113 protein-coding genes (1 of these 113 running past the window's edge) are annotated in these 112343 nt (G+C 71.7%); 58 read left to right on the top strand and 55 right to left on the bottom strand.

What is annotated here, in order from left to right; all coding sequences use genetic code 11:
* Both FS825_RS15875 and FS825_RS15870 read left to right on the top strand, forming a co-directional pair.
* A protein-coding gene (locus FS825_RS15875) for a bifunctional 4-hydroxy-2-oxoglutarate aldolase/2-dehydro-3-deoxy-phosphogluconate aldolase (RefSeq protein ID WP_186377285.1) crosses the window boundary here: on the top strand, positions 1–566 show its 3' portion. It extends 139 nt beyond the left edge of the window; only the last 566 of its 705 coding nucleotides appear in the window; the start codon falls outside the window, past its left edge; it ends in the stop codon at positions 564–566.
* Positions 563–2161, top strand: coding sequence for an N-acyl-D-amino-acid deacylase family protein (locus FS825_RS15870; RefSeq protein WP_144714915.1), 1599 nt, complete (start codon positions 563–565; stop codon positions 2159–2161). Before FS825_RS15875 ends, FS825_RS15870 begins: the two co-directional genes overlap by 4 nt.
* 29 nt (positions 2162–2190) lie before the next feature.
* Here the strand turns inward: FS825_RS15870 and FS825_RS15865 are convergent, their stop codons facing one another.
* Positions 2191–2580, bottom strand: a complete 390-nt coding sequence (locus FS825_RS15865; protein WP_260981277.1) for a RidA family protein — start codon at positions 2578–2580, stop codon at positions 2191–2193.
* A 211-nt stretch (positions 2581–2791) separates the two neighbouring features.
* Here FS825_RS15865 and FS825_RS15860 point away from each other — a divergent pair, with 211 nt between their 5' ends.
* A complete protein-coding gene (locus FS825_RS15860) occupies positions 2792–4054 on the top strand; it encodes a glycosyltransferase family protein (protein WP_144714911.1) in 1263 nt (420 codons plus the stop codon).
* A gap of 28 nt (positions 4055–4082) precedes the next feature.
* Here FS825_RS15860 and FS825_RS18745 read toward each other — a convergent pair whose 3' ends face one another.
* The 3 genes from FS825_RS18745 to FS825_RS15845 form a co-directional block, all read right to left on the bottom strand.
* Positions 4083–4574: a pyridoxamine 5'-phosphate oxidase family protein gene (locus FS825_RS18745; protein WP_186377284.1), complete on the bottom strand. Its 492-nt coding sequence runs from the start codon at positions 4572–4574 to the stop codon at positions 4083–4085.
* 379 nt (positions 4575–4953) lie between these two features.
* Entirely contained in the window at positions 4954–5577 is a 624-nt protein-coding gene (locus FS825_RS15850) for a hypothetical protein (RefSeq protein WP_144714907.1), read from the bottom strand.
* 297 nt (positions 5578–5874) lie between these two features.
* Positions 5875–6984: an LLM class flavin-dependent oxidoreductase gene (locus FS825_RS15845; RefSeq protein WP_144714905.1), complete on the bottom strand. Its 1110-nt coding sequence runs from the start codon at positions 6982–6984 to the stop codon at positions 5875–5877.
* 89 nt (positions 6985–7073) lie between these two features.
* Here FS825_RS15845 and FS825_RS15840 point away from each other — a divergent pair, with 89 nt between their 5' ends.
* Positions 7074–7982 (top strand): SDR family oxidoreductase, encoded by a 909-nt coding sequence (locus tag FS825_RS15840; protein WP_144714903.1) that lies wholly within the window; start codon positions 7074–7076, stop codon positions 7980–7982.
* Between the two features lie 55 nt (positions 7983–8037).
* Here the strand turns inward: FS825_RS15840 and FS825_RS15835 are convergent, their stop codons facing one another.
* On the bottom strand, positions 8038–8754 hold the full coding sequence (locus FS825_RS15835) for an SGNH/GDSL hydrolase family protein (protein WP_186377283.1): 717 nt from the start codon (positions 8752–8754) through the stop codon (positions 8038–8040).
* A 58-nt stretch (positions 8755–8812) separates the two neighbouring features.
* Positions 8813–9601: an NRDE family protein gene (locus FS825_RS15830; protein ID WP_144714899.1), complete on the bottom strand. Its 789-nt coding sequence runs from the start codon at positions 9599–9601 to the stop codon at positions 8813–8815.
* A 65-nt stretch (positions 9602–9666) separates the two neighbouring features.
* Here FS825_RS15830 and FS825_RS15825 point away from each other — a divergent pair, with 65 nt between their 5' ends.
* The 8 genes from FS825_RS15825 to FS825_RS15790 all read left to right on the top strand — a co-directional run bounded on the left by FS825_RS15825 (position 9667) and on the right by FS825_RS15790 (position 16487).
* Positions 9667–11007, top strand: coding sequence for a bifunctional phosphopantothenoylcysteine decarboxylase/phosphopantothenate synthase (locus FS825_RS15825; protein ID WP_144715085.1), 1341 nt, complete (start codon positions 9667–9669; stop codon positions 11005–11007).
* 44 nt (positions 11008–11051) lie between these two features.
* Entirely contained in the window at positions 11052–11450 is a 399-nt protein-coding gene (locus tag FS825_RS15820; RefSeq protein ID WP_144714898.1) for a DoxX family protein, read from the top strand.
* Positions 11447–12262, top strand: coding sequence for a DUF2071 domain-containing protein (locus FS825_RS15815; protein ID WP_186377282.1), 816 nt, complete (start codon positions 11447–11449; stop codon positions 12260–12262). Before FS825_RS15820 ends, FS825_RS15815 begins: the two co-directional genes overlap by 4 nt.
* Positions 12259–12693, top strand: a complete 435-nt coding sequence (locus FS825_RS15810; RefSeq protein ID WP_144714894.1) for a DUF1810 domain-containing protein — start codon at positions 12259–12261, stop codon at positions 12691–12693. Before FS825_RS15815 ends, FS825_RS15810 begins: the two co-directional genes overlap by 4 nt.
* A gap of 118 nt (positions 12694–12811) precedes the next feature.
* Positions 12812–13462: a GntR family transcriptional regulator gene (locus FS825_RS15805; RefSeq protein ID WP_144714892.1), complete on the top strand. Its 651-nt coding sequence runs from the start codon at positions 12812–12814 to the stop codon at positions 13460–13462.
* Positions 13463–13657: 195 nt separating this feature from the next.
* The gene (locus tag FS825_RS15800) at positions 13658–14113 is read left to right on the top strand and encodes a MarR family winged helix-turn-helix transcriptional regulator (RefSeq protein ID WP_144714890.1); all 456 of its coding nucleotides are present in this window, start codon (positions 13658–13660) and stop codon (positions 14111–14113) included.
* Between the two features lie 290 nt (positions 14114–14403).
* Positions 14404–15267, top strand: a complete 864-nt coding sequence (locus tag FS825_RS15795) for an aggregation-promoting factor C-terminal-like domain-containing protein (RefSeq protein ID WP_144714889.1) — start codon at positions 14404–14406, stop codon at positions 15265–15267.
* 71 nt (positions 15268–15338) lie between these two features.
* Positions 15339–16487, top strand: coding sequence for a low temperature requirement protein A (locus FS825_RS15790; RefSeq protein WP_260981276.1), 1149 nt, complete (start codon positions 15339–15341; stop codon positions 16485–16487).
* Between the two features lie 69 nt (positions 16488–16556).
* Here the strand turns inward: FS825_RS15790 and FS825_RS15785 are convergent, their stop codons facing one another.
* From FS825_RS15785 to FS825_RS15770, 4 genes are all read right to left on the bottom strand, one after another.
* Complete coding sequence (locus FS825_RS15785; protein ID WP_144714887.1) at positions 16557–16865, bottom strand: hypothetical protein; 309 nt, start codon at positions 16863–16865, stop codon at positions 16557–16559.
* Positions 16862–17500, bottom strand: a complete 639-nt coding sequence (locus FS825_RS15780) for a hypothetical protein (protein WP_144714885.1) — start codon at positions 17498–17500, stop codon at positions 16862–16864. The genes FS825_RS15785 and FS825_RS15780 overlap by 4 nt, the downstream gene beginning before the upstream one ends.
* Positions 17497–18051, bottom strand: a complete 555-nt coding sequence (locus tag FS825_RS15775; protein ID WP_144714883.1) for an RNA polymerase sigma factor — start codon at positions 18049–18051, stop codon at positions 17497–17499. The genes FS825_RS15780 and FS825_RS15775 overlap by 4 nt, the downstream gene beginning before the upstream one ends.
* Positions 18052–18125: 74 nt before the next feature.
* Positions 18126–18506 (bottom strand): MmcQ/YjbR family DNA-binding protein, encoded by a 381-nt coding sequence (locus FS825_RS15770; protein ID WP_144714881.1) that lies wholly within the window; start codon positions 18504–18506, stop codon positions 18126–18128.
* 73 nt (positions 18507–18579) lie between these two features.
* Between FS825_RS15770 and FS825_RS15765 the strand changes: the two genes are divergently transcribed.
* Positions 18580–18879: an excalibur calcium-binding domain-containing protein gene (locus FS825_RS15765; RefSeq protein WP_144714880.1), complete on the top strand. Its 300-nt coding sequence runs from the start codon at positions 18580–18582 to the stop codon at positions 18877–18879.
* A gap of 29 nt (positions 18880–18908) precedes the next feature.
* Here the strand turns inward: FS825_RS15765 and epsC are convergent, their stop codons facing one another.
* Together epsC and cysK are read right to left on the bottom strand one after the other, a co-directional pair.
* The gene (gene epsC / locus FS825_RS15760) at positions 18909–19493 is read right to left on the bottom strand and encodes a serine O-acetyltransferase EpsC (protein WP_260981275.1); all 585 of its coding nucleotides are present in this window, start codon (positions 19491–19493) and stop codon (positions 18909–18911) included.
* On the bottom strand, positions 19490–20428 hold the full coding sequence (gene cysK, locus FS825_RS15755; protein ID WP_144714877.1) for a cysteine synthase A: 939 nt from the start codon (positions 20426–20428) through the stop codon (positions 19490–19492). The genes epsC and cysK overlap by 4 nt, the downstream gene beginning before the upstream one ends.
* Positions 20429–20610: 182 nt before the next feature.
* Here cysK and FS825_RS15750 point away from each other — a divergent pair, with 182 nt between their 5' ends.
* The gene (locus FS825_RS15750; protein WP_144714875.1) at positions 20611–21282 is read left to right on the top strand and encodes a DUF899 family protein; all 672 of its coding nucleotides are present in this window, start codon (positions 20611–20613) and stop codon (positions 21280–21282) included.
* A 33-nt stretch (positions 21283–21315) separates the two neighbouring features.
* Here FS825_RS15750 and FS825_RS15745 read toward each other — a convergent pair whose 3' ends face one another.
* Positions 21316–22353, bottom strand: coding sequence for a dipeptidase (locus FS825_RS15745; RefSeq protein WP_144714873.1), 1038 nt, complete (start codon positions 22351–22353; stop codon positions 21316–21318).
* Positions 22354–22396: 43 nt separating this feature from the next.
* Between FS825_RS15745 and FS825_RS15740 the strand changes: the two genes are divergently transcribed.
* Positions 22397–23035, top strand: coding sequence for a GNAT family N-acetyltransferase (locus FS825_RS15740; RefSeq protein WP_144714871.1), 639 nt, complete (start codon positions 22397–22399; stop codon positions 23033–23035).
* Positions 23032–23484, top strand: a complete 453-nt coding sequence (locus FS825_RS15735; protein WP_144714870.1) for an SRPBCC family protein — start codon at positions 23032–23034, stop codon at positions 23482–23484. The genes FS825_RS15740 and FS825_RS15735 overlap by 4 nt, the downstream gene beginning before the upstream one ends.
* Before the next feature lie 31 nt (positions 23485–23515).
* Here the strand turns inward: FS825_RS15735 and FS825_RS15730 are convergent, their stop codons facing one another.
* The 3 genes from FS825_RS15730 to FS825_RS15720 all read right to left on the bottom strand — a co-directional run bounded on the left by FS825_RS15730 (position 23516) and on the right by FS825_RS15720 (position 26706).
* Complete coding sequence (locus FS825_RS15730; RefSeq protein ID WP_144714868.1) at positions 23516–24280, bottom strand: aspartate/glutamate racemase family protein; 765 nt, start codon at positions 24278–24280, stop codon at positions 23516–23518.
* A gap of 5 nt (positions 24281–24285) precedes the next feature.
* Positions 24286–25845, bottom strand: a complete 1560-nt coding sequence (locus FS825_RS15725; RefSeq protein WP_144714866.1) for an NCS1 family nucleobase:cation symporter-1 — start codon at positions 25843–25845, stop codon at positions 24286–24288.
* A 141-nt stretch (positions 25846–25986) separates the two neighbouring features.
* Positions 25987–26706 (bottom strand): VIT1/CCC1 transporter family protein, encoded by a 720-nt coding sequence (locus FS825_RS15720; protein ID WP_144714864.1) that lies wholly within the window; start codon positions 26704–26706, stop codon positions 25987–25989.
* A 179-nt stretch (positions 26707–26885) separates the two neighbouring features.
* On the opposite strand from FS825_RS15720, the gene FS825_RS15715 reads away from it, so the two are divergent.
* The gene (locus FS825_RS15715) at positions 26886–27443 is read left to right on the top strand and encodes a VOC family protein (RefSeq protein WP_144714862.1); all 558 of its coding nucleotides are present in this window, start codon (positions 26886–26888) and stop codon (positions 27441–27443) included.
* On the opposite strand, the gene FS825_RS15710 is transcribed toward FS825_RS15715, so the two are convergent.
* From FS825_RS15710 to FS825_RS15700, 3 genes are read right to left on the bottom strand one after another with little or no spacing between them, the layout of a single operon-like run.
* On the bottom strand, positions 27370–27936 hold the full coding sequence (locus FS825_RS15710) for a GNAT family N-acetyltransferase (RefSeq protein ID WP_144714861.1): 567 nt from the start codon (positions 27934–27936) through the stop codon (positions 27370–27372). The genes FS825_RS15715 and FS825_RS15710 overlap by 74 nt on opposite strands.
* Positions 27937–27940: 4 nt before the next feature.
* The gene (locus tag FS825_RS15705; protein WP_260981273.1) at positions 27941–29344 is read right to left on the bottom strand and encodes an LLM class flavin-dependent oxidoreductase; all 1404 of its coding nucleotides are present in this window, start codon (positions 29342–29344) and stop codon (positions 27941–27943) included.
* A gap of 11 nt (positions 29345–29355) precedes the next feature.
* Entirely contained in the window at positions 29356–29970 is a 615-nt protein-coding gene (locus FS825_RS15700) for a TetR/AcrR family transcriptional regulator (protein WP_144714859.1), read from the bottom strand.
* Positions 29971–30058: 88 nt separating this feature from the next.
* Between FS825_RS15700 and FS825_RS15695 the strand changes: the two genes are divergently transcribed.
* Complete coding sequence (locus FS825_RS15695) at positions 30059–31111, top strand: zinc-binding alcohol dehydrogenase family protein (RefSeq protein WP_144714857.1); 1053 nt, start codon at positions 30059–30061, stop codon at positions 31109–31111.
* A gap of 93 nt (positions 31112–31204) precedes the next feature.
* Here FS825_RS15695 and sufU read toward each other — a convergent pair whose 3' ends face one another.
* The 6 genes from sufU to FS825_RS15665 all read right to left on the bottom strand — a co-directional run bounded on the left by sufU (position 31205) and on the right by FS825_RS15665 (position 37795).
* Positions 31205–31654: a Fe-S cluster assembly sulfur transfer protein SufU gene (gene sufU, locus FS825_RS15690; RefSeq protein WP_144714855.1), complete on the bottom strand. Its 450-nt coding sequence runs from the start codon at positions 31652–31654 to the stop codon at positions 31205–31207.
* Complete coding sequence (locus FS825_RS15685) at positions 31651–32943, bottom strand: aminotransferase class V-fold PLP-dependent enzyme (RefSeq protein ID WP_144715077.1); 1293 nt, start codon at positions 32941–32943, stop codon at positions 31651–31653. The genes sufU and FS825_RS15685 overlap by 4 nt, the downstream gene beginning before the upstream one ends.
* A 112-nt stretch (positions 32944–33055) precedes the next feature.
* Positions 33056–33268 carry an Rv0909 family putative TA system antitoxin gene (locus FS825_RS15680; RefSeq protein ID WP_144714853.1) on the bottom strand — a complete coding sequence of 71 codons (213 nt, stop codon included), beginning with the start codon at positions 33266–33268 and terminating at the stop codon, positions 33056–33058.
* Between the two features lie 90 nt (positions 33269–33358).
* Positions 33359–34651 carry a chloride channel protein gene (locus FS825_RS15675; protein WP_144714851.1) on the bottom strand — a complete coding sequence of 431 codons (1293 nt, stop codon included), beginning with the start codon at positions 34649–34651 and terminating at the stop codon, positions 33359–33361.
* A 31-nt stretch (positions 34652–34682) separates the two neighbouring features.
* Complete coding sequence (locus tag FS825_RS15670) at positions 34683–36797, bottom strand: alpha-galactosidase (protein WP_144714849.1); 2115 nt, start codon at positions 36795–36797, stop codon at positions 34683–34685.
* A gap of 14 nt (positions 36798–36811) precedes the next feature.
* Positions 36812–37795 (bottom strand): magnesium and cobalt transport protein CorA, encoded by a 984-nt coding sequence (locus FS825_RS15665; RefSeq protein WP_144714846.1) that lies wholly within the window; start codon positions 37793–37795, stop codon positions 36812–36814.
* Positions 37796–37962: 167 nt separating this feature from the next.
* On the opposite strand from FS825_RS15665, the gene FS825_RS15660 reads away from it, so the two are divergent.
* Positions 37963–38787 carry a tryptophan-rich sensory protein gene (locus tag FS825_RS15660; RefSeq protein ID WP_144714843.1) on the top strand — a complete coding sequence of 275 codons (825 nt, stop codon included), beginning with the start codon at positions 37963–37965 and terminating at the stop codon, positions 38785–38787.
* A 145-nt stretch (positions 38788–38932) separates the two neighbouring features.
* Here the strand turns inward: FS825_RS15660 and ald are convergent, their stop codons facing one another.
* The 4 genes from ald to FS825_RS15640 all read right to left on the bottom strand — a co-directional run bounded on the left by ald (position 38933) and on the right by FS825_RS15640 (position 43543).
* Complete coding sequence (ald, locus tag FS825_RS15655; RefSeq protein ID WP_144714840.1) at positions 38933–40033, bottom strand: alanine dehydrogenase; 1101 nt, start codon at positions 40031–40033, stop codon at positions 38933–38935.
* 124 nt (positions 40034–40157) lie between these two features.
* Positions 40158–41546, bottom strand: coding sequence for an FAD-binding oxidoreductase (locus FS825_RS15650; protein WP_144714837.1), 1389 nt, complete (start codon positions 41544–41546; stop codon positions 40158–40160).
* Positions 41547–41575: 29 nt separating this feature from the next.
* Positions 41576–42541 (bottom strand): AraC family transcriptional regulator, encoded by a 966-nt coding sequence (locus tag FS825_RS15645; protein WP_144714834.1) that lies wholly within the window; start codon positions 42539–42541, stop codon positions 41576–41578.
* Positions 42542–42580: 39 nt separating this feature from the next.
* Positions 42581–43543 (bottom strand): sugar-binding transcriptional regulator, encoded by a 963-nt coding sequence (locus FS825_RS15640; RefSeq protein ID WP_260981272.1) that lies wholly within the window; start codon positions 43541–43543, stop codon positions 42581–42583.
* A 195-nt stretch (positions 43544–43738) separates the two neighbouring features.
* Between FS825_RS15640 and FS825_RS15635 the strand changes: the two genes are divergently transcribed.
* Entirely contained in the window at positions 43739–45481 is a 1743-nt protein-coding gene (locus tag FS825_RS15635; protein WP_144714831.1) for a glycerol-3-phosphate dehydrogenase/oxidase, read from the top strand.
* 135 nt (positions 45482–45616) lie between these two features.
* Here FS825_RS15635 and FS825_RS15630 read toward each other — a convergent pair whose 3' ends face one another.
* Positions 45617–46273 carry a histidine phosphatase family protein gene (locus tag FS825_RS15630; RefSeq protein WP_144714828.1) on the bottom strand — a complete coding sequence of 219 codons (657 nt, stop codon included), beginning with the start codon at positions 46271–46273 and terminating at the stop codon, positions 45617–45619.
* A gap of 42 nt (positions 46274–46315) precedes the next feature.
* Here FS825_RS15630 and FS825_RS15625 point away from each other — a divergent pair, with 42 nt between their 5' ends.
* On the top strand, positions 46316–46840 hold the full coding sequence (locus FS825_RS15625) for a DinB family protein (RefSeq protein ID WP_144714825.1): 525 nt from the start codon (positions 46316–46318) through the stop codon (positions 46838–46840).
* 57 nt (positions 46841–46897) lie between these two features.
* Here FS825_RS15625 and FS825_RS15620 read toward each other — a convergent pair whose 3' ends face one another.
* Positions 46898–47860: a sugar-binding transcriptional regulator gene (locus FS825_RS15620; RefSeq protein WP_144714822.1), complete on the bottom strand. Its 963-nt coding sequence runs from the start codon at positions 47858–47860 to the stop codon at positions 46898–46900.
* A 91-nt stretch (positions 47861–47951) separates the two neighbouring features.
* On the opposite strand from FS825_RS15620, the gene FS825_RS15615 reads away from it, so the two are divergent.
* Genes FS825_RS15615 through FS825_RS15605 form a run of 3 tightly spaced genes read left to right on the top strand, consistent with a single transcriptional unit; the run spans position 47952 to position 50813 of the window.
* A complete protein-coding gene (locus FS825_RS15615; protein ID WP_144714820.1) occupies positions 47952–49025 on the top strand; it encodes a LolA family protein in 1074 nt (357 codons plus the stop codon).
* Positions 49022–49984 carry an ABC transporter ATP-binding protein gene (locus FS825_RS15610; protein ID WP_144714817.1) on the top strand — a complete coding sequence of 321 codons (963 nt, stop codon included), beginning with the start codon at positions 49022–49024 and terminating at the stop codon, positions 49982–49984. Before FS825_RS15615 ends, FS825_RS15610 begins: the two co-directional genes overlap by 4 nt.
* Positions 49971–50813, top strand: a complete 843-nt coding sequence (locus FS825_RS15605) for an ABC transporter permease (RefSeq protein WP_144714814.1) — start codon at positions 49971–49973, stop codon at positions 50811–50813. The genes FS825_RS15610 and FS825_RS15605 overlap by 14 nt, the downstream gene beginning before the upstream one ends.
* 1 nt (position 50814) lies before the next feature.
* Here FS825_RS15605 and FS825_RS15600 read toward each other — a convergent pair whose 3' ends face one another.
* Both FS825_RS15600 and FS825_RS15595 read right to left on the bottom strand, forming a co-directional pair.
* Positions 50815–51876: an NADP-dependent oxidoreductase gene (locus FS825_RS15600; protein WP_144714812.1), complete on the bottom strand. Its 1062-nt coding sequence runs from the start codon at positions 51874–51876 to the stop codon at positions 50815–50817.
* A 172-nt stretch (positions 51877–52048) separates the two neighbouring features.
* Positions 52049–52963, bottom strand: a complete 915-nt coding sequence (locus tag FS825_RS15595; protein ID WP_144714809.1) for a metallophosphoesterase — start codon at positions 52961–52963, stop codon at positions 52049–52051.
* Positions 52964–53046: 83 nt separating this feature from the next.
* Between FS825_RS15595 and FS825_RS15590 the strand changes: the two genes are divergently transcribed.
* Entirely contained in the window at positions 53047–53586 is a 540-nt protein-coding gene (locus FS825_RS15590) for a cysteine hydrolase family protein (RefSeq protein ID WP_144714807.1), read from the top strand.
* A 301-nt stretch (positions 53587–53887) separates the two neighbouring features.
* Here FS825_RS15590 and FS825_RS15585 read toward each other — a convergent pair whose 3' ends face one another.
* Positions 53888–54247 carry an L-rhamnose mutarotase gene (locus tag FS825_RS15585; protein ID WP_260981271.1) on the bottom strand — a complete coding sequence of 120 codons (360 nt, stop codon included), beginning with the start codon at positions 54245–54247 and terminating at the stop codon, positions 53888–53890.
* A complete protein-coding gene (locus FS825_RS15580; RefSeq protein ID WP_222126949.1) occupies positions 54244–55584 on the bottom strand; it encodes an MFS transporter in 1341 nt (446 codons plus the stop codon). The genes FS825_RS15585 and FS825_RS15580 overlap by 4 nt, the downstream gene beginning before the upstream one ends.
* A gap of 123 nt (positions 55585–55707) precedes the next feature.
* Here FS825_RS15580 and FS825_RS15575 point away from each other — a divergent pair, with 123 nt between their 5' ends.
* From FS825_RS15575 to FS825_RS15530, 10 genes are all read left to right on the top strand, one after another.
* Entirely contained in the window at positions 55708–56727 is a 1020-nt protein-coding gene (locus FS825_RS15575; RefSeq protein WP_144714804.1) for a LacI family DNA-binding transcriptional regulator, read from the top strand.
* Positions 56728–56882: 155 nt separating this feature from the next.
* Complete coding sequence (locus tag FS825_RS15570; RefSeq protein ID WP_144714801.1) at positions 56883–57977, top strand: LacI family DNA-binding transcriptional regulator; 1095 nt, start codon at positions 56883–56885, stop codon at positions 57975–57977.
* Between the two features lie 232 nt (positions 57978–58209).
* On the top strand, positions 58210–59535 hold the full coding sequence (locus tag FS825_RS15565) for an ABC transporter substrate-binding protein (protein WP_144714798.1): 1326 nt from the start codon (positions 58210–58212) through the stop codon (positions 59533–59535).
* Positions 59536–59539: 4 nt separating this feature from the next.
* On the top strand, positions 59540–60478 hold the full coding sequence (locus FS825_RS15560; protein ID WP_395886385.1) for a carbohydrate ABC transporter permease: 939 nt from the start codon (positions 59540–59542) through the stop codon (positions 60476–60478).
* Positions 60479–60483: 5 nt separating this feature from the next.
* Complete coding sequence (locus FS825_RS15555; protein ID WP_144715070.1) at positions 60484–61368, top strand: carbohydrate ABC transporter permease; 885 nt, start codon at positions 60484–60486, stop codon at positions 61366–61368.
* A 14-nt stretch (positions 61369–61382) separates the two neighbouring features.
* Entirely contained in the window at positions 61383–63707 is a 2325-nt protein-coding gene (locus FS825_RS15550) for a family 78 glycoside hydrolase catalytic domain (RefSeq protein ID WP_144714796.1), read from the top strand.
* A gap of 277 nt (positions 63708–63984) precedes the next feature.
* Positions 63985–65157 carry an L-rhamnose isomerase gene (gene rhaI, locus FS825_RS15545; protein WP_144714793.1) on the top strand — a complete coding sequence of 391 codons (1173 nt, stop codon included), beginning with the start codon at positions 63985–63987 and terminating at the stop codon, positions 65155–65157.
* A gap of 4 nt (positions 65158–65161) precedes the next feature.
* Entirely contained in the window at positions 65162–67246 is a 2085-nt protein-coding gene (locus FS825_RS15540) for a bifunctional aldolase/short-chain dehydrogenase (RefSeq protein ID WP_144714790.1), read from the top strand.
* Between the two features lie 4 nt (positions 67247–67250).
* Positions 67251–68726 (top strand): rhamnulokinase, encoded by a 1476-nt coding sequence (locus FS825_RS15535; RefSeq protein WP_144714787.1) that lies wholly within the window; start codon positions 67251–67253, stop codon positions 68724–68726.
* Between the two features lie 128 nt (positions 68727–68854).
* Positions 68855–70048: an alpha-hydroxy acid oxidase gene (locus tag FS825_RS15530; protein WP_144715068.1), complete on the top strand. Its 1194-nt coding sequence runs from the start codon at positions 68855–68857 to the stop codon at positions 70046–70048.
* A gap of 12 nt (positions 70049–70060) precedes the next feature.
* Here FS825_RS15530 and FS825_RS15525 read toward each other — a convergent pair whose 3' ends face one another.
* The gene (locus FS825_RS15525; protein WP_144714784.1) at positions 70061–70594 is read right to left on the bottom strand and encodes a hypothetical protein; all 534 of its coding nucleotides are present in this window, start codon (positions 70592–70594) and stop codon (positions 70061–70063) included.
* Positions 70595–70677: 83 nt separating this feature from the next.
* Here FS825_RS15525 and FS825_RS15520 point away from each other — a divergent pair, with 83 nt between their 5' ends.
* The 4 genes from FS825_RS15520 to FS825_RS15505 all read left to right on the top strand — a co-directional run bounded on the left by FS825_RS15520 (position 70678) and on the right by FS825_RS15505 (position 74061).
* The gene (locus FS825_RS15520) at positions 70678–71121 is read left to right on the top strand and encodes a hypothetical protein (protein WP_144714781.1); all 444 of its coding nucleotides are present in this window, start codon (positions 70678–70680) and stop codon (positions 71119–71121) included.
* A 153-nt stretch (positions 71122–71274) separates the two neighbouring features.
* Positions 71275–72123, top strand: coding sequence for an SDR family oxidoreductase (locus tag FS825_RS15515; protein WP_144714778.1), 849 nt, complete (start codon positions 71275–71277; stop codon positions 72121–72123).
* Positions 72116–72979: a helix-turn-helix domain-containing protein gene (locus tag FS825_RS15510; RefSeq protein WP_144714775.1), complete on the top strand. Its 864-nt coding sequence runs from the start codon at positions 72116–72118 to the stop codon at positions 72977–72979. Before FS825_RS15515 ends, FS825_RS15510 begins: the two co-directional genes overlap by 8 nt.
* 152 nt (positions 72980–73131) lie before the next feature.
* Positions 73132–74061: an oxidoreductase gene (locus FS825_RS15505; protein WP_144714772.1), complete on the top strand. Its 930-nt coding sequence runs from the start codon at positions 73132–73134 to the stop codon at positions 74059–74061.
* A 65-nt stretch (positions 74062–74126) separates the two neighbouring features.
* Here the strand turns inward: FS825_RS15505 and FS825_RS15500 are convergent, their stop codons facing one another.
* Complete coding sequence (locus FS825_RS15500) at positions 74127–74906, bottom strand: alpha/beta fold hydrolase (RefSeq protein WP_144714769.1); 780 nt, start codon at positions 74904–74906, stop codon at positions 74127–74129.
* Between the two features lie 68 nt (positions 74907–74974).
* Positions 74975–75436, bottom strand: coding sequence for a hypothetical protein (locus FS825_RS15495; RefSeq protein ID WP_144714766.1), 462 nt, complete (start codon positions 75434–75436; stop codon positions 74975–74977).
* Between the two features lie 542 nt (positions 75437–75978).
* On the opposite strand from FS825_RS15495, the gene FS825_RS15490 reads away from it, so the two are divergent.
* Complete coding sequence (locus FS825_RS15490; RefSeq protein ID WP_144714764.1) at positions 75979–76362, top strand: hypothetical protein; 384 nt, start codon at positions 75979–75981, stop codon at positions 76360–76362.
* A 109-nt stretch (positions 76363–76471) separates the two neighbouring features.
* On the opposite strand, the gene FS825_RS15485 is transcribed toward FS825_RS15490, so the two are convergent.
* The 3 genes from FS825_RS15485 to FS825_RS15475 all read right to left on the bottom strand — a co-directional run bounded on the left by FS825_RS15485 (position 76472) and on the right by FS825_RS15475 (position 78996).
* Entirely contained in the window at positions 76472–77155 is a 684-nt protein-coding gene (locus tag FS825_RS15485) for a cation diffusion facilitator family transporter (protein ID WP_144714761.1), read from the bottom strand.
* Positions 77152–77505: a Cd(II)/Pb(II)-sensing metalloregulatory transcriptional regulator CmtR gene (gene cmtR, locus FS825_RS15480; RefSeq protein WP_144714758.1), complete on the bottom strand. Its 354-nt coding sequence runs from the start codon at positions 77503–77505 to the stop codon at positions 77152–77154. The genes FS825_RS15485 and cmtR overlap by 4 nt, the downstream gene beginning before the upstream one ends.
* A gap of 324 nt (positions 77506–77829) precedes the next feature.
* Positions 77830–78996: an ROK family protein gene (locus FS825_RS15475; protein WP_144714755.1), complete on the bottom strand. Its 1167-nt coding sequence runs from the start codon at positions 78994–78996 to the stop codon at positions 77830–77832.
* 133 nt (positions 78997–79129) lie between these two features.
* On the opposite strand from FS825_RS15475, the gene FS825_RS15470 reads away from it, so the two are divergent.
* The 6 genes from FS825_RS15470 to FS825_RS15445 all read left to right on the top strand — a co-directional run bounded on the left by FS825_RS15470 (position 79130) and on the right by FS825_RS15445 (position 86326).
* Positions 79130–80425 (top strand): ABC transporter substrate-binding protein, encoded by a 1296-nt coding sequence (locus FS825_RS15470; protein ID WP_144714751.1) that lies wholly within the window; start codon positions 79130–79132, stop codon positions 80423–80425.
* A 12-nt stretch (positions 80426–80437) separates the two neighbouring features.
* A complete protein-coding gene (locus FS825_RS15465) occupies positions 80438–81391 on the top strand; it encodes a carbohydrate ABC transporter permease (protein WP_144714748.1) in 954 nt (317 codons plus the stop codon).
* Positions 81391–82311, top strand: a complete 921-nt coding sequence (locus FS825_RS15460) for a carbohydrate ABC transporter permease (RefSeq protein WP_144714745.1) — start codon at positions 81391–81393, stop codon at positions 82309–82311. Before FS825_RS15465 ends, FS825_RS15460 begins: the two co-directional genes overlap by 1 nt.
* A 26-nt stretch (positions 82312–82337) precedes the next feature.
* On the top strand, positions 82338–83999 hold the full coding sequence (locus tag FS825_RS15455) for a glycoside hydrolase family 13 protein (RefSeq protein ID WP_144714742.1): 1662 nt from the start codon (positions 82338–82340) through the stop codon (positions 83997–83999).
* A gap of 195 nt (positions 84000–84194) precedes the next feature.
* On the top strand, positions 84195–85109 hold the full coding sequence (locus FS825_RS15450) for an ABC transporter ATP-binding protein (RefSeq protein ID WP_144714739.1): 915 nt from the start codon (positions 84195–84197) through the stop codon (positions 85107–85109).
* Positions 85106–86326: an ABC transporter permease gene (locus FS825_RS15445; RefSeq protein ID WP_144714737.1), complete on the top strand. Its 1221-nt coding sequence runs from the start codon at positions 85106–85108 to the stop codon at positions 86324–86326. Before FS825_RS15450 ends, FS825_RS15445 begins: the two co-directional genes overlap by 4 nt.
* Positions 86327–86369: 43 nt before the next feature.
* Here FS825_RS15445 and FS825_RS15440 read toward each other — a convergent pair whose 3' ends face one another.
* Entirely contained in the window at positions 86370–87002 is a 633-nt protein-coding gene (locus tag FS825_RS15440) for a TetR/AcrR family transcriptional regulator (RefSeq protein ID WP_144714734.1), read from the bottom strand.
* Between the two features lie 80 nt (positions 87003–87082).
* Positions 87083–87748 carry a nicotinamide riboside transporter PnuC gene (gene pnuC, locus FS825_RS15435; RefSeq protein ID WP_144714731.1) on the bottom strand — a complete coding sequence of 222 codons (666 nt, stop codon included), beginning with the start codon at positions 87746–87748 and terminating at the stop codon, positions 87083–87085.
* A gap of 339 nt (positions 87749–88087) precedes the next feature.
* On the opposite strand from pnuC, the gene FS825_RS15430 reads away from it, so the two are divergent.
* From FS825_RS15430 to FS825_RS15400, 7 genes are all read left to right on the top strand, one after another.
* Complete coding sequence (locus FS825_RS15430) at positions 88088–88642, top strand: alternate-type signal peptide domain-containing protein (RefSeq protein ID WP_144714728.1); 555 nt, start codon at positions 88088–88090, stop codon at positions 88640–88642.
* Between the two features lie 133 nt (positions 88643–88775).
* Positions 88776–89372, top strand: a complete 597-nt coding sequence (locus FS825_RS15425) for a TasA family protein (RefSeq protein WP_144714725.1) — start codon at positions 88776–88778, stop codon at positions 89370–89372.
* Positions 89369–90253: a hypothetical protein gene (locus FS825_RS15420; RefSeq protein ID WP_144714722.1), complete on the top strand. Its 885-nt coding sequence runs from the start codon at positions 89369–89371 to the stop codon at positions 90251–90253. Before FS825_RS15425 ends, FS825_RS15420 begins: the two co-directional genes overlap by 4 nt.
* Positions 90250–90981, top strand: a complete 732-nt coding sequence (locus FS825_RS15415) for a signal peptidase I (RefSeq protein ID WP_144714719.1) — start codon at positions 90250–90252, stop codon at positions 90979–90981. Before FS825_RS15420 ends, FS825_RS15415 begins: the two co-directional genes overlap by 4 nt.
* Before the next feature lies 1 nt (position 90982).
* A complete protein-coding gene (locus tag FS825_RS15410; protein ID WP_144714716.1) occupies positions 90983–91510 on the top strand; it encodes a hypothetical protein in 528 nt (175 codons plus the stop codon).
* 19 nt (positions 91511–91529) lie between these two features.
* Positions 91530–92021, top strand: coding sequence for a phosphotransferase-like protein (locus tag FS825_RS15405; protein ID WP_144714713.1), 492 nt, complete (start codon positions 91530–91532; stop codon positions 92019–92021).
* A 117-nt stretch (positions 92022–92138) separates the two neighbouring features.
* Entirely contained in the window at positions 92139–93662 is a 1524-nt protein-coding gene (locus tag FS825_RS15400) for a cryptochrome/photolyase family protein (protein ID WP_144714710.1), read from the top strand.
* A 79-nt stretch (positions 93663–93741) separates the two neighbouring features.
* Here the strand turns inward: FS825_RS15400 and FS825_RS15395 are convergent, their stop codons facing one another.
* Complete coding sequence (locus FS825_RS15395) at positions 93742–94671, bottom strand: NADP-dependent oxidoreductase (protein ID WP_144714707.1); 930 nt, start codon at positions 94669–94671, stop codon at positions 93742–93744.
* A 91-nt stretch (positions 94672–94762) separates the two neighbouring features.
* On the opposite strand from FS825_RS15395, the gene FS825_RS15390 reads away from it, so the two are divergent.
* The gene (locus FS825_RS15390; RefSeq protein ID WP_144714704.1) at positions 94763–95257 is read left to right on the top strand and encodes a MarR family winged helix-turn-helix transcriptional regulator; all 495 of its coding nucleotides are present in this window, start codon (positions 94763–94765) and stop codon (positions 95255–95257) included.
* Positions 95258–95319: 62 nt separating this feature from the next.
* Here the strand turns inward: FS825_RS15390 and FS825_RS15385 are convergent, their stop codons facing one another.
* Entirely contained in the window at positions 95320–95751 is a 432-nt protein-coding gene (locus FS825_RS15385) for a MarR family winged helix-turn-helix transcriptional regulator (RefSeq protein WP_144714701.1), read from the bottom strand.
* 47 nt (positions 95752–95798) lie between these two features.
* On the opposite strand from FS825_RS15385, the gene FS825_RS15380 reads away from it, so the two are divergent.
* From FS825_RS15380 to FS825_RS15365, 4 genes are read left to right on the top strand one after another with little or no spacing between them, the layout of a single operon-like run.
* Entirely contained in the window at positions 95799–96584 is a 786-nt protein-coding gene (locus FS825_RS15380; protein ID WP_260981270.1) for an alpha/beta fold hydrolase, read from the top strand.
* A 52-nt stretch (positions 96585–96636) separates the two neighbouring features.
* Positions 96637–97956 carry a GNAT family N-acetyltransferase gene (locus tag FS825_RS15375; protein ID WP_144714698.1) on the top strand — a complete coding sequence of 440 codons (1320 nt, stop codon included), beginning with the start codon at positions 96637–96639 and terminating at the stop codon, positions 97954–97956.
* Positions 97956–98411: a DUF2087 domain-containing protein gene (locus FS825_RS15370; RefSeq protein WP_144714695.1), complete on the top strand. Its 456-nt coding sequence runs from the start codon at positions 97956–97958 to the stop codon at positions 98409–98411. The genes FS825_RS15375 and FS825_RS15370 overlap by 1 nt, the downstream gene beginning before the upstream one ends.
* A gap of 13 nt (positions 98412–98424) precedes the next feature.
* A complete protein-coding gene (locus FS825_RS15365) occupies positions 98425–99408 on the top strand; it encodes a prenyltransferase/squalene oxidase repeat-containing protein (RefSeq protein WP_144714691.1) in 984 nt (327 codons plus the stop codon).
* A 12-nt stretch (positions 99409–99420) separates the two neighbouring features.
* Here the strand turns inward: FS825_RS15365 and FS825_RS15360 are convergent, their stop codons facing one another.
* From FS825_RS15360 to FS825_RS15315, 10 genes are all read right to left on the bottom strand, one after another.
* Positions 99421–100419, bottom strand: a complete 999-nt coding sequence (locus FS825_RS15360; RefSeq protein WP_144714688.1) for an ABC transporter permease — start codon at positions 100417–100419, stop codon at positions 99421–99423.
* Complete coding sequence (locus tag FS825_RS15355) at positions 100416–101354, bottom strand: ABC transporter permease (RefSeq protein ID WP_186377280.1); 939 nt, start codon at positions 101352–101354, stop codon at positions 100416–100418. Before FS825_RS15355 ends, FS825_RS15360 begins: the two co-directional genes overlap by 4 nt.
* Positions 101351–103015, bottom strand: coding sequence for a dipeptide ABC transporter ATP-binding protein (locus FS825_RS15350; protein ID WP_144714682.1), 1665 nt, complete (start codon positions 103013–103015; stop codon positions 101351–101353). Before FS825_RS15350 ends, FS825_RS15355 begins: the two co-directional genes overlap by 4 nt.
* Positions 103012–104679: an ABC transporter substrate-binding protein gene (locus FS825_RS15345; RefSeq protein WP_144714679.1), complete on the bottom strand. Its 1668-nt coding sequence runs from the start codon at positions 104677–104679 to the stop codon at positions 103012–103014. Before FS825_RS15345 ends, FS825_RS15350 begins: the two co-directional genes overlap by 4 nt.
* A gap of 208 nt (positions 104680–104887) precedes the next feature.
* On the bottom strand, positions 104888–105679 hold the full coding sequence (locus FS825_RS15340) for a cation-transporting ATPase (protein ID WP_144714676.1): 792 nt from the start codon (positions 105677–105679) through the stop codon (positions 104888–104890).
* A 96-nt stretch (positions 105680–105775) separates the two neighbouring features.
* Positions 105776–106267: a DUF2510 domain-containing protein gene (locus tag FS825_RS15335; protein WP_260981269.1), complete on the bottom strand. Its 492-nt coding sequence runs from the start codon at positions 106265–106267 to the stop codon at positions 105776–105778.
* Positions 106268–106502: 235 nt separating this feature from the next.
* Positions 106503–107762: a D-arabinono-1,4-lactone oxidase gene (locus FS825_RS15330; protein ID WP_144714673.1), complete on the bottom strand. Its 1260-nt coding sequence runs from the start codon at positions 107760–107762 to the stop codon at positions 106503–106505.
* A gap of 10 nt (positions 107763–107772) precedes the next feature.
* On the bottom strand, positions 107773–109296 hold the full coding sequence (gene araA / locus FS825_RS15325; RefSeq protein ID WP_144714670.1) for an L-arabinose isomerase: 1524 nt from the start codon (positions 109294–109296) through the stop codon (positions 107773–107775).
* Positions 109293–110030 carry an L-ribulose-5-phosphate 4-epimerase gene (locus tag FS825_RS15320; protein ID WP_144714667.1) on the bottom strand — a complete coding sequence of 246 codons (738 nt, stop codon included), beginning with the start codon at positions 110028–110030 and terminating at the stop codon, positions 109293–109295. Before FS825_RS15320 ends, araA begins: the two co-directional genes overlap by 4 nt.
* Positions 110027–111730 carry a xylulokinase gene (locus FS825_RS15315; protein ID WP_144714664.1) on the bottom strand — a complete coding sequence of 568 codons (1704 nt, stop codon included), beginning with the start codon at positions 111728–111730 and terminating at the stop codon, positions 110027–110029. Before FS825_RS15315 ends, FS825_RS15320 begins: the two co-directional genes overlap by 4 nt.
* Positions 111731–112343 lie beyond the last annotated feature (613 nt).

Here is a 112343-nt window from a genome sequence, read left to right as displayed (position 1 = left end):
GCGACCACGTCGAGGACGTGATCGCGACCCTCGTCGACGCCGGCGTCCGCGCGGTCGAGATCACCACGAACACGCCGCGGTGGCGGGAGGGGATCGCGTGGGCGACGGACCGCTACGGCTCGAGCGCGTCGATCGGTGTGGGCACCGTCCTCGAGCCCCGGCAGCTCGACGAGGCAGCCGCGGCCGGAGCGGTGTTCGCCGTCAGCCCGCACCTCGACGCCGAGATCGGCGAGCGGGCGCACGAACGAGGACTCGGGTGGTACCCCGGCGCCGCGACGCCGACCGAGATCGTCCGGGCGTGGCAGCTCGGCGCCCGGGCGGTGAAGGTCTTCCCGGCCGCGCAACTCGGCGGGCCGGCGTTCCTCAAGCAGGTGCTCGCGCCGCTGGACTTCGTCGACGTGATCCCGACGGGCGGCATCGGCGTCGACGACGCTTCGGACTACCTGGCGGCCGGTGCGGTCGCCGTCGGACTGGGTTCGCCGCTCGTCGGGGACGCGCTCACGAGCGGGGACCTCGACGCCCTCCGCGTCCGCGCCGAGCGGCTCGTCGCGGGGCTCGCCCGGTGACGGTCCCCGCGTCGCCCGTCCTGCTGCGCGGCGGCACAGTCCTCGACGGGACGACGGCCGACGCCCGCGCGGCCGACGTGCTCGTCGCAGCCGGACGGATCGTCGCCGTCGGCACCGACCTCGACCTCCCTGCCGGCACGAGGACGATCGACTGCGGCGAGCGCCTCGTCCTCCCCGGGTTCGTCGACGCGCACTCGCACGCCGGGTCGCTCGTCTTCGACGAGGCCGTGCAGCACGCCCTGCTCCGCCAGGGTGTGACGACCGTCGTCACCGGCCAGGACGGCGTCGGTCCGGCTCCGGGCGACGGCAGCTACGCCGACCGGTACTTCGCGGCGATCGACGGACCACACCCCCGGTACGGCGGCGGCGGCATCGGGGCCCTGCTTGCGACCTACGACGGTGCGACGCCGGTCAACGTGGCGACCCTGGTGCCCGCCGGCACGGTCCGGCACGAGGTCATCGGCGACGACGACCGGCCCGCGACCCCGGCCGACCTCGAGTCCATGCGCGCCCTCGTGCGTCAGGGCCTGGCCGCGGGTGCGACGGGCCTCGCGACCGGACTCGACTACGTGCCGGGCCTGTACGCCGACACCGCGGAGATCACGGCGCTGTGCACGGAGGTCGCGGCTGCCGACGGCCTCTACGTGTCGCACATGCGGGGCGGGTACGAGCGCAACGCCCGAGCGGGGTTGGACGAGATCGCCGACATCGTCCGGGCCTCCGGGGTCCGGGCGCACGTGTCGCACCTGCACGCCCCGGTCGAGCTCGCGATCGCCGCCCTCGCGGAACTGGCGGCGGCCGGCGCTCCGATGTCGTTCGACGCCTACCCGTACTCCCGGGGGTGCACGATCCTGTCGATGCTGCTGCTGCCGGCCGAGTTGGCGCGTCCGGGCACCGGCGACCTCGCCGATGCGGTCGCCGACGAGGCAGGCCGACACCGGGTGCGCACCGCGGTGCTCGAGCGGGTGCTCGGGCGCGCCGACCTCGGGACCGGCTGGGCCGATCAGATCACGCTGTCGCACGTGCCCGCGCCGGAGTTCCACGCGCTGCAGGGCCGCACCCTCGCCGAGGCCGCCGCCGCCACGGGCACGGACCCCGTCGACCTGGCGATCGACGTGCTCGTCGACTCCGCCCTGCAGGTCACCGTCGTCATGCGCGTCCCTCGGCCCCGGACCGCGGACGAGCTCACCCCGCTCTTCCGGCTGCCCGGTCACACCGCCGGGTCCGACGGCATCTTCGTCGGCACGCACCCGCACCCGCGCGCCTACGGGACCTTCGCGCGGTACCTCGCCGACCACGCGGTGACCGGTCGGCTTGGGTGGCCGGAGACGGTTCGGCACCTGTCGACGACGAGCGTCGGGCGGTACCGGCTCGGCGACCGGGGAACGGTCCGTCCGGGAGCGGTCGCGGACCTCGTCGTGGTGGACCCGGCCAGGGTGTCGGCGCGGTCGTCGTACGAGCACCCGGTCCGGCTCGCGGAGGGCATCGACGACGTCCTCGTCGCCGGCGTCCCCGTGCTCGCGGACGGCGCCCTGACGCAGGCGACCCCCGGCGCCGGGCTCCGTCGTGACGGTTCCGGCACCGGGGGTCGATGAGGCTTCGCTCAGCGATGGCGAAGCTGTGGTCAGTCGCCGGTCGGCAGCACCGCCACCACGTCGATCTCGACCAGGATGTTCGCCAGGTGCGACTGGACCGTCGTGCGCACCGGGTACGGCTGGGAGAAGTGCTTGGCATACTCCTCGTTGAAGGCGGCGAAGTCACGGTCGGAGTGCTCGAGGTGCACGGTCGACTTCACGACGTCGTCGAGGGTGGCGCCGTGCTCGGCCAGGACGGCCGCGATGTTGGCGAGCACCTGGGCGGTCTGCCCGGCGACGTCGTCGGCGATCGCACCGGTCGCGGGATCCTGGGGGCCGAAGCCGGCGGTGTAGAGGAAGCCGTTGGCGACGATGCCCTGGCTGTACGGGCCGGCGGGCTTCGGGGCGTTGTCGGTCACGATGGCGGTCTTGTTCGGCACGGTACTCCAGACGAGCAGATGGACGAGCGGGTGGACGAGAGCTTCCAGGCTAGGGCGACCACGGCCCGCGAACCGGCCGCGTGACCGTCGCTTTCTGTCCTGCAGAACGCACGTCGCGCCTCCAGGCCGTGTCCGCAGGGGCGTCCCAAGCATCACCCGTCTACGCTCGGAGCGTGCCCCCTGCCATGCCCGAACATCGCGGAGCGTCGCGGTGAGTCGAGTGGACGGGACCCTCACGGAGTCGATCGCCAGCGGTCGCCGCCGGGTCCTCGACCTCGCGACCGCCCTGCCGGCGTGGGCCGCCGTGCTCCTGGTGTGGACCGGCGGACGCATCGTGTCCACGTTCTGGTTGGCGCTCGCGTACCCGCTGATCGGTCGGGCCCTGCCGGAGAACGCGATCTGGGGCAACGACCACGGGTTCTTCACCTTCCTCACGGCGTGGGACGGCCAGTACTACGAGCAGATCTCGGTGCACGGGTACCCGTCCACGCTCCCCCTCGACGCCGCCGGTCACGTGGCGCAGAACGCGTGGGCGTTCCTGCCGGCGTTCCCGTTCACGATCCGGATGCTCACCGCGTCGACGGGGGTCCCGTTCGCCGTCGGAGCACCCGCGATCGCCCTGCTGGCCGGACTCATCGCCACGTACCTGCTGCACCGTCTCGTCCGCGACCGTGCCGGGTTCGCCGCTGCCCTGTGGGCGGTGTTCTTCTTCACGTGCGGCCCGCTCTCGTTCCTGCTGCAGGTCGGCTACGCGGAGAGCATGTTCCTCGCGCTGACCTTCGGGTCGCTCGTCGCGCTCGAACGCCGTCGCTACGGGCTGCTGACCGCCCTCGGAGTCGTCGCGGCGTTCACCCGGCCGGGCGCGCTCGCGATCCCGCTCGTGCTCGGGGTCGTCGCCGTGACCCGGTGGGTCCGTGCCCGCCGCGAGGCCGGCGCCCACGGCGCGGACGGCGTCCGCTCGCTCGACGCGTTCCCGGTCGCCGAACGCGTGCGGGTCGTGGCCGCCGGCGTCGTGATGGTGGTCGCCGGGTTCGCGTGGCCGCTCATCGCCGCGCACGCCACCGGCTCGCCGAACGCCTACCTCGAGACCGAGATGTCCTGGTGGGTGAACTTCATCGGCCGGGTCGACTTCACGCCCCTCACCCCGTGGTTCCTCATCGCAGCGCGGTGGCTCGGCGTCGGCGGCGTCCTCATCGTGGTGTTCCTGCTCGTCGCGTACCCGGTGTGGCTGCTCCGTCGGTCCACGCGACAGCTCGGTTCGACGACCGTGCTCTACGCCGCCGCGTACGCGCTCTACATCTTCGCGGTGTCGCTCCCGATGGCGTCGACGCCACGGTTGCTGATGCCGCTGGCGCCGCTCTTCGGCTCCCCCGAACTCGTCGCGAAGCCGTGGATGCGCTGGACCCTGGTGGTCGGCGCCGTGCTCGGGCAGCCCGTGCTCGTGGCCGTGCTTTGGCTGCTCGGCCCCCCGTGAGCGGAGCCGAGCAGCCGCGTCTCGCTCGCTAGAGCTCGACGGTGCCGTGCGTGCCGGTGTCGGGCTGGCTCTGCTTGCCGATCGCGGCCTTGAGGGTCTGCACGAGACTGCCGACCGGGCCGGTGTCCTGCGTCCAGTACTCGACCGAGTCCCCCTCGACGGTGAGGAGGCGGATCGACGGGTCCTGACGTCCCTCGGGGAACCACGCCTCGGCAAAGGGCGACCACAGCTCGTCGATCACCGAGTCGTCCTGGGTGACCGTGGCGGTGCCCGCGATGGACAGGTACCCGCCCTGTGACTCGATCGCGACGTTGACGTGCGGGTTCCGGGCGATGTCCTCGACCTTCTCGCTGCCGTCCTGCACGAGGAACCGGAGGGTGCCGTGGAACGCCTTGTCCTGCACGGCGAGGGGCCGTGCGTGGAGCTGCCCGTCCTCGTTCACGGTCGTCAGCAGGGCCGTGTGGGCTCCGTGGACGATGTCCGAGATGGCTGCGCGCTGGTCTGCCTCTGTGTCCGTCATGGTGCTCCTCTCGCGTCGTGCGCCCCGTTGTGTCCGACGTGCGGCCGGGTCTCCCCGGGGCGCGGTCCGATCGGGCCAGTCTGCCCCTCCACCCTGGGTGCGTCCGGTCCGGTTCCGGTTCCGGTTCCGGTGCGTCCGGTCCAGGAGGCGCGGCTCGGCCCGGGCGCGGAGGGCGGCGGTCCCGGCGGTCCCGCGGTGCTGCGGATGCGGATGCGGCAGTGCGACACGGCACCCGTCGATCGACGCGTGCCGTGTCGATCGATGCGCGGGCACCGGATGCGTCCGCATCGTGCGACTCCGCGCTCGTCGATCGACGCGTGCGTGTCGGATCGCGCGTGCCACGGCGCGGCCGACCGGCCCGCGAGGCGGAGCGCCGGTGTCAGGCGGGCTCGCGGATCGTCGTCTCGACGTCGACGACCTGCGGGATCCGGGGCATCGACGCGAAGCCGAACGCCACCGGCGGGTCGAGCGGCGCGAGCGACCCGAGGTCCTCCGCCGCCCAGGTCCCCCGCACCCCGGTGACGTCGTGCGCGCCCGTCACGCCGTAGTACTCGCGGCGACCGTTGCCTGCCGAGCCCGCGGTCCCGGACCCGGGCGCGAGGATCCGTGCCACCGGGTCGATCGCGGCGAGCCACCGCGGATCGCGGGCGATCGGCTTCGGGACGATGCGGAGCACCCGGCCGAGCGGCGAGATCCCACCGACGTCGATCGACGCGTGCAGCGCACCCGCCGAGAGCTCGATGCCGCGAGCGGTCCGGCGCGCGGACACGTCCACGACGGACACCGTGTCGAAGCGGTAGGTCCCGGAGACGTACGCGGCGACGATCTCGTCCGGGGCCAGCAGCACCGATGACCCGTCGGGCAGCTCGAGGAACACGTCCGTGAACGCCCCGAACGGCGACCGCTCCCACATGCCGACCACGATCCGGACGCCCGAGGTCGTCCCGACGCCGGTGATCCGGCCGCGGAACCGACGTTCGGGAGCTGGGGGTCGTGGTGACATGCCCTGGACCGTACCCGGCGTCCCGTGAGCGGACGCCGGGGAGCCGAGCCGCGCCTCCCGACCGACAGACGACAGCCGGCAGCCGGCAGCCGGCAGCCGGCAGCCGCAGCTGGCCGGGCCGACTCGCCCCGCCCGCCCTCGCGAGAGCGACACTGTCACGCGATCGTTCCGCGCAGAACTGTCGCTTTCGCGGGAGGGACGGGGCGCCGCCGGGCAGAACTGTCGCTTTCGCAGGACCGGCCGGCAGCAGGCGGCCGGGCCGGCAGGCGGCCAGCGGGCCGCAGGCGGCCGGCCGCCCTACGGGACGGGGACCGGCTCCGCCAGCAGCTCCCGCACCCGCGGCGCGACCTCGGTGCCGTAGAGCTCGATCGACCGCATCATGTCCTCGTGCGGCAGGCGACCCGTCGCGTACCGCATGTCGAACCGCGAGACGCCGAGGATCCGCATGTTCCGCGCGATCTTCCGCGCGACGGTCTCGGGCGACCCCACGTAGAGCGACCCGCCGGCGGACAGCCCGGCGCGGTAGCCGGCGACGTCGAGCGGCGGCCAGCCGCGCTCCCGGCCGAGCCGGTCGGTGACGTCCTTGTGGTACGGCCAGTAGCGGTCGGCCGCTTCCTCGTCGGTGGCGGCGACGAACCCGGGCGAGTGCATCGCGATGGGCTGCTGCGGGAGGTCGAGCTGCGTGAGCGCCTGCCGGTAGAGCCGCGAGAACGGGGCGAACTGCGCGGGCTGCCCGCCGATGATCGCGAGGAACAGCGGGAGGCCGTAGGACGCCGCACGGATCACGGACTGGGGCGACCCGCCGACGCCGATCCAGGTGGGGATGGCGCCGTGGTCGAGCTTCGGGAACACGTGCTGGTCGGTGAGCCCGGGCCGCACGGTGCCGGACCACGTGACCGGGTCGCCGCCGCGGAGGGCCGCGAAGAGCTGGAGCTTCTCCTCGAACAGGACCTCGTAGTCGGCGAGGTCGTAGCCGAACAGCGGGAAGGACTCGGTGAAGGACCCGCGGCCGAGGATGACCTCGGCGCGTCCGTCGGAGATCGCGTCGACGGTGGCGAACCGCTCGTACACGCGGACGGGGTCGTCGGACGACAGGACGGTCACGGCGGAACCCATCCGGATCGTCGAGGTGCGCGCGGCGATCGCGGCGAGGACGACCTCGGGGGCGCTCACGGCGTAGTCGACGCGGTGGTGCTCGCCGACGCCGATGAAGTCGATGCCGACCTGGTCGGCGAGGACGGCCTCGTCGATGATGTCCCGGATGCTCTCGGCGTGCGTGTGGCGGCTGCCGTCGGGGCGGTCGGTGACGTCGCCGAAGGTGTCGAGGCCGAGCTGCACGGGGCCGATCCGCTCGGGGGCGGGCGGCGGCACGTCCGAGGGGCGGTCGGTGCCGAATGCGTTGCTCATGGTGTCCTCCCGGTCGCACTTCCATGCGTTTGCATCAATGTAGCACGCCGGACCGGTCGCGACCAGCCCCCGCGTGTACGGTCGCCCGCATGCCGCAGATCCCCGACCAGACCGGCCGCCGCATCGTCGTCACGGGCGCGAACAGCGGAACCGGCAAGGAGACCGCCACCCGCCTCGCAGCCGCCGGCGCGTCCGTCGTGCTCGCCGTCCGCACGACGTCGAAGGGCGACGCCGCAGCCGCCGACATCCGGGCCGCCCACCCGTCCGCGGACGTCGAGGTGCGCGAGCTCGACCTCGCCGACCTGGCGAGCGTGCGCCGCTTCGCGGCCGGAGTCCTGGCCGAGGACCGGCCGCTCGACGTGCTCGTGAACAACGCCGGCGTCATGGCACCGCCGAAGCGCTTCGAGACCGTGGACGGCTTCGAGCTGCAGCTCGGCACGAACTTCCTCGGCCCGTTCGCCCTCACGAACCTGCTGCTGCCCGCCCTCCTGCGCTCACCGGACGCCCGGGTCGCGACGATGTCGAGCATCGTGGCGGTCGGCGGCCGCATCCGGTTCGACGACCTGCAGTGGGAGCGCGGGTACAACGGCTGGCGTGCGTACGCGCAGTCGAAGCTGGCCGACCTCCTCCTCGCGCTGCACCTGCACCGGCTGACGGTCGAGCTCGACTGGCCCGTCACGAGCACGGCCGCGCACCCGGGCTACACGCGGACGAACCTGCAGTCGGCCGGCCGCTCCCTCGGCCGCGCGAAGCCTGTCCGCTCGAGGAACCTCGCGCTGCCCTTCACCCAGGACGTCGAGCAGGGCTCCGAGCCGCTGCTGTACGCGGCGGTCGGACCGAACGCCGTCGGTGGCGCGTACTACGGGCCGTCCGGCCCGTTCGGGCTCGTCGGGCCGACGACGACGGCGTCGATCCCGGGGTCGGCGCGGAGCGCGGACCTCGCGCGGTCGCTGTGGGCTGTCGCGGAGGACCTCACCGGGACCACGCCGCCGGCCTGACCGAGGTGGCTGGTGTCGTCGGCCTGGAGGCGCGGCTCGCCCCCGCCCCGTCCCGTCAGAACCGCACGTGGTCGCGCGCGAAGGCCGTGGCCACCGCGGCCTCGACCGCTCGCTGACCACGCGCGGTCGGGTGCACGTCGTCCGCCTGCATCCAGGCCGCGTGCCCCCGGAGCGGCTGGCCGATGTCGACGGACGTGCCGCCGTCCTGCCGGATCGCCGACCGCAGCGCCGCGGAGATCGTCGCGAGCTGCGCGGGCGGGGCGTCCTCGTCCCAGATCGCACTCAGGCCGACCACGCGCGCCCGCGGCAGGAGCCGGTGCACCTCGGCCACGAGCTGCTCGGTGGCACCGTCGAGCTCGTCGTCGTCCTGCCCGAGGTCGTTCGAGCTCGCCTGCAGGAACACCACCGCCGGCCGCAGGTCGACGGCCCGCTGGACGGTCTCCGCGTAGGTGCTGCCGCACGCGTCGTCGCCCCCCGCCGTCAGCACGCCCGCACCGTCGCAGGACAGGTTCGTGAGCTGCCAGTGCTCCCGACGGGCGAGCAGCGCCGGCCACGCCTGACCGTCGGCCAGCCCGTGGCCGCCGCTGATCGAGTCGCCGACCACCACGACCCGGGCACCCCGGGCCTGGTCCCACGGGCGCGAGGTCGGGCTGGCGACCGGACCGGGGTCCGGTGCCGCGGCGACGGAGGCGTCCTCGGTGCACGCCCCGAGACCGAGCACGGCGGCGACCGCCACGACGGTGGCGAGCACGGCACGGGTCCGGGTGGTCACGCCCCGGGACGGTACGCGCCGGGGCCGTGACCCGGCCCGGTCCGTGCTGTGGCCGGACTCAGGCGTGGTGCAGCTCCACCGAGCCGTCCAGGCGCCCGGGTTCGGTGAGTCGGGCGTGCTGGAGCACCGTGCGCTCCGGGCCGATCGCGGCGGCGACGATGGACAGCGTCGCGACGTGCCCCTCGTGCTCGTGCGCATCGCGGAGGATCGCGTCCGGGTCGTCGGCCGGCAGCACGGCCGACTCGGCGAGGAGCCCGAACCAGCCGCTCCACCCGTCACCCGGGTCGTCGCCGGCGTTGGCGGCGCGGAGTTCGTCGAAGGGGCCGAGCACGGGTGGCCCGACCGGGGCCGCGACCGCACGGAAGGCCTCGAGCCACCGACCGACCCGCGGCGCAGCTGGGTCGTCGGGCTCACCGTGCGTGACCATGTGCACGCCCGGCCCGAGCACCGTCGTGCGGACGCGGGAGCCGTCCCACGCCAGCACCTCGGCGCCGTCGGCCGTGGCGCGGACGAGGTTGAACGCCCGGGTGGTGGGGAGCGTGCCGTCGTGACCGGGCAGCACGCCGGTGACGGCGTCGAGCGGCACGACCCCGCGGGTGGTCCAGGTGTCGTCGTCGCTCGGCACCGGTTCGCCACGGTTCAGGACGACCGCGAGCCCCGCGGCGTCGGAGGCCGCGAGCCACGCGCCACCCGCCGAACGGTCGCGGACACCGCGGACCGAGGGGTCCCGCTCGGGCCACCACGCGGCCGGCGGGTCCCAGGGCCGCTCGGGCGACTCGTCCCGCAGCGCGAGCATGGTGACGGGCCACGCGGACCCGGGGTCGACGCGGACGACGACGGTGCACATGGGGTCGATCCTCGCACGGCGGCCCGGGTAGCGTGACCGACGTGAACGCAGCAACAGAGCGCCGTCTGACCGTCGTCGTCGGGATCACGGGGGGCATCGCCGCCTACAAGGCCGTCGGCGTGGTCCGCGAATTCGTCAAGCGGGGCCACGACGTGCACGTCGTCCCGACCGAGGGTGCGCTCCGCTTCGTCGGCCTGCCGACCCTCGAGGCGCTCAGCCGGAACCCGGTCACCACGAGCGTCTTCGAGGACGTCGCCGAGGTGCGGCACGTGTCCCTCGGACGCCGGGCGGACCTCGTGGTCGTCGCCCCCGCGACCGCCGACTCCCTCGCGCGGATGGCGGCCGGGCTCGCGGGCGACCTGCTCGGCACGACCCTGCTCGCGACCGAGGCGCCCGTCGTGGTCGCACCCGCCATGCACCCGCAGATGTGGGAGCACCCCGCGACCCGGGCGAACGTGGCCACGCTCCGGGAACGCGGCGTCCGGTTCGTCGGACCCGAGGTCGGCGCGCTCACGGGCGACGACGCCGGGATCGGGCGGATGGCCGAGCCGGAGGACATCGTGGCCGGGGCACTCGCGGTGCTGGACCACGGGACGGACGCGGGCCGGACCGCCGGGGGCGAGCCGCGCCTCCAGGCAGGACCCGCCGGCGCGACCCGCACTGCCGACGCGACCGGCACTGCGGACGCCACCCGCACCACTGACGCGCTCCACACCGGCGCGCGCGGCGAGCAGGGCGACCTCGCCGGCGTCCGCGTGGTCGTGAGCGCCGGCGGCACCCGCGAACCGTTCGACCCGGTCCGGTTCGTCGGCAACCGGTCCAGCGGCCGGCAGGGCGTGGCGATCGCCGCCGACGCCGCACGGCGCGGAGCAACGGTCACGGTCGTCGCCGCGAACGTCGAAGCCGCGCTGACCGACGGCCTCGACGCCACCGTCGTCCCGGTCGGGTCCGCCCTCGAACTCGCCGACGCGGTGCACGCGGCGGCCGCCGACGCCGACGTCGTCGTGATGACCGCCGCCGTCGCCGACTACCGACCCGCCGAGGTCCGGACCGAGAAGCTCAAGAAGGATACGCAGGGCGACACCATGACGCTCGAGCTGGTGAAGAACCCGGACGTCCTCGCGGACCTCGTCGCGGCCCGCCGCACCGGGCAGATCGTCGTCGGGTTCGCCGCGGAGACCGAGCCGGACCGCGCCGCGCGGATCGAGCTCGGGCGCGCGAAGATCGCCCGGAAGCCGGCGGACCTGCTCGTGGTGAACCACGTCGGCTGGTCGGCGGGGTTCGAACGCGAGGAGAACGCGATCGAGGTGCTCGTCCCCGGCGGCGAGGTCGTCCGCGAGACCTCCGGCAGCAAGGCCGAGGTGGCCGCCGCGGTCCTCGACCTCGTCGCGACCGCGCTCACCTGAGCGCTCTCGGTGTGCGCTCGGGTGGGCGCGGGCACGATGGGCCCATGCGACGACGCGAGCGCGCACGACGCGCAACACGCACCGCAGCCCTCCTCGCCGTCGTGCTGGGCGGAGCCGGTGTCACCCACTTCCTGCGGCCGAGGGGCTACGACCGGATCGTCCCGGACGGCCTGCCGCCGCGGCTGACCACGCTGGCGTCCGGCGCCGCCGAACTCGGGATCGCGACCGGACTCGTCATCCCCGCCACCCGTCGCGCTGCGGGGTGGGCGGCGGCGGCCCTGTTCCTCGCGGTGTTCCCCGCGAACGTCAAGATGGCGAACGACCTGCTCGACAGCCCGCGGTCGACCCGCACGATGCGCCTCGTCTCGGTGCTCCGCCTGCCGGTGCAGGCACCCCTCGTCGCCTGGGCGGTCCGCGTCGGTCGACACGCGCCACGACCGTGACCGAGCCCTCCCGCACCCGCGCGGCGGTCCCGCTCGTGCACCGACCCGTGACGGTGCACGCGTGGGAGGACATCGTCTTCGCGCCCTGGCGCCACGACCCGGCGTCCCTCGCACGGCTCGTCCCGCGTGGCACCCGGCCCGACATCGTCGACGGGAGCGCGTGGGCAGGTCTGTCGGCGTACGTCTTCCGCGAGACGCGGGTCCCCCCGTTCCCGCCGTCCGGTCGGCTCGGCTCGATGACGGAGGTCACGATCGAGGTCCTCACGATCGACGACCGCGGCCGGCGCGGGGTCGCCTACCGCACGGTCGACACCGCGAACGTCCCGGCGATCGTCGCCGCGCACGCCCTGCTCGGCGTGCCGTACACGTTCGCCCACGCCCGGGCCGGGCGTCGCGGGGACACGCTCACCTACCGCTCGGTGCGGCACCCGGCGCGCGGCGCGCACCCGATCCGCTGGTTGCGCGGTCGCCTCGGCGGACCGGTGCAGCCCCGGGGATCGATGCGGTCTGGAGGCGCGGTGGAACCCCGGCACGGAGCCACCGTCCGCGTGGTGGCCGGCGACGTGGTCGACAGCCCGCTCGCGACGGAGCTCACCACCCGTCAGGGCATCCACGCGCGCCACCTCGCCCAGACGCTGTTCTGGCAACGGCAGCACCCGCCGCTCACGATCCGGTCCGCACGGCTCGAACGACTCGACGGGGACCTGCCGGACGCGGTCGGGATGTCCGGTCTGCTCGACCGCCACCCGGACTCGCTGCTCGTGGTCGACGGCACCACCGTCCGGTACGCGTGGGGGGACGTGGTCCGGTGACCGACGACCCGCACCACCTCGAACGGTTCGTCCGCGCCCAGGACGGCGTCCACGACCGAGCGCTCGCCGAACTGCGGAGCGGACGGAAGTCGTCGCACTGGATGTGGTTCGTGTTCCCGCAGCTCGCCGGTCTCGGTCGGTCGGCAACGGCGCAGCAGTACTCCCTCGACGGCCTCGACGAAGCCCGGGCGTACCTCGCGCACCCGGTCCTCGGACCACGGCTCCTCGAGGCGACCGACGCCGCAGCGACCGCCCCGGCCGGATCGGTCGACGCGCTGCTCGGGGGCGTCGACGCGTTGAAGCTGCGCTCCTCGATGACCCTCTTCGCGCTCGCGGCTCCGGACCCGGCTCCGTTCCGCGCCGTGCTCGACCGGTGGTACCGCGGGACGGAGGACCCGGTCACGGTGCGACTGGTGCACCAGGACGACTGACACGCAGCGGACCGAGCGGGAAGCCGCTCTCATATCAGGTACCGTGATGCGAGCATCCGCGCCGAGTGGCCGAGTGCAGGACCCGTCCACTCCACGCCCCGATCCCGGAGGAACCCGCATGCCGGTCCCCACCAGTGCACCGACCGAGCACCAGCTGCTCCGCGACACCGTCCGCCAGAAGATCCACGCCGCGATCATGGACGGCACCCTGGAACCCGGCGAGCGGCTCAACGACGACGAGCTCATCGCCTGGCTCGGCGTCTCCCGCACGCCGATCCGCGAAGCGTTGAGCCAGCTGGCCCGCGCCGGCCTCATCGAGATGGCGCCGAACCGCTACACCCGGGTCACCACGCCGAAGCCGACGGAGGTGGTCGAGGCACTGCAGACCCTCGGCGTCCTGTTCGGCGGCGTGGTCCGTCTGGCGGTCCCGCGCCTCGGCGCCGCGGCGAAGAAGAAGATCCTCGCCCAGCTCGACCAGACCATCAAGGACTACGAGGCGCACGACGTCGCCGCGGTCAACCGGGACTCCCTCGCGGTGTTCGCCCGCTACGTCGAGGACTGCGGCAACGAGAACCTGCAGCGCGTCTGCCGCGACACGATGGACGGGCTCGCGTTCCGCCTCCGCCTGCCGAACCTCGACGAGCTGGTCGACTGGGACCAGCAGACCGCGGACTTCCGCCGACTGCGCGAGGCGACCGCGTCGGGCGACAACGTCGCGGCCGAGCTCGCGACCGAGGCGATCCACCTCCTGCCGGGCGAGAAGCGCTGAACCGCCTGCCCGACACCGTCGTTCCCTGAGCGACCGGACAGGAACCGCCCGTCGCGACCCTTCGAGGCGGGCGGGCCTCGTCCTGCCCGGCCCCGTCGGTGCGCGGGGCGAGCGCGCGCGGCGGGTGCCGTCACGGGCCGCGGGGAGCGGATAGCATCGCTCCCGACCACCCGTCGCACGACCCGAGAGGACCGCATGAGCGACCGCCAGCCGGACCGGACCGAGATCGCTGCACGCCTGGCTGCAGCCGTCGGTCGGATCAACCGACGGGCACGCACCGACTCGGCCTCGCTCGGGTACGGCCTCGTCTCCGCGCTCGCGACGATCCAACGCGAAGGACCCCTGCGCCCCGGCGACGTGTCGCGGATCGAGGTGGTCACGAAGCCGACCACGACGCGCATCCTCACCGAGCTCGAACAGCGCGGGTTCATCGAGCGTGAGGCCGACCCGCGCGACGGGCGGGCCTTCATGGTGAGCGCCACGCCCGAGGGCATCGCGGCCGTCGAACGGGCCCGTTCCGACCGCACCGGGATCGTCGCGGAGCTCATCGCGGAACTGCCCGAGGACGACGTCGCGGCGATCGCTGCAGCCCTGGGCGCCCTGGAGCGAGTGGCACAGGGCGATCGCACCCAGGAAGCTCCCACCTCGTAGCCCCGATCCGGCCGTTACCGAACCGTTACCCGGGGGTGGACGGACGGTTCTGCCAGCCAGTCTGGATGCCCCGTCCAGCCGAAGCGGTCAGGGTGGCGACTTCGCCCATCGGCGGCCACCCCACGGTCGCCGGCCGGCGGACGGACGGGCCCCACACCACCGTCCGGTCCTCCCCCGGCTCGCGAGCTCCTGACGACGGACGTCCCACGTCCGTCCCCCTGCACGCTCCCCTCATCCCCGCGCGCATCGTCACGGGCTGCGCACCACGAGCCGGCCGACCACCGGAATCGATGACGGAACGCAACACCGACCTCCCCACCACCACGGCCTCGACCCGACGTGAGGCCCTGAACTCCCCCACCCGACGACTGCGCCGAGCACTCCGCCGCCCCACGACCCTCGTCGTCGGCGGCGCAGCGGTCCTCGCCGTCGCCGGCGGCATCGCCTCCGTGGGCGCCCAGCCCGCGATCGGCGAGGCGTTCGGCGTGCCGACGGCCAGTGCCACCTCGGCGCCGGCGCTCGACGGGACGGCCCTCGACCGTGCGCAGGCCGCCGCGACCATCGCCACCGCCCGGTCCGTCGTGGACACCGCGAACGAGAAGACCGACACCGGCACGCTCGAGCGCCGGATCGACGCGCTCGACGACTACCGGAAGCTCTCCGGCGCGGCGCTCACCACCCGGATCTCGTCGACGGTGGACGCCACCGCCGACGTCGCGAACGCCAGCGCCACGCAGGACAAGCGGGACGTCGACGCGAAGGCCGCCGCAGCCGCAGCCGCGCAGAAGGCAGCCGCCGAGAAGGCCGCCGCCGCCGAGGCCGCACGGAAGCTGGCCGCCGGGAACACCGTCGCCGGCGCGAAGGCGACGGCAGCGTCGCTCGCATCCTCGGAGTACGGCTGGGGCTCCGACCAGTTCCAGTGCCTGGACAGCCTCTGGACCAAGGAGTCCGGGTGGAACTACCGGGCCGTGAACGCCAACGGCGGGGCGACCGGCATCCCGCAGGCCCTGCCCGGCTCGAAGATGGCGACGATCGCCGCAGACTGGCAGACGAACGCCACCACCCAGATCACCTGGGGGCTGCAGTACATCAGCGCCTCGTACGGCACGCCGTGCGCCGCGTGGGCGCACTCGCAGGCGTCGAACTTCTACTGAGTCGGCGGCGCCACGCACGACGAACGGCCCCGGGATCGCTCCCGGGGCCGTTCGTCGTGTAGGCATACCGGGTGACCACCATCGGACTCCGCCGCATGGCACCGCGCGACCCCGCCGAGGGACACCGTGCCGCCAGCCCCCTCGAGCTCCTCTTCGACCTGGTGTTCGTCGTCGCCGTCGGGTTCGCCGCGTCGAACCTGCACGAGATCGAGGTCGAGGGGCACGTCTCCTCCGCGGTGCTCTCGTACGCGTTCGTGTTCTTCGCGATCTGGTGGGCGTGGATCAACTTCACCTGGTTCGCCACGTCGTTCGACACCGACGACTGGCTCTACCGCGTCATGACGTTCGTGCAGATGGCCGGGGTGCTCGTGCTCGCGGCGGGGGTGCACGCCGTGATGGTCGACGGTTCCACGGTCATCGTGGTCGTCGGCTACGTCGTGATGCGCCTCGCGCTGGTCGGGCAGTGGTTGCGGGTCGCCGCCTCGTCGCCCGAGTACCGGCGCACCGCGCTCCGCTACGCCGCCGGCATCGTCGTCGTCCAGGTGTTCTGGGTGGCCGCCGTGGCGCTGCCGTGGGACGTCGAGGAGTTCGTCATCCCCGTCCTCATCCTCCTCGAGGTGCTCGTCCCGCCGTTCGCCGAGGCCGGCAGCCGCACCACGCCGTGGCACACCCGTCACATCGCCGAGCGGTACTCCCTCTTCACGCTCATCGTCCTGGGCGAGGGACTCGTCGCGTCCGCGAACGCGGTCATCGACGGCATTGCGCACGCCGACCACCTCGCGTCGCTGCTCACCCTCGCCGCGTGCGGACTCGTCATCGTCGTCGGCATGTGGTGGATCTACTTCTCGCGGGAGCAGCACGCGCACATCCGCTCGCTGCCGACCGCGCTCGTGTTCGGCTACGGGCACTACCTCGTGTTCGCGGCGGCCGGGGCGCTGCCCGCGGGGATCGAGGTCGCGGTGAGCGCCGACGCAGGCGAGGCCGACCTCTCCGACGCGACGGTGGCCGCCACGATCGCGGTGCCGGTCGCCCTGTTCGTGCTGTCGATCTGGGCGCTGGCGCTCCGGCCGTCGCTGACGCTCGGCTGGAACCTCGTCGTCGTGGTGCTCGCGCTCGGGGTGCTCGCGAGCATCGCCGTCCCGGCGGTCACGCTCCTCGTGACGGCGGTCCTCGTCGCCGCGATCGTCGTGGTCCTGGAGGTCGCGGACCGCAGACGGTGACCCGGTCCGGACGGGAGGCGCGACGCCGGGCCCGCACCGCGCCTCCAGTCCGCCGGTCCGTGCGTCCCGTCAGCCGACGCGTGCCACCCGCACGTCCACGCGGCTGAGCGCGAGTCCGCGCTCGGTCGCCACCGCGAGCGCCGCGACGTGCGCCGCGCGCGCGGTCTCCGGCGCCGGGTGCGATCCGTCGGTCCCGATCACGATGCGGAGCACGTCGTCGTCGAGGACGACCCGCGCGACCGACCCGCGCGTCGCGAGGGTCTTGGCCGCGGCGACCGCACTGCCGATGGTGGGGCGGGCACGGTAGAGCTCGGTGACGCCAGGGACGGCGAGCACCGCGTCCTCGACGGCGGCGAAGGTCTCGTCCAGGGTGCTCATGCGTCCTCCCCCTCGGTTCCGGTCTCGGTCTCCGGCGGCGGCACGACCATCGGGAGCAGGTCGCGGACCACCACGTCGACGGCCTCGACGACGAGGTCGGTCTGGGTCGCCAGGACCTCCGCGACGGTCTCACGCACCTCGGCCGCAGCGGCCTGGATCGGCGCCCCGGCGCGCACCGCGATCTCGACGACCACCCGGATCGGCGCACCGAGTTCGGTGACGTCGCCCTCGAGCGTGCACCGTGCGATCAGGGCGTCCGGGACGGCGTCGCCGGCACTCCGGACGAGCGAGCGGATCGCTCCCTCGGTCATCACGGGACGCTCGGTCGGCGCTTCGGGGCGGAGCGGCACGTCGCGGCCCGCGCGGGCCTCGAGCGAGATGTTCGCGAGCACACCGCTGATCCACGACTCGTCGGCCGGGGCCTCCTGCTCGGCGGCGGCCTCCAGTGAACCGAGGGACGACTGCCGGAGCCGCACGATCGCGGCGAGGGCGTTCTGGCACGCGGCGGAGTCGTCGATGCCCGGGTCTGCCGGCTGCATGCCCGCGTCCAGGTAGTCGGCGAGCTCGTCGATCGTGTGCCCGTCGAGGTCGTCGGGTTCGAGGGAGTCGAGCCGGACGGGATCGTGTTCGGTCATCGCCATCCCTCCATGAGACGGATCATGTTCTTGCGGGCACGGGACAGCAGTCCGCGGACCGTGGAGACGGGGAGGTCCAGTTCCGCCGCCATCTCCTCGTAGGAGTACTCGAGTACTTCCTTCATCAGCCAACACCGCCGCTGCGCCTCCGGCAGCTCGGCGAGCGCCGTCTCCACGGCGTCCTCACGGGAACGCGCTTCCGCGACCCGCTCCGGAGCGTCGTCAGCAGGTGCCTCGACCTCGATCTCGGTCACGTCGTCGTGGAACCGCCGGGCGCGGATCCGGTCGATGCACTTCCGACTGAGGATGCGCATGAGCCAGGCCTTGACGCGGGCGCCGTCCTCGAGCCGGTCGAGCCGGTTCCAGGCGGTGATGAAGGTCTCCTGGACGACGTCGTCGAGTTCGTCGGTGGACCCGAGGGTGCGACGGGCGTACGCGCGCAGCAGGGGGGTGTACCGGCGGATGAGGACCTCGAACGCCCGGACGTCGCCGTCGGACGAACGGCCGACGAGGACGGCGTCGTCGAGGTCCGTGAGGGGCTGGTGGTGCACGGCTTCCTTCTACTGGTGGCGGGTGGGGTGGAGCTGAGTGCGCTACCGGTGGGACGGAACTCCCGACCGGATCGTCACGCGTCCTCGCGTCGGATCGGGTCGATCGGGCGTTTCGCCCGCGGGAGCCCCGCGACGACGAGGTCGTACGCGTTGGCGACCAGGTCCTCGACCAGGGTCTCGTCGATCCCGTCGCCCGGCGACAGCGTGATCCAGTGCTGCTTGTTCATGTGCCAGCCCGGGGTGATCTCCTCGTGGTCGCGCACCAGGGCGGCACCGTGCGGCGGTGCGCACTTGAGGTTCACGATGGGCTCGCCCCGCAGCTCGGTGGCCATCGCGAACATCTTGCCGACGACCTTGTAGACGAACGACCGCTCGCCGAAGGGCTGCGTCTCGACCGCAGCGGGCATCCCCATCGCGGTGCGGATCGCGACCTCGTGCAGCGTCTCGCCGTCCATCCGCCCAGCATGCCGCACGCGCGCCTCGGACGGGGGTACGCGTCGATGCGGTGTCTCGACGTATCCTCATGCCGTGCACATCACCCGAACCCTCGGCATCGCCGCCGCCACCATCGTCCTCGCGACCTCCGCCGTCATCGGCGGAGCCTCCACCGCGCAGGCCGCCCCCACCGTCTACAAGAACTGCACCGCCGTGCAGAAGGTCTACTCGGGCGGGATCGCGAAGAAGTCCGTCACGAGGAACCGCGTCACGTCCCACGGCAAGTACACGTACCGGGCGCTCAAGGGCACCGTGAAGAAGGACGACGCGCTCTACAACGCGAACAAGAAGATGGACGCCGACGGCGACGGGATCGCCTGCGAGAAGAGCTGACGCTCGCCGGCGGCTCGCTCGGCGTCCCGTCAGAGCGGCGGGACGCCCTCGTGCCCTGAGCGCGGGCGCGCCGTGCCGGCCACGCCGGTGACGACCGAGCCCGCCGGGACGTCCTTCGTCACCACGGTGTTCGCACCCACGACGGAGTCCGCACCGACGGTGATCGCACCGATGAGCGACGACCCCGCGCCGAGCACGACGCGGTCCCCGACGGCCGGGTGCCGGCGTGCCCCGGGTCCGTGGTCGCCCCCGCGCCCGCCGAGCGTCACGCCGTGGAAGAGCACGACGTCGTCACCGACCACCGCGGTCTCCCCGACCACGACGCCCATGCCGTGGTCGATGAAGAACCGCCGACCGATCCGTGCGCCCGGGTGGATCTCGATGCCGGTCAGCGACCGGGCGACCTGGGCGATCACCCGAGCGGCGAACCGGGAGCCGGGGAGCCCTTCGGCGATCCACAACCGGTGGGTCAGCCGGTAGGTCCAGATGGCGTGCAGCCCCGAGTACACGATCGCGTTCTCGAGGTCGCCGCGGGCGGCGGGGTCACCGCGGCGTGCTGCGGCGAGGTCCTCCCGGACAGCACGCAGCACGCCTCGTCGGGCGGCACGGGTCACGCAGTGAGTCCCTCGAAGAGCACCGTCGACAGGTAGCGCTCGCCGGTGTCGCACACGATCGCGACGACCCGCTTCCCGGCGTTCTCGGAGCGCGCGGCGATCTCGATCGCGGCGTGGATGATCGCGCCGGACGAGATGCCCGCGAGGATGCCCTCCTCGGTCGCGAGGGCCCGGCCCACCCGGAGGGCGTCGTCCAGCTCGACGTCGAACACCTCGTCGAACACGGACTGGTCGAGGACCTCGGGGATGAAGTTCGCGCCGATGCCGGCGATCTTGTGCGGGCCGGCCTTGCCCTCGGTCAGGAGCGGGGAGTCCTTCGGCTCGACCGCGACGATCTGCACACCCGGGACGCGCTCCTTGAGGACCTGGCCGACACCCGTGATCGTGCCACCGGTGCCGACGCCCGCGACGAACACGTCGACGTGCCCCTCGGTGTCGCGGAGGATCTCCTCCGCCGTGGTCTTCCGGTGGATCGCCGCGTTCGCCGCGGTCTCGAACTGGTGGGCGAGGATCGCGCCGGGGGTCTCGGCGACGATCTGTTCCGCCTTCGACACCGCGCCCTTCATGCCCTCGGCACCAGGGGTGAGGACGATCTCGGCGCCGTACGCGCGCATCACGGCACGGCGTTCCACGCTCATGGTCTCCGGCATCGTGATGACGACCTTGTAGCCGCGGGCAGCGCCGACCAGGGCGAGCGCGATGCCGGTGTTGCCCGACGAGCCCTCGACGATGGTCCCGCCGGCCGGCAGCTCGCCGGACTCCTCGGCCGCATCGATGATCGCGACGCCGAGACGGTCCTTCACGCTCGCGCCCGGGTTGTAGAACTCGAGCTTCGCCAGGATCTCGGCTCCGCCCTCCTTCGGGAGGCGGTTCAGCCGGACCAGCGGCGTGTTCCCGAACGCCTGCGAGATGTTGTCGTGGATCGTGCCGCTCATCGGTACCGTCCTCTGCGGGTCAGGTCGCGCGCCTCCGCCCTGGAAGCACCGCGTGCGCTGTGATCCTAGCGATCACGCCCGGCGTGTCCCTGTCCGTGACGCACGCGTCGTACCGGGCGCACACCGCGCCTCCAGTCCGTCGCGACCGGCGTACCCTTCGGCGCAACGACGAGGAGGTCGTCATGTCCAAGGAACAGCAACCCACCGCCGCTCCGCCGGTCGTCAACCGTGCCGCGTTCGACGAGGCACTCGCCGCGCAGGTGCGCGACGAGAAGGAACTCACCCGGCACGGCGACCGTGTCTCGGCGGCCCGCCGCCGGCTGCCGATGGTGCGTGTCGACGACTACGAGTTCACCGGGCCGGACGGGCCCGTCCGACTGACCGAACTGTTCGGGGAGAAGTACCTGCTCCTCGTGCAGAACGTCATGTACGGGCGTGACTGGGACGCCGGGTGCCCCAGCTGCACCTGGGCCGTCGACAACCTGCCCGCCGACATGGGACGGCTCGCCGACGAGGGGATCGCGTTCGCGATGATCTCGGAAGGGCCGATCGAGAAGCTCGAGGCGTGGCGGCAGCAGCGCGGTTGGCCGCACACGTGGGTGTCGTCCGGCGCGACGAGCTACCACGACGACTGGGGGTGGACGGTGCACGACGAGGGCTGGGACGGTCCGGTGCCGGGGTACTCGTACTACCTGCTGCGGGACGGCGTGCCGTACCTGACGTACGCGACGGGATCGCGGGGCACCGAGGCGATCCTCCCGGTCGCGCACATCATGGACCGCACGGTGTACGGGCGCCAGCAGGACTGGGAGGACAGCCCGGCGGGGTGGCCGCAGTACCCGACCTACGGCTGAGCCGGTCCGCGCGGGCCCAGCAGCGCCCGCCGGTCAGCGCACGTGCGCCGTCCGGGCGAACCGCTCGTCGGTCGCCTCGAGCACCCGCAGCACGTTGCCGCCCGCGAGCGCCCGCAGGTCCGCGCTCCCCCACCCGCGCCGCCGCAGCTCCGCCGCGAGCACCGGGTACCGCGACACGTCCCGCAGGTCCGACGGGAGCACGGACGTGCCGTCGTAGTCCCCACCGAGCCCGATGTACGCCGCCCCGGCGACCGCCCGAGCGTGCTCGACGTGGTCCGCCACCTCGGACACCGTCACGACCGGCGGCTCCCCCACCGAACCGTCCGCTTCCCACGCCGCCCACGCCCCCGAGACGAACGCCGGCACGAAGGTGATCATCACCACGCCGCCGTTGTCGGCCAGTCGGGCGAGGACGTCGTCGGGCACGTTCCGTGGGTGGCCGTTGACGGCGACGGTCGAGGAGTGGCTGAAGACCACAGGCTGCGTGGCGATGTCGAGCGTGTCCCGCATGGTCTCGGGCGAGGTGTGCGACAGGTCGACGAGCATGCCGATCCGCTCCATCTCGGCGACGACCTCGCGACCGCGGTCGGTGAGTCCGCCGTGCGGGTGCGATCCCGTCGCCGAGTCGGCCCACGGGGTGTCGTCGTTGTGCGTGAGCGTCATGTACCGGACTCCGAGCCGGGCGAGGTCGCGGAGCACGGCCAGGTCGTCCCCGATGGAGTGGCCGCCCTCGGCGCCGAGGAGCGACGCGATCCGCCCGGAGTCGATCGCCGCGCGCACCTCGGCCGCGGTCCGCGCGAGCGCGAGGGAGTCCGGGTAACGCTCGACGATCCGGTGCGCGACGTCGACCTGCTGCAGCGTCGCCCGGACCGGGTCCGGCACGTCGGTGGGGACGAACACCGACCAGAACTGTCCGACGACCCCGCCCGCACGCAGCTTCGGGAGGTCGGTGTGCAGCGAGCCGACCTCGGTGTCGATGCCCTCGACGCCCGAGCCGTGCGTGTCCCGCCGCTCCCACGGCAGGTCGTTGTGGCCGTCGATGACCGGGAACGGGAGCGCGTCGAACGTCATGCTCCGACGGTACCGCGGCACTCGACGCCGTTAGGCTCGGCGGATGGACCCCGTCACGCTCCGCACCGACCGGCTCGTGCTCTCGGTGCCCGAGCCGGCCGACGCCGACGACGTCGTGGCGTACGCGAACGATCCGGACGTCATCGCGTTCACCCCGGTGCCGGTGCCCTACGGCCACGCCGAGGCACACCACTGGATCACGGAGGTCGTGCGGGCCGGCTGGACGGCGGACTCCCGCTACGAGTTCGCCGTCCGCCGCGCCGAGGACCCCCGTCTGCTCGGCACCATCGGGCTGTTCGGCTTCGTGGACGGCGCCGCCGAGGTCGGGTACGCGGTGCACCCGGACGGCCGCGGGCACGGCTTCGTGACGGAAGCCACCGTCGCGGTGCTCGACTGGGCGTTCGCGCCCCGTCCCGACGGGCTCGCCCTCGCCCGGGTGCAGTGGCGGGCGATCGCGTCGAACACGCCGTCCGCGGCGATCGCCCAGCGCGTCGGGCTCCGGTACGAGGGGCTGCTCCGTTCCGGCGTCTTCCACCGCGGCCGACGCCACGACCAGCTCATCGCGGCGGTGTTGCGCGAGGACGACCGGTCGGAACCGACCGTCTGGCCGACATCGGCGGTCGCGCCGACGCTGACGGTCGCACCGACGCCGACGGTCGCGCCGACGCCCGACCCGTCGTGACGGTCTCCTTCCGCGTCGTCACGGAGCTCGACGCCCCGCCCGAGCGCGTCTTCGCCCTCTCGCTCGACGTCGACGCGCACGTCCGGTCGATGGCAGCGAGCGGCGAACGCGCCGTCGACGGCACGACGTCCGGCACGATCGGACTCGGCGAGACCGTCACGTGGCGCGCCCGGCACTTCGGTGTCGTGTGGCGGATGACGAGCCGCGTCACGGCACTGGAGGCGCCACACCGCTTCGTCGACGAACAGGTGCGTGGTCCGTTCGCCCGGTTCCACCACGAGCACCGGTTCGAGCCGTCGGCACGCGGCACCCGGATGGTGGACGAGATCACGTTCCGTGCCCCGCTCGGTCCGCTCGGGCTGCTCGCCGAGCGGCTCGCGCTCGCGCGCTACCTCCCGCACCTCATCCGGGAGCGGAACGCGTCCCTGGCAGCGGAGCTGCAGGCGTAGGCGCGGACCGGACGGTCGGACGGGAGGCGCGTCACGCGCCCGCCCCGACGCCCACCTCCGCCGCGTGGCCGCGTTCGAACCCCGCCAACAGTCCGACCATCGGCTTGGCCGGCGGGAGCGCGTACTCACCCGTCCGCCCCGTGGTCAGCCCGAGCCGCACGAGCGACTCCGCGAGGACCGTGGCCGCGGCGACCCCGTCGACCACCGGCGCCCCGATCGCGCGGGACACCTCCGCGCAGAACGCCGCCATCCCCGCACAGCCGAGCACCACCGCGTCCGCGCCACCGTCGACCACCCGGCGGCACTCCTCGATGACGAGCGCGCGGGCGTCCGATGCGGGGTCCTCCAGGCGGAGCACCGGGACCTCGCACGCACGGATCTCGGTCACGAGCGAGGCGAACCCGTACCGCTCCGTGAGCTCGTGGGCCCGCCCGGTCGTCCTGGCGAGCGTCGTGACGACACCGAAGCGCCGGCCGAGCATCGCGGCGGCGTGGAAGCCCGCCTCCGCGATCCCGATGACGGGGCCGGAGGCGACCTCGCGTGCGGCGTCGAGCCCGGGGTCACCGAAGCACGCCACCACGAAGGCATCGACCCCGTCACGCTCCCCGATCGCGATCTGCTCGAGCAGGCCCGGGACGGCGAGCGCCTCCTCGTAGTGGCTCTCGATCGACGCGGGCCCCATCGTCGGGTGCACGGCCTCGACGATCGTGCCCGGTCCCGCGACCGCGGCGGCGGCAGTGCCGATCGCCGCGGTCATCGAGGCCGTCGTGTTCGGGTTGACGACGCGGATCCGCACCGGTCTCAGGCCCGGCCGTCCGCGGCGCCGTCGTCGACGGTCGGGTCGTCGGCGGCGAGGGCGGGCATGCTCGGACGGATCCGTTCCATGCCCCAGAACACGACCAGGCCGAGGCCGCAGCCGATGAACCAGCTGTAGTTCGACAGCCACGGCACCACACCGAGCACCGACGGCAGGACGGCGCTCGCGACCGAGACCGCGCCCGTGACGACCAGCGTCCAGATCGCGTTCGGGTTGAACCCCTTCGTGTACCAGTACCGCGCGGTCGTGTCGGTCGTGTACATGTCGTCGACCGCCACGCGCTGCTTCGCGACGATGTAGTAGCCGGCGATGAGGATACCGAACAGCGGGCCGATGAGGGCACCGAGCACCCCGAGCGTGTAGAGGATCGCCTGGTCGTTGCCGTACCAGTTCCACGGCGTCAGCAGCACCGAGCCGACCGCGGCGATCATGCCGCCGGTGCGCCAGCTGATCTTCCGCGGGGCGACGTTCGAGAAGTCGAACGCGGGGCTGATGAAGTTCGCGACGATGTTGATGCCGACGGTCGCCGTGACGAACGTGAGCCCGCCGAGGAGGATCGCGAACGGGGCGTCGATGGCCTGGACGGTCTCGATCGGGTCGGTGATCAGCTTGCCGAACACGGGCACCGTGGCGCTCGCGCAGAGCACGGTGAGGACCGAGAAGAACAGGAAGTTGATCGGCAGCCCCCAGAGGTTGCCGCGCTTGACCGCGCCGTAGGACTTCGCGTAGCGGGAGAAGTCACCGAAGTTGAGCATGGGCCCGGAGAAGTAGCTCACGACGAGAGCGATCGCCGACAGCATCACCGGGATGCTCGCGCCGAACGACAGCGGCGCACCGGCCGACAGGGTGAACGAGATGTTCCCGATCCCGGCCCGCGCCACGAGGTAGATCGCGAGCGCGATCATGATGACGTAGACGGCGGGACCCGCCCAGTCGATGAACTTCCGGATGGCGTCCATGCCCATCCAGAACAGGGCGCCCTGGGCGACCCAGAGGATCGCGTAGGAGATCCAGCCGAGCGCGGAGAGCCCGAGGAACGAGTGCTCGAGGAGCCCTGCGGAGGCCGGGATGAACTTGAGGAACACGATGTTGAGCGACTGGGCGGCGAGGAACGTCTGGACGCCGTACCAGGCCATCGCGATGAGACCACGGATGATCGCGGGGACGTTCGCCCCGAGCACCCCGAACACGGCGCGGTTGATCACCGGGTACGGGACCCCGGTCCGCTGCGAGGGCTTCGCGACGAGGTTCGCGAACACCTGCACGACGAGGATGCCGACGACGAGGGCGACGAGCACCTGCCAGCTCGCGATGCCGAGCGCGAAGAGCGAGCCGGCGGTGACGTACCCGCCGACGGAGTGCACGTCGGACATCCAGAACGCGAAGATGTTGTAGCTCGTCCACGTCTGCCGGCGCAGCGGGGCGAGGTCCTCGTTCGTCAGGGCTGGGTCGTACGTCGGCTTGACCACGCCGGCGCCCGCGGGGGCGGCGGTCGTGACGGGGGCGTGGGGCGCGGCGACCGGGGTCGCGGTCTCTGTGGCCATGGCGTCCTCCTCCAGGAGCGGAAGGGGCGGACGGTCTGCGCCCCTGCCACGACGCTAGGGAGCGGTGTCACCCGCCCCGTTACCCCCGTGTAACGGTCGTGTGTCCGACCGCCGATCCTGGAACGCCCGTTCCGGACGACGTCAGAGCGCGTGTGCGCCGAGCACGGTGCCGGCCGCGTAGGTGGCCGCGAGCGCGAGCGCGCCGCCGAGCACCACCCGGATCGTCGCCCTGGTGCGGGGCGCTCCGCCGAGCGTCGCCCCGGTGGCACCGGTCGCGGCGAGTGCGATCAGGACGGCCACGACCGTGACCGCCACGCGGGCGGACTCCGGGGCGAGGAGCATGGCGAGGAAGGGCAGGGCGGCGCCGGTGGTGAACGTCGCCGCGGAGACCCAGGCGGCCCGCCACGGGCTCACCACGTCGTCCTCGGCGTCCCGGAGCGCGACGGCTGCGCGGCGACGCCGGACCTCGGGCCGCACGAGCTCGGCGGCGACCGCCCCGGCGACGGTCGGGTCGACGCCGAGGTCCCGGTAGTGGGCAGCGATGGTGTCGGCGTCCTCGGACTCCGCTGCGAGCTCGGCCTGCTGCGCGGCCTGCCCGGTGCGCTGGGCGTCCCGGGCACCGCTCACCGACACGTACTCGCCGAGCGCCATCGACACCGCACCGCCGACGAGTGCGGCCGTCCCCGCCGCGATGACGGGCCCCGTGCCGGCACCGGCGCCGGCGACGCCGACGAGGACCGCCGCGACGGAGACGATGCCGTCGTTCGCCCCGAGCAGCCCGGCGCGCAGCCAGTTGAGCCGCGCGGCGCTGGTCACGTCGTGATCGGTGGCGGGGAGCACGAGGTCCGATGCGGTCGACATGGGAGCAAGGATGGCACTCCCCGAGGCCGTGCACCAGCAAGGTGAGGCTGCCCTGACCTGGGGTTTCCCTGTTCCCGTGATCGGGACTCGGGCATCCTGCGGGTGCGGGAAACCGCACCCCGGCCGCACCGATGGGCGCCGCCCGCGCCGCCGCGACCCGCCGGTGTGAGGATCTCCGCATGACCAGGGGAATCAGGATCGACCACGTCGGTGTCACCGTGCCCGACATCGAGGCCGCGACGACGTTCTTCGTGGCGGCGCTCGGCGCCGTCGTCCTCTACGACATGCGCTGCCGCACCGAGGCGCCGAACGACTCCCCGGAAGCGCACCGGTACCTCGGCATCCCCGCGACGATGGGGCAGGGCGCGATGCGGATGCTCGCCCTCCCCGAGGGCCCGGGACTCGAGCTGTTCGAGTACCTCGGCCCGGACCAGCACGGCGCTGCACACCCGTCGGACCTCGGCTGGCAGCACCTCGCGGTGTACGCGGACGACCTCGACGAGGCCCTCGCCCGGGTCGAAGCGGCCGGGGGCTCCCGCAACTCGGAGCCGCGGGACCTCCGCGGGCTCGAGGCGGGCGACGGCAACCGGTTCGTGTACACCAGGACGCCGTGGGGTTCGACGCTGGAGATCGTCAGCTACCCGTCGCCGCAGCCCTACCTGCTCACGGCGCCCCGGGCGAAGTGGGCTCCGTGGCCGACGCCGGACGAGGCGCTGCCCGCTCCCCTGGCGCACTGACCGCACTGACCGCGGTCCAGGCGCGCGTCGGCCGCCCGCTCAGTGCGTGCGGGAACGCCTCACCGACCGGGCGGAACCCGGCGCTCGTGTAGAGCCGGAGGGCCGGCGCGTTGTCCTCGAGTGCGTGCAGGAGGCACCGCTCGTGTCCGGCGCGGGCAGCCTCGGCGACCGCAGCCCGCAGCAGGGCCCGCCCGAGGCCGTGACCCTGCGCCCGTGGGGCGACGGCGAGGAGCGAGAGGTACGCAGCGTCCTCCGGACCACCCGGGCCGCCACTGCCCGGGGCCGTGACGAGGGTGAACCCGGCGAGGCCGTGATCGTCCGACGCGACCAGGAGCGCGACCCGCGGCGCACCGAACTTCGACCGCGCCCGGTCCCGCACGGCGTCCGACTCCGGTACGCCGTCCCGGGTCGCGACGGCGCTGGTCCACAGCTCGACACAGGCCGCGACCTCGTCCTCGGTCGCGGCACGCACGACGCAGGACGATCCGATCACCGGGTCAGCCTACGACCGAGGCCTGTCCGACCCGGAAGGAAGCCCCCCGGTGCTCCTCGGGCAGACGGTCGCCGCGGCCGTGCAGCTTGTGGCGGAGCGAGCCCTCCTCGTACGTCGACGGGTAGACGCCGCGCGCGCGGAGTTCGGGCACGACGAACTCGATGACGTCCTCCCACGTGCCCGGGGTCACGGCGTAGGCCAGGTTGAAGCCGTCGACGTCGGTCTGCTCCTGGATGTCGACCAGCTGCTGGGCGATGGTCGCACCGGATCCGACCGCGACGGGTCCCAGGCCGCCGATCGCGGTGTGCTTCGCGATGTCCCGCACGGTCCAGTTCGCCCCGTCCTCGCCGGTCGCCGCGGACAGGTTCGCCGCGGCGGACTGGATCGCGTTCGACTCGATGCCGCCGAGCGGTTGGTCGAGGTCGTACTGCGACAGGTCGACGCCCATCCACCCGGAGTTGAGCACCAGGGCGCCCTCGGCCGACGCGTACGACAGGTAGTCCTCGTACTTGGCCTGCGCCGCCTCGTCGGTGGCGTCCGTGATGACGGTGAGCAGCGTGTAGACGCGAGCGGCGTACCGGTCGCGACCAGCAGCCTCCAGGGCGTCCCGGATCCTCGCGACCGTCGCCGCCAACTGCGGCAGGGTCGGGGCCCCGACGAAGACCGCCTCGGCGTTCTCGGCCGCGAAGCGCACGCCTCGGGGCGACGCCCCGGCCTGGTAGATGACGGGGCTCCGCTGGATCGACGGCTCGGACAGGTGGATCCCCGGGACGTCGAAGTGCTTGCCGTGGTGCTCGATCGGGTGCACCTTCGCCGGGTCCGTGAACACGCCGGTCTCGCGGTCCTCGACGACGGCGTCGTCCTCCCAGGAGCCCTCCCACAGCTTGTAGAGGACCTCGAGGTACTCGTCGGCGACGTCGTAGCGGTCGTCGTGGCCGAGCTGGTCCGTCTGCCCCATGTTCCGAGCGGCACTCGGCAGGTAGCCGGTGACGACGTTCCAGCCGATCCGGCCCTTCGTCAGGTGGTCCAGCGTCGAGATGCGTCGCGCGAACGGGTACGGGTGCTCGTACGCGGTCCCGGCGGTGATCCCGAAGCCGAGGTGCTCGGTCACCGTAGCCATCGCGGACACGAGGAGGATCGGGTCGTTCACGGGTACCTGCGAGCCGGTCCGGAGCGCCGCTTCGTCCGTCCCGCCGTACACGTCGTAGGTGCCGAGGACGTCGGCGATGAAGATGCCGTCGAAGGTGCCCCGCTCGAGCAGCTTCGCGAGCTCGGTCCAGTACGAGAGGTCGTTGTAGTGCCGAGACCGGTCTCGCGGGTGCCGCCAGAGTCCAGAGGACTGGTGCGCGACGCAGTTCATGTCGAACGCGTTGAAGCGGATCTGCCGGGGCTGGTTGCTGGTGGTCACGCTCCGCGACGCTACGTCGCGTTCCGTCGGCCGTCACGCCGGGTGACGAACCGTGACGAGGCCGGACGCCCATCGAGCACCGCTCGGAGCCGACCGAGCTGCTCGTCGACCACGTCGGCCATCCGCCGGTCGGCGGGTCCGTCCAACCAGGACTCGAGCGCCAGGTGGAAGAGCACCACCGCCGTCTCGGCGACCGCGGCGGCGTCGGACGCGTCCAGTCCACGGTCGACGAACCCCTGCCGGACCGCGTCCGTCAGGTCCGCCCGCTTCCGTGCGTCCCGCTCGCGGAGCGAGGGCTCGGACAGGATGAGCCGCCGGACCGCTCGCACCTGGTCGTGACGGCCCTCGAACCGCTCGTCGGCGACACGGTGCAGTCCGTGGACGACGATGTCGAGCGGGTCGAGGTCGGGCGGCGCGGCGGCGAGCGCGGCCCGGGCGACGTCGGGGATCTCGTCGCCGGCGAAGATCACCTCACGCTTGTCGGCGAAGTGCCGGAAGAAGGTGCGTGTGGTGAGCCCCGCCCGAGCGGTGATCTGCGGGACGGTGGTGGCCTGGTAGCCCTGCTCGGCGAACAGCTCGAAGGCCGCGCGCTCGAGTCGCTCTCGGGCATCCGGGGACCAGCGCATGTCAACACTGTAGTGATGACACGACGTGTCGTGGTTCAATGAGCGATGACACGTCGTGTCATCACCGAACGAGCGGAGGGTCCGGCCCATGGCACCAGCGGAGAACGAAGCACTGTGGACGTCGTCGACCGGACGGTTCACGGTCGGCGCTGCCCCGATGCCCCAGCCCGGACCGGGCGAGCTCGTCGTCCGTGCCGAAGCCGTCGCCGTGAACCCGGTCGACGCCGTGGGCGGCCTGTTCCGCCACGTGGTCTTCCCGAAGCTGCGGTACCCGGCCGTCCTCGGCTCGGACGTCGCCGGCACCGTCGTCGCGATCGGGGCCGGGGCGGACCGGTTCCGTGTCGGCGACCGGGTCCTCGGGCACGCCGCGGGTCAGGAGCAGCACCGCAACACCGCCGCCGAAGGCGCGTTCCGACACCACGTCCTGCTGCTGGAACGGTTGACCACGCCGGTACCGGACGACCTCGCCGTCGAGCAGGCCGCGGTCCTGCCCCTCGCGGTCTCCACCGCCGCCGCGGGGTTGTTCGAGCCCGACCAGCTCGCGCTCCCCCTGCCGTCCGTCGGCACCGCACCACGTGACGGGGTGGTCCTGGTCTGGGGCGCCTCGACGAGCGTCGGGGCGAACGCCGTCCAGCTCGCCCGCGCAGCCGGGTACGCGGTGATCGGGACCGCCTCCGCCAAGAACCACGCGTTCGTGCAGTCGCTCGGCGCCGAGTCCGTGGTCGACTACCGGGACCCCTCCGCCGCTCGCCGCATCCTTGACGCACTCGCAGACCGGCAGCTGGCCGGCACGCTGGCCATCGGTCAGGGCTCGTTGACCCGCACGGTGCCGATCGTCCGCGCCGCGACCGGCAGCGGCCGGCTCGCCTCCGCGTACCCGACGCCGATCACGACGTTCCGTGCGCGGCTCGAGCGTCGGCACGGCGTCACGATCTCGGCGATCTGGGGTGGCCGACCGACCGAGTCCGACATCGGCCCGGCGATCTACCGCGACTTCCTGCCCGAGGCGCTCGGGACCGGCCGGTACCGCGCGACTCCGACAGCATCCGTGGTCGGCCGCGGACTCGACGCGATCCCGGATGCCCTCGCCGAACTCCGTGGTGGCGTCTCCGCCCGGAAGCTCGTGGTCACGCTCCCCTGAGCGGCGGGGGTGCCGAGGCGGTCGACGCGACCGCCGTCGGACTGGAGGCGCGGTGCGGGCCCGCACCGCGCCTCCAGTCCGACGACGCGTGCGTCAGCGAGCCGCGGTCGCCTCGCGCGCGGCGGCTTCGGCCGCGACCCACGCGAGCATGCCGCACTTGACCCGCATGACGAACTTCGAGACACCGTGGAAGGCGACGAGGTCCTCGAGGACCTCCTCGTCGGGCTCGCCGGCACCGCGGGAGCGCATCATGGTGCGGAACTCCTCGGTGAGCGCCAGCAGCTCGGCGACGGTCCGGCCGACCGCCATGTCGGTGAGGACGGACGCGGACGCCATCGAGATCGAGCAGCCGTCGCCCTGCCACCCGAGGGCCGCGATGCGGTCGGTGCCGGGCTCGAGGCGGACGCCGACGGTGATCTCGTCGCCGCAGGTCGGGTTCCGCTCGAAGTGGGAGGCGTCCGCAGCGTCGAGCGGGCCGTCGCCGTGGCGGGCCTTCGCGTGGTCGAGGATGACCTGCTGGTACAGGGAGTCGAGGGCGCTCACGAGGCCGCTCCGAAGTACGCGCGGACCTCGCCGACGGCGGTGAGGAAGCGGTCGACGTCCTGCTCGGTCGTGTAGACGTACGTGCTCGCCCGGCTCGTGGCGACGAGGCCGAGTCGGCGGTGCAGGGGCTGGGCGCAGTGGTGGCCGGAGCGCACCGCGATGCCCTGCGCGTCCAGGTACTGGGAGACGTCGTGCGCGTGCACCCCGTCGACGTCGAACGACACGAGCCCGGACCGCGGCACGCCGATCGGCGGACCCACGACGTGGATGCCGGGGATCTCCGCCAGGCCCTCGAGCATCCGCTGGGCGAGGTGCTCCTCGTGCGCGCGGACCCGGTCCATGCCGATGTGCTGCAGGTACCGGACCGCCTCGGCGAGCGCGACCGCCTGGGACACCGGCTGCGTGCCGGCCTCGAACCGCTCGGGCGCGGGCATGAAGTCGGTGTGCTCCATCGTCACGGTGGTGATCATCGAGCCACCGGTGCGGAACGGGGGCAGCGCGTCGAGGAGCTCCCGGCGACCCCAGAGGACGCCGATGCCGTTCGGGCCGAGCATCTTGTGCCCGGAGAACGCCGCGAAGTCGACGCCGAGCTCCTGCACGTCGACCGGCCGGTGCGGCGCGGACTGGCAGGCGTCGAGCACCACCAGGGCACCCTGGGCGTGGGCGGCCGCGACGACCTCGGACACGGGGGCGATCATCCCGGTGACGTTCGAGACGTGGGCGAACGCGACGACCCTCGTGCGGTCGGAGATCCGCGCGACGGCGTCCTCCGCCGTCCAGGTGCCGTCGTCGGCGACGGGGACCCAGCGGAGCGTCGCCCCGGTCAGGGCGGCGAGCTCCTGCCACGGAACGAGGTTCGCGTGGTGTTCGGCCTCGGTGACCAGGACCTCGTCGCCCGGACCGATGCGGAAGCGGTCGGCCTCGGGGCCACCGCGACCACGGCTGGCGTTCGCGATGCCGTACGCGACGAGGTTGAGCGCGTCGGTGGCGTTCGACGTCCACACCACCTCGGTCGGTGCGGCGGCGCCGATGAAGCCCGCGACCGTGGCCCGGGCGTCCTCGTACGCGTCGGTGCTCAGTGCCGCGAGGGTGTGAGCCCCGCGGTGCACCGCCGCGTTGTCGTGTTCCAGGAACCGGCGTTCGGCGTCGAGCACCTGACGGGGCCGTTCGGCGGTGGCGCCGGAGTCGAGGTAGGCGAGGGGGAGCCCGTTCACCTCCTGCTGGAGGATCGGGAAGTCCCGTCGGATCGCCTCGACCTCGGACTCGGAGAGCGGTTGGTCCAGCGGCACGACAGTCACCAGTCCATCGTGGTCCCTGCGGTGTCGGCCGTCCAGTCGGTCGGTGCCGCTGACGGCGAACGGCCCCGGCCCGCGCGGGCCGGGGCCGATCGGCCGGTGCGGGCTACTGGTTGCCGACGTGCTTGTCGGCGGCTTCGCGGGCGCCGTCGATCTTCTCGTCGAACTTGCCGCCCGTGGCCTTCTTCACGGCGTCGGCGACCCCGTCGAGGATCTTGTCGCTGACCCCTTCGGCCTGCTCGCTCTTCAGGGCGTCCTGGACCTTGCCGTCCTTCAGGAACTCCTGGGCCTTCTTCGTGATGTCGTCGAACCCCGCCATCGCCTGCTCCTCGTTCGGGGCGGGGCCCGGCGCCCCGTCGTGACGCCGATGGTAGCCGCGCGGGCGAGCGGGTGCTCAGCCGCCGGGGGCTCAGACCATCTGCGCGCTGCGCCGTCGGGCGAGGACGTACCCGACCGCCACGGCTCCGGACACCGCCAGGAGCGACGGGATGAGGATGTCCGTGCCCTGCTGGGTGAACTCGACGACGAGCACGAGCGCGGTGAACGGTGCCCGCATCGTCGTCGCGAGGAACGCCGCGGCGCCGATGAACGCGAACGCGGCCAACCCCGGGCCGTCGGCCGGCCAGAGCAGGAGCCAGAGCCCGCCGAGGCCACCCCCGACGGCCGAGCCGATCGCGATGGACGGCGTGAGGGTGCCGCCGACGGCTCCGGCGCCGATCGTCGCCGAGGTCGTGATCGTCCGGATGACCCCGAGGACCAGCAGGAACAGGATCGGCGACAGTCCAGCGACGGAACCGTCGTCGAGCGAGGCGTTCATCGCCACGATGCCGAGCGCCCGGCCGTTGCCGAGGATCTCGGGGAACGGCACCGCGATCAGGCCGATCATCGCGAACACGACGGGGAGCACCACGAGCAGGTGCCAGCCCTTCGGCGCGAGGCCCTGCAGCCGGTTCGTCAGCTTCACGAACCCGACGCCGGCGACGCCGAGCACCGGACCGACGATCACCGCCCAGACGAGGAGCGACGGCGAGAGGTGCATCGCGGGCACGTGGTAGAGCACCTCGTCCGGGATGACGAGTCGCGCGACGACGGCGGCGATCGCACTCGTCGCGAACGCCGGCAGCGCCGTCGCGAACGTGAGCTCGCCGAGCAGCACCTCGACCGCGAAGAGCGCGCCACCGAGCGGGACGTCGTACACGGCGGCGAGGCCGGCGGCGGCCCCGCACGCCACGAGGATCTTCGTCTCGCGACCGGTCAGACCGGCGCGGGCGGTGACGAGCTGGGCCAGCCACGCCCCGACCTCGCGCGGGGCGACCTCCTTGCCGATGGAGGCGCCGAGTCCGACGGCGAGGATCTGCACGCCGGCGTTCGCGAGGGTCGCCAGCGCGGGCATGCGCTTGCCGCCGACCGCAGCCGGGACGGAGACGATCGGTCGCGCCCACCGCCGGATGGCCCACCACGCGACCCCGGTCAGGACACCGGCGGCGAGCAGCGCGAGGAACCGGTTCAGCGCCGACGGGGCGTCGGCCGCCTCGAGGTGTCCGCCGAACGGGTACCCGAACGCGACGAACTGGATGAGCTGCAGGGCGAGCCACACCGCGACGCCGGCGATGCCACCGGCGATCCCCACCAGCCCGGTGACGACGGTGAGCTTGAGGGCCCAGACGGGAGTGGCTCGTGTCGCGGGTCCGGCGTGCGGCATGTCCGGAAGCCTACCGGCCGCCCGGCGGTCCTCAGACGGCCGTCACCCGGAACGGCACCACGGCGTCGGCGGGCAGGAGCGGCGGCTGCAGGCCGACGGTCTCGAGCACGCGTCCGCGGAACACCCGGTCACCCGACCACCACGCCGGGGCCACGACACCGTGACCGTCCCCGATGACGACCGGGTCGACGCGGTAGGACGCCTCCGGATCGAGGTCGCGGAACGTCATGCGGCCGGTGCCGGACACCTCGGAGCGACCGGTGCTGACGAAGAAGAACAGCGCCTGCCGCCGGTCGGGCGCGACCGTGCCGTACACGAGCCGGGTGTCGTCCACCTCGTCGATGCGCACCAGGTCACCGCCGTGCAGCAGGGCGCGCCACTGCCGGTACGACGCGATCCACTCGGCGAGCTCCGACTCCTCCGCCGGGGTGGCCCGTGCGAGGTCCCACTCGACGCCGAGGTGCCCGACGATCGCCGTGCCGGCACGGAAGGCGAGGTCGTGCACGCGCCCGGTGGTGTGGTTCCGTCCACTCGCGACGTGCGACCCGAGGAGCTCTGGCGGCAGCAGCTGCTGGGTCCACCGGTGCATCTGCTGGCGTTCGAGCGGGTCGATGTCGTCCGACACCCAGACCCGGTCGGTGTGCTCGATCACGCCGAGGTCGACCCGTGCGCCGCCGGACGAGCACGACTCGATCTCGAGCGCCGGGAACCGCTCCTTGAGCGTCGCCATCAACCGGTACGCCGCCAGGGTCTGCTCGTGCACGGCGGCCCCGCCGCCCGGGTGGCCGGCCTCGACCAGGTCACGGTTGTGGTCCCACTTGACGTACTCGATGCCGTACTCGCCGATGATCGCCGACATCCGGTCGAGCACGTGCGCGAACGCCTCCGGGATCGCGAGGTTGAGCACCTGCTGGTGGCGCGAGCGGACCGGCAGTCGACCGTCGGCCTGCATGATCCACTCGGGGTGCGCCCGGGCCAGGTCGCTGTCCTCGTTGACCATCTCGGGCTCGAACCACAGCCCGAACTCCATGCCGAGCGCGCGCACGCGGTCGACGATCGGGCCGAGGCCGTCCGGCCAGACGTCCTCGTCGACGTACCAGTCGCCGAGGCCCGCGTGGTCGTCGCGGCGGTGTCGGAACCAGCCGTCGTCGAGGACGTACCGCTCGATCCCGATCCGTGCGGCCCGCTCGGCGAGGTCGGTCAACCGGGCGAGGTCGTGGTCGAAGTACACGGCCTCCCACACGTTGAGCGTCGTCGGGCGCGGGCTGCGCGGGTGCTGCGGACGGCTCCGGAGCCAGCGGTGGAAGCGGCGGGCTTGGTCGTCGAGACCGTCGCCGTACGCGCCGTACACCCACGGCCCCTCGTACGTCTCGCCGGTGCCGAGCCGGACCTCCCCCGGCAGGAGGAGCTCGCCGCCGCCGATCGTCTGCCGGCCCGTGGCGAGCCGCTCCGCCGCGTGCCGGTGGTTGCCGCTCCACGCCGTGTGGACGCCCCAGACCTCACCGCGGGCGAAGCCGAACCCCGGCGTCCCGACGCTGAGCACCGTGGCGGCGTCGGCACCGGTGCGGCCCTTGCGGCCCTCGCGCTCATGGGTGCCGACGACGAGCTCCCGACGCTGCGGTGTGCGTTCCTTGCCCCAGCGTCCGGCGAAGTCGAGGATCTCCCGCGCGCGGCTCGGGATCGGCAGGGCGACGGTGAGGTCGTCGACGACGTAGGTGCCCGGGGCGGTGTTCGTCACCGCGGCCCGGGTGCGGACGAGACCGGAGGTGAGCATCTCGACGGTGAGCCGGACGGCGAGACCCGCTGTCTCGTCGGCGGCACCGGCGACGACCGTTGCCGCCGTGACCTCGAGTTCCGTGACGGTGAACGCCGGCGACCAGTCCCGGCCGTCGCGGTGCCCGGAGAGGCCGGGGCGGCCGGTCCACCCACGGTGGGGTTCCGGGAGGATCGCCAGCCGCACCGGCACGTCCACCTCGTTCGGCGCGACGGGGGCCACGTCACCGTCCGCGATGGCCACGAGCTCGTCGTGGTCGAGTGGCCCGAGCGCCGCGCCCCAGTGCACCACCGCCGGGAGCGCCCGGTCGCGGCAGTCGAGGAGGAGGGAGACGCCCCCAGCGGTCAGGTGGACGACGTCGTTCGCGGGCACGACCCCAGTCTGGCTCAGAACCAGCGTTTCACCTTGAACACCACGTAGAGCACCGCGGCGAACACGACCATCGCCACGATCGCCAGCGGGTACCCCAGCGGCCACTGCAGCTCCGGCATGTGCGTGAAGTTCATGCCGTAGATCGCCGCGACGAGGGTCGGCGCGAACAGGATCGCCGCCCAGCCCGAGATCTTCTTCGTGTCGTCGTTCTGCTTCTGCGCCGCGAGCGTCGAGTCGACCGTCAGGGCGTTCTGCAGCAGCTGCCGGAAGGTGTCGAGGCGCTCGACGGTCCGGATGGCGTGGTCGAGGACGTCGCGGAACCGGCGCTGCATCTCCACGGGGAGGTGGTACTTCTCGGCACCGCGGTGCAGGTTCTCGATCATGTAGACGAGCGGGCGGGCGGCGCGCTGGAAGTCGACGATCTCACCGAACAGCTCGTAGATGCGCCGCGAGACCCCGGTCTCCCCCGCGAAGAGCTGGTCCTCGATCTGGTTGATGTCCTCCTCGAGGCCGTCCATCACCGGCACGTAGCCGTCCACGACCGCGTCCATCAGCGCCCAGAGCTGCGCCTGCGGCCCCACCGTGACCAGGCCCGGCTTCCCGCTCATCCGCTGCAGTGCCCGCGGGACGTTCTGGCTGCCTCGGGGGTCCTCCTTGACCACCGCGAGGAAGAAGTCCTCGCCGACGAACGCGTGCACCTCGCCGAACGCCACTTCCTCCTGCCGGTCGTTGTACAGGGCGGGCTTGAGCACGACGAAGAGGGTCGACCCGTAGCGCTCGAGCTTCGGGCGCTGGTGCCCCTCGGCGGAGTCCTCGACCGCGAGCTCGTGCAGGCCGAGGGCGACCGCGACGTCGCCGAGCTCCTCGGCGTCGGGCTGGTGCAGCACGATGCACGCGCTGGCGCCCTGGTCGCCGATCATCCGGAAGGTGTCGTCGAGCGACGGGCTCGCCACGGGGGCGATCCGGTCGACGTAGACGGTGTTGAGCACGACGGTCACGTGACCACCGTACGCAGACCGCGGGGTGCTGGGACGGGAGGCGCGGGGCGGGCCCGCTCCGCGCCTCCAGACGGTCCGTCCCCCGTCCGGCTGGACGCGCGCTGCGCACCGGGCGCGACCACGCGCCTACCGTGCAGGTCATCAGCATGCTGACGAAAGGGGCTGTCATGAAGAGGATCTGGAAGCGGATCGCGGTCGCGGTGGGAGCCGTCGTCGCGGTGGTCGGTGCGTTCGTCGGCTCGGGCGCGGCGGGCGGCACCCCGATCCAGGACGCGGCGGGCGGAGCACTGTCCGCGTCCGCGACCGCGATCGCTCCCGACGGGCCCGCGTTCTCGATCTGGAGCGTGGTCTACGTCGGACTCATCGCGTACGCGGTCCGGCAGTGCTTCCGCACGGCGGACGACGACCGGCACACGCGACTCGCGGTCCCGGCGGTGCTGTCCCTGCTGCTCAACGCGGCGTGGATCCTGTCCGTGCAGTTCGGGTTCCTGTGGCTCAGCGAACCGATCATCCTCGCCCTGCTGGCGGTGCTGGTGTGGGCGTTCGTGCTGCTGCGGCGCTCCCGGCCGTCCGGCGTCGTCGAGGCGGTGGTCACCGACGGCACGTTCGGCCTCTACCTCGGGTGGGTGTGCGTCGCGACGGCGGCGAACACGGCGGCGGTGCTGACGGCCGCGGGCTTCCGGGGCTTCGGGCTCGGGCAGGACGTGTGGGGCGTGCTCGTCGCGGCGGTCGCCGGGCTCGTCGGGGTCCTGCTCGCGGTGTGGGGCCGGGGGCGCCTCGCGCCGACGACGTCCCTCGCGTGGGGCCTGGCGTGGGTCGCGGTCGCACGGCTCGACGGGCCGCTCGTGTCGACGCCGACCGCCGTCGCGGCGGTGGTGGCCGCGGCTGCCGCGGTCGTCGTGACGCTCGTGGTGCGGGCGCGCGCCGGGTGGCGCGGTGCCGCCGCTGGCGGCGGCGCTGCGCGCCGCGCGGCCGCCGCGCGCCCAGCGTAGCCGCCCGCCGGCCCGCCGGCCGCCGGCCGCCGAAGCGACACTCCTCGCGCCCGCCGCACCGACCACCCCGCGAAAGCGACAGTCTGCCGCGAATGTTCGGCGGCAGACTGTCGCTTTCGCGAAACCGCGCGGAGCGCCGCGCCCGCTACCGCCCCGCGGGCACCAGGCCGTGCGCCGCCGCGACCGCCTCGTTCACGACCTGCCCCGCGTGCACGTTCACCCCGAGCGCCAGGGCCGGGTCCGCCGCCGTCGCCGCCTCCCACCCCTGGTCCGCGATCGCCACGGCGTACGGCAGCGTGGCGTTCGTCAGCGAGATCGTCGAGGTGCGCGGCACGGCCCCGGGCATGTTCGCCACGCAGTAGTACACCGTGTCGTGGACCGCGAACGTCGGGTCGTCGTGCGTGGTCGGGTGCGATCCCTCGAAGCAGCCGCCCTGGTCGATCGCGATGTCGACGAGCACCGACCCGGGCTGCATGTCCGCGACCATGGCGTCGGTCACGAGCTTCGGCGCGGACGCCCCGGGGATGAGCACCGACCCGATCACGAGATCAGCACCCCGCAGCGCCGACGCGATCGCGTGTGACGAGGACCGCAGCGTCGTGACGCGCCCGTCGAACCGGGCGTCGAGCGCCCGCAGCCGCGGCAGGCTGATGTCGAACACGGTGACCTCCGCGCCCATCCCGAGCGCGATGGTCGCGGCGTGCTCCCCGGCGACCCCGCCGCCGATCACGACGACGCGCCCCTTCGGCGTCCCGGGCACGCCACCGAGCAGCAGTCCGCGTCCGCCGTTCGCCCGCATGAGGTGGTGGGCGCCGACCTGCGCCGAGAGCCGTCCGGCGATCTCGGACATCGGCGACAGCAGCGGCAGCGACCGGTCCGGCAGCTGGACGGTCTCGTAGGCGATCGCGGTCGCACCCGAGTCGACGAGCGCATCGGTCAGCGGCCGGTCGGCGGCGAGGTGCAGGTACGTGAACAGCACCTGCCCGGGTCGGATCGACGCGTACTCGGACGCCACCGGCTCCTTCACCTTGAGGACGAGCTCTGCTCGCGACCACACGTCGTCGGCCGACGGCACGATCGTCGCGCCGGCCGCGGCGTACTCGGCGTCCGGGAACGACGACCCGTCCCCGGCGCCGGCCTGCACGAGCACCTCGTTGCCGTGCTGCGTCAGCTCGGCCACGCCGGCGGGCGTGGCGGCGACGCGGAACTCGTTGTTCTTGATCTCAGTGGGGACGCCGATCAGCATCACGGACTCCTTCGTGGGCGGTGCAGGTTCGAGCCCACGATGCGCCCCGTTCGTTTCGAGCAGATCACAGCCGAACATCAGAACGAAGAAGAACCGATCCGTGTCACGAGATTCGGCGCAGGCGTCAGAAGGCCTTGCCCGGGTTGAGGATGCCCGCCGGGTCGAACACCCGACGGATGCCCCGCTGCAGCTCGAGCACGTCGTCACCGAGCTCGTCGCCGATCCACCGCCGCTTGAGCACCCCGACGCCGTGCTCCCCCGTCAGCGTCCCGCCGAGCTCGATCGCAGCGCGGAACATCGCGTCCGCCGCGTCCCACACGTGCTGCGGCACCTCGTCGCCCTCGAACACGAAGTTCGGGTGCAGGTTCCCGTCGCCGGCGTGCGCGACGGTCGGGATCGCGACCCCGTACCGGGCACCGATCTCCTCGACCACCTGGAACATCTCGGCGAGCCGACTCCGCGGCACGGCGACGTCCTCGATGAGCACGCGCCCACGCGCCTCCATCGCCGGGTGGAACGACCGACGGATCGTCAGCAGGCGGTCCCGTTCCGCCGCCGACGCGGCCAGGTGCACGGTGCCGCCGTCGGCCTGGAGGCGCGGCACGGCTCCCAGCGCAGCCTCCGTCGCGCCCGGCCCGTCGTACTCCACGAGGAGGAACACCCCGCCCGCCGACGTGCTCCCCACCGTCTCCGCGATCACCTGCGGTCCGAGGTACGCCGCGATCCCGGCGAGGGCCGCGGCGTCGAGGAGCTCGACCGTCGACGGCCGGTCCGTCCCGGCGACCACGGCGGCGGCGGCCCTGGCCGCGGCCTCGACAGTCGGGTAGACCGCGCCGAGCGTCGCGGGCTCACCGGCCGGGATCGGCACGAGCCGCACGGTCGCGCCGACGATGACCCCGAGGGTGCCCTCGGAGCCGACGAGCAGTGCGGTGATGTCGAGCCCGGTCACGCCCTTCACGGTGCGGTGCCCGGTCGAGACGAGGCGCCCGTCCGCGAGCACGACGTCGAGCCCGAGCACCGCCTCACGCGTGACCCCGTACTTCACGCAGCGCAGGCCACCGGCGTTCGTCGCGATGTTGCCGCCGACGCTGGCGATCGCCGCACTCGCCGGATCAGGTGCGAACCGCAGGCCGTGTCCGGCGACGGCGGCGTTGAGGTCGCCGTTGAGCACGCCCGGTTCGACGACCGCGTACTCGTCGTCCACGGCGATCCGGACGATGCGGTCCATCCGCGCCACGCTCAGGACGACGGACCCCTCGGTGCCGTTCGCACCGCCCGCGAGTCCGGTCCCCGCACCCCGGGGGACGACGGGCACCCCGAGCGCCGTGCACGTGCGGAGCGCTGCCTGCACGTGCGCCACGCTCCGGGCTTCGACGACCGCGACGGGTCCGCCGGGCGCCACCCACCCGGACTTGTCCGTCCGGGCGGCGTCGAGCACGGCCCGCTCGATCCGGACGACCGTGCCGTCCGGGTCGTCGAGGGCTGCGCGGAGGGCGGTGACGACGGTGTCCATCCCGCAACGCTACGGCAGGCGGGGCGGTCTCAGCGCGAGCGGAGCGACTCGCTCGGGAGCTCACCAAAGCGCGTCCGGTAGGTCGCCGAGAACCGGCCGAGGTGCCCGAACCCCCAGGCGCGGGCGATGTCCGCCACGGAGGTCTCGTCGCGGTCACCGCGGAGCAGCTCGGTCCGCGCGCCGTCGAGCCGGACGCCCCGCAGGAGGTCCCCCGGGGTCTGGTCGAGGTGCCGCCGGAGCGACTGCTGCAGCCCGCGGGGGCTCAGTCCGGCGGCCGCCGCGATCTCCGGCGTGCCGATCGCTTCGCGGGCGTGCTCGTGCACGAACTCGAGCGCACGACGGAGCCGCTCGTGCTCCGGTCCGCTGCCGGTCACCGTGGACCGCCAGCGGCTGCGCTCCGGGAACGCCGCGATCGCCGCGGTGGCGAACGCCTCGGCGATGTCGCGCTGTGCCGCGGCCGTCAGTTCGTGGTCGACGTCGAGCCAGGTCGCGGAGTGCGCCTTGACGACGGACTGCCACACCCGGAGCCCGTCGGCGGTGGGCCGGCGCATCGCTTCGAACGCGAAGTCGTCGTCGCCGGCGATCGAGCGCACGAACGCCGCGTCGAGGTGCACGAGGTTCAGCGCGATGTCGTGGTGGTGCAGCTCGTACGCCGCCGCGAACGGCAGGACGACGGGCACCCCGGGCTCGAGGGCGTACTCCTCGCCGTCGAACGTGATCGTGCTCGTGCCGCTGCGCATCCAGGCGATGAGGAACTCGTCGTCGACCTGGCTGGTGCTTCGCAGGTCGACCAGGAAGCGCGACGACCGCAGGGACATCCGCTCGTCGCCGACGCCGGCGAAGTCCCAGTGCGTCTGGGGACGGGTGCGCCGCACGGTGGGCGCGCGGAAGTCGTAGTCGCCGGAGAAGAAGGCGAGCGCTTCGTCGACGTCACTGCCGACGAGCCGCCGGAAGTACCGCGTGTCGGATCGGCTGACCTCGTTGTTGAGCACCATGGCAGAGAACGTACGTCCTCCCACCGACAAACGCCTGGTTCAGGGCTGCAGGATGGCCTGTCCGACGCTCTCGTCGAGGATGAGGTCCGTGATCAGTCCGGCGGCCAGGGCACCCCGCAGCGACGCGGCCTTCGAGCGCCCGGCGACCACGCAGACCCGGCGTGGTGCGCGCTTGATCGTGTCGAGGTCCGGCGCTCCGGCACGGGCGTTGACGCCGATGTCCTTCCACGAGCCGTCGGCGCGGTAGAAGACCGTCGAGACGTCGCCGACCACCTCGGCCCGGTCGAGCTCGTCCCGGTCGGACGGGTCGAGGTAGCCGCCGGAGTACACGTGCGACGGCACCGGCGCCTGCGGTGCGCCGACCCCGAACACGACGAGGTCCATCCGCTCGTGGAGGTCGAGCACGCGGCGGATCGAGCGCTCCCGGAACAGTGCCTCCTTCGTGGCGGGGTCGTCGAAGAACGCCGGCACCGGGAACTGCTGCACGAACGCGCCGTACGCCTCGCCGAACCGACGGAGGATCTCGGACGCGTACACGATGCCGGTCGTCCGGGTGTTCGCGGCGCCGTTGATCTGCACGACGGTCGAGCCGTGCGTGGTCTTCGGCACGAGGTACCGGCTCACGGCGCTGACGGTCGAGCCCCACGAGATGCCGATCACCATGTTCGACTCGACGTACTGGGTGAGGATCCGGGCGGCGGAGAGCGCGACGCGTTCGAGTCGGTCGACGTCGCTGGTGTGGTCCGGCACGGGTACGACGTGCGCGTGCACGCCGAAGCGCGAGCGGATGCTCCGGCTGAGCGCGGCGGCCTGGTCGAGGGGCGACCGGATCTGGATGTCCACGAGACCGGTGTCCCGGGCGTACTTGAGCAGGCGCGAGACCGACGACCGTGAGGTGCCGAGCTCGTCGGCGATCGCGTCCATCGTCAGGTCCTGGAGGTAGTACAGGTGTGCGGCGCGCAGCGCCTGCTGCGTCCGCATCGGCTGGGCGGCGTCGCTCATCGTGCTCCGTTTCCTCGAACGCAACCATGCACGGACGTGCACGGCCTCTGCAACCCCTGTCGCGCCTCCCGGCCTTCGATCGCTCAGTGGGCACACGTGTGCTGCACGTTCGTGCACACGAGTTGCCCGCCCGTTCACACCGGCGCACGATCGGTGTCGAACCACTACGGAACCGAAGAAGGAAGCGACGCAGCAATGTCGAAGAAGACGCAGCCCCGGAACACGGTGAACGCGCTCACGCAGCGCCCGAACGCACAGGTCCTCGTGGTCGGTGGCGGCATCAACGGCATCGCCACCTTCCGCGACCTCGCCCTGCAGGGGGTCGACGTCGCCCTGGTGGAGCGCGGCGACTACGCCTCGGGCGCCTCCGCCGCGTCGAGCCACATGATCCACGGCGGCATCCGGTACCTGGAGAACGGCGAGTTCCGACTCGTGCGCGAGAGCGTCCAGGAGCGCAACGGCCTCATCCGCATCGCCCCGCACTACGTCAAGCCGCTGCAGACGACGATGCCGATCTTCTCGACCTTCTCGGGCATCATGAACGCCCCGCTGCGGATGCTCACGCACAAGCAGCGCTCCACGAAGGAGCGCGGCGCCGCGCTCATCAAGATCGGCATGACGATCTACGACTCCTTCTCGCGCGACGGCGGCTCGGTCCCCAAGCACCGCTTCCTCACGAAGAAGGCCGCGCTCGAGGACATGCCGGCGCTCAACAAGGACCTCAAGTACACGGGCACCTACTACGACGCGTCCGTGCACGAGCCCGAGCGTCTCGCGCTCGACGTCCTCAAGGACGGGCTGGCCGCCGCGAAGGGCTCGGGCTCCGACGCGACCGCCCGCGCGGTCAACTACGTCGAGGCCGCCGGGACCCGCGACGGTGGCGTGCTGCTGCGCGACCGCGAGACCGGTGACGAGTTCGTGTTCACGGCCGACGTCGTCATCAACGCCTCCGGTCCCTGGACGGACCTCACGAACCAGGCGTTCGGTGGCGAGACGAAGTACATGGGCGGCACGAAGGGCTCCCACATCGTCGTCGACAACCCCGAGCTCCTCGAGGCGACGAAGGGCCGCGAGCTGTTCTTCGAGAACAACGACGGCCGCATCGTCCTCATCTACCCGCTCAAGGGCCGGGTGCTCATCGGGACGACCGACATCGACGCCGACCCCTCGAAGCCGGTCACCACGACCGAGGAGGAGATCGACTACTTCTTCGGCCTCGTGAAGCACGTGTTCCCGCAGATCGACCTGACCCGCGACCACATCGTCTACAGCTACTCGGGCATCCGTCCGCTCCCCCGTCACGAGGACACCGCCCCCGGCTTCGTCTCCCGCGACTACCGGATCGTGGACACCCCGATCGCCGGCCTGCCCTCGACCACGGTGCTGTCGCTCGTCGGCGGCAAGTGGACGACGTTCCGTGCCCTCGCCGCGCACCTCTCCACTGACGTCACGACGAAGCTGGGGATCACCCGCACGGTCGACACGACGGGCATGGCGATCGGCGGCGGCAAGGACTTCCCGACCACCGACGCGCAGCGCGCCCTGTGGATCAAGTCGCACCGCGACGGCCTCGACGCCTCGATCGTCGAGGGGCTCCTCGAGCGCTACGGCACCCGTGCCGCCGAGGTCGTGGACGTCCTGGTCGACGGACCGGTCGAGCCGCTCGAGTCCGACCCGGCGCTCACCCGGGCCGAGGTCGCGTACTTCGCCCGCCACGAGCAGGCCGTGCACCTGGTGGACGTGGTGCTGCGTCGCACGAACCTCGCGTTCGTCGGCGGCGTGACGATCGACCTGCTCGACGAGCTGGCCGACGTGCTCGCCGAGACGCTCGACTGGACGCCCGAGGAGCGCGCGGACGAGGTCCAGCGCACGCTCGACGTCCTGCGCGAGGCGCACGGCGTGATCGTCCCGCTGCACACCGCGTCCCAGCCCGCCTAGGTCCGCCGGGCCCACCGGGCCCACCGGGCGTACCCGGTCAGAACGGGCGTACCTGGTCGTTCAATCCGACCAGGTACGCCCGTTTCCTCATTCCACAGCGGGCGAAGCGCCCGGGCCCGCGCGCGCCCGCCCGCGCTAGAAGCGCTCGCCCGTGGGGTCCTGCGCGGTCCGGTCGACGAGCTCCTCGCCGCCGACGGGCTCGCCCTCCCAGTCCACGAGCCGCCAGCCCTCGGCGGACGACCCCTCCAGCTCGACGATCCCGGTGTTCTCCAGGTGCCGCTTCGTCCCGAACTCGTCCGGGGTGTTGTGCGCGGCCGCACTCGCCCACGTCCTGATCGCCGCACCGTGGCTGACGACGGCCGCGACCGCGACACCGGAGGCCTCGACCTGCCGGATCGCGTCGTCGTAGCGCGCGAAGAACTCGTGCCCGCTCTCGGCCCCGGGCATCCGCGTGCTCCGGTCGCCGCCGGACCAGCCGTGCACGGTCGAGATGTACAGCTGCACCGACACCTTGTCGCGCTTGCCCTGGGTGTCGCCGGCCTCGATCTCGCGGAGACCCGGCAGCACCACCGGCTCGAGGCCGAGCGCGGCGGCGAGCGGAGCCGCGGTGATCTGCGTCCGGACCATGGTCGACGTGAAGATGCGCTCGATCCCGCGGTCCGCGAGGGCCGCCGGCAGCGCATCGGCCTGCCGCTGCCCGAGCTCGGTGAGCCCCGGTCCGGGCACGACGGCGTCGAGCACGCCGTCCACGTTCGCAGGGGTCTGGCCGTGGCGGATGAGCAGCAGTCGCATGGTGCCACCCTACGGAGCACCGCCGACCCGTAGCATCCGAGCATGGCGATCGAACCCGAGACGAAGAGCTGGACCTGGGTCATCGAGTCCGCGTGCCCGGAGTGCGGCTACGACGGCAGCACCGTGACGATCCGCGACGTGCCCGGCATCATCGACGCGAACACGTGGGCGTGGCCCGAGGTGCTCGACCGCGACGACCTCCGGCAGCGTCCCGACGACCACACCTGGTCCCCGCTCGAGTACGCCGCGCACGTCCGCGACGTGCACCGGAAGATGGCCGAACGGCTGGCCCTCATGCTCGCCGAGGACGCCCCGACCTTCCCGAACTGGGACCAGGACGCCACCGCGGTGGCCGACCGGTACGACGAGCAGGACCCCGTGGTCGTCCTCCGCGAGCTCGGCGAGGCCGCGCACCGGGCGGCACGCGCGTTCGACGAGGTCCGGGACGACCAGCTCGAGCGGACCGGGCTGCGGTCGGACGGCAGCGCGTTCACCGTCGCGACGCTCGCGACCTACTACGCGCACGACCCGGTGCACCACCTCTGGGACGTGCGGCGCACGCAGTAGACGGGGCTGGCGTCGGACGGGAGGCGCGGGTCGGCGCCGCCCCGCGCCTCCCGTCCGTCAGGCGAGTGCGTCGAGGAGCGCGCGTGCGGTCGCCGCGTCCGTCACCAGCTCGTTGACGAGCCGTGCCCGGACCGCGCCGAGGATGCTCGGCACCTTCGCCGCGCCGACCGCGACACCGACGGCGTGCGGGACGGCCGCGAGGACCTCGCGCGAGGTCCGCACCATCCGGTCGCTCCCGGGGAACTCGATGGCCGAGCCGTCCGCGGCGAAGAAGTTCAGGCAGACGTCGCCGGCCGCCCGGTCGAACGCCTCGTCCTCCACCGGCAGGCCGCGGGCGAGTTCGTGCCGGGTGACGACGGGTGCCCCGATGCCCAGCACCGCACCCTTCGCGCGGTCCCACAGCCCGACGACGTGCTGGAACGCCGGGTCCTCGTCGAGCGAGGTCCGGAGCGTCCGACCGGGCAGCGCCGGCGCGAACAGGAAGGCCGGGATCGCCCCGGACCGCTCGGCGGCCGCCCGGGTGATCTCGTTCGTCTGGAACCACCGGTTCGGGTCCGCCTGGCCGCCCACGGTCGGGACGAGCTGGACGCCCTGCATCGACGGGAGGCCGGTGTGCGCGATGTCGTACACGGTGCTCCCGGAGGACACCAGGACGGCGTCGCCCGGCACGAGCCCCATCGCGCCCACGGCGGCGGCGAGCGGGGCGGCGAGGTCGCTGCCGAGCGTGGCGGCGTGCGTCACCGCGGCGAGGTGCACGGCGTGCAGACCCAGCACCACCTGGAGTCGTTCGGCGAGCGCGACGGTCTCGTCCTGGAACGGGTCGACGACCTCGATGCGGACGAGTCCGGCCTTCCGGGCCTCGGCGACGAGCCGGCTGACGGTCGGCCTCGACACCCCGAGGCGTGCGGCGATCTCGCCCTGCGTGGCGTCCTCGAGGTAGTACATCCGCGCCGCCTGGTACACGGTGTCGAGCGGGAAGCGGGTCCGGGCACCATCGGGCACGCGGATCTCGTCGGACATGGGGCGATCGTAGCGCCGGAACATCCAGGCAGCTGTCGGCGGCCGGACGTACGGTACCCCCGACTCCGAACGCTCCACCGAGGGGAAACCGATGAAGAAGTCCGCCTGGCTGCCAGCCGTCATCGCTCCGGTCGTCGTCGCCGGCGCCGTCGCCGCGCCGATGATCGCGAACGCGTCGAGCGACCCGATCGCGGGCACGCACCCCACCGCCGCGGACGTCATCGCGAGCATCGCGAGCTCCTCGGACGCGAAGTACTCCGGGAAGCTCGTGCAGACCAGTGACCTCGGCCTGCCGGAGCTGCCCACCGGGTCCGGCGGGTCCTCGCTCGAAGGCGACGCCTCGGACGCCCTCGACCTCCTCACCTCGTCGCACACCGCCCGCCTGTACGTCGACGGCGCCGACAAGCAGCGCGTCCAGCTGACGCAGCAGCTCGCCGAACAGGACGTCGTCCGCAACGGCTCCGACGTCTGGACCTGGGACTCGAAGGAGCGGACGGCCACGCACGTCACCCTGCCCGCCGACGCCGGTTCCCGGTACGACGGTACGACCACCCCCGCCCAGGTCGCGGAGCAGGCGGTGCAGTCGATCACCCCGACCACGAAGATCTCGAAGCCGACGAGTGTGCGCGTGGCCGGGCACGACGCCTGGCAGATCACGCTCACGCCGAAGTCGTCGGGCACGCTCGTCGGTTCGGTCCGGCTCGCGGTCGACCAGCAGACCGGTCTGCCGCTCCGTGCCACCGTCACGGCGAAGGGCCACTCCGACCCCGCTGTCCAGGTCGGCTTCACGAACCTGCAGTACGGCGCCACGGCGGCCCGACTCTTCGACTTCACCCCGCCCGCGAACGCGAAGGTCGAGACGAAGGACCTCTCCGACGCGACGTCGCACGCGAAGGGCGACGCTGCCCAGCGCCGAGCCCACGGATCCGCGGACGGCGCGACGTTCACCGGGAAGGGCTGGAGCACCATCGCCGAGCTGCCGAAGGGCTCGGTCGACCGGTCGTCCCTCGGCGAGGACGCGTCCGGGCTGCTCGACCAGCTGACGACCTCCGTCGCCGGCGGCCGCGCGGTGCAGACCACGCTCGTGTCGGTCTACCTGACGGACGACGGGCGGGTGCTCGCGGGCGCCGTGCCCGTGTCCGCGCTGGTCGCCGCCGCGAAGTGAGCACGGCCGCTCCGTCCCCCACCGCCGACCTCGCGATCCGCACGACGGGTCTCGCCAAGGTCTTCCGCAAGCAGCGGGCGGTGGACGGCATCGACCTCGCCGTGCCCCGCGGCGCCGTCTTCGGGTTCCTCGGGCCGAACGGCTCCGGCAAGACGACGACGATCCGGATGCTCCTCGGGCTCTCGAGCGCGACGGGCGGCACGATCGAGCTGCTCGGTCGCCCGATGCCCGCCGCGTTGCACGACGTCCTGCCGCGGGTCGGCGCGCTCGTCGAAGGGCCGGCGTTCTACCCGTACCTGTCCGGGCGCGCGAACCTGTTCCGGTTCGACGCCGCCGACCCCACCTCCGACCCGGCGACCCGGAATGCCCGGGTGGCGAGCGCCCTCGACCGGGTCGGCCTGACCCACGCCGCCGACAAGAAGGCGCACGCGTACTCGCTCGGCATGAAGCAGCGCCTCGGGCTCGCGAACGCCCTGCTCGCCCCGCGAGACCTCCTCGTGCTCGACGAACCGACCAACGGCCTCGACCCGCAGGGCACGCGCGAGGTCCGGAACCTCATCCGCTCGCTCGCCGACGACGGCACGACCGTGTTCGTGTCGAGCCACCTGCTGGCCGAGATCGAGCAGGTCTGCACGCACGCCGCGGTGATGCGCACGGGGAAGCTCGTGGCGCAGGGCACCCTCGACGACCTCCGCTCCGCCGGGGCGCGCACGGTCACGGTCCGCACGCCCGACCTCGGCCAGGCCGGCTCCGTCCTCACCCGGCTCGGGTTGACGCCGCGGCACGACGGCGGCGCCGACACGCTCGTCGCCGACCTCCCGCCCGCGGTGCTGGCGGAGACGATCACCGCCGAGCTCGTCCGCGCGGACGTCCGGGTCCGTGGCCTCACGGTCGGCGGCGGCACCCTCGAGGACCTCTTCGTCGCCCTCACCGGGGAGGGCTTCGATGTCGCAGCCTGAGGCGCTCCCGCGCCGGCAGCGCCCGTTCGCGCTGCTCGGATCCGAACTCGCGCTCGTCTTCCGGCGCCGCCGCACCTGGGCGATGCTCGGGGCGCTCGCCCTCGTCCCGATCCTCATCGCCGTCGCCGTGCGCCTCACCACCGGGGACGACAGCGGCGGCCCGGCGTTCCTCGGCGACATCACCAACAACGGGCTGTTCGTGGCGTTCACCGCGCTGACGGTGTCGATCCCGCTGTTCCTGCCGCTCACGGTCGGGGTGGTCGCCGGGGACACCGTCGCGGGTGAGGCGAGCCACGGCACAATCCGCTACCTGCTCGTCGCGCCGACCGGCCGGCTCCGGTTCATCCTCGTGAAGTTCGCCGGGGCGGTGGCGTTCTGCCTCGCGGCGACACTCCTCATCGTGCTCGTCGGCGCGGCGATCGGGGCCGTGCTGTTCCCGATCGGGCCGGTGACGCTGCTCTCCGGCACGCAGGTCGACGGCTGGTCGTACGCCGGGCGAGCACTGCTCCTCGCCCTGTACGTCACGCTGTCGATGCTCGGGCTGTCCGCCATCGGCCTGTTCGCCTCGACGCTCACGAGCGTGCCGGTCGGGGCCATGGCCGCCACCGTGGTGCTCGCCGGGGCCTCCCAGGTGCTCGACCAACTGCCGCAGCTCGACTGGTTGCACCCGTTCCTGTTCTCGCACCAGTGGCTCGGGTTCGGCGACCTGCTCCGCGACCCGATCGCGTTCGACTCGTTCGGGTCCAACGCCGTGCTGCAGCTCGGCTACGTCGTGGTGTTCGGCGCGCTGGCGTACAGCCGGTTCGCCACGAAGGACGTCCTGAGCTGAGTCAGGGCGCAGGGCTCGCCGTCCCGCCCGCCATCGTCTCGGTGTCGGTCCCCCGCTCCTCGGCGTACCGGTCGCGGAGGTCACGGGCCTTCTCGGACCGGTACCAGTCCAGCCGGGCACCCTTCTCGACGGTCTGCATGCCGATGACGACCTTGCCGCGGGACTTCATCTCGGCGAGGTCCTCGTACGCCTCGACGATGTACTCGAACGGGTAGAAGCCCGAGATGAGCACCTGCACGCGGCGGTCCTGCACGGCCTTCGCGAGGAGCGTCAGGAGCTCGCGGGTCTCCTCGTCCTCCGCCGGAGCACGGAGGAACCGGATCTCGATGTCCCGACGGTCCTCCGACGAGACGAAGCGTCCGGCGGGGACGCCCAGCCGTTCGGCGAGCAGCTCCGCGTTGCTCTCACCGTGGTTGTCGATGAACGCGGTGATCGGTCGGCCGTCCGCGATCGCACGGATGCGGTCCTCCTCGCCGTCGCCGTACGCCACCGGGAGCGTGCCGATCTGGCGGAGGTAGTCGTGGTTCCGGGGGCTCCCGAGCGCGATCACCGTCGCGCCGGCGTCGTGGGCGAGCTGGCACTCGATGTGCCCGACGCCGCCCGCCGCCGCGGTGATCACCACGGTGTCCTCCGGCCCGAGCTTCAGGCCGCGGACGACCGACACGGCCGTGCAGCCCGCGAGGTAGAGCCCGCCGGCGACCTCCCACCCGACGTGCTCGGGCTTCTTGATGACGGCGCCGCGCGGGACCACCAGCCAGGTCGCGTGCGATCCGCCGGTCGGGGCGTGGCCCATCACCTCGTCGCCGATGCGGAGGTCCTTCACACCGTCGCCCCGTGCCCGGACGATCCCGGCGAAGTCGACGCCCTGACGTGCCGGGAACTCGAGCTCGATGTGGTCGCGGAGCTTCCCCTCGCGGAGGAAGCGCTCGATGTGGTTGAGCCCCGCGGCGACGATCTCGACGACGATCTCGCCGGGTCCGGCCTCCGGGCGTTCCTGGGGGACGAGTTCGACGACGTCGAAGTCGCCGTACCGGTCGTACTGGACTGCACTGCCGATCCGCATGGGGGGCTCCTTCGCTCCGGTGTGGCACCCGGCCTACTCGGAGTTCCCGACTGCAACCCGAGCGTGCGGGGTACTGGCGGGTGGAGCGGCGGACGGGAGGCGCGGAGGTCCAGCCCCGCCACCTGCGGACGGGAGGCGCGGCACCGCGCCTCCCGTCCGCCTGGTGGGTGCGTCAGGAGCCGGTGGACGCCTCGATGATCCGGCCGACGGTCGCGGCGTCGAACACGAACGCGAGCGGGTCCGCGTCCGGACGCGGGACGCGGACCGGCGTCGACCAGACCGAGCCGTCCTCGGCGAGGTCGACGACGAGCGCGCCGGAGTCGACGTACGCCGCTTCCTCGTCGTACGGGCCGGCCACGTCGGTGTCGTTCGCGACGCCCGGTGCGACGAGCACCGCCACGCCTGCGAGCGATCCGGCGAAGTAGTGGTGGTAGTGCCCGGCGAGCACGACCCGCACGTCCGACCCGCGGATCACGTCGGCGAGGTCGCCCGGGTTCCGCAGCTTGAGCGCGTCGTGCAGTGCGGTCGGCGCCGGCAGCGGCGGGTGGTGCAGGACCAGCACGGTGCCGTGCGGGGCGTGGTCCTCGGCGAGCGCGGTGCGGAGGCGCTCGAGCGACGCCTCGGCGATCTCGCCGTACCCGGCTCCGGGGACGCTCGTGTCGATCGTCACGATCCGGCGGCCGGCGACCAGTGACTGGCCCCAGACCGGAACCGTCGGCGGGTGGTACTCCATCGTGTGCGCCAGCGGGCGACCGCCCTCGCCGAGGACGTGGCCGTTGGCGAGGACCTGGCGGAAGCCCTCGCGGAGGTCGTGGTTTCCGGGGACCGCGACGAGCGCCGCCCCGTGCCGTCCCGCCCAGCCGCCGACGCGTTCGAGCACCGCGGCGTAGGACTCGCGGGAACCGTCCTCGGAGACGTCGCCGGAGAGCACGACGAGGCCGATGCCGGGGACGCCGTCAAAGCGGTCGAGGACGCTCTCGAGCGCTGCGGTGGTGTCGACGGAACCCTGGTGGAGGGCGCCGTCGCCCGTGAGGTGGGTGTCGGAGAGGTGGAGGACGCGGAGGGTCCCGGCTGCTGGCGGCTGCATGCGGCCACGGTAGCGGCGGGGGTGATCGATGGGCTGAGCGGGGCGTGGGCGTCGGCTGCGTCCGTGCACGGCATACTCGGGACATGACCCGCGCGCTCGTCCTCGTCGACATCCAGCTCGACTACTTCCCCGGTGGAGCGTTCCCGCTCGTCGAACCCGACGCCGCCGCGGTCGCAGCTCGGGCGGTCCTCGATGGGTTCCGAGCGTCCGGCGAGCTCGTCGTGCACGTCTTCCACGTCAGCACGGACCCGGACGCATCGTTCTTCCGGCCCGGGACGCCCGGCCTCGAGTTCCACCCGCTCGTCGCTCCCGTCGCCGGCGAGACCGTGCTCGAGAAGCACCACCCGAACAGCTTCATCGACACCGGGCTGCAGGACGTGCTCGACGATGCCGGGGTCACCGAGCTGGTGATCGTCGGGATGATGAGCAGCATGTGCGTCGACTCGACCACGCGGGCCGCACACGAGCTCGGGTACACGTGCACGGTCGTCGCGGACGCCTGCGCGGCGCCGGACCTGCGGTGGGGCGACACGACCGTTCCGGGTGCGAGTGTGCACGCTGCGTTCATGGCGGCGTTGGACGGGAGCTTCGCGACCGTCACGACCAGCCACTCGTTCGCCTGACCAGGTGGGCGTCTGACTCGATCGTCAGCTGACCGTCGCGAGCCGCTCGGCCTCGGCCAGCACCCGGTCGAGCCGCCGGGACTGGAACACGGACACGACCGTGACGAAGACGATGATCGCGACCATGAACCACACGTAAGCCGCTCCTCACTCGCCGAACGTTCGAGCGGCCGATCCGGCCGTCCCGAGGACGCTGAGACCCATGCCGATCAGGGTCGGGAGGACGATGCGGGAACTCCGTCGCTGCCACTCGAGCATCGCGCGGACAACCCGTACGATCGGTACGCCAGAGCCGTGGGCATCAGTCGTCCGCAGCGGCGAGCTGCTCCTCGAGGTTGAACACCTCCGGCAGCACGCGTGCCGTCTGGTCGGCCCGACCAGTGGCACCGTCGAACAGGTCCCGCATGTGCTCCTCCCACGCAGCCGCGACCTCGGAGGCGGCGAGGAACGCATCGGCATCCGCCACCGAGTCCGTCTCGTAGTAGCCGATGAGCAGGCCGTCGTCGTCGAGGAACAGGGAGTAGTTCCGGCGCCCAGCGGCCGCGATCGCCCTGAGCATCGCTGGCCAGACCGCGGCGTGCCGTTCGCGGTAGGCGTCCATGTGCTCCGCTGCCACTTGCAGCCGGAAGCACACGCGGGTCGCGCGGTCGCTCCCGGTCACCGGAGGCCCCGTGCGCGCTGACGTTCCGCGTGCTCCTCGGCGGTCCGGACCGTGCCGGTGGTGCTGGTGACGGTGCCGTAGCGCTCGGCCTCGATCTCCTCGAGGGTCCGGCCCTGCGTGCGCGGGGCCCAGATGGTGCCGACGAGGAACGACAGCGCGAGCAGCCCGAGGATCAGGCCACCGAGTGCCCGCAGGCCGATGTCGGACAGGAGCAGCGGGAACCAGATGCTCAGCAGGCCGACCATGACCCGTGCCGCGAGGAAGAGCACGCCCTGCGCACTCGCCCGGTACCGGGTCGCGAACAACTCGCTTGTCCACAGCCCGTAGAAGGCCTGCGCCCCGATGCCGGACGAGATGCCCCACGCGATCGCGAAGAACAGCAGCGTGCCGAGGTTCGCCGGCGCGTAGATGAGCACGGCCCAGGCGACGATGGCGAGCGCGGCACCGATCGCGAACAGCACCCGGCGGCTCATCCGGTCCGCGAAGCGCATGAAGCCGAAGTAGGTCGCGGCGACGGTGCACCCCCACACCAGGATCTGCAGGCCGTACTGCTCGGGCACGCTGGTGACCCCGGTGGCGGAGTAGACGCGCGGCTGGAAGATGCCGGCCTGACCGGCGACGGTGTTCCAGAGCGCGTAGACACCGAACAGGAACAGCATCGCGGTGAGGTTCTTGCGGCGGCTGAACAGCTGCGTGAACCCGTGGAAGAAGTTCGCGGTGCCGGTCGCCGCACGCTCGTCCTTCCAGATCGCGGACTCCGGCAGGCCGCGTCGGAGCCACCAGACGACGGCGGCGACGACGAACAGGTGCGCGAAGATGAGTCGGCTGCCGAGCAGGCCGAGCGGTGCCGCGGCGATCGCCAGGGCGAACCCGACCATCGGTCCGATCGACCACGCGAGCTGGGCGGTGCCGACGTGCGCCGCACGCTTGTCAGCCGGCGCCTGCTCGGCGATGTAGGTCCAGCTGGCCGGGACCCCGGCGCCGACGGCGATGCCGGTGAGGATGAAGCCGACGAGCAGCATGCCGTAGCTGCCGGCGAACACCGCGAGCAGGATGCCGAGCATGTAGAGCAGCAGGTCGTACGTGTAGATGAACTTCCGGCCGTACCGGTCGCACAGGGGTCCGCCGATGATCGCACCGGCGGCAGCGCCGAACGCGTTCGCGGACAGGCTCGCGAGGAGCCCGACCTGCAGGTCCCCGATGTGGAACTGCGCCTGCCAGAGACTGAGACTGGTGGCGATCGCGATGATCGACCCGGACTCGATGTAGTTCGACATGGCGACGGAGATCGTCGCCTTCCAGCCCGTGGTGTTGCGGGCTCCGATGCGGACCGCCATTGGTCCTCCGTTCGCGTGTTCGTCGGTGAATCGTTTCAACGCTGCACCGAGGAAGGTACCCGTCACCGAGCACGAGGGCAAGTCGCTCCACCGAAACCTGCGAGCCGCTGTCAGGATGACCCCATGGCAGTGAGCGTTCGGGACGTCGCAGCGCTCGCCGGCGTGTCCCTCGGCACGGTCTCGAACGTGCTGAACCGACCGGACAAGGTCGCACCCGCCACGGTCGAACGGGTGCAGTCCGCCATCGTCTCGCTCGGGTTCGTCCGGAACGACTCGGCGCGGCAACTCCGAGCCGGCCGGAGCTCGACCGTCGGGCTCATCGTCCTCGACGGGGGCAACCCGTTCTTCACCGACGTCGCCCGCGGAGCCGAGGACGCAGCGATGCAGAAGGGCCTCGCCGTCCTCGTCGGCAACTCGGACGAATCGGTGGACCGCGAGCACACCTACGTCGGCCTCTTCGAGGAGCGCCGTGTCGCCGGGCTCCTCATCTCCCCCGCCGGCGACGACCTCTCCCGCCTCGAGCGCCTGCGCGACCAGGGCACCGCCGTCGTGCTCGTCGACCGTCGCGCCGACGACGAGCACTTCGCGTCCGTGTCGGTGGACGACGTCGCCGGTGGCCGGATCGCCGTCGCCCACCTCGCGGAGATCGGTCGCCGACGCATCGCCTTCGTCGGGGGCCCCTTCGGCATCCGGCAGGTCGCCGACCGTCACGCCGGGGCGATCGCCGCCGCGTCGTCGGCCGGTGTGTCGCTCGAGGTGATCCCGACCGGTTCGCTGTCCGTCCTCGAGGGCCGCCGCGTCGGCGAGGCCATCCAGGGCCGTCCCGCAGCCGAGCGACCGGACGCGGTGTTCGCCGCCAACGACCTGATCGCGGTCGGTCTGGAGCAGGCGTTCATCATGCGCGGGTCGGTGCGCGTCCCGGAGGAGATCGCGATCGTCGGCTACGACGACATCGCGTTCGCCGAGGCCGCCGTCGTCCCGCTGACCTCGGTGCGGCAGCCGGCGCAGGACCTCGGGCGGCGGGCGATCGAGCTGCTGATGGCCCAGGTCGAGGAAGGGCAGGGAACCGAGACGCTCCACGTCGAGTTCACGCCAGAGCTCGTCGTGCGCCAGTCCACGGTGCTCGGCCGAGACTCGGCCTGAGCGACAGTTCTCGCGATGCGGCGCCCGAGATCGGGCTGATCGCGAGACTCGCGCGTGCTGCGCCGAGTCGGACTGGAGGCACGGGTCGAGCCCGCACCGCGCCTCCAGTCCGACGGTGGGTCGGGATCGCACGATCGCCGCCTACGATCGTGAGCATGGTGCATGTCCCGCGGCGCGACGGTCCGCCGAGCGTGCACCACGTCGCCGCCCGGGCCGGTGTCTCGCTCGCGACGGTCTCGAACGTGCTCAACCACCCCGAGCGTGTGGCCGAGCCGACGGCCGAGCGGGTCCGTGAGGCGATCGCCCACCTCGGGTACACGCCGAACCGCAATGCGCGGGCGCTGGCGTCCGGGTCGTCGCGGTCGATCGGCCTGGTGGTGGCGTCGCTCATGAACTCGCTCTTCGTCGACATGGTCAGCGGCGCACAACAGGCGTCGCGGGCGCGGGGGCACACGCTCCTCATCGCGAACAGCGAGAACGACGAGGGGGCACAGGCCGAACACCTCGCGTTCCTCGAGAGCACGCGCGTGTCGGGCATCCTGCTGGCGTCGATGACGGCCTCGCGGGACCAGGTCGATGCAGCACGGCAGCACGGGCTCCCCGTGGTCTACGTCAACTACGAGCCGGCCGACCTCGCCGCGTGCTCGGTCATCGTGGACAACGAGCAGGCCGGCTACGTCGCTGCGACGCACCTCATCGAGCAGGGGTGCCGGCGCATCGGCTTCGTCAGCGCCCGACCCGACCTGCAGCCCGTGGCCCGCCGCCGGGTCGGACTGCTCAGGGCGATCGCGGAACACCCGGGGGTGGAGCTCGTCGACGTCGACGCCGGGGACATCGACCCGCCCGGTGGCACCGACGCCGGATCCCGGATCGCGCGCATGCCCGCGGCCGAGCGACCGGACGGGATCCTCGGCGTGACCGACCTTCTGGCGATGGCCGTCGTGACCGAACTCCGGGCCGCCGGGATCCGTGTTCCGGAGGACATCCCGGTGTCCGGCTGCGACCACAACTCCGTGGCATGGGGCGGGGCGGTGCCGTTGACGTCCGTGACGATGCACGGGGTGGAGATGGGCGAGGCGGGGGTGGCGCTGCTCCTCGCCGAGCTGACCGACGACCCCGCGGAGCACGTGCACCGGACGGTGGTGCTCGGGAGCGAGCTCGTGGCGCGGGAGAGCACCATCGGGCGAGCCCGGTCGGCGGCTGCGGCGCGACGGACCCCGCCGAGCGACCCGCGCCGGACCGAAGCGTAGGCGGAGCGCGACCGCACGCGCGCGTGGCGGGGCCGCGCCGCGCCTCCCGTCCGGACCTGCGCGACCGCGCACTTCCGTAACGAATCCGAATCGGTGATTGACACGCTTCAAATCACGTGGTTCCATTCCGATTGAAACGTTCTAAACAGCAGCACCAGACCCCGCAGCGGAGCGGGATCCGGGTCCGTTTCACCGGGGCACCCCATGCCCCGGCCTTACGAGGAGGTAAGGAATGTCAGCTCGTTCCCTGACCACGCGTTTGATCGCCATCGGCGGCGCGACGGTCCTCATCGGCGGCCTGGCCGCGTGTTCGTCCGGCGGCTCCGCCGACACCGGCGGCAGCGGCGGCAAGGTCACCATCAGCTACCTGGTGGACAACTCGACCGCCACAGCCGTCACCACGAAGGCACTCGTCGCCGCCTTCGAGAAGGCGAACCCGGACATCACCGTCAAGGTCGACACCAAGCCCCAGGGCACCGACGGCGACAACCTCATCAAGACCCGGCTCTCGACCGGCGAGATGGACGACGTCTTCAACTACAACTCCGGGTCGCTCATGCAGGCGCTCAACCCGGACAACACCCTCGTCGACCTCTCGAAGGAGAGCTGGGCGAAGGACGTCGACAAGCAGTTCGTCAAGGTCGTCAGCACCGACAAGGGCATGTACGGCGCCCCGTTCGGGACGAGCTTCGGCGGCGGCGTGATGTACAACAAGAAGGTCTACAAGGACCTCGGGCTGAGCGTCCCGACGACGTGGGCCGAGTTCATCAGCAACAGCGAGAAGATCAAGGACGCCGGCAAGGTCGCCCCGATCATCCAGACCTACGGCGACACCTGGACGAGCCAGCTCTTCGTGCTCGGCGACTTCGCGAACATCACCTCGCAGCAGAGCGACTGGGCGACCCAGTACACGAAGCACAAGGAGTCCTACGCGAAGGACCCGGCACTCGCCGGCTTCACGCACCTCGCCGAGGTCAAGGACAAGGGCCTCGTCAACAAGGACTACGCCTCCGCGACGCAGGCGAACGGCCTGAAGATGCTCGCCGACGGCACCGGGGCGCAGTACCCGATGCTGACCAACGCGATCTCGACCCTGCAGCAGGACAGCCCGGACGCGGTCAACGACATCGGAGCCTTCGCGCTGCCGGCCGAGAACGCCGACGACACGAGCTTGACCATCTGGGAGCCGAACGGTCTCTACATCCCGAAGACGACCACGGGCGACAAGCTCTCGGCGGCGAAGAAGTTCATCGCGTTCGCCAACTCGTCCGACGGCTGCAAGGTGCAGAACGACACCGGGACCCCCGGTGGCCCGTACGTGATCAGCACCTGCAAGCTGCCCGACTCCGTCCCGCCGATGCTGAACGACGTCAAGAAGTACCTCGACGACGGCAAGGCATCGCCGGCGCTCGAGTTCCTGTCGCCGATCAAGGGCCCGAACCTCGAGAAGATCTGCGTGCAGGTCGGCTCCGGGATCTCCTCCGCCGCGACGGGCGCGAAGCAGTACGACCAGGACGTCGTGCAGCAGGCGCAGCAGCTCGGTCTGAAGGGCTGGTGACGGCGTGACCGCGACGCTCACGACGGCGCTCGAGCCGTCGAAGACGACCCGGTCCGGCACCGGCGGTGCCGGACCCGCCCGGAAGCGCATGCGCTCGTTCTACCCGGCGTGGTTCTTCATCCCGGCGATCGCGCTGTACGTCGTGTTCTTCGCGGTCCCGACCTTCGCGGGGTTCTACTTCTCGCTCACCCGCTGGACGCTGTTCGACCAGACCTTCATCGGCTTCGACAACTTCGTCCGGTTCTTCCAGGACCCGCAGCTGCTCAGCGGGTTCGTGCACACGTTCGAGTACGGGTTCGTGACGAGCGCGGCGAAGGTGGTCCTCGGACTCGCCCTCGCCCTGCTCCTCACGAGCCCCGTGCTCGGGCGCGGCTACCTGCGAGCGGTGGTGTTCTTCCCCGTGCTGGTGTCGACGATCGGCATCGGCATCACGTTCAAGGCCCTGCTCGACCCCTTCCACGGCATCGTGAACGGCCTGCTCGGCTCGGTCGGCCTCCCCACCCCGGGGTGGCTGACCGACCCGAACCTCGCCCTGTGGAGCGTCGCCGCGGTGGACGTGTGGAAGGGCGTCGGCATCGCGACCCTCATCTTCATCGCGGGCATCGTGGCGATCCCGCAGGAGTACTTCGAGGCGGCCAGGGTCGACGGCGCGAGCTCGTGGTCGATCTTCCGGAACATCACCCTGCCGCTGTCGCGACCGGCGATGGGCACCGTCATCATCCTGTCGCTCATCGGCGGCCTGCGGTCCTTCGACCTCATCTGGGCGATGACCGGCGGTGGACCGGGGTTCACGAGCGACGTCATCGCGAGCGTGATCTACAAGCAGTACCAGGCCGGGTTCTACGGACTGTCCACCGCCGGGAACGTCGTCCTGTTCGTCGTCGTCACCGCGATCATGGTGCCGGTCTCGTGGCTCCTCAACCGGAAAGAGGCAGACCTGTGAGCGTCATCACGAGTCCCCGGCGCAGCGCCGGCACCGTCCCGGCCGCACCGCACCGCCGACGGCGGCAGACGACCCGTAAGTGGATCATCGGCATCGTCGCCATCGTGGTGAGCTTCGTCGTCTTCCTCGTGCCGTTCGTCTTCGTCCTCCTGCAGGCAGCGAAGTCCCCGGCCGACGCGAACCAGCTCGGCTTCACCCTGCCGACCCAGTGGCAGCTGTGGCAGAACCTCGAAGCGGTGTTCAACTCCGGTGAGAGCGGCATCGTCCGGGCGTTCCTCAACAGTGCCGTGCTCACCGTCGGGAGCGTGGTCATCATGGTGGTCTTCTCCGCCATGGTCGGCTACGTGCTGCAGCGGCGACCCGGCCGGTGGAACGGCGTGATCAACTTCTTCGTCCTCGCCGGGCTCATCGTCCCGCCCGCGATCGTCCCGACGATCTGGGTGCTGCAGGGGCTGAACCTGTTCAAGACGATGGGCGGGATGATCCTCATCGAGGCGACCTTCGGCCTGTCGTTCTGCATCCTGCTGTTCCGGGCGTTCGTCGCGACCATCCCGAAGGAGCTCGACGAGGCCGCCGTCCTCGACGGGGCCGGCCCGGTCCGACTGTTCTTCGGGGTCGTCCTGCCACTGCTCAAGCCGGTCATCATCACGGTCGTGCTCGTGCAGTCGGTCGCGGTCTTCAACGACTTCGCGAACCCCCTGTACTTCCTGCCGGGATCGGAGAACGCGACGGTGCAGCAGACGCTCTACGCGTTCCAGAGCCAGTCGGTCAGCCAGCTGAACCTGCTGTTCACCGACGTGCTGCTCATCACGATCCCCCCGCTCATCCTCTACATCTTCTTCAACCGCCAGATCGTCGCCGGCATGACCAGCGGCGCCGTCAAGGGCTGAAAGGCACGAGTCACATGACCACCTGGACCGCACCGTTCATCGCGGCCGACACCGACCTCGGGAGCGCACCGATCCTGCGACGGGAGTTCTCTCTCGACGCCGACCACGGGGCCGTCACGAGCGCCACCCTCGACGTCAGCGCGCTCGGCGTCGTCGAGGCCTGGCTCGGCGGGCAACGCGTCTCCGACCACCTGCTCGAGCCGGGGTGGACGAGCTACGAGTGGCGCATCCGCGTCGTCTCGCACGACGTCACCGGACACCTCGCCGGGACGACCCCGGGGGACGCAGCCGTGCTCGCGCTCGTGCTCGGCAAGGGCTGGGCAGCGGGTCGCCTCGCCTGGGGCGGGGGCGGCGGCTGGTACGCCGACGAGCCAGCGGGCTTCGCCGAGCTCCGCATCCGGTTCGCGGACGGCCACGAGCAGCTCGTCGCGACCGACACCGACTGGGAGGCGCTGTCGAGTGCGATCACCGCCGACCAGCTCTACGACGGCGAGGACATCGACGCGCGCCTGCGTGATGGCTCCTTCCTCACCCCGGGCGAGGTCACGGTGCCGAGCGTCGACGGGCACGAGGGACGGACCACCGGCGTGCGCACGATCGACACCGGCGAACGGGAACTGGTGGCCGACACCGTCCCGCCCGTCCGCCCCCTCGCCGAGATCGCACCGGTCGAGGTCTGGACGAGCCCTTCCGGGGCGACGCTGATCGACTTCGGCGTGAACCTGGTCGGGTGGGTCCGGGTCGTCGCCTCCGGGCCGGCCGGGACGGTCCTGACCCTCGAGCACGCCGAGGTGCTCGAGCACGACGAGCTCGGCACCCGTCCGCTGCGCACCGCCAAGGCGACCGACCACTTCACCCTGAGCGGGAGCGGTCCCGAGCAGCCCGACCGCTTCGAGCCGCGCTTCACGTTCCACGGCTTCCGGTACGCCCAGGTCGACGGCTGGCCGGGCACGCTCGACGAACTGCGCGCGGCGTTGACCGCCGTGCAGGTCGGCTCGAACCTCGCCCGCACCGGCACCTTCGAGTCGAGCCACGAGCTGCTCAACACCTTCCACGACAACGTCGTCCGGGGCATGCAGGGCAACTTCCTCAGCGTCCCGACCGACTGCCCGCAGCGCGACGAACGGCTCGGCTGGACCGGGGACATCGCGGCGTTCGCGCCGACGGCGTCCTATCTGTTCGACACGCGGACCTTCCTCGGCGACTGGCTGCGGGACGTGTGGCTCGAGCAGCAGCACGCCGACGGGGTCATCCCGTTCGTGGTGCCGGACGTGCTGAAGTACTCCCCCGCCGAGGACTTCGGCAAGCCCGACGCGACCGCGATCTGGTCCGATGCCGGGGTCTGGGTGCCGTGGACGCTCTACCAGGCGTACGGCGACACGGCGGTGCTCGAGGAGCAGTTCGACTCGATGGCCGCGCACCTCCGACGGATCCGCGACCACCTGTCGCCGCAGGACCTCTGGGACACCGTGTTCCAGTTCGGCGACTGGCTCGACCCGGATGCTCCGCCGGAGGACCCCGCGGACGCCAAGGCCGACAAGGGCGTCGTGGCGACCATCTGCGCGTACCGGTCCGCCACGATCGTGGCGGAGGCGGCCGAGCTCCTGGGCGGCCACGAGGCGGAAGCGGCCGAGTTCCGGGAACTGGCGTCGCGCCTCCAGGCCGGCTTCCGAGCCCACTACCTGCAGGACGACGGGCGGATCCTGTCCGACTCGACCACCGTCTACACGTTGGCGATCGTGTTCGGGATCCTCGACGCCGAGGGCGAGGCGAAGGCGGGCGACCGGCTCGCCGAGCTGGCCGAGGCGTCCGGGTACCGGATCTCCACCGGGTTCGCGGGCACGCCGTTCATCACCGACGCGCTGACCAAGACCGGGCACCTGGACGATGCGTACCGGCTGCTGCTGCAGACCGAGTGCCCCTCGTGGCTGTACCCGGTGACGATGGGCGCGACGACGGTGTGGGAGCGGTGGGACTCGATGCTGCCCGACGGCACGATCAACCCCGGGGAGATGACCTCGTTCAACCACTACGCGCTCGGTGCGGTCGCGGACTGGATGCACCGGGTCGTGGGCGGACTCGCGCCGCTGGAGCCCGGGTACGCGACGGTGTTGGTGGCGCCGCAGCCCGGTGGCGGTCTGACGTGGGCGTCGACCTCGCTCGACACGGTGCACGGGCACGTCGCAGTGCGGTGGGAGCTCGTCGACGGCGAGCTCGTGGTGCGGGCGACGGTGCCGGAGGGGGTGTCGGCGGTCGTGCGGCTGCCCGGTTCGCCGGAGCAGCGCGTGGGTGCGGGCGCGCACGAGTTCCGCGTGGCGGCGGCCGTGCCGGCCGCGTAGCGCGCGGCGCGCGGCGCAGCGCCCCGCGCCGCGCCGCGGCACGGCGGGGCGGGGCGCCCGGCGGAACCAGGTTCCGGCGTTTCGACACCGCGCGACAGACACAGCACCGCGGAAAAGCGTGGTGCTGTGTCCGGAACCTGGTTCCGCCGCCCCCCCCCCCCCCCCCCCCCCCCCCCCCCCCCCCCGCCCCCCCCCCCCCCCCCCCCCCCCCCCCCCGCGAACCGCGCGCAGCGCGTACCGTATGAAACGATTCAATCGACCACGAGGAAGTGCAACGATGACATCGACCCCGAGCTTCGCCGGCATCGCCGACCAGCTGGCGGCACAACAGATCGAGCTCCCGAGCTGGGCGTTCGGCAACTCCGGCACCCGCTTCAAGGTGTTCAGCACGCCGGGCACCCCGCGGGACCCCTACGAGAAGATCGCCGACGCCGCCAAGGTGCACGAGTTCACCGGACTGGCTCCGAGCGTGGCGCTGCACATCCCGTGGGACCTCGTGGACGACTTCGCCGACCTCAAGCGCCACGCGGAAGAGCACGGCGTCCGGCTCGGCACCGTCAACTCGAACACCTTCCAGGACGACGACTACAAGTTCGGCGCCCTCACCCACGTCGAAGAGTCGATCCGGCAGAAGGCGATCGACCACCACCTGCGGTGCATCGACGTGATGGACGCCACCGGCAGCCGCGACCTCAAGATCTGGCTGGCCGAGGGTTCGAACTACCCCGGCCAGGAAGACATGCGGAGCCGCCAGGACCGCCTGCACGAGTCGCTCAGCACGATCTACGACCGCCTCGGCCCGGACCAGCGCCTGGTGCTCGAGTACAAGTTCTTCGAGCCGTCGTTCTACCACACGGACGTCCCGGACTGGGGCACGAGCTACGTGCAGACGGCAGCCCTCGGCGACAAGGCGATGGTCTGCCTCGACACCGGCCACCACGCCCCCGGCACGAACATCGAGTTCATCGTCATGCAGCTGCTCCGCCTCGGCAAGCTCGGCAGCTTCGACTTCAACTCGCGCTTCTACGCCGACGACGACCTCATCGTGGGTGCGGCGGACCCGTTCCAGCTGTTCCGCATCCTGGTCGAAGTCATCCGCGGCGGCGGCTACGACAACCCCGACGTCGCGTTCATGCTCGACCAGTGCCACAACATCGAGGACAAGATCCCCGGCCAGATCCGCTCGGTGCTCAACGTGCAGGAGATAACGGCCCGCGCGCTGCTCCTCGACCGCGTCGCCCTCACCGCCGCGCAAGAGGCGCACGACGTCCTCGGCGCGAACGAGATCTTCATGGACGCGTACCAGACCGACGTCCGCAAGGACCTCGCCGCCTGGCGTGAGTCCCGCGGCCTGCCGGCGAACCCGATGCGCGCGTACCTCGAGTCGGGGTACCAGCAGTCCATCGCCGAGGACCGCGTCGGCGGCGTCCAGGCCGGTTGGGGCGCGTAGACAGATGACACACACACTGGAGGCACGGGTGGACCCCGAAGCGCAGCCCACGTCCGCAGACACCACGATCAGTGCGCTCATCGCGCGCTCGAACGCGCTCGGCTCGGACCCCCGAGTCACGAACTACGCCGGCGGCAACACGTCGGCGAAGGGCACCGACACCGACCCGGTGACCGGCGAGCCGGTGGAGCTGCTCTGGGTGAAGGGCTCCGGGGGCGACCTCGGCACCCTCACCCCGGCGGGGCTCGCGGTGCTGCGGGTCGACCGGGTCCGTGCCCTCCAGCAGGTGTACCCGGGTGTGGAGCGCGAAGACGAGATGGTCGCCGCGTTCGACTACACCCTGCACGGCAAGGGCGGCGCCGCGCCGTCGATCGACACGGCGATGCACGCCCTCGTCGACGCGGCGCACGTCGACCACCTGCACCCGGACGCCGGCATCGCGATCGCGACGGCGGCGGACGGCCCCGAGCTGACGGAGCGGATCTTCGGCGACCGGGTCGTGTGGGTGCCGTGGCGTCGCCCGGGGTTCCAGCTCGGCCTCGACATCGCCGCGATCAGGCGGGACAACCCGCAGGCGATCGGCACGATCCTCGGCGGCCACGGCATCACCGCCTGGGGCTCCTCGTCGGCTGAGACGGAAGCGAACTCCCGCTGGATCATCGACACCGCGGAGCAGTACATCGCGTCGCACGGCAAGGACCAGCCGTTCGGCCCCGTCCGACCGGAGTTCGAGGCGCTCCCGACCGACGAGCGCCACGAGCGCGCGGCAGCCCTCGCCCCGACCATCCGCGGCATCGCCGGCCACGACAAGCCGGTGGTGGGCCACTTCACCGACAGCGACGTCGTGCTCGACTTCCTGGCGAGCGAGCGCGCACCGGAGCTCGCCGCCCTCGGCACGAGCTGCCCCGACCACTTCCTCCGCACGAAGGTGAAGCCGCTCCTGCTCGACCTGCCGGCGACAACGACCGTCGAGGAGCAGCGAGAGCGCCTGCACGAACTCCACGAGCAGTACCGCGCCGACTACCAGGCGTACTACGACCGGCACGCGACGCCGGAGTCCCCCGCGATCCGCGGCGCTGACCCGCTCATCGTGCTCGTCCCCGGCGTCGGGATGTTCTCGTACGGCAAGGACGCTCAGACGGCCCGGGTCGCCGGCGAGTTCTACGTGAACGCCATCAACGTCATGCGCGGCGCGGAGTCCCTCAGCACGTACGCCCCCATCGACGAGGCCGAGAAGTTCCGCATCGAGTACTGGTCCTTGGAAGAGGCGAAGCTCCAGCGGATGCCCGCCCCGAAGAAGCTCGCCACGCGGATCGCCCTCGTGACGGGCGCGGCGAGCGGCATCGGCAAGGCGATCGCGAAGCGCCTGGCGGCCGAGGGTGCCGCCGTCGTCATCGCCGACCTCGACCTCGCGAAGGCGCAGGAAGCCGCCGCCGAGATCGGCAACGAGGACCGGGCCATCGGCGTCGCGGCGAACGTGACGGACGCCGGCGCGATCGACCAGGCGATCCAGCAGACGCTGCTGCACTTCGGCGGCCTCGACCTCGTCGTGAACAACGCGGGCCTGAGCCTCAGCAAGAGCCTGCTCGAGACCACCGAGCAGGACTGGGACCTGCAGCACGACGTCATGGCGAAGGGCTCGTTCCTCGTGTCCAAGGCGGCGGCGAAGGTCCTCATCGAGCAGGGCCTGGGCGGCGACATCGTGTACATCTCGAGCAAGAACTCGGTGTTCGCCGGTCCGAACAACATCGCGTACTCGGCGACGAAGGCCGACCAGGCACACCAGGTGCGGCTCCTCGCGGCCGAGCTCGGCGAGCACGGCGTCCGCGTGAACGGCATCAACCCTGACGGCGTCGTCCGCGGCTCGGGCATCTTCGCGTCCGGCTGGGGTGCGAACCGGGCGAAGACCTACGGCATCGACGAGCAGGACCTCGGGAAGTTCTACGCCCAGCGCACGATCCTCAAGCGCGAGGTCGTGCCGGAGAACGTCGCCAACGCCGTGTACGCGATCTGCACCGACGACTTCTCGCACACCACCGGCCTGCACGTACCCGTGGACGCGGGCGTCGCCGCCGCGTTCCTCCGGTGACGCCGTGACGAGCAGCGGCAGCGTCGCCGCGGTCGACCTCGGCGCCACCAGTGGCCGCGTGATCGTCGGCCACGTCGACGCCGAGGGCGTCCGGATGGACCACGTCGCCCGGTTCCCGAACGGTCCGGTCGCCGTGCACGAGGGCGACCGCGAGGCCCTGCACTGGGACGTCGTCGAGCTCTACCGGCAGGTGACGGCCGGCCTGCGGGACGCCTTCGCCGCGCACCCCGGGATCGTCAGCATCGGCATCGATTCATGGGCGGTCGACTACGGCCTGCTCCGCGGCGGCCGGCTCCTCGGCCTGCCGTACCACTACCGGGACGAACGCCACGAGCACGGTGTCCACCCGGTGCACGAGCGACTCGACGCCGCCTCGATGTACGCCCGGAACGGTCTGCAGCACCTGCCGTTCAACACGGTGTTCCAGTTCGCCGCCGATCCGTCGCTCGCGCTCGCGCAGCGGGCGCTGCTCGTCCCTGACCTCCTCGGCTACTGGCTCACTGGGGTCGAGGCGGCCGAGCGCACGAACGCCTCGACGACCGGGGCCCTGAACGCGACCACCCGCGGATGGGACCCGGCGTTGCGGGCTGCTGCGGGCCTCCCGAGCGGACTGCTGCCCACGCTGCGCGACCCGGGCGACCGACTCGGTCCCCTGCTGCCGTCCGTCGCCGAAGCCGTCGGCGGACAGGCGCCCGTCACGTTGGTGGGCTCGCACGACACGGCCTCAGCCGTCGTCGCGATCCCCGCGACCGACCCGGACTTCGCGTACATCTCGTCCGGCACGTGGTCGCTCGTCGGCGTCGAGCTCGACGCGCCCGTCCTGACGGACGCATCGCGCGAGGCGAACTGCACCAACGAGGGCGGCGTCGACGGACGGGTCCGGTTCCTCAAGAACGTGTCCGGACTGTGGCTGCTCTCCGAGAGCGTGCGCACCTGGGAACGCGGTGGCGAGCGTGTCGACCTGGAGGCGCTGCTCGCCTCCGCCGCGGCCGTCACCGCCCCGGTCCCCGTCTTCGACGTCGCGGACGAGTCGTTCACGCCGCCCGGCGACATGCCCGCTCGGATCGCCGCGTGGTGCACCGACCACGGGTTGTCGGCACCCGCCACCCCCGCCGAGTTCGTGCGCTCGATCCTCGAATCGCTCGCCGCGGCCTACGCCACGACGCTCGAGACGATCGTCGCCGTCACGGGCAAAGACGTCCGACAGGTGCACATCGTTGGTGGTGGGTCCCAGAACCGACTGCTCTGCCAGCTGACCGCCGACCGCACCGGGCTGCCGGTCCTCGCCGGACCGGTGGAGGCGACCGCGCTCGGCAACGTGCTCGTGCAAGCTCGGGCCGCCAGGCTCGGCGGACTCGGGGGCGCGTCGCTCGAAGCGCTCCGCGAGACCGTCGCCCGCACCGTCCAGCCCGTCCGCTACTCCCCCACGGCGGGCAGTTCCGCTCCCCGAACCACCCCGAGACGTAGGATGTCTGTATGACCTCGACCGATGACCAGCGCCGTGTCGACCCCGCGACCGGAGCACCCGCCGCTGCGACGGGGCCCGCGTCCTCCGCGCGGGCCCGCGTCAAGCGGCAGCTGCCGACCGTGCGTGACTTGGCGCCGCTCATGCAGTTCAAGAAGCCGGACCTGAACGCGCGTCGCCGTCGGCTCGACCAGGCGCTCACCATCTGGGACCTCCGGGACATCGCGGCCCGCCGGACCCCTCGTGCCGCCTTCGACTACACCGAGGGCGCTGCCGAGGCGGAGATCTCGCTCGCCCGGGCCCGTCAGGCGTTCGAGGACATCGAGTTCACGCCCGCGATCCTGCGTGACGTGTCGTCCGTCGACACCTCGCGCTCGGTGTTGGGTGCCCCTGTTGCGTACCCGTTCGGCATCGCCCCGACCGGGTTCACGCGCATGATGCAGACCGAGGGCGAGCGCGCCGGTGCCCGAGCCGCCGGACGCGCCGGCATCCCGTTCTCCCTGTCCACGATGGGCACCACCGCGATCGAGGACGTCCGCGACGCCAACCCGAACGGGCGCAACTGGTTCCAGCTGTACATGTGGAAGGACCGCGAGAAGTCGATGGCGCTGGTCTCCCGCGCGGAGAAGGCCGGCTTCGACACGCTGCTCGTGACGGTCGACGTCCCCGTCGCCGGCGCTCGACTCCGGGACAAGCGGAACGGGTTCTCGATCCCGCCGCAGCTCGGCGTCAAGACCATCGTCAACGCGATCCCCCGACCCTGGTGGTGGTTCGACTTCCTCACCACCGAGCCGCTCGCGTTCGCCTCGCTCGACCGCTGGTCCGGCACCGTCGGCGAGCTCCTCGACCACATGTTCGACCCCACCGTCACCTACGAGGACCTCGCGTGGATCCGGTCGCAGTGGAAGGGCAAGGTCGTCGTCAAGGGCGTGCAGTCCCTGGCGGACGCCAAGCGCCTGGCCGACATGGGCGTCGACGGGATCACCCTGTCGAACCACGGCGGCCGGCAGCTCGACCGCGCTCCGGTCCCGTTCCACCTCCTGCCGTCCGTGGTGAAGGAGGTCGGTCAGGACACCGAGGTGCACCTCGACACGGGCATCATGTCCGGCGCGGACATCGTCGCCGCGGTCGCCCTCGGCGCGAAGTTCACGATGGTCGGCCGGGCCTACCTGTACGGGCTGATGGCGGGGGGCGAGGCCGGGGTCGACCGGATGATCCAGATCCTGTCCGAGCAGATCGAGCGGACGATGCGGCTGCTCGGGGTGGCGTCGCTCGACGAGCTCGAGCCGGGGCACGTGACGCAGTTGCAGCGGTTGACGCCGATCGCGCGGGGCTGACCGGCCGGCTCGTCAGCGCATGCGGGTCGGGTCGCTGCGACGCCGCACGACCAGGGTGCCGATGCCTTGGACGATGAAGAAGGCGGCACACGCCACGAGGACTGTCGACACGACCACCCGGTGGACCGACAGGTCACCGAGCACGAGCGACAGCAGGCCGAGTGCGAGGAAGATGCCGCCCATCACGATCACCACGACCGGGTTCGGCGCGACGAAGAAGCGGCGGCCGCCGTTCGCCTCGGCGATCGCCCGGTCCCGAGCGTGCGCGACGGCGTCGGGCGACCGCCCCTCGCGCCGGTCCAGTCGACGCTGGCGCGCGCGGAGCAGCAGCCACACCACGACCCCGACGAGCACGGACGCTGACCACGAGACCCACTCGACCGCGTGGAAGAAGCCGAGCACGAACGAGGTCACGAGTCCGGCACCCACACCGAACGCCGCTGCCGTCGTGACCTGGTCCGTACGGCCGGAGGCGTTCGTGACGTAGCCGGGACGCCTGGCGTACGGATCGTGCTCGGGCTGGTCGTCGGCGCGTTCGTTCCCCACGAGCCGAACCTACCGGCCGTGGGTCGCTGAGGCGCAACACGATCGTGACCTGCCCGATCCGCGGTCCGTGGTGTGATGTCGGCATGCGGTGGGGACGTGGTCGCGCGGTGGTCGGCGTGGTGGCCCTCGTGGTGGCCGGCGCCTCGTTGGCCGGGTGCGCCGCTCAGAGTGGTGCGTCCGGGTCCTGCGCGGGCACGTCCATCGAGCTCCGCGACTCGTCCGATCTCAGACCGAGCGGCTCCGTCAACCTCCGAGTCGAGTGGCTGTACCGCATCTGCGAGGACACCGGCGGGACCTTCCGGCCGTCCGACGACGTCACGGTGACGATCACCCCGGACGCGACGGGTCGAACGGTGCTGCTCGGACGTCCGACGCCCTCGGGCCCGCAGTTCACGGTCGACGGGCGGTTCGAGCTCCCCGACGACCTCCCGCCGGGTGAGGCGGTCCTCGGCGTCCACAGCCACGACGGGGACGGGTCGGGCGCGGACCTGCCGGTGACGATCAGCGCTTCCGCCTCCGAGGGCTGAACTCGTACCGCGACGGCCCACCCCATCCCGACGATCACGATCACCCTGAGTTCTCGAGGGCACTGGGTGGCAGGAACTGTCCCACCGAGTCGTGGCGAGTCCGATCGAGACTGGTCGCAGCAACCGATCAGATCGACCCGGAAAGAGACGATGATGACGAAGACATGGCTGATCACCGGCGCAGGACGAGGATTCGGGCTGGAGATCGCTCGCGCCGCCCTCGAGTCCGGTGACCAGGTGATCGCGACTGCCCGCGATCTCGAGCGTCTCGACGCGGTGCTTCCCCGAGACGAGGCCCGACTCCTGACTGCGAGGCTCGACATCACCGACGCCGAAGCCGCCACGCAGGTCGTCTCGGACGGTCTCGAGCGGTTCGGTCGGATCGACGTCCTGGTCAACAACGCCGGCTACGGCCAAGTCGGCGCGTTCGAAGAGTTGTCGCCGAGCCGCATCGAGCGACAGTTCCAGACGAACGTCTTCGGGACGTTCCACGTCACCCGAGCCGTCCTGCCGACGATGCGCGCGCAGCGAGCAGGTCGGATCATCAACATCTCGTCGCTCCTCGGCCTCGTCGGCACCGACTGGTGGTCCATCTACTGCGCCGCCAAGTTCGCTGTGGCCGGCTGGTCGGAATCGCTGAGCCGCGAACTGGCACCGTTCGGCCTCTCCGTGACGGCTGTCCACCCGGGCCAGTTCGCCACCGACTTCCTCGACCCGACGTCACTCGGGCTCGGCGACGTCCAGATCGACGACTACCGTTCCCTCGACCACGCTCGCCGGAGCTTCGTCGCGGAGCGGAACCACGAACAGCCCGGCGACCCGGTGCGGTTCGCAGCCGCGATCATCCACCTCGCGGACCACGACGCCCCACCGGCCCGGGTCGCGGCGGGCACGGACGCGTTGCACTCCTTCGAGATCCGCGCCCACCAACTCCTCGACAGCGCGGACGAGTGGCACGACTTCGCCGTCTCCACCGACGCCGTCGTCGACGCCGATGTCTGAGACGGACGCACTGGGACAGGCGCTCCGCACGTGGCGGGAGCGTCTGTCTCCGAGCAGTGTCGGGATGGTGGCCGGACGTGACCGCCGCACGCCTGGGCTGCGCCGGGAAGAACTCGCGGCCCTCGCCGATGTGTCCGTGGACTACGTCGTCCGCTTAGAGCAGGGCCGTGCCCGCCCGTCCGTGCCGGTCCTGGGTGCCCTGACGCGCGCGCTCCTGCTGTCCAAGGACGAGCGAGACCACCTCTTCCGGCTCGCTGGACACGAACCTCCGACCGACGCCGCCATCTCGCACTACATCCCCGTCGGGGTGCAACGCATGCTCGTCCGGCTCGGTGACGTGGCGATCGCCGTGTTCTCAGCCGACTGGACACTCATCTCCTGGTCGCCACTGTGGGCAGCCGTCATGGGCGTCCCGGACGGACCGGAGATCGACCAGACCAATCTGGCGCGGATGACCTTCCTCCCTGGCGACCGACCGATCGGGTTCGGAGCGCACCCGATCCGCACCATGGGCGACTCGAAGCAGGATCGCGCGAACCTCGTCGCCGATCTTCGCTGGGCGACCGGGAAGTACCCGCGAGACGCCGAGCTCGCCGCACTGATCGACGACCTCCTGGGCAACACCGAGTTCGCGCAGACGTGGCACTCAGGTGTGGTCGCCCGTCACGGCTCCATCCGGAAACTCGTCTCGCACCCCCTCGGCGAGATCATCCTGGACTGTGACACGTTGACCGTCCCGGGCGCCGATCTCAACATCCTCGTCTACACGGCGGCCGAAGGCTCACCCGACGCCGAACTCCTCGAATTCCTCAGGATCACCCGTCCGACGACGATCGCGGACCGGCGAACGCGCTGACCGCCGGCACCGTCGCGAGCGAGGGGCTGGGGCGGAAGCACCGTTAGAACTAACCAGTCAGTTGACGGCCATGACGAAGCGCTCTACGGTTTAGTTATCAACCATCCGGTTAGTAGTCGGTGACCACTGGTCTCTCTAGAGAAGGCGTGAACATGACAACCTCGACATCGAGCTCCACGCAGTGGTCTCCTGATCAGATCGCAGACCAGACCGGTCGAACCGCGCTCATCACCGGAGCCAACAGCGGCATCGGCCTCGAGACAGCGCGGTGGCTCGCAACCCACGGCGCGCGCGTGATCCTCGCCGGACGCACGCAGGCCAAGCTCGACGAAGCCGTTGCCTCCATCACTCGTGCAGTGCCCGCCGCGCTCCTCGACACGTTGGTGCTCGACCTCAGCGACCTGTCCTCCATCCGAGACGCCGCCGCACCGATCGCGGCTTCCGGGACGCTGGACCTGCTCGTGAACAACGCCGGAGTGATGAACCTGCCCGAACGCCGCACGGCGAAGGACGGCTTCGAGATGACATTCGGCACCAACCACCTCGGACACTTCGCGCTCACGGCGCAGCTCATGCCAGCGATCCGCCGTTCGGCCCGCGCTCGCATCGTCACCGTGAGCGCCATCGCAGGGACGTGGCCGAGCGGGAGGCTCGTGGACCTCCAGAGCGAACGCCGCTACCGGCCGATGGGGGCGTACGCGAAGTCCAAGCGGGCGAACATCGTCTTCACCGAGCACCTCGCCCAGCACCTCGCGGGCACGAACATCGAGGCCGTCGTCGTCCACCCCGGCTCGGCCATGACGGGGTTGCAGCAGCACAGCCAAGGCGCCATCGCGAAACGCCTGTCCCGTGTCATGGAGCGGTTCCTCATGGGTTCTGCTGACGGTGCCGCTTGGCCGTCGCTGTACGCGGCCACCTCGGACAGCGTGCGCTCCGGTCAGTTCATCGGCCCGGCCGGCCGTGTGCAGACGTCCGGAACACCCAGACCCGTCCGGATACCGCGCGGCGCAGACAGCGCGGCGGAGACCGACCGCCTCTGGTCGGAGAGCGAGCGCCTCACCGGGGTTGCTTTCCCCCTGTGACAACGAGGCGGAGCCAGGCCGCTGCCGTCGAGCGGAGTTTGCGCCTCGTTCCGGTACCCGATCGGTCAGCGGTCCATCCGCGCGAGCCAGTCGCGGACCAGGGCGGCGGTGATCCCGGGCTGCTCGAGGTGCACGTTGTGTCCAGCGGCATCGAGGACGACGAAGCTCCCTCGCGGGTAGTGGTCCCGGAGTGCGAGCCCGTCCTCGTACCCGACGACGTCGTCCTGCCGACCGAACAGGTGCAGGGCCGGAGCGGTGAACGGTTCCGGGTGGCGCTCCTCCGGCACGGCATCGAGCGCGTAGTCGGCGGCGATGCGGTCCATCACAGCAGGGTCGGCGCCACGGAGACCGGGCAGCACGTACCGCTCGAACGCTGTGAACGCGGCAGCGTCCTGAATGACGCTGACCTCCTCGAACGCTTCTCGCGCGTCGCCGGCGGCTTCCAGGACGGACGGTTCGGTGTGCAGCACGGTGCGCTCGGGGACGGCGCGGTCTGCGTGTGCCGGATGTACGACACCAGCCAGGGTCGCCACGCCGAGGACGTGGTCTCGGCGCTCGTGGGCGACATGTCGGGCGATCATGCCGCCGAAGGAGTTCCCGATGACGGCGAAGGGCTCGTCGCCGAGGTGGGCGTCGATCTCGGCGAGTACCTCGTCGGCCACGTCGACCGCGCTCTTCGCGGTTGCGGTGACCGCGGCGGCTTCGGCCCACGGCAGATCGAGGAACACCAGCCGCCAAGGTAGATCCTGCACAGCGTCCGCCAGTGGCAGCATGATGCGGTGGTCCACCCCGAAGCCGTGGAGGGCGACGAGCGGACGACCAGAACCAAGAACACGCGCGATCACTCAGCAAGCCTACGAGCAGCCCGTACCCATAGGCGATGGACCACCGGGACGCTCAAGCGAGGAGTGATTCAGCGACGAGCAACAAGTTGCCAGGCGCTCTCTTGCGAACTGTTCGTGGCCCGGAAGCTCAGCTTGTCGACGCTCCGGACAGCACTCGCGGGCATCTCCAGCCTCTGCGGCCCGTCAGCGCAGTGAAGACCAGGGAATTCAGTGGACGACGACCCCTTCGATGTCGTCACCGAGAGCACCCCGTCCATCGTCCCTGTTCCATAGCAGGAAAGAACGAGTCGGGCGATGGTCTGCGACTCCTCGAAGCCTGTTGTGATGGCAGTTCCCCTCGGGCTGTGGCCGCCATCGATCGCTGCGAAGAGCACCGCGACGGCCGTGGGGTCATCGTCCACGATGGCTGCCTCCTTCTTGCTCCATCGCCCAACTGCAGCGTCGGTGTCCTCGCTGGTGGTGGCCGCACAGGACGTCAGGAGGACAAGACACAGCAGGGCCGTCACCAGAACCGTGAAGTGTCGGATCACGAGAGAATGGTTCCACAGGGGCGAAGCGCGCAAGTAGCCCCACTGCGAGTCTGAGCTTCGAACGAGTCGTGGGTCAGTTGCAGATCCCGGTTGTCATCCGAACGCCGGTGTGCGGAAGAGTTCACCGTCTGGATCGACTGATGATGATCGACTGGTCGCCGCGCGGGTCCACTCGGATGCCGACTGCCAGATCGGGATGAGTGCTGATCGGGACGCATATCTTCAGCCCGTTGTCGGTGTAGTGCAACGCTGACGGGGTCGTTGGACCGGAGTCCCTGGCGCACGAGACCAATCCGAAGACCAGCACGCACGCCAGCGCCATCGACGTTGCGCGGAGAATCGCGTCCGCAGATCCCACGTCAGCACCCGGCTCCGAGCATCAAAGAAGCTGGCCACAGCGCGTTCGGTCGGCTCACAGGATGAACATAGCGGTAGCGCACCGTTGAGACTGGGCCGCCCTGAAACTTGTCCGTTAGCCGATCCGCGACCGGACAGGTGGTGCTCATCAGAGGGTCAGTCGACTGGCGCGCTAGGGTCGGCGCATGGGGCTTCGGGGGCGTGCACCGTCACAGCAGGTCAACGTTCGGGCACTCGTCTCAATCGCAATGATCCTCGTTTGGGGCGCTGTGCTCCTGGCGACCGGCGCGTTCGATCCCGCGAGTCAGACCCCGCCATCCCAATTCGACTACGACGCCGGAAGCTTGCCGCCCACGGTCGGTGATCGTCGGACCGCGACCGTCCAAGCCGCTGCGATGATCGCGACCCTACCTGTCGCTGTCCTTGCCCTCTGTTTCGCGGCGAGTTCTCTCCGCGTCTGGAGAGAGCAAGTGTCAGCGGTCATCGCAACCAGCGTCGCTAGCCTTGCAACCCTGGCCAGCATCGGGCTCGCCTGGATCGGCGTCGGCACCTTCATCTTTTTCACATAGCCGCTTCAAAGACACAGCGGCGGCTCAGCGGCGAGCGGCGTTTCCGCGACCGCTGAACAATCACTGATCGTCCGGCAGCCGATGGACCACCGGGACGATCGCCTTTGATTCAGCAGCAGTCGCAGGCGTCGACTTCACGCTCGCCTGTAAGCGCCGACACTGGCTGTTTGCACGCGTCTCCGCGCCAGGCTTCGAGACCTTCCCGGACGGCGAAGACGACCACGACGAGCCCCGCCACCGGGTCGGCCCAGGACCAGCCGAACAGCGTATTCAACAGCAGCCCAACGAGAATCGCGGCGGACAGGTAGCTGCATACGAGGGTCTGCTTGGAGTCCGCAACCGCGGACGCCGACCCGAGTTCCTTCCCCGTACGGCGTTCAACCAGGCTGAGGAACGGCATGACCGCCAGACTGACCGCGGCGAGGATGATTCCGACGGTGCTCTGCTCCGGCTCGCGGAGCCCGGCGAACGTGAGGGCGGCGTCGACGGTGACGTAGAGCGCGAGGCCGAAGAACGACCCCGCGATGACCTTCAATGCGGTGCGCTCTCGCGCCTCTGGGTCACGGCCGGCGAACTGCCATGCCACTGCGGCGGCAGAGAGCACTTCCACGATCGAGTCCAGACCGAAGCCGATCAGCGCGGTGGAGGATGCGACCGTGCCGGCTGCGATCGCGACGACGGCCTCGATCACGTTGTAGGTGATCGTCGCGGCGACGATCCACCGCACTCGCCGCTGCAACAGGCTTCGGCGAGCGGCCGTCAGCGCGGTGCCGAGCTGCACGGCGGCGCTCATGCGCCGGCTCCACAACACAGCGGGACGTCACAGTCCTCGTCGGTGCAGTCCTCGCCATCGTCGACCGCGACCACCACGTCGACCAGCGCGCCCAGGGCTCGAGTGAGGTGCGGGTCCGCAATCTCGTACCGGGTGCTGCGTCCTTCTGGGACGGCGACGACGATGCCGCATCCCCGGAGGCATGCGAGGTGGTTCGACACGTTCGTGCGGGTGAGCTGTAGCTCCTCCGCGAGCCGCGCTGGGTAGCCGGGCTGTTCCAGAAGCCGGAGCAGGATGCGCGCGCGGGTGGGGTCCGCGAGAGCGCGGCCAAGCCGATTCATCACGTCCAGGCGAGGAGCTATGGTCAGCATGCGCTGACTATACAGCGGGTGCTGACGTATCGGCGCACGAGCCTCGCTTCGAATTACCGGCCGCCGACCGTCTCGATAGCCGGTCGTTCACCGGCACTCCCTTCAGCGTCACAACCACGACAACTCGCTCAACCAGCGGCTGACCTGGGCATTCGTGTACACGTGTCCCGCAAAGCTGCCCGGTGGATGGGCGGGGGCCTCACACGCTGCAATCCTGCCGAGTTCGGGCTGCTCTCACAGCGCCCTTGCCGACCGGTCGAGCAACGCAGGACACTCGTCAATGCCCGCAGGCACGGCGAGCCTCATCGCCCTGACAGCGCTCGGTCAGGAAGCGAGCGCGGGCCGGAGCGCGAACGACAACGGGTCAGCGCGCACCGCGTCGACCGCGTGCGCGACCGCCCCGATCACGACGACGTCCGCACCGAGCGACGACGCCACGATCTCGGGCACCGGGTCGAACCCCCGACCGTCGAGCCAGGCACGCGCCCGCTCGATCACGGCTCCGGCCGGCTCGGCGATCGCACCGGCCACGACCACGCGGTCGATGTCGAGCAGGCTCGCGAGCAGCACGCAGACACGCGCCAGCCGATCGCCGAGCTTGTCGACGATCCCCACCGCCACGGGGTCACCGGCGCGGGCGGCGGCGAACACGGCGGTGGCACCGGCGTCGGCGGCGAGCGGGCTGTCCGCCGGGACGGCTCCGGCGGCGACGGCCTCGGCGACGAGTCGGCGTGCGGTGGCTCCGATGCCGTCGGACGATCCGACCCCCTCGACGAGGTCGAGCACGCGCATCTCCCCCGCACCACCGTGCGCACCGCGGAGCAGCACGCCGTCGACGACGAGCCCGCTGCCGAACCGTTCACCCGAGAGCAGGGCGGCGAACGAGGCATCGCCGGACGACGGTCGCTCGGCGAGGGCAGCGAGGTTCGCGTCGTTCTCGACGACGACCCGGTGCCCGGGGACGGCATCGGCGAAGCCCGGGTTCATCCGGTCCCAGAAGCCGCCGTCGCCCGGTGACGCACCGCCCGCGTCCACCGGGGCCGGGATGCCGAGGACGGAGACGAGGACCCGGGTCGGGTCGACCCCGGCGTCGGCGAGCGCCGCGGCGACGGTCTCGCCGAGCACGCCGAGCCGGACCGGGACGTCGAGGCCGGAGTCCCCGAGTGCTCCTTCGGCACGGCCGAGCACGGTGCCGCGGACGTCCGCGACGAGCACGGCGACGCGGTGTTGTCCGGCGTCCACGCCGACCACCACGCCGGCGGCGGTGTCGAGCTCGTAGCGACGGGCCGGGCGTCCGATCCGGTACTCCCCCGCGGCGCGTGCGTCGTCGAGTTCGCGGACCCATCCGAGGCGGACGAGTTCCTCGCACGCGGCGAGGACGGTGGAGCGGGTGAGGCCGGTGGCGTCGATCGCTTCGGTCGCGGTGAACGCCCGCACGGTGAAGGCGTACTCGAGCAGCGTCCCTGCGCTCGTCCCACGATGTGGCGGCATGCTCGCACACTACCGCGGAAGCAGTTCCTTGCGGAATTAGATTTTGTCGCTAGATTTAGTCGTGCGAGCGGCACCGGAGCCGACTCGCGGTGCGGAACGGCAGGGACGCCGGGTCCGGACGGACGGAGACGACGTGCAGACACACGCCACCAGGGGCACCGCCGGGGTCAGCCGCCGCGGGTTCCTCCTCGGGGCGGGCGGCATCGGTGCGGGCCTGGCGCTCGCGGGGTGCGCTCCGCTCGGCTCATCGAGCAGCCGACCCGAGACGATCACCTTCTACGTCTCGAAGCCCGAGGTCATCGGGTACTTCGACGACGTGATCGCGAGGTTCCACGACAGCCAGTCGAAGATCAAGGTCGTCCGCGACTCGACGTCGAGCATGTCCGCGAACTTCGTGCGGAACCGGCCGCCGGACCTCGGGTGCTGGAACTACAACTTCTCGGTGGCGCCGTTCGTCGAGCACGGCGCCCTCACCGACCTGTCCGACCTGCCCCAGGCGGACACGATCAACCCCGACCTGTGGCCGCTCCTCGAGCAGACGGCGGACTACCCCGGCCGGAAGAGCGCGCTGCCGTACTCGGTGACGGCGGCGTCGGTGATCTACAACAAGCAGCTGTTCGCCGAGCAGGGGCTCGAGGTCCCGACGACGTGGAGCGAGTTCGCCGACGTGTGCGAGCGCCTGACGAAGGCCGGCATCGCGCCGATCTACGGCACGTTCAAGGACAACTGGACGATCGCGCAGGGCATGTTCGACTACTCGATCGGCGGGATGGTCGACGTCCCGAAGACCTTCGCCGCACTCGAGCGGGAGGGCACGAAGGTCGGCAAGAGTGCTTCGGTCTCGTTCGAGCGCGACTTCCAGGGCCCGATGGAGCGCATGGTCCAGCTCCGGCAGTGGCACCAGCAGGGCGCCGCGAGCCGCGGGTACGGGGACGGCAACCTCGCCTTCGCGCAGGGGAAGGCCGCGATGTACCTGCAGGGCCCGTGGGCGCTCGGCGAGATCGCGAAGACGACCCCGGACATGGACCTCGGCACGTTCCCGCTGCCCGTCACCGACGACGCCGCGGACAACAAGGTGCGCGTGAACGTCGACCTGGCGCTCTGGATCCCGGAGGCGTCCCGCAAGCAGGAAGCCGCCCGCGAGTTCCTGTCGTACCTGATGACCGCGAAGGTGAACGACAAGTACAACGCGGACAACAACGGCTTCGGCGTCCGGAAGGACGCCCCGCCCGCGTCGAACCCCGCGCTCGCCGGCATGCAGTCCTACTACGACGACGCCGCCTTCTACCTCGGCGCCTCGCAGCTCATCCCCGCCGAGATCCCCGTCGCGAACTACGCGCAGTCGATCGCCTTCGGCGGCGACCCCCAGCCGCAGCTCCGCACCCTCGACGCCGACTGGGCGCGACTCGCGCTCCGCACGGCCGCGTAAGGAGACCATCGCATGGCCACCACGACCGAATCGATCACGACGGCGGACCGCCGCCGCCGTGGCGGAGCCGCACCGCGCCTCCAGGCCGGGACGGCAGTCCCACGGAAGAAGCGGCGACTGGACCCGCTCTTCCTCGCCTTCCTGCTCCCCACCCTCGTCCTCTTCACCCTCGCCATCACGCTCCCCGCCGTGATGGGCATCGTGCTGAGCTTCACGAACTCCGTCGGCTTCGGCGAGTTCCGGTTCATCGGCCTGACGAACTACGTCGCGGTGTTCTCCGACCCGGCGATCCTGCAGGCGTACCTGTTCACGCTCGGGTTCTCGCTCGTCACCGTGATCGTCGTCAACGCGGTCGCGTTCCTGCTCGCGATCGCGCTGACGTCGAAGATCCGCGGGAAGATCGCCCTCCGCGGGGTGTTCGTCCTGCCGATGGTGATCTCCGGCATCGTGATCGCGTACGTGTTCTCGTTCCTGTTCGCGAACAGCCTGCCGGCGTTGGCGACCAGCCTCGGCTTCGCCCCGCTCGAGCAGAGCATCCTGGCGAACCCGGACCTGGCCTGGATCGCGATCGTGATCGTGACCGCGTGGCAGGCGATCCCGTCGACGCTCCTCATCTACATCGCCGGGGTGCTGTCGATCCCGGGTGAGGTGTACGAGGCGGCGGCACTCGACGGTGCCAGCGCCTGGCGTCAGCTGATCTCGATCACCGCGCCGCTGACGGCGGCCTACATCCTGATCAACCTCGTCATCGGGTTCAAGAACTTCCTCAACTCGTACGACATCATCGTCGGCCTCACCGACGGCGGCCCCGGCACGTCGACGACCAGCGTCGCGATGAGCATCTTCAAGGGCTTCAACGGCGGCGACTACGCCTACCAGATGGCGAACGCGACGATCTTCTTCGTGATCGCCGTCGTGATCGCCGTGATCCAGCTGCGGGCGACCCGCGGGAAGGCAGCGCTCTGATGTCCCTGCAAGCACCCCTCCGACCGGGTACGACGGCGACCGGCAGCATCCGCTCGGTCGATGCCGACCGGAACACCGGCCGACGTGCCGGTGGCCGCGGTCGCGGCAGCGCCAACTGGCCGGTCACGATCCTCCTGGTCGTGTGCGCCCTGTCCGTCCTCGTGCCGCTGTACGTCACCCTGACGATGGCGTTCAAGACCACGGCGCAGTCCGTCGACGGCAACGCGTTCTCGCTGCCAGCGCCCTTCAGCGTCGACGGCTTCGTGCAGGCATGGGAGCTCACCGACTTCCCGCGGGCGTTCGGCGTCTCGGTCCTCGTCGCGGCGATCACCGTCGTCGGGACGATCCTCCTCGCGGCGTTCACGGCGTACGCGATCGCCCGGAACTGGGACCGTCGGCTGTTCCGCTGGTCGTTCTTCTACCTGCTCGCGGCGATGTTCCTGCCGTTCCCGGTGCTCGCACTGTCGCAAGTGAAGCTCACCGGGCTGGCGCACCTGGACAACCCGATCGGCGTCGCGATCCTGCACGTCATGTTCCAGCTGTCGTTCAGCGTGCTGCTCTTCACCGCGTTCCTGCGCTCGATCCCGGCCGAGCTGGAGGAGAGTGCCCGCATCGACGGTGCGAGCACGGGGCAGGTGTTCTGGCGCCTGGTGTTCCCGCTCCTCGCACCGATGAGCGCCACCGTCGGCATCTTCGCGTTCCTCGCATCGTGGAACGACTTCGTGATGCCGTCGCTGATCACCTCCGACCCGGCACTGCAGACCCTGCCGGTGCTGCAGCAGATGTTCCAGACGCAGTTCAGCAACAACTACAACGTGTCGTTCGCCTCGTACCTGATGGCGATGGCCCCGGCGATCATCGTCTACCTCGTCACCCAGCGATGGGTGATGTCCGGTGTCACGCAGGGTGCGATCAAGTGACGACCACAACCGAAGGAAGGAACCCCGTGACCGACACCCTGGTCCAGACCACCCCGACCGCCGCCGACAGCACCTGGTGGCGCCAGGCGAGCGTCTACCAGATCTACCCGCGGTCCTTCGCCGACGCGAACGGCGACGGGATCGGCGACCTCCGCGGCATCACCTCGCGGGTGCCGTACCTGGCGTCGCTCGGCGTCGAGGCCGTCTGGCTCAGCCCGTTCTACCCGTCCGCCCTCGCCGACGGCGGCTACGACGTGGACGACTACCGCGACGTGGACCCGCGCCTCGGCACGCTCGACGACTTCGACGCGCTCGTGGACGCGCTGCACGGCGCCGGCATCCGGGTGATCGTGGACATCGTCCCGAACCACACGAGCGACCGGCACGCGTGGTTCCGCGAGGCACTCGCCTCGCCGAAGGGCTCCCCCGCCCGCGACCGCTACGTCTTCCGCGACGGCACCGGCCCTTCCGGCGAGGACGCTCCCGCCGACTGGGTGTCGATCTTCGGCGGCCCGGCCTGGACCGCGGTCGGCGACGGCCAGTGGTACCTGCACAACTTCGCCAAGGAGCAGCCCGACCTCAACTGGGCGAACCGCGAGGTCCGCGACGACTTCCTGCACACCCTCCGCTTCTGGTCCGACCGGGGCGTCGACGGCTTCCGCATCGACGTCGCGCACGGCCTGGCGAAGGACCTGCCCGAAGGCGAGCTGCCGACCTGGGCCGAGGTGCTCGCGTCCCCGAAGGACGGCGACCACATCCTCTGGGACCGCGACGACGTGCACGAGATCTACGCCGAGTGGCGGCAGGTCTTCGACGAGTACACCCCGGCGCGCACCGCCGTCGCCGAGGCGTGGGTCGCCGCCGACCGCCGCGCCCGCTACGCCAGCGCCGAGGGGCTCGGTCAGGCGTTCAACTTCGACCTGCTCGAGGCGGACTTCGACGCCGGGTCGTTCCGGCAGATCATCGAGTTCAACCTCGGGCTCGCCGAGCAGTCCGGTTCGTCGACCACGTGGGTGTTCTCGAACCACGACGTCGTCCGCCACGCCACCCGGTACGCCCTCCCGGCGCGGAACGGCTCCCCGGACAAGCAGGGCAGCGCATGGCTGCTCGCCGGCGGCTCGCAGGACGCGCTCGACCGGTCGCTCGGCCTCCGCCGGGCGACGGCCGCGACGCTGCTCGAACTCGCGCTCCCCGGCTCGGCCTACCTCTACCAGGGCGAAGAGCTCGGTCTGCAGGAGGTCGGCGACATCCCCGACGCCGACCGTCAGGACCCGGCGTTCTTCCGGAACCCGGGCGTGGACGTCGGCCGTGACGGGTGCCGCGTCCCGCTCCCGTGGACGCGGACCGGATCGTCCTTCGGGTTCGGCAGCGGCGGGTCGCACCTGCCGCAGCCGTCCTGGTTCGGCGCGTCGTCAGTCGAGGCCGAGGACGCCGACCCCGACTCCACGCTCAACCTGTACCGGAAGGCGCTCGGCCTGCGCGGGCAGCTGCAGTCGGAGGAGCGGCTCGAGTGGCTCGAGACCGGCCGCGACGACGTGCTCGCGTTCCGTCGGCCGAACGGCTGGACGAGCGTGACGGTGTTCGGCGACGAGCCGTACGCACTCCCCGCCGGCGAGCTGCTGCTCGCCTCCGCGCCGGTGGCAGACGGCGCACTGTCGGGTGTGGGGACCGCCTGGTTGCGTTCCTGACGGAACCAGGTGACTGACTGGAGGCGCGGTGCGGGCAGGCACCGTGCCTCCAGTCCGTCGTGGACTCGCGGGTGGAATCGGGCGTACCTGGTGGAAACGGGCGTACCTGGCCGATCCCTTCAACCAGGTACGCCCGATTCCGCATCCCATCGAGGCCGTCAGGGGAAGAACCGGACGTGCCGGTAGGGTCGCGGCATGAGCGGGGCGAGCATCAGCGTGCAGGACTTCGTCATGCGCTTCGGTGACCGGAACGTCGTCGACGGGCTGTCGTTCGACATCGCGCCGGGCGAGACCTTCGGTCTGCTCGGCAGCAACGGGTCCGGCAAGACCACCACGATCCGCGCCCTGCTCGGCATCACCACCCCCACGGCCGGCGCGCTCACGATCGACGGCGAGCCGTACCGCCCGGCGACCGGCGGCATCGGGTACCTGCCCGAAGAACGCGGGCTCTACCGCAAGGAGTCCGTCATCGACGTGATGACGTACTTCGGTCGGTTGCGCGGGCTGCGGGGACCGGAGGCGACGGCCTGGAGCATGGACTACCTGGCCCGCGTCGGACTCGCCGACCGGGCCAAGCTCCGCGTCGACAAGCTCTCCGGCGGCCAGCAGCAGAAGGTGCAGCTCGGCATCACGATCATGGACCGGCCGCGCCTGCTCATCCTCGACGAGCCGACGAAGGGTCTCGACCCCGTGAACCGTCGGCTGCTGCTCGACCTCGTCGACGAGCGGAAGGCCGACGGTGCGACGGTGATCCTCGTGACCCACCACATGGACGAGGTCGAACGGCTCTGCGACCGGATACTGCTGCTCAAGGACGGCCGTGCGGCTGCGTACGGCACCATCCCCGACGTGCAGGACACCTTCGGCGGTGCGGTCGCCCGGGTCGGTCTCGACGGCAGCGTGCCGCGGTCGCCCCTGTACAAGCTCGCCAGGCACGAGGGGCACGTCGCCTACCTCGTCCCGACCCAGGGCGCCGCGGCCGACGGCTCGGACGTGCTCGCGTCGCTCGTCGCGGACGGCGTGCACGTCACGGCGTTCGAGATGCGCCGGATCCCCCTCGACGAGATCTTCGTGCAGGTCTACGGCCACGACGCCGGGGCCGCCGCGTGAGCCGCCTCGGGACCGTTGTCCGGTTCGAGTTCGTCCGTGCGGTGAAGAAGCCCGCGTTCTGGATCGGCACGCTGGCGCTGCCGGTCGTCGTCGTGGTCGTCTCCCTGCTCGTCGGCGTGGGCCAGGCCGCCGGCACCGACTCGGTGATGACGAGTTCGTCGGCGGCGAGGACCCCGTTCCACTACGTCGACGACTCCGGACTCGTCTCGGAGTCGGTCGCAGCGAAGTGGGGCGGGTCCCCGTCCTCCGACCCCGCGGCGGACCGGGCAGCGGTCCGTGCCGGCACCCTCGACGCCTTCATCACGTTCCCGGAGTCGCCGTCGACGAGTCCGATCCGGGTCGAGGCCCTGGACCGCGGGCTCTTCGGCAACGGCGGCTACTCGTCGCTCGCCGAACGGGTGCTCGAGCAGAGCGTCGCGGCCACCGTCGACGACCCCGAGGCGGTGCAGCTGCTCCGCACCCCGCCGGACACCGACCTCACGACGTACGCGGACGGCGAGGTCGCTCCGGGCTGGCTGTCGATCGTGCCGCCGTTCCTCTACGTCGCCGCGTTCTTCGGTCTCGTCATCCTGCTCGCCACCCGCATGGTGACCGTCGTGGTCGAGGAGAAGGAGAACCGGATCTCCGAGATGATCCTCACGACCGTGACCGCGGGAGACCTCATCCGCGGCAAGGTCATCGCCATGCTGCTCGTCGGGTTCGTCCAGGTCGGTGTCTTCATCGTGCCCGGGCTGATCGGGCTGCTCGCCGCGCTCCCCCTCGTCGCGTCACGCCTCGGCGGGGTCGTGGTGGACCCGTGGCGGATGCTCGTCGGCGCGCTGCTGCTCGTCGGCGGCGTGCTGCTCGCGTCGGCGTTGTTCGTCGCGGTGGGCGCCGCCGTGCCCTCGATCAAGGACGCGTCCGCGCTCCAGTCGGTCGGGATCTTCTCGCTGATCATCCCGCTGTACGCGGCGTTCTTCGTGATGACGACCCCGTCGTCGCCGATCGCGGCGTTCTTCACGTACTTCCCGACGTTCACCCCGATCACGGCGATGGTCCGGAACGCGGTCGGCTCGCTGAGCGTGACCGAGTCGGTCGTGTGCATCGTCGAGGTGTTCGTCGTGGCCGGGCTGCTGCTCTGGTTCGCGGAGTACCTGTTCCGGCATTCGGTCGCCCAGTACGGGTCGAAGGTGACCCTGCGGCAGATCGCCTCCTGGCGACGCCGGGCGCGGCCCTAGCTCGGGGCGCCCCTCGCTCGGGCGCGCCCCTTGCTCGGGCGCCTCAGCTCGTCAGGACGACCTCGTCGAGGTCCCACGCGGGGACCTCGCGCTCCCGCCACCCTCGGCGGAGGGTCTGCACCGAGCGGTCGAACTCGACGATGACGTCGATGTGCGGCCGCACGAGCATCTGGATCTGCAGGCCCTCGTAGACCGCGAGCAACTGCGTGGCCGCCTGGTGCGCGGGGATCACCAGCTGCTCCGAGCCCGCGTCGACATCGCGCTGGAGGCCGTTCGCGAGCTGTTCGACGTACTCCTCGAACCGCTTGCGGAAGAGTTCGGCGAAGCCGCTGTCGGACGCCGCGATGGTGATGACACCGGCGAGGACGCGGACCAGGCCGGGATCGGCGACGTCCTCGGCCAGGGTCATCCGGACGTACTCGATCGTGCAGCGCGGCGGGTTGGCCCGGCGCGTGCCGCGGAGCTGGGTCCAGCGGTCGTAGGTCACGAGCAGCAGGGCGTCCCAGGTCGGGAACAGCCGCTGCACCGTGTCCACCTCGATCCCGGCCACCTCGGCGACCACGCTCGCGTCCACACCGTCGAACGGGTGCAGCCGGTAGGCGCGGATGGCCCCGCGGACGATGCGCTCGGCGAGGGACTGCTCGTCCTCGAGGGATGCGTCGTGGTGGTGCTCCATCCGACCATCTCAGCGCACTGTCGAGCAGAAGTCGCGTCCCCGAGCGGGGGTGGCGCGGATCCGGTCCTGTTCCCGGTCCCTCAGCCGACGGTGACCGGGGCTGCGGAGGGCTTGCGGCCCTGTTGCATCCAGACGAAGAACCCGGTGAGGGTGAACACCCCGTAGAAGACGTACATCAGGCCGGAGGCGTAGTACCCCGCCGAGAACAACAGCGGCACACCGACCAGGTCGACCGCGACCCAGATCAGCCAGAACTCCACCCACCCCTTCGCCATCCCGTACGTCGCCAACAGCGACCCGACGAAGATCCACGCGTCGCTCCACACCGGCTCGTACGACCCCAGCGCCCGGAACACCGGCGTCAGGACCGCTGTCCCACCCACCAGCGCCAGCACCAACAGGCCCCGGGTCTTCCAGGAGGCCCAGCGCGGCTCCACGACGGTCGTCGCATGATCGGGGCGGTGCGTCCACCGGTACCAGCCGTACACACTGACGATCACGAACATCACCTGCCGGCCCGCCTGACCGAGCAGGTTCACCGGGTTCGGGGTGTCGAACAGCGCCCCCATGAACACGGTGAAGAGGAGCACGTTGCCGACGATCCCCACCGGCCACGCCCACACCTTCCGACGCATCCCGCCGAGGGCGCTCAGCAGCCCGAACACGTTGCCGATCACCTCACGCCACAACACCGTCTGGTCACCGATGACGAGCTGCGCGTCGAACAACCACCGCACGATGCCCATTGGGCCCTCCTCGTTTCCGGTCGGTGCAACGGTACGGGTGCGGTCCGCATTCCGGTGTCGATCGGGGTACAAATCGTGTCGGCACTCTCGGGGACAAAAATCACCCCCGTTCTGGGTCCATTCGAATGCATGTTTTCGCTTGTCCGCACTTTGGGGGACGAGTAACGTCGTCACCAGAGCGAGTCCAGCCCGCCCGGAACGTGTCACGTTCCCGGAGTCCGGCGACCACTCTTCGGCAACGGTCAGCCGCGACCCGCGCACCTTCCGGGTCGATGACATCGACCCATCGGCACCCACCGATGGCATCAGCGCACCCGTCTGCGCAGGAACGGATCTCCCATGCACAAGATCGTGACCGGCACCATCGCCGGCGCCGCCGGTGTCGCCCTCCTCCTCGGCGGTGCGGGCACCTTCGCGCTCTGGAACGCCAGCGCCAGCACCGCGGCCTCGTCCGTCAGCTCCGGCGCCCTCACCCTCAGCGCCAACAACGACGGCGCGTGGACGGACATCACGAACGGTCGTTCGACGACGATCAACCCGGCGAGTGCCCTCATGGTGCCGGGCAACACGTACCAGTTCACGCAGACCCTGACCATCGGCGCGACCGGCCAGGACCTCAAGGCGAACCTCACCTACGCCAACCAGAGCATCACCGGCGACAGCGCGCTGCTGGCCGCCACGACGAAGACCCTCGCGGTCACCTCCTCGAGCGCCTCGGTCGTGCAGTCGACCGCCAACGCGAACACCTTCGTCGTCTCGCCGTCGTCGGCCACCTCGACCGTCAAGGTCGTCTTCACCATCGCGCTGCCGTCGTCAGCGACCACCGGCCAGGGCGGCACGCTCAACGTCGGCGCCCTCGCCTTCACGCTGACCCAGACCGCGATCGGTTCCTGACCCGCGGTACCGACCCGGGCCGTGGAGGCCGTGGTCCCGATGGGTCCCTGATCCGCCGATCGCGACCACGTGCCTCCAGGCCCGTACCGCACTGCACCGCTCACCGCACCACCACGACGACCAGGGGCCGGACATGACCACCGCACCGAGGACGACCGGACGCCACCGTGCTCCGCGCCGTCACCGGTGGGTGTGGCCGACGACGATCGCCCTGGTCGTCGCGGTCGTCACCGCGATGCTCGGCACCGGCGGGACCTACGCACTCTGGAACGGGACCGCGAGCACCTCCGCCTCGACCGTGCGCTCCGCGACCGCGACCATCACCACCGGTCCGCTCTCCGCGATGAACACCGCGGTGCTCGGTCCGGGCGGCGGCACGACGGGGACGTTCACCGTGAAGAACACCGGCTCGATCCCCCTCACCATGCGCGTCGCGACGACGTCGACGAACGTCGCCTACGCCACGAACTCGACACCCGCCGCGGTGCTCGGCGAACTCACCCTCCGGCTCGCCGTCGTCTCCAGCACGACCGACTGCCGCACCGGGTTGTCCGGCGCGAGCGGACGGCTGGCGGCCTTCGACACCGGGAGCAGCTCGTTCACCCTCGCCGCCGGGGCCAGTGCCGTGGGCTGTGTCGAGATGGACCTCGACGCCGACGCACCCCAGACCGTCGCCGGAGCCGTCGCCGACTTCACCCTCACCGTCACCGGCACGCAGGTGAGCGCATGAGCCGCCGACTCCGCGTACTGCTCGCAGCCGTCCTCAGCGTCGTGTTCGTCGTCGCCGGTTCGTCCGCCGCCTGGGCGCTCTGGACCGCCACCGGCACCACGGCGTCGAGCGTCACGATCGGCAAGACCGGCGCGTCCCTGAGCGGCACGAACGCCATGACGACGACGTTCTCCTCCACCGTCACGTCGATGACGAAGCCCGTCACGCTGACGAACGCGGGCACCATCGCCGGGACAGCCACCACGTCCGTGTCGGTCGTCTCCGGGAGCTCGAGCGCCCTCGCCCAGGCCGTCGGCGTCGTCGCGTGGCCCGTCGCGTCCGCTGCCGCTTGCACGGACACCGCCGCGGTCGGCACCGGCTCGGTGCGTGGCACGTGGGCGTCCCTGCCGAGCATGACGTCCACGCTCGCCGCCGGTGCCAGTGCCGTGTGGTGCACCCGGAGCACGCCGACGTCGTCCGCCCCCGCGTCGAGCACCGCCAACGTCACCCTGAACCTCACCGTCACGGCGGGGAGCTGGAGCTCGGGCGTCGTGTCCGGCGGGTTCTACCTGAACACCTCGGCCGCCTCCCCCGCGCTCACCTGCACCGACCACAGCGGCACCTACGTCGAGGTCGCGTGGCCGGCTTCGTCCCGGCCGATGGACACCTACTACGGCGCCTTCGTCGGGTCCACGATGGTGGGCCAGAAGGAACAGGACTACTACGGGCGCATCACCTTGGCGCCCGACCAGATCCCGGCGAGCGCCGGCACGAGCGGCGCCGTCACCGTCACCGTGAAGGTCCTCGACAGCGCCGGCAACGCCACCACCACCGTCGCCGGGAGCGGCACGGTCACCCTCTTCACCCAGAACGACGGGAAGGCGATCCGGTGCGGCGCATGACCACCAGCACCCCGCGCACCGGCTGGCGTGCCGTGGTCCACGCCCTCGCGCTCGGCCTGAGCACCGGCCTGCTCGTGATCGTCGCCGGCCTCGCGGTCGTCCTCATCGTCGTGCCGAAGGCCACCGGGTCGACGCCCCTCACCGTGCTCACCCAGTCGATGGAACCGACGCTGCCGCCGGGAACGCTGCTCGTCGTGCGTCCCACCCCGGTCGCCGACATCCGCATCGGCGACGTCGTGACCTACCAGATCACGTCCGGGCAGCCCGCGGTGGTCAGCCACCGGGTGGTGTCGATCGCGTCGTCGTCGGACGGCTCCCGCACGTTCACGCTCAAGGGCGACAACAACGCGCTCCCCGACCCCGCGCCGGTCACCGCCGCACAGATCCGCGGTGTCGTCTGGTACAGCCTGCCGGACGTCGGGCGTGTCAACCAGCTCGTCAACGGGTCCCGGTCCTGGCTCGTGCCCGCCATCGCCGGCGTCCTGCTCGCCTACGGTGCGGTGATGGTCACGATCGGGGTCGTCGGCGCCGTGCGGCGACGGCGAGCCGGGCGGGCGGAGGCCGGGCACGCGCATGCCGCCACGTCCACCGACCGGGCACACCGGGCGGAACGGACGCACCGCGGCGACCGGGGACGCCGGGCGGACCGAGGGGCCACGGTCGGCCGGACCCGTCGCGCGAGCCGGACCAGCCGGTCCGAACGCTCGCACCGGGCTACGCTCGGGTGACGTGACGGACGGCGTGGAACGGGCGAGAGCGCTGCTCGACGACGCGGCGCGGACGCTCCGGGCCGCCGACGTCCCCGACGAGGGCCTCGGCGAGTACGTCGAACCGAAGGCGGTCCTCGGCATCCGCCGCGACCCCACGATCCGCTCGCTCGGCCGGGTCTGGCGGGTCGGGGCGTTGCTCATCGGCTCCACCGCGGAGACCGGCGGTCGGGTCTGGGCCACGGGACGCATCACCCGCGTGACCGAGGCCGGGCGGTCCCAGTTCGTGTCGGTGTCCGCCGAGGTGCGCCGCGCCTACCGGGCAGCTGCGGCAAAGGGGCACTTCGAGCCGGGCGACACGGTGAACCACGGTGCTGTGCCGATCGCCCTCGACGAGTCGCTCGACGGGGCCGACGGCGTGCTGTTCGTGGCGGACGACGTGCCGCTCGTGCGCTGGTCGCAGGCGGCCGGCGCAGCCGTGCCGCTCGACGCCTACCTGGCCGACCGGGTCGGGTTGCTGGTGGACCCGCCGCGGGGTGCGACCGACTGACCGGGCCTACCGTGGACACGTGCTCATCGTGATCCGCGGGAACTCGGGCTCCGGCATGACGACCCTGGCCGCCGCGCTGCAGCACGCGCTGGGGTGGCCCACCGCGGTGATCGGCCAGGACCACTTCCGACGTGTCGTCTACCGGGAGCGTCAGGACGCCGGTACCGCGGACGGCATGGAACACGCTGCCCTGCTCGAAGCCGCGACCATGCACTGCTTGGCTGCTGGTCACCACGTCGTGCTCGAAGGGATCCTCCGCGCCGACCGCTACTCGGCGATGCTCGAACGCGTGTCGGCGGCATCCGACGACGCACGCTTCTGCGCCTTCGACCTCACGTTCGACGAGACGCTGGACCGCCACGTCGGCAGGCCCGAGGCCGCCGAGTTCACCCCCGACCGGATGCGCGAGTGGTACCGCGGCTGGGACCCGCTCCCGTTCGTGGCGGAGGAGCGGATCGGTCCCGGTGAAGCGCTCCCGGACATCGTCCGCCGCATCGTCGACGGCCACTAGTCCGGCCTCGCAGCACCGATACCGCGGCTGGAGGATGCCCTGGCGCACCGTCGAACCGCGCCCGCGGGGCGGGCGCGACCCGCGCCTCCCGACCCGCGACCGCGTAGCGTCGCGCCCATGCCGCCGCGCCCGACGACCTCTTCAGGACCCGCGTCGACCGGCTCGGACACGTCCACCCGCCGCCGCCTCGTCCTCCCCGGCCAGTACGGCCCCCTGTTCGACGACGGCGGCCCGGCACTCGTCGTCGAAGCGCGCGAGTTCTTCACCGCGCGCCCGATGCACCGCACGAAAGCGCACCTCTGGCTGAGCGCGCTCCGGCACCGCGTCCGCGAACTCGGGGACCGTGCCGAGCACGTCCGGGTCGACGCGCTCCGCGAGGCGCTCGTCGGCCGCGACGACCTCGAGGTGGTCGACCCGCCGTCGCGCGTCCTCCGCGCCCAGGTCCGCCACTGGGGCCAGGGCACCTCGATCCTGCCCAGCCGCGGCTTCGTCACCGACGAAGACGAGTTCGCCGAGTGGGCCGCGCAGCGCACCGGGCGGTTCCGGATGGAGGACCACTACGAACGGGTCCGCCGTCGGGAGGGCTGGCTCATGGATGGCGACCGCCCGGTCGGTGGCCGCTTCAGTCTCGACGACCAGAACCGTGAACCGCCGCCGCGGGGTGCGACGACGCTCGGGCTCCCCGACCCGTGGTGGCCGACCGAGGACGACGTCGACGACGAGGTCCGGCACGACCTCGACCAGTGGGAGCGCGAGGGGGTCGTCCGGTTCGTCGGCGCCGACGACCGGCGACGCTTCGCCGTCACGGCGGACGAGGCACACGAGGCCCTTGCCGACTTCGTCGCGGTGCGCCTCGGCGACTTCGGCCCGTTCGAGGACGCCACCCTGACGCACGACTGGACGATGGCGCACTCGCTGCTCAGCGTGCCGATGAACCTCGGCGTGCTGGACCCGCGTGCGGTGATCGATGCGGCGCTCGAGGCGCACCGGACGGAAGCGGCACCGCTGTCGAGCGTGGAGGGCTTCGTCCGCCAGGTCGCCGGGTGGCGTGATTACGTCTGGCACCTGTACTGGTGGTTCGGCGACGAGTACGGCGCGACCGAGAACGCCCTCGGCGCGCACGAGCCGCTCCCCCGTTGGTGGCGGGAGCTCGACGCGACGGACATCGAGGCGGCGTGCCTCGGCACGGCGATCGAGGGGCTCGACGAGCACGGCTGGCTGCACCACATCCAGCGGCTCATGGTGCTCGGCAACTGGGCGTTGCAGCGCGGGTACGACCCTGTCGAGCTGACGGAGTGGTTCACCGACGTGTTCGTCGACGGCACCGACTGGGTGATGCCGGCGAACATCATCGGCATGTCCCAGCACGCGGACGGCGGCGTGGTCGCGACCAAGCCGTACGCGTCCGGCGGCCGGTACATCGACCGGATGTCCGACCACTGCGGCGGCTGCCGGTACGACCCGACGAAGCGCACCGGTGCGGACGCGTGCCCCTTCACGGCCGGCTACTGGGCGTTCCTGGCCCGCACCGAGGGTGCTCTTGAGGGGAACCGCCGGATGACCCGTCCACTCCAGCAGATGCGACGGCTGACCGACCTCGACGAGGTGGTCGCACAGGAGGCGCGGCGCGGCCGGCCGTGAGCGCTGCGGTTCCGGGGTCTGCAGCGCTCGCGGCGGTGCCGGTCGCGCCTCGCTGGTCCTGACATCGTGGCGCACGACCTCAGGCGAGGACGACGACCTTGCCGGCGATCCGTCCGGCAGCGCCCTCGGCGTGGAGCGCCGGCAGCTCGGCCAGGGGGATCCGCCGCGTCACCTCGACGGTGAGCGCACCCGCGTCCACGAGGGACACGAGCTCGGCCAACCGCTCGCGGTTCGGCAGGACGAACACCGTCGCCGCACGGACCCCGCGGGACTCGTCGCCGGGCGTCGCCATGAACGCCGTCGTGCTGACGACGGTCCCGCCGTCACGCACCGCGGCCACGTCGGCGGCGAACCGCTCGGGCTCGATCGGGGCGAGGTTGAGCAGGACGTCCACCTGCCCGTCGAGTGCGTCGAGCACGTCCGTCTCGGTGTGGTCGATCACCTGGTCGGCACCGGCGGCCCGGACGGCCTCGGCGCTGCGCGGGCTCGCCGTGGCGATCACGTGCACCCCGGCGCGCTTGGCGAGCTGGACGGCGTACTTCCCGACGACCCCGCCGGCACCGACGACGAGCAACCGCTGCCCCGCCTCGAGCCGGCCGTCGTCGAAGAGCGCCTGCCAGGCGGTGAGCGCCACGGACGGCAGCGCCGCGGCGTCCGTCAGCGGGATGCTCGTCGGTGCTGCGACGACGGCGTCCGCCGGGGCGACGACGTACTCCGCCGCTCCCCCGTCGCGTTCCATCGGGAGGAACGCGATGACCTCGTCGCCCACGGCCACCCCGGTCACGCCGTCACCCACGGCGTCGACCGTGCCGGACACGTCGTAGCCGGGGACGTGCGGGAGCACGATCGGGATCGGGAGGAACCCGGCTCGCATGCCGTTGTCGGCGGCGTTGTACGCGGACGCGGCGACCCGGAGCCGCACCTCGCCCGCACCCGGGACGGGCTGCTCGACGTCGCCGTAGCGGAGGACCTCGGGCCCACCGACCTCGTTGAACCGCACTGCCTTCATGATCGTTCCTTTCGTCATTTGCTTCGAGTTCGAAGCACTTGCCAGGAACGTACCACTGCTTCGAACTCGAAGCAACAGGTAGGATCGGAACATGTCGGAATCGCCCACGTCCCTCACCTCGACACAGCTCGGCGCGTACCTCGCGTTCACCGAGGTGGGCGCACTGCTGCGCCCGGCGGTCGAGAAGCAACTCCGCGACGCGGGCGAGCTGAGCTACGTGCAGTTCCAGCTGCTGGCCCGGTTGGGCGACACCCCGGACGGCCGGCAGCGGATGACGGACCTCGCCGACGGGGTCGTCTACAGCCGGAGCGGCCTGACCTACCAGGCGCAGTTGCTCGAGCAGCGCGGCCTCGTGACACGAGCACCGTCACCGGACGACGAGCGCAGCACGATCGTGTCGCTCACCTCCACTGGGCGTGACGTCCTCGCCGCGGTGTTCCCAGGGCACATCGCCACGGTGCACGGACTGCTGTTCGCGCCGATCGACGACGAGGACGCCGCCGCGCTCGCACGGATCCTGGGGGGCATCGCGGAGCACCTGCGCGCGAACCCGCCGCGCTCCGCGGCACGGCGACGGACGCGCTGAACCCGCGGACCACCTGGCCGCGCCGACGCTGCGGAGCCGACCCGCGCCTCCAGGCCGCCCCGTCAGGCGGACGCGTCGGGCGCGTCGGACGCGACCAACACGTCGAGCAAGTGAGCCAGCACCGCGCGCTGGTCTTCGCCGAGCGGCGCGAACAGGTCGTCGAGCACGTCCAGGGCGATCCGGTGACCGTCCTCCAGCGCCGCGCGCCCGGCGTCGGTGAGCCGGTGCTCGATGCGGCGACCGTGTCCGGCAGACCGATCGATGAGCTCGCGCTCGACGAGCCGACCGGCGAGCGTGCCGAAGGCCTGGTCGCTCTGGAACGTCGCGACGGCGAGGTCGTGACCGGACGCCCCCGGCATGCGGTCGATGGCCCGGAGCGCATCCCACTGCACGAGCGTCACGCCGAGGTCGCGCAGCGCCGCGTCCATCGTCCGGTGGTTCCGGTACTGCGCGCGCTTGATCGTCTGCCCCAGCCGTTCCAGATCGATCGTCATGGTGCTACCGTATCAACACACGTAGATAAACATGTTGAGACAGGACCATGATGACCTCCACGCTCCCCTCGGACCTCCCCCTCGTCGAGACCGGTGACCCGGGCGCCCGCACCGCACTCGTGCTGCACGGCGGCGGTGGGCCGCTGACCGTCGCGCCGATCGTCGGGCACCTCGCACCGACCATGCACGTGCTCGCGCCGACCCACCCGGGGTGGGACGGCACCGCGCGACCCGACGAGATCGGCTCCGTCGCCGACCTCGCGGCCGTCTACCTCGCCCGCCTGCGCGAGCACGGCGAGCGGGACGTCGTCCTGGTCGGCTCGTCGATCGGCGGGTGGATCGCCCTCGAGATGGCCGTGCAGGCTGCCGCCGACGACCGCGACGCCGGCCTGATCGGCGCGGTCGTGGACATCGACGGCGTCGGCGTGGTCGTCGAGGGCGAACCCATCGCCGACTTCTTCGCGCTCGACGCCCGCGGCCTCGCCGAGGTCGCGTGGCACGACCCCGAGCGCGGCTACCGCGACCCGTCCTCCTTCACCGACGAGCAGCGCGCGGTCCAGCAGTCGAACGGCCGGACGATGGCCGCGATCGCCGGCGCCGGCGCCGGGATGAGCGACCCCGCGCTCCTCGGGCGGCTCGGTACGATCGCCGTCCCGACGCTCGTCGTGTACGGCGCCAGCGATCGCGTCGTCACGCCCGCGTACGGCCGCGCCGTCGCCGGAGCGATCCCCGACGCAGCGTTCGCCGAGGTGCCGGCCGCCGGACACCTCCCCCATCTGGAAGCACCGGAGGCGACCTGGGCGGTCATCGACCCGTTCCTCGAACGGCCCTGACCGCGAGCGGGACCCCCTGCGCCGCGTCACCGGTCCCCGATAGTGTCGGCGTGTGAGCAACGACGCATTCGACGACCGCTACGAGCTGCGCGAGTTCGCGCCCGGGACGGACGACCAGGGGGCCCCGAACGCCGAGACCGGAGCATGGATGCAGGCCGTGGGCCTCGGCTTCCACGAGCCGCACCCGGGCGACGAACAGGCCGCCCGCATGGTCGAGCACTTCGTCGAGGACCAGGAGACCTTCCTCGGCGCCTACGTCCGCCGGCCCGCTCCGGGATCGGTCGACGAGACCTGGCCGGCCGGCACCTTCGCGTGGTTCCCCAAGGCACTGAGCTGGGGCGACGGCTCGTCGATCGACACACAGGCGATCTCGGCCGTCACGGTCCGTCCGACGGAGCGCCGCCGGGGCATCCTCCGCCGCATGATGACGCGCGCGCTCGAGCGGGGTGTCGCCGACGGCTACGCCATCGCCTCGCTGACCGCGTCCGAGGGCACGATCTACCGCCGCTTCGGCTTCGGCAGCGCGATCCGCGAACGCGCCGTGCACGTCCGCCGCGACCGCGCACTGCCCTTCCTCGCGCCGACGACCGGCGTCGTCAGCATCGTCACGCCCGAGTGGCTCGCCGGCGGCCCGGGCCGCTCGGTCTTCGACCGCTTCAACGCCCGCACACCGGGCTCGATGGTCCGGAACGCCGGCACCTGGCCGGTCGCGTTCGGCCTCCGCGGGCAGGACGGCGAGAAGGCGAAGGGCGTCCGCGCCGCCGTGCACCGACCCGACGGGTCGGACGAGGTCGACGGCTACGTGACCTGGCGCGTCTCGGAGAGCCGCGACGACGACACCGTGCTCGAGGTCGTCGACCTCGTCTACGCCACCGACGCCGCCTACCTGTCGCTGTGGGAGTTCCTGCTCTCGGTCGACCTCAACGACGTCGTCAAGTACAACCGGTCGCGTCTGGACGACCCGATCGTCGCCGCCCTCGGCGACAACCGCGCGTACGACGTCGACCACGAGGAAGACCACGTCTGGCTCCGCGTCCTCGACGTCCCGGCCGTGCTCGCCTCGCGGCCCTACGCCGTCGACGGTTCGCTGACGCTCGCCGTGACGGACGCGCTCGGGTTCGCCTCCGGCACGTTCCGGCTCGACGTCCAGGAGGCGCGGGGCACCGTCACGAAGGTCGCCGACGACGTCGACGTGGCCGGGTCCGACCTCCAGCTCGACGTGGCCGACCTCGGTGCGGTGCTCCTCGGGTCGGTGTCGCCGGTGACGCTCGCCGCCGCCGGGCTCGTCGGCGCTGCGGACCCGGCAGCGCCGGCGCTGCTGCGTGCCATGCTCACCCCGCCGCGGACGCCGCACGGCATCACGTACTTCTGATGGACGTGCGCGGCACCATCGGACGGGCGCGGCAGGCGGTCGCGGTCCTCGCCAGTCCGTCGCTCCGTGCCGCGGTCGTCGGCGGCGCGGCGCTCGACGAACGGACCCGTGCCGCCGTGACGGCGTTCGACTGGCTCGGTGACGACGGTCCGGACGCTCCGTTGCTCGGCCGGACCGCGCAGGACCTGCAACACCTGCAAGGGCCCGCGGCACTGCTCGAGTTCGACCGGATCGGACGGATGCCCGGCCCGGACGACCAGCGGCACCCGCTGTCGGTCCGCATCGTGCGCACCGTCTTCGCGCGGCTCGGGACGTCACGGCCCGTCACGGAGGCAGTGCTGAACGCCGCGATCGCGATGTTCTCCGAGGACGTCGCGATCGTGCGGCGCGATGCCGTCGACCTCGGCGTGCTCGAACGGACGGACGACGGGGGCGCCTACCGCTTCGTCGGGTAGTAGCCTCCGCGGCATGGACGACACGGTGGTCGCGTGGCTGCTCGACTCGGACCCGGCGATCCGCTGGCAGGTCGAGCGCGACCTCGTCGGTGCACCCGCCTCGACGTGGGAGGCCACCCGCGTCCGCGTCGCCACCGAAGGGATCGGTGCCGCACTCCTCGCGCACCAGGACCCCGACGGGCAGTGGGCCGGCGGGGCGTACTTCCCCGGCGACTTCGACCCCGGATCTCCCGAGGCCGAGGAACCCGGCCAGCCGTACACCGCGACGACCTGGTCGCTCAACGCGTTGCGCGACTGGGGCCTCGACGCCGCCGTGCTCACGGACACCGCCGCGAGGCTCGCGGCCAACAGCCGGTGGGAGTACGAGCAGCTGCCGTACTGGAGCGGCGAGGTCGACTGCTGCATCAACGCGTTCACGCTCGCGAACGGGACGTGGCTCGGCGCGGACGTCGACGGGATCGCCGACTGGCTGCTCGAGCACCAGCAGGCCGACGGCGGCTGGAACTGCGAGTGGGTGGAGGGCTCGACGGTGTCGTCGTTCCACTCGACGCTCAACGTGCTCGACGGCCTGCTGCAGCACGAGCAGCTGACGAGCGGTCGTCATCCCCGCGCGGCCGAGCTCCGGGACGCCAGGCACCGCGGCGCGGAGTACCTGCTCGAACGACGGCTGCTCCACCGGAAGTCCGACGGGGCACTGGTCGGCCCGTGGGCGACCCGGTTCGCCTACCCGCAGCGGTGGATCTACACGGTGCTCCGCGCCACCGACCACCTGCGCGCGGCATCGCTCCTGGACGGGACCGCACCTGATCCGCGCGCCGCGGAGGCGATCGCGGTGGTCCGCGGCGCCCGACTGCCGGACGGGACGTGGACCCAGGGCGACCGGCCACCGGGGCGGCAGTGGTTCGAGGTCGACGTACCGGCCGGTGCGCCGTCGCGATGGCTCACGCTGTTCGGCACGCGGGTGCTGCGGTGGTGGGACGCGGCCGGCGTGGCCTGACCGGTTCCGCTGCTAGGCCCGGCGACGCACCCGCGGGTCGACGAACGCGTACACGACGTCGACGATCACGTTCGCGGTGACGATGAGCAGTGCCGAGAACAGCGTGAAGCCGACGACCACCTGCAGGTCGAGCGTGTGCACCGCGTCGATGAGGAGCGCCCCGAGGCCCTGCATCGAGAACACCTTCTCGGTGATGACCGCGCCGCCGAGCAGCGAGCCGAGGTCGAGCCCGAACAGCGTCACCACGGGCAGGATCGCCGTCCGCAGCCCGTGCCGCACGACGACCTGGCGTTCGCGGAGTCCCTTCGCTCGGGCGGTCCGGACGAAGTCCTGCGACATCGACTCGAGCATCTCGCCCCGGGTCAGGCGGGCGTAGATCGCGGCACTGATGAACGCGAGGACGCACCACGGCAGGATCAGGTGGGTGAGCCAGCCGACCGGGTCGTCCCCGAACGCGACGTAGCCGCTGGTGGGCAGGATGCCGAGCACGAACCCGAACAGCAGGATCGCGAGCAGCCCGACCAGGTACGACGGCGCGGACACCCCGGCGACGGCCACGGTCATCACGGCCCGGTCGACGAAGGTCCCGCGGCGGAGGGCCGACAGCGCACCACCGGCGACCCCGGCGACGAGCCAGAGCACGGCGGCGCCGACCGCGATCGACGCGGTGACGGGCAGGCGCGTGAGGATGAGGTTCGTCACGCTGTCGTGCAGCTGGAACGAGTACCCGAAGCACGGTGCGGCGCAGTGGATGACCGAGGCGCCGGAGCCGAAGGTCCGCCCGGTGAAGATGCCGGCGAGGTACGCCCCGAACTGCGCGATCCACGGCTTGTCCGTGCCGAGGAACGCCTGGACCTCCCGCAACCGGTCCGGCGTGCAGGGCTTGTCGCAGATCGCGCGGGCCGGGTTGGTCGGCAGCAGCATGAACAGCGCGTAGGTGATCGCGGCGACCACGAGCAGCACGACGACGGCACCGAGGACACGGATGGCGATGAAGCGGAGCGTGGTCACCGGTTCCCCCCTCGCGGGTCGAGGGCGTCGCGGAGCGCGTCGCCGAGCACGTTGAAGGCCAGCGTGATGAGGAACAGCGCCAGGCCCGGGAACACGAGGTACATCGGATCGGTCTGCACCCAGCCGATCGCGTCGCCGATGCTGCGACCCCACGACGGCGTCGGCGGGGTCACGCCCACGGCGAGGAACGACAGCGCGGCCTCGGCACCGATCATCGACGGGATCGAGATCGTCGCGTAGACGGTGATCGTCGCGGCGAGGTTCGGGAGCAGCTGCGTGCGGATGACGTGCCACCGCCCGGCGCCCATCGCGGTCGACGCGACGACGTAGTTCCGCGTGACGAGCGACAGCGTCTGCCCGCGCACGACCCGGGCGACGGACGGCCAGCCGAAGAACCCGATGACGAGGACGACGAGGACGGGCTTCGGGAACGACGTCGGCACGATCGCGGTGAGGGCGATCATGAAGACCAGCGACGGGAAGCCGAAGATGACGTCGACGACGCGGGAGAGCACCCGGTCGTACCAACCGCCGAAGAACCCGGTCGTGACGCCGACGAGCACGCCGATGACGATCGAGACGACGGTCGCGGCGAGCCCGATGCCGAGCGAGGTCCGGGCACCGTAGGTGACGATCGCGAACAGGTCGCGGCCGGTCAGGGGTTCGACCCCGAACCAGTGGTCACCGCTGATGCCGCCGCCGAAGCCCTTCGGGGCACCGAACGAGTTGAGCGCGTCGATGTTGTACCCGTACGGGTCCTGCCCCGTGATCGCGGCGATGAGCGGCGCGCCGACGGCCAGGACGACGAACACGACGATGACGATCGCGGACGCCACGGCCCACCGGTCCTGCCGCACTCGACGGACCACGGCGCGGAAGCCGGTGCTCCGGTTCGCGGCGGCGGCGACCGGCCGTTCGACGACGTTGGCGGTCACGAGGCCACCCCTTCCCATGCACGCCAGGCCTCGCGGCGGGCGGCCTGTCGCACCGGGTCGGCGACGGGCGCTGCCGCGAGGAGCATGCGCGTGTAGTCCTGCTGCGGGTGGTCGAGGACGGCGTCGGTCGTGCCGCGTTCGACGACCCGCCCGTTCCGGAGGACGACGACCTCGTCCGCGAGCTGTCGCACGACGGCCAGGTCGTGGCTGACGAGGAGCATGCCGAACCCGAAGTCCTGCTGGAGCTCGGCGAGGAGGTCGAGCACGGCGGCCTGCACGGTGACGTCGAGCGCGCTCGTCGGCTCGTCCGCGATCACGAGGGCCGGTCGGAGCGCGAGGGCCCGGGCGACCGCGACGCGCTGACGCTGACCGCCGGAGAGCTGGTGCGGGAATCGTTCGGCCCACGAGGGGTCGAGCTGCACGGCGGTCAGGAGCTCGCGGACACGCTCGGCTCGGTGCGCGGCGGAGCCGGCGTCGTGCACGAGGAGCGGCTCCGCGATGCTCCACCCGATCGTCTGCCGCGGGTTGAGCGACGACGCGGGGTCCTGGAACACGATGCCGACCCGGCTGCGGAGCTCGCGGAGTCGGGCGCCGCGCGCGGTCCGCAGGTCGCTGCCGTCCACCTCGACCGATCCGGCGACGACCGGCACGAGGCCGGCGAGCGCTCGGCCGATGGTCGACTTGCCCGACCCCGACTCCCCCACGAGCCCGAGCGTGCCGCCGGCGTGGAGTTCGAGGTCGATGCCGGAGACCGTCGGCGCACCACGGCGCGCGTAGCGCACCGAGACGTCGCGCAGCTGCGCGACCAGCGGACGGGAGGCGCGGCTCGGCTCCGGTGCCCCACCTGCGGTCGTGACGTGGTCGGTTTCCACACGCCGCGCCTCCAGTCCGGGGACTGCAGCGAGGAGTGCCCGCGTGTACTCGGCAGAGGGGGCAGCGAAGACGTCCGCCACCGCCCCGTGCTCGACCGGATCGCCACGGCGCATGACGAGCACCTCGTCGGCGACGTCCGCGACCACGCCCATGTCGTGCGTGATGAGGAGCACCGCGAGACCGCGTTCCCGTCCGAGCGTGCGGAGCAGATCGAGGATCCCCGCCTGCACCGTCACGTCGAGCGCGGTCGTCGGCTCGTCGGCGATGAGCGCCACGGGGTCGCCCGCGAGCGCCATCGCGATCATCGCCCGCTGGAGCTGTCCGCCGGAGAGCTCGTGCGGGTACGCCTTCCGGATGCGTGCCGGATCGGTGAGGCCTGCCGCGCGGAGGAGTTCGTCGGTCCGCGCCGACACCCCCGCCCGGTCGAGGTCGGTCGGGTGCGCGGTGACCGCCTCGGCGATCTGCGTGCCGATGGAGAGCACCGGCGTGAACGAGTTCATCGGCTCCTGGAAGACCACGCCGATGCCCGCGCCCCGGACGGCTCGCAGATCGTCGTCGGACGCGCCGACGAGCTCCTCGCCGCGGAACCGGACGCTGCCGGTGACCCGGGCCTCCGGCGGGAGCAGCCCGAGCACGCTCATCGCGCTGACGGACTTGCCCGACCCGGACTCGCCGACGAGGGCGAGCACCCGGCCGGGCGTCAGGGTGAAGGAGACGTCACGGACGACGGGCTCCGCGTCGCCGAACGCGACGCGGAGCCCCTCGACCTCGAGCAACGGGGCACTCACTTGGCGAGTGACACCTTGAGGTAGTTCGGGTACGCCGGGAAGTCGGCGATCTTGAAGTTCTGCACGTTCGACCCGGCCAGGAACGACTGCTTCGCGTAAGTCAACGGGACGATCGGCGCGTCGGCCATGATCTTCTTGTCGACCTCGGCCCAGAGCTTCTGCGCGTCCTTCTGGTCGATCGTGCCCGTCGCCTGCTTGATGAGCGCGTCGACCTCGGGGTTGCTGTACTTCGAGACGTTGTAGCCGCCGTTGCCGATCTGCGACGAGTCGTAGAGGGGCTGGATGTTGGCGTTCGCGCTCGGGAAGTCCGGCTGCCAGCTGAACAGCGCCAGGTCGAAGTCGGTGCCGTCGGTGACCGCCGTGTAGAACGAGTCCGAGTCGAGCGGCTTCAGCGTGACCGTGATGCCGGCGCGCTTGAGGCCGGACTGCAGCGCCTGTGCCTGGGCGAGGTTGGACGGGTCGTTCTGCGTGGCGAGGGTCAGCTTGAGGTCGGAGACGCCGGCCTCCTGCAGGAGCTTCTTCGCCTTGGCGACGTTCCCCGACGCACCCGGCTTGTAGAGGTCGTAGTCCTGACGACCGGCGATGCCCGGCGTGATGAGCGTCGAGGCGTAGGTGCCGGCGAGGGCACCGCCCGCGGCGATCCGGTACGACTTCTTGTCGACCGCGTACTGCAGCGCCTGACGGACCTTGAGCTCCTTGAGCGAGCCCTTCTGCGTGTTGATCGCCATGTAGGTGATCGGGCCGGCCTTCGACGTCGCGAGGCGGTCCTGCGCGGACGGGTTCGAGCGCACCTGGTTCAGCTCGGCGGCACCGAGGTAGGTGGCACCGAACGAGTCCTTCGCGTCACCGTTGTCGGCGATGAGCGTCTGGGTGACCGTCGACGGGTCCTGGCTCTCCTTGAAGACGACCTTCGACGGGCCGGCGGTGCGGACGTCGTCGGTCTTGGCGCTCCAGGACTTGTTCCGGACGAGCGTGATCTGGGAGCCCTGCGTGTTCGACTGCACCTCGTACGGGCCGCTCGCGACCGGCTTGGCGTCGTACGCGCCGGTGTCGGTTCCGTCGCCCTCGGGGACCGGGGCGAACGCCGGCATCGAGACGATCCAGGGCCAGTCGCCGTAGGCCGCGTTGAGCTTGAAGACGATGGTCGAGTCGTCGGGCGTCTCGATGCTGTCGAGCGTCTTGCCGTCGAACGGGCCCTTGTAGGTGTCACCCCCGACGAGGAGCGACTTGTGGTAGCTCAGACCACCCGTGAGGGTCGGCGCGAACGAGCGCTCGATGCCCCACTTGATGTCCTTCGTGGTGATCGCCGTGCCGTCCTGGAACTCCAGCCCCTTCTTGAGGTGGTAGGTCCAGGTCTTGCCGCCGTCGCTCGAGTCGCCGGTGGTCGTCGCGAGGTCCGGGACGACCTTGGCCGTCTTGCCGGGCTCGACGTCCCACGCGGTCAGGCGGCGGAGCACCAGGCCGAGCGTCGTGATGTTCAGGTTCTGGCTCGTCGCCGGGTCGAGGTGCACCGCGGTCGCCGTCGTGAGGATGTTGAGCGTGCCGCCCTTGGCCGTGCTGCTCGTAGCGTCGTCCGAGGCGCCTCCGCCCGAGCACCCGGCGAGCACCAGGGCTGCTGCTGCGGCGACCGCCGCGGTGATGGTCAGGCGCTTCGGGCGTCTCATGACGGTGGTGCTCCTCGTGGGAAGGGGTGGGGTGGTGACCGTGGGGAGGTCACTGCGGTGCTCCGGGTCGGGTCACCGGGCGCCGTCCATCCTGACACCCGGGCGGTTCCCCGTCCGAATCCCGCGTGCGACGGACGTCGCACGACGTAACGGTCCAAGTCCCGTGAGTCGTCCCGCTATTCCCGATGGGTTCGCACCGAGTCCACCCTCAGCGGTCGAAGAGTCCCCCGAGGAAGTCGTTGCCCAGGTCGCCGAGGAGCTGGCCGCCCTCGCCGAGGAGCTGCTCGCCGTCGCCGAGGTCGCCGACGCCGAGGTCGCCGACGCCGAGGTCGCCGACGCCGAGGTGGCCGATGCCCGCCGCGATGCCGTCGAAGTCCACGCCGAGGTTCGCCGCCTCGGCGAGGAGCGGCCCGGCGGCAGCGCTCGCCACCGCTCCCCCGGCGACCGCCGCACCGAGGCCACCCAACGCCATCGCGCCGGCTCCGACCGCGGCGCCGCCCGCGAACGCGCCCCCGCGGCCCGTACCGCCGAGGACCCGCCGGACCAGCCCCGGCCGTGCCACCTCACCCCGGGTCATCGCGCGTGCCATGCCTCCCGCCGAGTCGTCGCGCAGGTGCTCGTGCGGCGGCAGCTCGGAGTTCAGGCGGTCGCGGATCTGCTGGCGCTGGCCCGGGGTGAGTCGGGCGAACGCGTCGTGGTGGACCTGTTCGAGCCGCTCGGGCGGCGCCGTGCGGAGGAGGTGGTCGTACTTCGCGAGGGCGAGCTTGTCGGGATCGACCGTGCCGCGGGGCTGCGGCTGTCCCTGCGGCTCCGGCTGCCGCTGCGGCTGCGGCGACGGCTGGGTCCGGTCGTCGCCCGTCAGCCGGTCGGCCGCGGTCCGGACGATGTCCCGCCAGTCCGTCCCGCCCTGCTGCTGCGGTCCGCTCTGGCCGCCGTTCTTCTGCATCTGCTTGTCGATGACCTTCGAGGCCATGCCCAGGATCCGGGTGAAGTTCGCCATGCCTCGACCTTTGCGTCCTCACATGTGAGCACTCAGGATCCGCCCGGTGCGACACCCCCACATGTCGTGCGAGCCCCCTGTGAACGCGCCTCCGCGTCAGCCGAGGAGTTGTGCGACCCGCAAGAAGAACCATCCTCCGGCCACGAGGCCGAGGATCACGGCGGCCAGGGAGACACCGAACCCGGTGATCCGCTGGCCGGTGAGCTGGCTCGCTCTCGCGAGGCCGATCGCCCCGAACACCAGTCCGAGGATGCTCGGGATCGCGAGCAGGTTGAAGATGAAGGCGATCAGCGACAGCACCAGACCCGCGTACCCGAACGGGTTGGCGGATCGAGTGGCTCGATCGCGCGCGACGCGGGCCTTGCGTCCGACGAGGGGCGGATCGGTGACGCCGAGGTGGTACTCGGACGGAGCCGGTGGGCGAGGCGAAGCCTCTGCGGGGACGGCCCGCACGTGCGGCGCGGCAGCGTCCGGCTGAGGTGCGAGCGCGCCCCACCGCAGGCCGTCCCACCACCGAAGCCGCGCTTGGTCCTCAGGATCCGGGTACCAACCCGCGATCGGCAGCGTCATGCTCTCCCCCTCAGCCACGCTCAGACAGTAGGGCGTCGGTCGAGGCCGACCGCAGCCCCACTTCGGGGAGGTCGGAACCCGGGCCGGCCACGAGCGGCGCCCCCACCGCTGAGCGCGCGCGTCGAACCACGAACCCGACGTCGAACCGGGCTCGCGGCCTGGTTCGATGTCGCATTCGTGGTTCGTCCCCGGCGACGACGCCCGCGCCCGCCGCCCGCGCCCGGCGCCGGCCGCACGCGCCGCCCGCGCTGCGTCAGGCGAGCACGCGCGCCAAGAACGCGTTGCGGAGCCGCCCCGTCGGGTCGAGGTCCCGGGCGAGCGCGGCGAAGTCGGACAGCCGCGGGTACACCTCGTGCAGCCGCTCGGGGCTCGCCGCGGACACCTTCCCCCAGTGCGGTCGCGCGTCGAACGGGGCGAGCACCTCCTCGATCCGCTCCACGGCCGCTGCCACGGCCGGTGCATCGCGGCGGAAGGTGAAGTGGATCCCGACCGACTGCCGCCCGGCGGACGGTGCGAGCCACGCGGTGTCGGGAGCGATGGTCCGGACCTCGGCGGCGATCAACAGCGGCGCGAAGAGGTCCGCGAGGGGTCGGAGCGCCTGCAGTGCCGGGACGGCCGAGGCCGCGGGCAGCAGGTACTCCGCCTGGATCTCGGCTCCGGTCGACGGGGTGAACGCAGAGCGGAAGTGCGGCAGCCGCTCGGACCACGGTCCCGGCACACCGCCCTGCTCGGTGACACCAGCGGGGTCGTTCTCCCCCGGGTGCACGGGGCCGGTGGCCGGTCGGGCCCCGAGCGCGACGAGGTCGACGGCCGGTGCCGGTTCGTCCACGCGGTGCTTCGTCCACACCTGCCGTGCGCCCCGGTCGTCGAACGCGGTGAACATCGACACCGAGTACGCATCGGACATCACGTCGTCGAAGTGTGCGAACACCGCGTCCCACGGCAAGTCGAGGTGCACGGTCGTGGCGACCTGGAACGTCGGCTCGATCGCGAGTTCGACTGCGGTGACGACGCCGAGCGCGCCGAGCGCCACCCGGTGGGCGTCGAGCGCGCCGTCCGGAGCGGACGCATCGACCCGCACCAGCTCGCCGGAAGCGCGGACGACCTCGAGGCCGACCACCGCCTGCGCGAGCGAGGGGTTCCGGACGCCGGAGCCGTGCGTCCCGGTGGCGACGGCTCCGGCGGTGGAGATGTGCGGCAGGGAGGCGAGGTTCGCGAGTGCCCAGCCCCGCGCCTCCAGACCGGCGGCGACCTGGCTGTGCACCATGCCGGCGGCGACGCGCACGACACGACGTTCCTCGTCGATGTCGAGGACCGGTGGCAGGTCCGCCAGGGAGACCTGCAGGGCGTCCGTGTCGGCGATCGCGTTGAACGAGTGCCGCGATCCGAGCGCCGTCAGGCGCGGCGTCGACGCGACCAGTTCCTGCAACGAGGCCACCGACGCCGGACGCGCCAGGCCGGACGCCCGGTACGTGACGTTGCCGGCCCAGTTCGTCCGCGTCGTCGCGCTCACGGTCACGAGCCTAGAACCCCCGGTCGAGGCGGTGCCACGTCTGCTGGAGACGCAGCTCGTCACGGAACCCGCGGGCGGTGGTGTGCTCGTCGATGACGAGGAACTCGGTGCCGACCAACGTCGCGAAGTCCTCGATGACCTGCAGCCCGACGGCCGTCGTCATCACGGTGTGGTGGGCGGCACCGGCGGTGAGCCACGCCTCAGCGGCGACGGGGAAGGACGGCCGCGGCTCCCAGACGGCGCGGCCGACGGGCAGCTTCGGCAGGGCTTCGGTCGGCGGTACGACGTCGACGACGTTCGCGGTGAGACGGAAGCCGTCGCGGGTGTCGGAGAGCGCGACGACCACGGCCTCGCCGGCGTCGGCGGTGAAGACCAGGCGGACCGGGTCGTCCTTGCCGCCGATGCCGAGCGGGTGGATCTCGAGCGTCGGCTTCGTCGTGGTGAGGGTCGGCGAGACCTCGAGCATGTGGGCGCCGAGGATCTTCTCCGCGCCCGGGGTGAGGTCGTACGTGTAGTCCTCCATGAGGGATGCGCCGCCGGACAGTCCGGCGCCGGCGACGTTCATCGCACGGACGAGGACGGCGGTCTTCCAGTCGCCCTCGGCACCGAACCCGTAGCCGTCGGCCATCAGGCGCTGCACGGCGAGCCCGGGCAGCTGCTTGAGCGAGCCGAGGTCCTCGAAGTTCGTGGTGAAGGCCGCACTGCCGTTCTGCGCGAGGAGGGAGCGGAGCCCGAGCTCGATCGCGGCACCGTCACGGAGCGCGGCGTGCCGGTCACCGCCGTCGCGGCGCAGCGACGGGTCCACGTCGTAGTCACGTTCGTAGACCGCGACGAGGTCGTCGATGTCTTCCTCACTTGCTGAGGAGACCGCTTCGGCCAGCTCGTTGACCGCCCAGGTGTTCACCTGCACGCCGAGCTCGATCTCGGCCTCGGTCTTGTCGCCCTCGGTGACGGCGACGTACCGCATGTTGTCGCCGAACCGGGTCAACTTCAGCGAGCGGACGGACGCCGCGGCCGCTGCCGCACGCGTCCAGTTCTGGACCCGCTGCTGGACCCGGGGATCGGAGACGTGCCCGACCGCCGTGGCGTGCCGGACCCCGAGCCGCGCCAGCACGTACCCGAACTCCCGGTCGCCGTGCGCGGCCTGGTTGAGGTTCATGAAGTCGAAGTCGATGTCCGCCCACGGCAGCGTGACGTTCGCCTGCGTGTGCAGGTGCAGCAGCGGCTTCGTGAGCGCGGTCAGGCCGCCGATCCACATCTTCGCGGGGCTGAAGGTGTGCATCCACGTCGTGACGCCGATGACCTTGTCGTCGGCGCTGGCCTCGATGAGGGCGCGGCGGATACCGTCGGCGTCCTTGAGCACGGGCTTCCAGACGAGCTTGACCGGCAGGGCACCCTCGAGCTGCGCGTGCACGGCACGTGACTGCTCCTCGACCTGGCGCAGGGTCTCCTCGCCGTACAGCCCCTGGCTCCCCGTCAGGAACCAGACCTCGTAGCCCGCCAGTGTCTCGGCGGGGTCGACGACGTGCGTCATGCAAGTGCTCCTTCGGGGTTCTGTCCGTAGACGTTCTGGTAGCGATCGAAGAGTCGATCGATGTTCTCCTGCGCGATGGGCACGACCTCGCCGCCTTGCTTGGCGATGTGCACCGTCCGTGCGACGTCCTCGCACATCACCGCTGCCTTGACCGCGTCGCGGGCGTCGCGACCGATCGTGAACACGCCGTGGTTCTGCATGAGGACCGCGCGGCTCCGGTGCCCGCTGAGGGTCTCGACGATCCCGTGGCCGATCGAGTCGTCGCCGATGATCGCGAACGGGCCGACCGGGATCGGGCCGCCGAACTCGTCGGCCATCGCCGTGATGACGCACGGGATCTCCTCGGCTCGGGCTGCCCATGCCGTGGCGTAGGTCGAGTGGGTGTGCACGACGCCGCCGACCTCGGGCATGTTCCGGTACACGTAGGCGTGCGCGGCGGTGTCGGAGGACGGGCCGTGCTCGTTGCCCCACCCGTCGGCCGGGACGCCGTCGAGGGTGCACACCACCTGGTTCTCGGGGGTCAGGTCGTCGCTCGACACACCGCTCGGCTTGATGACGAAGAGGTCGGTGCCGGGGACACGCTCGGAGACGTTGCCCCCGGTCCAGATCACGAGGCCGTAGCGGACGAGTTCGCCGTGCAGGCGGGCGACGCGTTCGCGCGTGGTGGCGACGGCCTGCTGGGTGGTCGGGTCGGCCGGGTCGGCCGGGTCGGTCTGCTTGCTCGCGTCGGTCATCGGGTCACTTCCTCTGCCTGGAGGCGCGGCTCGGCCCCGTCGGCCGGCTCGGGTCGGTCGGTGGTCGCGCTGGCTCGGGTCGTCGCTGCCGCCACGGCCTGGACCGGGAGCGCCGCGCGGTACCGCTCGAGGTAGGTCTGGAAGCCGTCGACGTCCCGCTGCTCGGGCTCGGCGACCTGCACGGCGCCGCCACCGAAGACGGTGTCGGCGAGGAAGTCCGCGAGGTGCTGGTCGGTGTGCTCCAGGTAGGCCGCGAGGACCGCGATCCCCCAGGCACCGCCCTCGCCGGCGGTCTCCTCGAGCGCGACCGGCACCCGCAGCGCCGCCGCGAGCAGTCGCTGGGGAGCGCCGGGCGTGCGGAAGAGCCCGCCGTGCGCGGTCATCCGGTCGACCTGCACCTGTTCGTCGTGCAGGACGTCCATGCCGATCGCGAGGGTGGCGAACGCGCCGTGCACCTCGGAACGCACCAGGTTGCCCAGGGTGAAGCGGGCGTCGGGAGTGCGGAGCAGCAGGGGCCGGCCGTCCACGACGTGGGTGACGGGCTCGCCCGCGAGGTAGTTGAACGAGAGGAGCCCACCGGCGTCCGGGTCGGCGTGCTCGGCTTCGGCCAGCAGCGTCGCGTAGACGGCGTCGATGTCCGGTGCGGCGCCGCCGGTGCGCTCGCTCGCCGCTTCGGCGAACCGACCGAACACGCGCGCCCAGCTGGCGATCTCGCTCGCACCGTTGTTGCAGTGCACCATCGCGACAGGGTCGCCGGACGGCGTCGTCACGATGTCGAGCTCCTCGTGCGGCGTCGACAGGGCCTGTTCGAGGACGACCATCGCGAAGATGCTCGTCCCGACGCTGACGTTGCCGGTCCGGGGAGCGACGGCGTTCGTCGCCACCATGCCCGTCCCGGCGTCGCCCTCGGGCGGGCAGAACGGGACGCCGGACTGCAGCGAGCCGGAGGGGTCGAGCCACGCCGCGCCCTCGGGGGTGAGGGCTCCGGCGTCGTCCCCGGCAACCAGTACCTCGGGCAGGAGCGCTCGCAGGTCGGGCACCGCCGCGCCGAGGAGGTCCTGCGTCGTCCGGAGCCTGGCGTCGTCCCAGTCCCGGGCGCCCGGGTCACCGGGTCCGCTGTCGACCGGGGAGCTGTCGATCGGGAAGACTCCGGACGCGTCGCCGACGCCGAGGACGTCCCGCCCGGTGAGCCGTCGGTGGACGTACCCGGCGAGCGTGGTGATGCCGGCGAGCTCGGCGACGTGGGGCTCCTCGTCGAGGACCGCCTGGTAGAGGTGCGCGACCGACCAGCGGAGCGGGATGTTGCAACCGAGGGCGTCGCTCAGCCGTTCGGCGGCGGGGCCGGTCGAGGTGTTGCGCCAGGTGCGGAACGGGACGAGCAGCTCGTCGTCGGCGTCGAACGCGAGGTAGCCGTGCATCATCGCGCTCACGCCGGCGGCACGGTAGCTGGTCGGGGTGACGTCGTACTGCGCCTCGACGTCGGCCACGAGGGCGGCGTACGCGGCGCGGAGTCCGGTCTCGACGGCGTCGAGGGAGTAGGTCCATCGGCCGTCGACGAACTCGTTCTCCCACTCGTGGGAGCCTGCGGCGATGGGCACGAGGTCCTCGTCGACCAGGCATGCCTTGATGCGGGTGGACCCCAGCTCGATGCCGAGGGTCGTCCGGCCGTCCGCAACCTGCTGTCGGCGATCGTCGCTCATGCGTTTCCTCCAGAACCTCGTCGTCCTCCGTGAGCGCTCACATCCTGTCACGTGAGCGCTCACTCTCGCAATGCGCGGCGCGCCGGGCCCCGCGCGCCACCGCCGCCCGCCCGCCGAGCCCGCCCGCCGCGCCCTCCCGCCAGGCCCTCCCCGAGCGGGCGAAATACGTCCCGCTCGGGACCCGCACCCGGCTGCTTCCGCCCGCTCGGTGAACCGGGCGCGGCGTGTTCCGCCCGCTCGGCGCGCCGGACTCCCCGGAGGTCGGCCCCTCCCACGCCAGCCCCGCGTCGGCCCCGGCACCGTGCGGCACGCGCTCGCCGATCCCGGACGGGCGAAATGGGTCCCGCTCGGCGCCCCCACCCGGCCACTTCCGCCCGCTCGGCGAACCGGGCGCGGCGTGTCCCGCCCGCTCGGCGCGCCGGACTCCCCGCGGGTCGGCCTGTTCCGCGCCAGCCCTCACCCTCCCCGAGCGGGCGAAATACGTCCCGCTCGGCGCCCCCAACCGGCCATTTCCGCCCGCTCGGCGAACCAGGCGCGGCGTGTTGCGCCCGCTCGGCGTCGCGGGCCGCCACGCGCGCCGCCGCGCGCGCCGCGCGCCGCGCCCGCCCGCGCC

The sequence above is a fragment of the Curtobacterium pusillum genome, assembly GCF_007680845.1.
Classification (GTDB): Bacteria; Actinomycetota; Actinomycetes; order Actinomycetales; family Microbacteriaceae; genus Curtobacterium; species Curtobacterium pusillum_B.
This window is presented reverse-complemented; position numbering and strand designations above follow the sequence as displayed.

Excerpts from the sequence above, each read along its gene's own strand:
- FS825_RS15845 (WP_144714905.1), bottom strand. The coding sequence starts at position 6,984 with ATGAGCAACGCATTCGGCACCGACCGCCCCTCGGACGTGCCGCCGCCC.
- FS825_RS15820 (WP_144714898.1), top strand. The coding sequence starts at position 11,052 with ATGCGACGACGCGAGCGCGCACGACGCGCAACACGCACCGCAGCCCTC.
- FS825_RS15550 (WP_144714796.1), top strand. The coding sequence starts at position 61,383 with ATGACCACCTGGACCGCACCGTTCATCGCGGCCGACACCGACCTCGGG.
- FS825_RS15785 (WP_144714887.1), bottom strand. The coding sequence starts at position 16,865 with ATGAGCACCCTGGACGAGACCTTCGCCGCCGTCGAGGACGCGGTGCTC.
- FS825_RS15475 (WP_144714755.1), bottom strand. The coding sequence starts at position 78,996 with ATGCCGCCACATCGTGGGACGAGCGCAGGGACGCTGCTCGAGTACGCC.
- FS825_RS15565 (WP_144714798.1), top strand. The coding sequence starts at position 58,210 with ATGTCAGCTCGTTCCCTGACCACGCGTTTGATCGCCATCGGCGGCGCG.
- FS825_RS15645 (WP_144714834.1), bottom strand. The coding sequence starts at position 42,541 with ATGGTGCTCAACAACGAGGTCAGCCGATCCGACACGCGGTACTTCCGG.
- FS825_RS15400 (WP_144714710.1), top strand. The coding sequence starts at position 92,139 with ATGCCGCCGCGCCCGACGACCTCTTCAGGACCCGCGTCGACCGGCTCG.
- FS825_RS15850 (WP_144714907.1), bottom strand. The coding sequence starts at position 5,577 with ATGTCACCACGACCCCCAGCTCCCGAACGTCGGTTCCGCGGCCGGATC.
- FS825_RS15780 (WP_144714885.1), bottom strand. The coding sequence starts at position 17,500 with ATGACCGAACACGATCCCGTCCGGCTCGACTCCCTCGAACCCGACGAC.
- FS825_RS15450 (WP_144714739.1), top strand. The coding sequence starts at position 84,195 with ATGAGCGGGGCGAGCATCAGCGTGCAGGACTTCGTCATGCGCTTCGGT.
- FS825_RS15320 (WP_144714667.1), bottom strand. The coding sequence starts at position 110,030 with ATGACCGACGCGAGCAAGCAGACCGACCCGGCCGACCCGGCCGACCCG.
- FS825_RS15700 (WP_144714859.1), bottom strand. The coding sequence starts at position 29,970 with ATGCGCTGGTCCCCGGATGCCCGAGAGCGACTCGAGCGCGCGGCCTTC.
- FS825_RS15340 (WP_144714676.1), bottom strand. The coding sequence starts at position 105,679 with ATGGCGAACTTCACCCGGATCCTGGGCATGGCCTCGAAGGTCATCGAC.
- FS825_RS15530 (WP_144715068.1), top strand. The coding sequence starts at position 68,855 with ATGCAGTTCAAGAAGCCGGACCTGAACGCGCGTCGCCGTCGGCTCGAC.
- FS825_RS15440 (WP_144714734.1), bottom strand. The coding sequence starts at position 87,002 with ATGGAGCACCACCACGACGCATCCCTCGAGGACGAGCAGTCCCTCGCC.
- FS825_RS15620 (WP_144714822.1), bottom strand. The coding sequence starts at position 47,860 with ATGTCCGACGAGATCCGCGTGCCCGATGGTGCCCGGACCCGCTTCCCG.
- cmtR (WP_144714758.1), bottom strand. The coding sequence starts at position 77,505 with ATGCTGACCATAGCTCCTCGCCTGGACGTGATGAATCGGCTTGGCCGC.
- FS825_RS15600 (WP_144714812.1), bottom strand. The coding sequence starts at position 51,876 with ATGCGGATCGGCAGTGCAGTCCAGTACGACCGGTACGGCGACTTCGAC.
- araA (WP_144714670.1), bottom strand. The coding sequence starts at position 109,296 with ATGACGCACGTCGTCGACCCCGCCGAGACACTGGCGGGCTACGAGGTC.
- FS825_RS15370 (WP_144714695.1), top strand. The coding sequence starts at position 97,956 with ATGGACGTGCGCGGCACCATCGGACGGGCGCGGCAGGCGGTCGCGGTC.
- FS825_RS15595 (WP_144714809.1), bottom strand. The coding sequence starts at position 52,963 with ATGCAGCCGCCAGCAGCCGGGACCCTCCGCGTCCTCCACCTCTCCGAC.
- FS825_RS15805 (WP_144714892.1), top strand. The coding sequence starts at position 12,812 with ATGCCGGTCCCCACCAGTGCACCGACCGAGCACCAGCTGCTCCGCGAC.
- FS825_RS15770 (WP_144714881.1), bottom strand. The coding sequence starts at position 18,506 with ATGGACGGCGAGACGCTGCACGAGGTCGCGATCCGCACCGCGATGGGG.
- FS825_RS15740 (WP_144714871.1), top strand. The coding sequence starts at position 22,397 with ATGGACCCCGTCACGCTCCGCACCGACCGGCTCGTGCTCTCGGTGCCC.
- FS825_RS15590 (WP_144714807.1), top strand. The coding sequence starts at position 53,047 with ATGACCCGCGCGCTCGTCCTCGTCGACATCCAGCTCGACTACTTCCCC.
- FS825_RS15615 (WP_144714820.1), top strand. The coding sequence starts at position 47,952 with ATGAAGAAGTCCGCCTGGCTGCCAGCCGTCATCGCTCCGGTCGTCGTC.
- FS825_RS15380 (WP_260981270.1), top strand. The coding sequence starts at position 95,799 with ATGATGACCTCCACGCTCCCCTCGGACCTCCCCCTCGTCGAGACCGGT.
- FS825_RS15315 (WP_144714664.1), bottom strand. The coding sequence starts at position 111,730 with ATGAGCGACGATCGCCGACAGCAGGTTGCGGACGGCCGGACGACCCTC.
- FS825_RS15505 (WP_144714772.1), top strand. The coding sequence starts at position 73,132 with ATGACAACCTCGACATCGAGCTCCACGCAGTGGTCTCCTGATCAGATC.
- FS825_RS15605 (WP_144714814.1), top strand. The coding sequence starts at position 49,971 with ATGTCGCAGCCTGAGGCGCTCCCGCGCCGGCAGCGCCCGTTCGCGCTG.
- FS825_RS15840 (WP_144714903.1), top strand. The coding sequence starts at position 7,074 with ATGCCGCAGATCCCCGACCAGACCGGCCGCCGCATCGTCGTCACGGGC.
- FS825_RS15485 (WP_144714761.1), bottom strand. The coding sequence starts at position 77,155 with ATGAGCGCCGCCGTGCAGCTCGGCACCGCGCTGACGGCCGCTCGCCGA.
- FS825_RS15540 (WP_144714790.1), top strand. The coding sequence starts at position 65,162 with ATGACACACACACTGGAGGCACGGGTGGACCCCGAAGCGCAGCCCACG.
- FS825_RS15390 (WP_144714704.1), top strand. The coding sequence starts at position 94,763 with ATGTCGGAATCGCCCACGTCCCTCACCTCGACACAGCTCGGCGCGTAC.
- FS825_RS15640 (WP_260981272.1), bottom strand. The coding sequence starts at position 43,543 with ATGAGCGACGCCGCCCAGCCGATGCGGACGCAGCAGGCGCTGCGCGCC.
- FS825_RS15720 (WP_144714864.1), bottom strand. The coding sequence starts at position 26,706 with ATGTCGACCGCATCGGACCTCGTGCTCCCCGCCACCGATCACGACGTG.
- FS825_RS15680 (WP_144714853.1), bottom strand. The coding sequence starts at position 33,268 with ATGGCGGGGTTCGACGACATCACGAAGAAGGCCCAGGAGTTCCTGAAG.
- FS825_RS15715 (WP_144714862.1), top strand. The coding sequence starts at position 26,886 with ATGACCAGGGGAATCAGGATCGACCACGTCGGTGTCACCGTGCCCGAC.
- FS825_RS15745 (WP_144714873.1), bottom strand. The coding sequence starts at position 22,353 with ATGACGTTCGACGCGCTCCCGTTCCCGGTCATCGACGGCCACAACGAC.
- FS825_RS15415 (WP_144714719.1), top strand. The coding sequence starts at position 90,250 with ATGACCACCAGCACCCCGCGCACCGGCTGGCGTGCCGTGGTCCACGCC.
- FS825_RS15800 (WP_144714890.1), top strand. The coding sequence starts at position 13,658 with ATGAGCGACCGCCAGCCGGACCGGACCGAGATCGCTGCACGCCTGGCT.
- FS825_RS15345 (WP_144714679.1), bottom strand. The coding sequence starts at position 104,679 with ATGAGACGCCCGAAGCGCCTGACCATCACCGCGGCGGTCGCCGCAGCA.
- FS825_RS15580 (WP_222126949.1), bottom strand. The coding sequence starts at position 55,584 with ATGGCGGTCCGCATCGGAGCCCGCAACACCACGGGCTGGAAGGCGACG.
- rhaI (WP_144714793.1), top strand. The coding sequence starts at position 63,985 with ATGACATCGACCCCGAGCTTCGCCGGCATCGCCGACCAGCTGGCGGCA.
- FS825_RS15510 (WP_144714775.1), top strand. The coding sequence starts at position 72,116 with ATGTCTGAGACGGACGCACTGGGACAGGCGCTCCGCACGTGGCGGGAG.
- FS825_RS15385 (WP_144714701.1), bottom strand. The coding sequence starts at position 95,751 with ATGACGATCGATCTGGAACGGCTGGGGCAGACGATCAAGCGCGCGCAG.
- FS825_RS15660 (WP_144714843.1), top strand. The coding sequence starts at position 37,963 with ATGAAGAGGATCTGGAAGCGGATCGCGGTCGCGGTGGGAGCCGTCGTC.
- FS825_RS15395 (WP_144714707.1), bottom strand. The coding sequence starts at position 94,671 with ATGAAGGCAGTGCGGTTCAACGAGGTCGGTGGGCCCGAGGTCCTCCGC.
- FS825_RS15575 (WP_144714804.1), top strand. The coding sequence starts at position 55,708 with ATGGCAGTGAGCGTTCGGGACGTCGCAGCGCTCGCCGGCGTGTCCCTC.
- FS825_RS18745 (WP_186377284.1), bottom strand. The coding sequence starts at position 4,574 with ATGACGGACACAGAGGCAGACCAGCGCGCAGCCATCTCGGACATCGTC.
- FS825_RS15695 (WP_144714857.1), top strand. The coding sequence starts at position 30,059 with ATGGCACCAGCGGAGAACGAAGCACTGTGGACGTCGTCGACCGGACGG.
- FS825_RS15630 (WP_144714828.1), bottom strand. The coding sequence starts at position 46,273 with ATGCGACTGCTGCTCATCCGCCACGGCCAGACCCCTGCGAACGTGGAC.
- FS825_RS15635 (WP_144714831.1), top strand. The coding sequence starts at position 43,739 with ATGTCGAAGAAGACGCAGCCCCGGAACACGGTGAACGCGCTCACGCAG.
- FS825_RS15675 (WP_144714851.1), bottom strand. The coding sequence starts at position 34,651 with ATGCCGCACGCCGGACCCGCGACACGAGCCACTCCCGTCTGGGCCCTC.
- cysK (WP_144714877.1), bottom strand. The coding sequence starts at position 20,428 with ATGAGCGGCACGATCCACGACAACATCTCGCAGGCGTTCGGGAACACG.
- FS825_RS15420 (WP_144714722.1), top strand. The coding sequence starts at position 89,369 with ATGAGCCGCCGACTCCGCGTACTGCTCGCAGCCGTCCTCAGCGTCGTG.
- FS825_RS15795 (WP_144714889.1), top strand. The coding sequence starts at position 14,404 with ATGACGGAACGCAACACCGACCTCCCCACCACCACGGCCTCGACCCGA.
- pnuC (WP_144714731.1), bottom strand. The coding sequence starts at position 87,748 with ATGGGCATCGTGCGGTGGTTGTTCGACGCGCAGCTCGTCATCGGTGAC.
- FS825_RS15570 (WP_144714801.1), top strand. The coding sequence starts at position 56,883 with ATGGTGCATGTCCCGCGGCGCGACGGTCCGCCGAGCGTGCACCACGTC.
- FS825_RS15625 (WP_144714825.1), top strand. The coding sequence starts at position 46,316 with ATGGCGATCGAACCCGAGACGAAGAGCTGGACCTGGGTCATCGAGTCC.
- FS825_RS15460 (WP_144714745.1), top strand. The coding sequence starts at position 81,391 with ATGTCCCTGCAAGCACCCCTCCGACCGGGTACGACGGCGACCGGCAGC.
- FS825_RS15430 (WP_144714728.1), top strand. The coding sequence starts at position 88,088 with ATGCACAAGATCGTGACCGGCACCATCGCCGGCGCCGCCGGTGTCGCC.
- FS825_RS15830 (WP_144714899.1), bottom strand. The coding sequence starts at position 9,601 with ATGTGCACCGTCGTCGTCCGCGTCGACCCCGGGTCCGCGTGGCCCGTC.
- FS825_RS15425 (WP_144714725.1), top strand. The coding sequence starts at position 88,776 with ATGACCACCGCACCGAGGACGACCGGACGCCACCGTGCTCCGCGCCGT.
- FS825_RS15365 (WP_144714691.1), top strand. The coding sequence starts at position 98,425 with ATGGACGACACGGTGGTCGCGTGGCTGCTCGACTCGGACCCGGCGATC.
- FS825_RS15750 (WP_144714875.1), top strand. The coding sequence starts at position 20,611 with ATGTCCAAGGAACAGCAACCCACCGCCGCTCCGCCGGTCGTCAACCGT.
- ald (WP_144714840.1), bottom strand. The coding sequence starts at position 40,033 with ATGCTGATCGGCGTCCCCACTGAGATCAAGAACAACGAGTTCCGCGTC.
- FS825_RS15515 (WP_144714778.1), top strand. The coding sequence starts at position 71,275 with ATGACGAAGACATGGCTGATCACCGGCGCAGGACGAGGATTCGGGCTG.
- FS825_RS15650 (WP_144714837.1), bottom strand. The coding sequence starts at position 41,546 with ATGGACACCGTCGTCACCGCCCTCCGCGCAGCCCTCGACGACCCGGAC.
- FS825_RS15520 (WP_144714781.1), top strand. The coding sequence starts at position 70,678 with ATGCGGTGGGGACGTGGTCGCGCGGTGGTCGGCGTGGTGGCCCTCGTG.
- FS825_RS15490 (WP_144714764.1), top strand. The coding sequence starts at position 75,979 with ATGGGGCTTCGGGGGCGTGCACCGTCACAGCAGGTCAACGTTCGGGCA.
- FS825_RS15465 (WP_144714748.1), top strand. The coding sequence starts at position 80,438 with ATGGCCACCACGACCGAATCGATCACGACGGCGGACCGCCGCCGCCGT.
- FS825_RS15725 (WP_144714866.1), bottom strand. The coding sequence starts at position 25,845 with ATGGCCACAGAGACCGCGACCCCGGTCGCCGCGCCCCACGCCCCCGTC.